This window comes from Flavobacterium sp. H122, assembly GCF_004959765.1.
Lineage (GTDB): Bacteria > Bacteroidota > Bacteroidia > Flavobacteriales > Flavobacteriaceae > Flavobacterium.
In genome coordinates, this window is record NZ_SJZD01000002.1 from 1 (window position 1) to 115343 (window position 115343).

100 protein-coding genes, 1 pseudogene and 1 riboswitch (1 of these 102 running past the window's edge) are annotated in these 115343 nt (G+C 35.9%); of the genes and pseudogenes, 50 read left to right on the top strand and 51 right to left on the bottom strand.

The features are described 5' to 3' along the window. The 6 genes and pseudogenes from EZM65_RS15440 to EZM65_RS03570 all read left to right on the top strand — a co-directional run. A pseudogene (locus EZM65_RS15440) lies at positions 1 to 1291 on the top strand (hypothetical protein); the annotation flags it as partial. Positions 1292 to 1394: 103 nt separating this feature from the next. Further along, entirely contained in the window at positions 1395 to 11633 is a 10239-nt protein-coding gene (locus tag EZM65_RS03550; protein ID WP_136667164.1) for a T9SS type B sorting domain-containing protein, read from the top strand. Between the two features lie 15 nt (positions 11634 to 11648). Next, the gene (locus EZM65_RS03555; protein WP_136667165.1) at positions 11649 to 12641 is read left to right on the top strand and encodes a type IX secretion system membrane protein PorP/SprF; all 993 of its coding nucleotides are present in this window, start codon (positions 11649 to 11651) and stop codon (positions 12639 to 12641) included. Positions 12642 to 12732: 91 nt separating this feature from the next. Further along, entirely contained in the window at positions 12733 to 13920 is a 1188-nt protein-coding gene (gene pgk / locus EZM65_RS03560) for a phosphoglycerate kinase (RefSeq protein WP_136667166.1), read from the top strand. Positions 13921 to 14025: 105 nt separating this feature from the next. Then, entirely contained in the window at positions 14026 to 16020 is a 1995-nt protein-coding gene (locus EZM65_RS03565; RefSeq protein ID WP_136667167.1) for a LysM peptidoglycan-binding domain-containing protein, read from the top strand. 53 nt (positions 16021 to 16073) lie between these two features. Then, complete coding sequence (locus EZM65_RS03570) at positions 16074 to 16520, top strand: GNAT family N-acetyltransferase (protein WP_136667168.1); 447 nt, start codon at positions 16074 to 16076, stop codon at positions 16518 to 16520. 116 nt (positions 16521 to 16636) lie between these two features. On the opposite strand, the gene EZM65_RS03575 is transcribed toward EZM65_RS03570, so the two are convergent. From EZM65_RS03575 to EZM65_RS03595, 5 genes are all read right to left on the bottom strand, one after another. Continuing rightward, the gene (locus tag EZM65_RS03575; protein ID WP_136667169.1) at positions 16637 to 18274 is read right to left on the bottom strand and encodes a S41 family peptidase; all 1638 of its coding nucleotides are present in this window, start codon (positions 18272 to 18274) and stop codon (positions 16637 to 16639) included. Next, a complete protein-coding gene (locus tag EZM65_RS03580; RefSeq protein ID WP_136667170.1) occupies positions 18271 to 19113 on the bottom strand; it encodes a DUF4349 domain-containing protein in 843 nt (280 codons plus the stop codon). The genes EZM65_RS03575 and EZM65_RS03580 overlap by 4 nt, the downstream gene beginning before the upstream one ends. Positions 19114 to 19211: 98 nt before the next feature. Further along, positions 19212 to 19961: a monofunctional biosynthetic peptidoglycan transglycosylase gene (mtgA, locus tag EZM65_RS03585; RefSeq protein ID WP_136667171.1), complete on the bottom strand. Its 750-nt coding sequence runs from the start codon at positions 19959 to 19961 to the stop codon at positions 19212 to 19214. A gap of 4 nt (positions 19962 to 19965) precedes the next feature. After that, the gene (locus EZM65_RS03590; protein WP_136667172.1) at positions 19966 to 21078 is read right to left on the bottom strand and encodes an FAD-binding oxidoreductase; all 1113 of its coding nucleotides are present in this window, start codon (positions 21076 to 21078) and stop codon (positions 19966 to 19968) included. Beyond that, entirely contained in the window at positions 21069 to 22220 is a 1152-nt protein-coding gene (locus tag EZM65_RS03595) for a PAS domain-containing sensor histidine kinase (RefSeq protein ID WP_136667173.1), read from the bottom strand. Before EZM65_RS03595 ends, EZM65_RS03590 begins: the two co-directional genes overlap by 10 nt. A gap of 94 nt (positions 22221 to 22314) precedes the next feature. Here EZM65_RS03595 and EZM65_RS03600 point away from each other — a divergent pair, with 94 nt between their 5' ends. The 3 genes from EZM65_RS03600 (at position 22315) to aat (ending at position 24324) form a co-directional block, all read left to right on the top strand. Further along, a complete protein-coding gene (locus EZM65_RS03600) occupies positions 22315 to 23190 on the top strand; it encodes a flavin reductase family protein (protein WP_136667174.1) in 876 nt (291 codons plus the stop codon). An 11-nt stretch (positions 23191 to 23201) separates the two neighbouring features. Then, positions 23202 to 23579 carry a DUF3127 domain-containing protein gene (locus EZM65_RS03605; RefSeq protein WP_136667175.1) on the top strand — a complete coding sequence of 126 codons (378 nt, stop codon included), beginning with the start codon at positions 23202 to 23204 and terminating at the stop codon, positions 23577 to 23579. A gap of 100 nt (positions 23580 to 23679) precedes the next feature. Further along, positions 23680 to 24324 (top strand): leucyl/phenylalanyl-tRNA--protein transferase, encoded by a 645-nt coding sequence (aat, locus tag EZM65_RS03610; RefSeq protein WP_136667176.1) that lies wholly within the window; start codon positions 23680 to 23682, stop codon positions 24322 to 24324. Between the two features lie 38 nt (positions 24325 to 24362). On the opposite strand, the gene EZM65_RS03615 is transcribed toward aat, so the two are convergent. The 16 genes from EZM65_RS03615 to EZM65_RS03690 form a co-directional block, all read right to left on the bottom strand. After that, entirely contained in the window at positions 24363 to 25049 is a 687-nt protein-coding gene (locus EZM65_RS03615; RefSeq protein WP_136667177.1) for a TIGR00266 family protein, read from the bottom strand. A gap of 2 nt (positions 25050 to 25051) precedes the next feature. Beyond that, on the bottom strand, positions 25052 to 25768 hold the full coding sequence (locus tag EZM65_RS03620; RefSeq protein ID WP_211196191.1) for a TIGR00266 family protein: 717 nt from the start codon (positions 25766 to 25768) through the stop codon (positions 25052 to 25054). A 15-nt stretch (positions 25769 to 25783) separates the two neighbouring features. Continuing rightward, on the bottom strand, positions 25784 to 26446 hold the full coding sequence (locus EZM65_RS03625; RefSeq protein ID WP_136667178.1) for a TIGR00266 family protein: 663 nt from the start codon (positions 26444 to 26446) through the stop codon (positions 25784 to 25786). A 10-nt stretch (positions 26447 to 26456) separates the two neighbouring features. Then, positions 26457 to 27578, bottom strand: coding sequence for a M48 family metallopeptidase (locus EZM65_RS03630; protein WP_136667179.1), 1122 nt, complete (start codon positions 27576 to 27578; stop codon positions 26457 to 26459). A gap of 95 nt (positions 27579 to 27673) precedes the next feature. Next, entirely contained in the window at positions 27674 to 27886 is a 213-nt protein-coding gene (locus EZM65_RS03635) for a VF530 family DNA-binding protein (RefSeq protein WP_136667180.1), read from the bottom strand. Between the two features lie 9 nt (positions 27887 to 27895). Then, positions 27896 to 28639: a YoaK family protein gene (locus EZM65_RS03640; RefSeq protein WP_136667181.1), complete on the bottom strand. Its 744-nt coding sequence runs from the start codon at positions 28637 to 28639 to the stop codon at positions 27896 to 27898. 44 nt (positions 28640 to 28683) lie between these two features. Continuing rightward, positions 28684 to 29394 (bottom strand): HesA/MoeB/ThiF family protein, encoded by a 711-nt coding sequence (locus EZM65_RS03645; protein ID WP_136667182.1) that lies wholly within the window; start codon positions 29392 to 29394, stop codon positions 28684 to 28686. A gap of 27 nt (positions 29395 to 29421) precedes the next feature. Continuing rightward, positions 29422 to 30543: a 2-iminoacetate synthase ThiH gene (thiH, locus tag EZM65_RS03650; RefSeq protein ID WP_136667183.1), complete on the bottom strand. Its 1122-nt coding sequence runs from the start codon at positions 30541 to 30543 to the stop codon at positions 29422 to 29424. 119 nt (positions 30544 to 30662) lie between these two features. Further along, positions 30663 to 31433 (bottom strand): thiazole synthase, encoded by a 771-nt coding sequence (locus EZM65_RS03655; protein ID WP_136667517.1) that lies wholly within the window; start codon positions 31431 to 31433, stop codon positions 30663 to 30665. Further along, entirely contained in the window at positions 31420 to 32046 is a 627-nt protein-coding gene (locus EZM65_RS03660) for a thiamine phosphate synthase (protein ID WP_136667184.1), read from the bottom strand. The genes EZM65_RS03655 and EZM65_RS03660 overlap by 14 nt, the downstream gene beginning before the upstream one ends. Beyond that, positions 32003 to 32794 (bottom strand): hydroxymethylpyrimidine/phosphomethylpyrimidine kinase, encoded by a 792-nt coding sequence (locus EZM65_RS03665; RefSeq protein WP_136667185.1) that lies wholly within the window; start codon positions 32792 to 32794, stop codon positions 32003 to 32005. The genes EZM65_RS03660 and EZM65_RS03665 overlap by 44 nt, the downstream gene beginning before the upstream one ends. Next, entirely contained in the window at positions 32767 to 33345 is a 579-nt protein-coding gene (locus tag EZM65_RS03670) for a thiamine phosphate synthase (protein WP_136667186.1), read from the bottom strand. The genes EZM65_RS03665 and EZM65_RS03670 overlap by 28 nt, the downstream gene beginning before the upstream one ends. A gap of 110 nt (positions 33346 to 33455) precedes the next feature. Further along, complete coding sequence (locus EZM65_RS03675; protein WP_136667187.1) at positions 33456 to 34580, bottom strand: hypothetical protein; 1125 nt, start codon at positions 34578 to 34580, stop codon at positions 33456 to 33458. A 77-nt stretch (positions 34581 to 34657) separates the two neighbouring features. Continuing rightward, entirely contained in the window at positions 34658 to 36481 is a 1824-nt protein-coding gene (thiC, locus tag EZM65_RS03680) for a phosphomethylpyrimidine synthase ThiC (RefSeq protein ID WP_136667188.1), read from the bottom strand. Between the two features lie 65 nt (positions 36482 to 36546). Further along, positions 36547 to 36753 (bottom strand): sulfur carrier protein ThiS, encoded by a 207-nt coding sequence (gene thiS / locus EZM65_RS03685; protein ID WP_136667189.1) that lies wholly within the window; start codon positions 36751 to 36753, stop codon positions 36547 to 36549. Positions 36754 to 36817: 64 nt separating this feature from the next. Then, a riboswitch (TPP riboswitch) is annotated at positions 36818 to 36914 on the bottom strand. Positions 36915 to 37019: 105 nt separating this feature from the next. Further along, entirely contained in the window at positions 37020 to 37580 is a 561-nt protein-coding gene (locus tag EZM65_RS03690) for a DNA-3-methyladenine glycosylase I (RefSeq protein WP_136667190.1), read from the bottom strand. Between the two features lie 54 nt (positions 37581 to 37634). Between EZM65_RS03690 and EZM65_RS03695 the strand changes: the two genes are divergently transcribed. Next, on the top strand, positions 37635 to 38258 hold the full coding sequence (locus tag EZM65_RS03695) for a thioredoxin family protein (RefSeq protein WP_136667191.1): 624 nt from the start codon (positions 37635 to 37637) through the stop codon (positions 38256 to 38258). On the opposite strand, the gene EZM65_RS03700 is transcribed toward EZM65_RS03695, so the two are convergent. From EZM65_RS03700 to EZM65_RS03720, 5 genes are all read right to left on the bottom strand, one after another. After that, a complete protein-coding gene (locus EZM65_RS03700; RefSeq protein ID WP_136667192.1) occupies positions 38255 to 38848 on the bottom strand; it encodes a hypothetical protein in 594 nt (197 codons plus the stop codon). The genes EZM65_RS03695 and EZM65_RS03700 overlap by 4 nt on opposite strands. Next, complete coding sequence (gene truB / locus EZM65_RS03705; RefSeq protein WP_136667193.1) at positions 38838 to 39542, bottom strand: tRNA pseudouridine(55) synthase TruB; 705 nt, start codon at positions 39540 to 39542, stop codon at positions 38838 to 38840. Before truB ends, EZM65_RS03700 begins: the two co-directional genes overlap by 11 nt. Positions 39543 to 39549: 7 nt before the next feature. Next, positions 39550 to 40359: an undecaprenyl-diphosphate phosphatase gene (locus EZM65_RS03710; RefSeq protein WP_136667194.1), complete on the bottom strand. Its 810-nt coding sequence runs from the start codon at positions 40357 to 40359 to the stop codon at positions 39550 to 39552. 82 nt (positions 40360 to 40441) lie between these two features. After that, positions 40442 to 40675: a DUF3098 domain-containing protein gene (locus EZM65_RS03715; protein ID WP_136667195.1), complete on the bottom strand. Its 234-nt coding sequence runs from the start codon at positions 40673 to 40675 to the stop codon at positions 40442 to 40444. 100 nt (positions 40676 to 40775) lie between these two features. Continuing rightward, entirely contained in the window at positions 40776 to 41651 is an 876-nt protein-coding gene (locus tag EZM65_RS03720) for an ABC transporter permease (RefSeq protein WP_136667196.1), read from the bottom strand. A 247-nt stretch (positions 41652 to 41898) separates the two neighbouring features. Here EZM65_RS03720 and fumC point away from each other — a divergent pair, with 247 nt between their 5' ends. Next, a complete protein-coding gene (gene fumC, locus EZM65_RS03725) occupies positions 41899 to 43284 on the top strand; it encodes a class II fumarate hydratase (RefSeq protein WP_136667197.1) in 1386 nt (461 codons plus the stop codon). 169 nt (positions 43285 to 43453) lie between these two features. Then, positions 43454 to 46288, top strand: coding sequence for a leucine--tRNA ligase (leuS, locus tag EZM65_RS03730; RefSeq protein ID WP_136667198.1), 2835 nt, complete (start codon positions 43454 to 43456; stop codon positions 46286 to 46288). Between the two features lie 175 nt (positions 46289 to 46463). On the opposite strand, the gene EZM65_RS03735 is transcribed toward leuS, so the two are convergent. Beyond that, positions 46464 to 48218, bottom strand: coding sequence for an enoyl-CoA hydratase-related protein (locus EZM65_RS03735; RefSeq protein WP_136667199.1), 1755 nt, complete (start codon positions 48216 to 48218; stop codon positions 46464 to 46466). 395 nt (positions 48219 to 48613) lie between these two features. On the opposite strand from EZM65_RS03735, the gene EZM65_RS03740 reads away from it, so the two are divergent. Further along, positions 48614 to 49312: a zinc metallopeptidase gene (locus tag EZM65_RS03740; protein WP_136667200.1), complete on the top strand. Its 699-nt coding sequence runs from the start codon at positions 48614 to 48616 to the stop codon at positions 49310 to 49312. A 107-nt stretch (positions 49313 to 49419) separates the two neighbouring features. Here the strand turns inward: EZM65_RS03740 and EZM65_RS03745 are convergent, their stop codons facing one another. Continuing rightward, positions 49420 to 49890, bottom strand: a complete 471-nt coding sequence (locus EZM65_RS03745; protein ID WP_136667201.1) for an Lrp/AsnC family transcriptional regulator — start codon at positions 49888 to 49890, stop codon at positions 49420 to 49422. A gap of 157 nt (positions 49891 to 50047) precedes the next feature. On the opposite strand from EZM65_RS03745, the gene EZM65_RS03750 reads away from it, so the two are divergent. Next, positions 50048 to 50644 carry a tRNA (guanine-N1)-methyltransferase gene (locus tag EZM65_RS03750; protein WP_136667202.1) on the top strand — a complete coding sequence of 199 codons (597 nt, stop codon included), beginning with the start codon at positions 50048 to 50050 and terminating at the stop codon, positions 50642 to 50644. Positions 50645 to 50713: 69 nt separating this feature from the next. On the opposite strand, the gene EZM65_RS03755 is transcribed toward EZM65_RS03750, so the two are convergent. Next, positions 50714 to 52066: a saccharopine dehydrogenase family protein gene (locus EZM65_RS03755; protein WP_136667203.1), complete on the bottom strand. Its 1353-nt coding sequence runs from the start codon at positions 52064 to 52066 to the stop codon at positions 50714 to 50716. 123 nt (positions 52067 to 52189) lie between these two features. Between EZM65_RS03755 and EZM65_RS03760 the strand changes: the two genes are divergently transcribed. Continuing rightward, complete coding sequence (locus EZM65_RS03760; RefSeq protein ID WP_136667204.1) at positions 52190 to 52576, top strand: DUF423 domain-containing protein; 387 nt, start codon at positions 52190 to 52192, stop codon at positions 52574 to 52576. Positions 52577 to 52645: 69 nt separating this feature from the next. Further along, positions 52646 to 54271, top strand: coding sequence for a phosphoenolpyruvate carboxykinase (ATP) (gene pckA / locus EZM65_RS03765; RefSeq protein WP_136667205.1), 1626 nt, complete (start codon positions 52646 to 52648; stop codon positions 54269 to 54271). Positions 54272 to 54346: 75 nt separating this feature from the next. Here the strand turns inward: pckA and rnpA are convergent, their stop codons facing one another. Further along, positions 54347 to 54727 (bottom strand): ribonuclease P protein component, encoded by a 381-nt coding sequence (rnpA, locus tag EZM65_RS03770; protein ID WP_136667206.1) that lies wholly within the window; start codon positions 54725 to 54727, stop codon positions 54347 to 54349. 75 nt (positions 54728 to 54802) lie between these two features. Here rnpA and EZM65_RS03775 point away from each other — a divergent pair, with 75 nt between their 5' ends. Further along, the gene (locus tag EZM65_RS03775) at positions 54803 to 56197 is read left to right on the top strand and encodes a hypothetical protein (RefSeq protein ID WP_136667207.1); all 1395 of its coding nucleotides are present in this window, start codon (positions 54803 to 54805) and stop codon (positions 56195 to 56197) included. Positions 56198 to 56241: 44 nt separating this feature from the next. Here EZM65_RS03775 and EZM65_RS03780 read toward each other — a convergent pair whose 3' ends face one another. From EZM65_RS03780 to EZM65_RS03800, 5 genes are all read right to left on the bottom strand, one after another. Next, entirely contained in the window at positions 56242 to 58110 is a 1869-nt protein-coding gene (locus EZM65_RS03780; RefSeq protein ID WP_136667208.1) for a M1 family metallopeptidase, read from the bottom strand. A 62-nt stretch (positions 58111 to 58172) separates the two neighbouring features. Beyond that, entirely contained in the window at positions 58173 to 59783 is a 1611-nt protein-coding gene (locus EZM65_RS03785) for a S8 family peptidase (protein WP_136667209.1), read from the bottom strand. 60 nt (positions 59784 to 59843) lie between these two features. Then, positions 59844 to 60704, bottom strand: a complete 861-nt coding sequence (locus EZM65_RS03790; RefSeq protein ID WP_136667210.1) for an MBL fold metallo-hydrolase — start codon at positions 60702 to 60704, stop codon at positions 59844 to 59846. A gap of 55 nt (positions 60705 to 60759) precedes the next feature. Beyond that, entirely contained in the window at positions 60760 to 61833 is a 1074-nt protein-coding gene (locus tag EZM65_RS03795; RefSeq protein ID WP_136667211.1) for a M48 family metallopeptidase, read from the bottom strand. Positions 61834 to 61837: 4 nt separating this feature from the next. Next, complete coding sequence (locus EZM65_RS03800) at positions 61838 to 62797, bottom strand: YjgN family protein (RefSeq protein WP_136667212.1); 960 nt, start codon at positions 62795 to 62797, stop codon at positions 61838 to 61840. Positions 62798 to 62959: 162 nt separating this feature from the next. Between EZM65_RS03800 and EZM65_RS03805 the strand changes: the two genes are divergently transcribed. Genes EZM65_RS03805 through sufD form a run of 4 tightly spaced genes read left to right on the top strand, consistent with a single transcriptional unit; the run spans position 62960 to position 66854 of the window. Further along, positions 62960 to 63289: an iron-sulfur cluster assembly accessory protein gene (locus EZM65_RS03805; protein ID WP_136667213.1), complete on the top strand. Its 330-nt coding sequence runs from the start codon at positions 62960 to 62962 to the stop codon at positions 63287 to 63289. Positions 63290 to 63306: 17 nt separating this feature from the next. After that, positions 63307 to 64755, top strand: a complete 1449-nt coding sequence (gene sufB / locus EZM65_RS03810) for a Fe-S cluster assembly protein SufB (RefSeq protein WP_136667214.1) — start codon at positions 63307 to 63309, stop codon at positions 64753 to 64755. A 31-nt stretch (positions 64756 to 64786) separates the two neighbouring features. After that, positions 64787 to 65536, top strand: coding sequence for a Fe-S cluster assembly ATPase SufC (sufC, locus tag EZM65_RS03815; protein WP_136667215.1), 750 nt, complete (start codon positions 64787 to 64789; stop codon positions 65534 to 65536). 1 nt (position 65537) lies between these two features. Further along, complete coding sequence (gene sufD, locus EZM65_RS03820) at positions 65538 to 66854, top strand: Fe-S cluster assembly protein SufD (protein ID WP_136667216.1); 1317 nt, start codon at positions 65538 to 65540, stop codon at positions 66852 to 66854. 26 nt (positions 66855 to 66880) lie between these two features. On the opposite strand, the gene EZM65_RS03825 is transcribed toward sufD, so the two are convergent. Next, positions 66881 to 67393, bottom strand: a complete 513-nt coding sequence (locus tag EZM65_RS03825; RefSeq protein WP_136667217.1) for a hypothetical protein — start codon at positions 67391 to 67393, stop codon at positions 66881 to 66883. A 7-nt stretch (positions 67394 to 67400) separates the two neighbouring features. Then, positions 67401 to 68900 carry a S1C family serine protease gene (locus tag EZM65_RS03830; RefSeq protein WP_136667218.1) on the bottom strand — a complete coding sequence of 500 codons (1500 nt, stop codon included), beginning with the start codon at positions 68898 to 68900 and terminating at the stop codon, positions 67401 to 67403. Positions 68901 to 68979: 79 nt separating this feature from the next. On the opposite strand from EZM65_RS03830, the gene EZM65_RS03835 reads away from it, so the two are divergent. Next, a complete protein-coding gene (locus tag EZM65_RS03835; RefSeq protein ID WP_136667219.1) occupies positions 68980 to 69837 on the top strand; it encodes a hypothetical protein in 858 nt (285 codons plus the stop codon). A gap of 30 nt (positions 69838 to 69867) precedes the next feature. Here the strand turns inward: EZM65_RS03835 and EZM65_RS03840 are convergent, their stop codons facing one another. The 3 genes from EZM65_RS03840 to EZM65_RS03850 are packed head-to-tail and all read right to left on the bottom strand — an operon-like array spanning position 69868 to position 73618. Further along, positions 69868 to 70827, bottom strand: coding sequence for an SGNH/GDSL hydrolase family protein (locus EZM65_RS03840; RefSeq protein ID WP_136667220.1), 960 nt, complete (start codon positions 70825 to 70827; stop codon positions 69868 to 69870). 59 nt (positions 70828 to 70886) lie between these two features. Further along, on the bottom strand, positions 70887 to 72272 hold the full coding sequence (locus tag EZM65_RS03845) for an MBOAT family protein (protein WP_136667221.1): 1386 nt from the start codon (positions 72270 to 72272) through the stop codon (positions 70887 to 70889). Between the two features lie 5 nt (positions 72273 to 72277). Continuing rightward, the gene (locus EZM65_RS03850) at positions 72278 to 73618 is read right to left on the bottom strand and encodes a serine hydrolase (protein WP_136667222.1); all 1341 of its coding nucleotides are present in this window, start codon (positions 73616 to 73618) and stop codon (positions 72278 to 72280) included. Between the two features lie 222 nt (positions 73619 to 73840). Between EZM65_RS03850 and EZM65_RS03855 the strand changes: the two genes are divergently transcribed. The 7 genes from EZM65_RS03855 (at position 73841) to EZM65_RS03885 (ending at position 78392) form a co-directional block, all read left to right on the top strand. Next, positions 73841 to 75055, top strand: a complete 1215-nt coding sequence (locus tag EZM65_RS03855; protein ID WP_136667223.1) for an aminotransferase class V-fold PLP-dependent enzyme — start codon at positions 73841 to 73843, stop codon at positions 75053 to 75055. Positions 75056 to 75070: 15 nt separating this feature from the next. Beyond that, positions 75071 to 75598, top strand: coding sequence for a hypothetical protein (locus EZM65_RS03860; protein WP_136667224.1), 528 nt, complete (start codon positions 75071 to 75073; stop codon positions 75596 to 75598). 1 nt (position 75599) lies between these two features. Then, a complete protein-coding gene (locus EZM65_RS03865) occupies positions 75600 to 76019 on the top strand; it encodes a SufE family protein (RefSeq protein ID WP_136667225.1) in 420 nt (139 codons plus the stop codon). A 68-nt stretch (positions 76020 to 76087) separates the two neighbouring features. Continuing rightward, positions 76088 to 76507, top strand: a complete 420-nt coding sequence (locus tag EZM65_RS03870) for a GxxExxY protein (RefSeq protein ID WP_136667226.1) — start codon at positions 76088 to 76090, stop codon at positions 76505 to 76507. 38 nt (positions 76508 to 76545) lie between these two features. Beyond that, on the top strand, positions 76546 to 76869 hold the full coding sequence (locus tag EZM65_RS03875; protein ID WP_136667227.1) for an SUF system Fe-S cluster assembly protein: 324 nt from the start codon (positions 76546 to 76548) through the stop codon (positions 76867 to 76869). Positions 76870 to 76952: 83 nt separating this feature from the next. Further along, positions 76953 to 77459 (top strand): DUF2480 family protein, encoded by a 507-nt coding sequence (locus tag EZM65_RS03880; protein ID WP_136667228.1) that lies wholly within the window; start codon positions 76953 to 76955, stop codon positions 77457 to 77459. Between the two features lie 42 nt (positions 77460 to 77501). Further along, positions 77502 to 78392, top strand: a complete 891-nt coding sequence (locus EZM65_RS03885) for a DUF3078 domain-containing protein (protein WP_136667229.1) — start codon at positions 77502 to 77504, stop codon at positions 78390 to 78392. 69 nt (positions 78393 to 78461) lie between these two features. Here EZM65_RS03885 and hflX read toward each other — a convergent pair whose 3' ends face one another. The 3 genes from hflX to EZM65_RS03900 form a co-directional block, all read right to left on the bottom strand. Next, positions 78462 to 79685: a GTPase HflX gene (hflX, locus tag EZM65_RS03890; RefSeq protein WP_136667230.1), complete on the bottom strand. Its 1224-nt coding sequence runs from the start codon at positions 79683 to 79685 to the stop codon at positions 78462 to 78464. Positions 79686 to 79782: 97 nt separating this feature from the next. Further along, the gene (locus EZM65_RS03895; protein ID WP_136667231.1) at positions 79783 to 80625 is read right to left on the bottom strand and encodes a DUF5689 domain-containing protein; all 843 of its coding nucleotides are present in this window, start codon (positions 80623 to 80625) and stop codon (positions 79783 to 79785) included. Between the two features lie 10 nt (positions 80626 to 80635). Next, positions 80636 to 83419 carry a carboxypeptidase-like regulatory domain-containing protein gene (locus tag EZM65_RS03900; protein ID WP_136667232.1) on the bottom strand — a complete coding sequence of 928 codons (2784 nt, stop codon included), beginning with the start codon at positions 83417 to 83419 and terminating at the stop codon, positions 80636 to 80638. A gap of 135 nt (positions 83420 to 83554) precedes the next feature. Between EZM65_RS03900 and EZM65_RS03905 the strand changes: the two genes are divergently transcribed. The 4 genes from EZM65_RS03905 (at position 83555) to EZM65_RS03920 (ending at position 92073) form a co-directional block, all read left to right on the top strand. Then, positions 83555 to 84649, top strand: a complete 1095-nt coding sequence (locus EZM65_RS03905) for an endonuclease/exonuclease/phosphatase family protein (protein WP_136667233.1) — start codon at positions 83555 to 83557, stop codon at positions 84647 to 84649. 58 nt (positions 84650 to 84707) lie between these two features. Beyond that, positions 84708 to 85235 (top strand): 3-hydroxyanthranilate 3,4-dioxygenase, encoded by a 528-nt coding sequence (locus EZM65_RS03910; RefSeq protein ID WP_136667234.1) that lies wholly within the window; start codon positions 84708 to 84710, stop codon positions 85233 to 85235. Between the two features lie 77 nt (positions 85236 to 85312). Next, positions 85313 to 86866, top strand: coding sequence for an aldehyde dehydrogenase family protein (locus EZM65_RS03915; protein ID WP_136667235.1), 1554 nt, complete (start codon positions 85313 to 85315; stop codon positions 86864 to 86866). A gap of 305 nt (positions 86867 to 87171) precedes the next feature. Next, positions 87172 to 92073: a T9SS type A sorting domain-containing protein gene (locus EZM65_RS03920; RefSeq protein ID WP_136667236.1), complete on the top strand. Its 4902-nt coding sequence runs from the start codon at positions 87172 to 87174 to the stop codon at positions 92071 to 92073. 63 nt (positions 92074 to 92136) lie between these two features. Here the strand turns inward: EZM65_RS03920 and EZM65_RS03925 are convergent, their stop codons facing one another. From EZM65_RS03925 to EZM65_RS03935, 3 genes are read right to left on the bottom strand one after another with little or no spacing between them, the layout of a single operon-like run. After that, positions 92137 to 92709: an alkylphosphonate utilization protein gene (locus tag EZM65_RS03925; RefSeq protein ID WP_136667237.1), complete on the bottom strand. Its 573-nt coding sequence runs from the start codon at positions 92707 to 92709 to the stop codon at positions 92137 to 92139. After that, positions 92709 to 93221 carry a DUF6646 family protein gene (locus EZM65_RS03930; RefSeq protein WP_136667238.1) on the bottom strand — a complete coding sequence of 171 codons (513 nt, stop codon included), beginning with the start codon at positions 93219 to 93221 and terminating at the stop codon, positions 92709 to 92711. The genes EZM65_RS03925 and EZM65_RS03930 overlap by 1 nt, the downstream gene beginning before the upstream one ends. Positions 93222 to 93257: 36 nt before the next feature. After that, a complete protein-coding gene (locus EZM65_RS03935; RefSeq protein WP_136667239.1) occupies positions 93258 to 93983 on the bottom strand; it encodes a metallophosphoesterase in 726 nt (241 codons plus the stop codon). 109 nt (positions 93984 to 94092) lie between these two features. On the opposite strand from EZM65_RS03935, the gene EZM65_RS03940 reads away from it, so the two are divergent. The 4 genes from EZM65_RS03940 (at position 94093) to EZM65_RS03955 (ending at position 97116) form a co-directional block, all read left to right on the top strand. Then, positions 94093 to 94311: a hypothetical protein gene (locus EZM65_RS03940; protein WP_136667240.1), complete on the top strand. Its 219-nt coding sequence runs from the start codon at positions 94093 to 94095 to the stop codon at positions 94309 to 94311. A 114-nt stretch (positions 94312 to 94425) separates the two neighbouring features. Next, the gene (locus EZM65_RS03945; RefSeq protein ID WP_169051630.1) at positions 94426 to 95964 is read left to right on the top strand and encodes a lipopolysaccharide assembly protein LapB; all 1539 of its coding nucleotides are present in this window, start codon (positions 94426 to 94428) and stop codon (positions 95962 to 95964) included. A gap of 136 nt (positions 95965 to 96100) precedes the next feature. After that, positions 96101 to 96460: a sensor histidine kinase gene (locus EZM65_RS03950; RefSeq protein ID WP_169051631.1), complete on the top strand. Its 360-nt coding sequence runs from the start codon at positions 96101 to 96103 to the stop codon at positions 96458 to 96460. Between the two features lie 2 nt (positions 96461 to 96462). Further along, positions 96463 to 97116 (top strand): response regulator, encoded by a 654-nt coding sequence (locus EZM65_RS03955; protein ID WP_136667243.1) that lies wholly within the window; start codon positions 96463 to 96465, stop codon positions 97114 to 97116. Between the two features lie 2 nt (positions 97117 to 97118). On the opposite strand, the gene EZM65_RS03960 is transcribed toward EZM65_RS03955, so the two are convergent. Beyond that, complete coding sequence (locus EZM65_RS03960; RefSeq protein WP_136667244.1) at positions 97119 to 98255, bottom strand: ATP-binding protein; 1137 nt, start codon at positions 98253 to 98255, stop codon at positions 97119 to 97121. 72 nt (positions 98256 to 98327) lie between these two features. Here EZM65_RS03960 and EZM65_RS03965 point away from each other — a divergent pair, with 72 nt between their 5' ends. Next, positions 98328 to 99122, top strand: coding sequence for a DUF4382 domain-containing protein (locus EZM65_RS03965; RefSeq protein ID WP_169051632.1), 795 nt, complete (start codon positions 98328 to 98330; stop codon positions 99120 to 99122). A gap of 60 nt (positions 99123 to 99182) precedes the next feature. Here the strand turns inward: EZM65_RS03965 and EZM65_RS03970 are convergent, their stop codons facing one another. Continuing rightward, positions 99183 to 100052 (bottom strand): aldo/keto reductase family oxidoreductase, encoded by an 870-nt coding sequence (locus tag EZM65_RS03970; protein WP_136667245.1) that lies wholly within the window; start codon positions 100050 to 100052, stop codon positions 99183 to 99185. A 174-nt stretch (positions 100053 to 100226) separates the two neighbouring features. Between EZM65_RS03970 and EZM65_RS03975 the strand changes: the two genes are divergently transcribed. From EZM65_RS03975 to EZM65_RS04010, 8 genes are all read left to right on the top strand, one after another. Continuing rightward, positions 100227 to 101231, top strand: a complete 1005-nt coding sequence (locus EZM65_RS03975) for a MoxR family ATPase (protein ID WP_136667246.1) — start codon at positions 100227 to 100229, stop codon at positions 101229 to 101231. A gap of 73 nt (positions 101232 to 101304) precedes the next feature. After that, positions 101305 to 102171, top strand: coding sequence for a DUF58 domain-containing protein (locus EZM65_RS03980; protein WP_136667247.1), 867 nt, complete (start codon positions 101305 to 101307; stop codon positions 102169 to 102171). Between the two features lie 98 nt (positions 102172 to 102269). After that, positions 102270 to 103856: a BatD family protein gene (locus tag EZM65_RS03985; RefSeq protein ID WP_136667248.1), complete on the top strand. Its 1587-nt coding sequence runs from the start codon at positions 102270 to 102272 to the stop codon at positions 103854 to 103856. Further along, on the top strand, positions 103856 to 104857 hold the full coding sequence (locus tag EZM65_RS03990) for a VWA domain-containing protein (protein ID WP_136667249.1): 1002 nt from the start codon (positions 103856 to 103858) through the stop codon (positions 104855 to 104857). The genes EZM65_RS03985 and EZM65_RS03990 overlap by 1 nt, the downstream gene beginning before the upstream one ends. A gap of 42 nt (positions 104858 to 104899) precedes the next feature. Next, a complete protein-coding gene (locus tag EZM65_RS03995; RefSeq protein WP_136667250.1) occupies positions 104900 to 105937 on the top strand; it encodes a VWA domain-containing protein in 1038 nt (345 codons plus the stop codon). Between the two features lie 59 nt (positions 105938 to 105996). Further along, a complete protein-coding gene (locus EZM65_RS04000) occupies positions 105997 to 106731 on the top strand; it encodes a tetratricopeptide repeat protein (protein ID WP_136667251.1) in 735 nt (244 codons plus the stop codon). Positions 106732 to 106746: 15 nt separating this feature from the next. Beyond that, on the top strand, positions 106747 to 108522 hold the full coding sequence (locus tag EZM65_RS04005) for a BatD family protein (RefSeq protein ID WP_136667252.1): 1776 nt from the start codon (positions 106747 to 106749) through the stop codon (positions 108520 to 108522). 206 nt (positions 108523 to 108728) lie between these two features. Continuing rightward, entirely contained in the window at positions 108729 to 109472 is a 744-nt protein-coding gene (locus EZM65_RS04010; RefSeq protein ID WP_136667253.1) for a tetratricopeptide repeat protein, read from the top strand. A 47-nt stretch (positions 109473 to 109519) separates the two neighbouring features. On the opposite strand, the gene EZM65_RS04015 is transcribed toward EZM65_RS04010, so the two are convergent. After that, positions 109520 to 110080: a CvpA family protein gene (locus EZM65_RS04015; protein ID WP_136667254.1), complete on the bottom strand. Its 561-nt coding sequence runs from the start codon at positions 110078 to 110080 to the stop codon at positions 109520 to 109522. A 168-nt stretch (positions 110081 to 110248) separates the two neighbouring features. Here EZM65_RS04015 and EZM65_RS04020 point away from each other — a divergent pair, with 168 nt between their 5' ends. From EZM65_RS04020 to EZM65_RS04030, 3 genes are all read left to right on the top strand, one after another. Continuing rightward, on the top strand, positions 110249 to 110605 hold the full coding sequence (locus EZM65_RS04020; protein ID WP_136667255.1) for a hypothetical protein: 357 nt from the start codon (positions 110249 to 110251) through the stop codon (positions 110603 to 110605). A 106-nt stretch (positions 110606 to 110711) separates the two neighbouring features. Next, complete coding sequence (gene pheS, locus EZM65_RS04025; protein ID WP_136667256.1) at positions 110712 to 111731, top strand: phenylalanine--tRNA ligase subunit alpha; 1020 nt, start codon at positions 110712 to 110714, stop codon at positions 111729 to 111731. A 59-nt stretch (positions 111732 to 111790) separates the two neighbouring features. Continuing rightward, entirely contained in the window at positions 111791 to 112198 is a 408-nt protein-coding gene (locus tag EZM65_RS04030; protein WP_136667257.1) for a hypothetical protein, read from the top strand. 100 nt (positions 112199 to 112298) lie between these two features. Here EZM65_RS04030 and EZM65_RS04035 read toward each other — a convergent pair whose 3' ends face one another. After that, positions 112299 to 113294, bottom strand: coding sequence for an NAD(P)H-dependent glycerol-3-phosphate dehydrogenase (locus EZM65_RS04035; RefSeq protein ID WP_136667258.1), 996 nt, complete (start codon positions 113292 to 113294; stop codon positions 112299 to 112301). A 251-nt stretch (positions 113295 to 113545) separates the two neighbouring features. Between EZM65_RS04035 and EZM65_RS04040 the strand changes: the two genes are divergently transcribed. Beyond that, positions 113546 to 114430, top strand: coding sequence for a nicotinic acid mononucleotide adenyltransferase (locus EZM65_RS04040; protein ID WP_136667259.1), 885 nt, complete (start codon positions 113546 to 113548; stop codon positions 114428 to 114430). Positions 114431 to 114588: 158 nt separating this feature from the next. Here EZM65_RS04040 and EZM65_RS04045 read toward each other — a convergent pair whose 3' ends face one another. Next, on the bottom strand, positions 114589 to 115343 hold the 3' portion of the coding sequence (locus EZM65_RS04045; protein ID WP_136667260.1) for an iron-containing alcohol dehydrogenase. 412 nt of this gene lie beyond the right edge of the window; only the last 755 of its 1167 coding nucleotides appear in the window; the start codon falls outside the window, past its right edge; it ends in the stop codon at positions 114589 to 114591.

Sequence of the window (115343 nt, forward strand, 5' to 3'; positions counted from 1 at the left end):
AGAACAGGCTGATGCGGAGGCAAGAGCCAAAGCGGAGGAAGCAGTACGCTTGAAAGAAGAACAGGCACGTCTGGCAAGAGAGAAAGCCGAGGCTGATGCAAGAGCTAAAGCGGAAGCGGATGCACGTTCAAAAGAAGAAGCAGACAGATTAGCAAGAGAAAGAGCAGAAGCAGCGCGTATTGCTAAAGAACAGGCTGATGCAGAGGCAAGAGCCAAAGCAGAGGAAGCATCACGCTTAAAAGCAGAACAGGAGCGTCTGGCAAGAGAAAAAGTTGAGGCTGATGCAAGAGCTAAGGCAGAAGCTGAGGCACGTGCAAAAGAAGAGACAGACAGAATCGCAAGAGAGAAGGCAGAAGCAGAAGCAAGAGCTAAAGCGGAGGAAGAGGAACGCGCTAAATTAGATGCACAAAAAACTGCTGAAGATAAAGAAATTGACAATCTTAAGGGAGTTATAACCGATTCTCAGAAGCTGCAATCGGAATCAATAAGTAAATTCAAAGATTTAGTTTCAACTAAAGAAAAAGAATTATTGGATATGCGTAAAGCAAATGATGATTCTGAAAAAGGTATCGTAACTGAGGTTAAAGAAGTTGAATTCCAAAGTACAGCTGCAGCCAACAGAGCTATTGAATCATTAAAACAGGAAATTGAGTTAAATTTAAAACAACAGGATCAGTTTATTAATGAATTTAAAACTTTAGCGGCAGACCGTTTGAAGAAAGTTCCAGGCAAAAACGATGCAATCAATCAAAGCTATGTTAGAACAATAGCACAATTGGAAGCTGATAAAGCACTTTCACAAAAGCAAAGTACTGAATTGATTTCTAAATTGGAGCAGATTAAAGTTGAAACTGATATTGAGAAAAAACGTCGTATTAAGCGTGCATTGTTTGACAATTCACAGGCCAAATATCAAAAAGACAGAGCTGCTCTGAGTCAAATCAAAGCATCAACAAGTCCTACAGGACAGGTGTATCAGCCTTCAGACTTTGATTTCGGTGACGGTGATCAGACAAACATGCAGATTGTTAAAAATGTGGAAAATACAAAACCAGGTTTCTATTTGGTACTGGCAGCTCACAAAGATGAAGCAAGACGTAATGCTTTCCTGAAAAAAGCGATAGAGGCCGGAGAAACAAATATTGATTTCTTCTATGATGTAAATACGAGTACTTACTTCATTTATTCGAGACATTTTGATGAAATTTCAGACGCTGATGCAGCCGTAAGTAATAAAGGAACAAAACCGTATAATGGAAAAATGGTAATTATTAAAGTTGAGAAACAATAAAATAAAAAATTTAACGTTTCTTTTAGATTCACAAGTTTGTATTTAAAAGAAACGTTAATGAAAAAACATTAAATTTATTTGTTTAAAATAAACCTACCGCCCTATGAGAATAAAACACTACCTAATGTTATTATTGCTCCTTTTTGGTATTTATTCAGTAAATGCTCAAACAGGTGCGCCCTTCAAATCACGTTTAGGAGCTAAAGCGACTAAAGTAAGAGGGAATATCAAACTAGTTGGAAATACAATTCTGGGACATACCTTGTCAAATCCTACTTTTGACAGTTCCGGGAACGTAACCAATCTGGGTACTTTAACCAACCAGGCAAATCAAGCTACTCCCAATGGAGCAAACGGCCAGAACGACAGTGAAAATATGGAATATATTGACATTGACGGCGATGCTTCAACATTCAGTTCGAGTAGTGCATATCTTGATATTGACCCTAAAGAAGTAACCTGTAAAAGGATTGTCTTTGCCGGGCTGTACTGGGCGGCGACCTACCCGTATGAAAGGGGTATAGATGCAACCAAAGAATGGGAATCCTTTCCCTTAAATACTCCAAGGATAGGTAATTTTAATCAGATTAAATTCAAACTTCCCGGTGGAGCATATCAGAATATCACTGCTGATGAAACTATTTATGATGGGTATAATGCTTCAAATATTTCCGCCTCTTTTAAAGGGGCTCCTTATGTTTGTTTCAAAGATGTAACCACAATGCTTCAAGGACTGCCTGATGCTAATGGTAATTATACGGTTGGTAATGTTAGGGCAGCGCGTGGAAAACGTCTGGACGGATCAAGTGCCGGTTGGAGTTTAGTGGTTATTTATGAATCTCCCAATGCTAATGTCAAACCAAGACATTTTGTAGTTTATGATGGTTTGGAAAGAATTGCCGGAACTCATGACCTGACAATTGCAATTAATAATTTTAAATCAACACTGGCAGGGAAATTTGATACAAATATCGGGGTGGCGGCCTTGGATGGTGACAGGGAAAAAAATAATGACAAATACCAGTTTTCGAGCTTTAGCGGCGGACCTTTTATTGATCTAAAAGACAGTTTTAACGCATTCAACAATTTTTTTGACTCTTCATTAACCGATAACAATGCTATCGTTAACAACATAAACCCTATTAAAAACAATACGTACGGTTTTGATCTGGATCAGGTTGAATTACCTAATCCCGGACAGAGTGTACTTGTAAACGGGGCTTCCAATGCCTACATACGACTTACAACCGAAGGCGCAAATCAAGATGCCTTTATGCCGTATGTGGCTACTTTTTCAGTGGATGATTATGTGCCGAATGTTGTATTGACGAAAACCGTAAATAATTTATTAGGAGCAAATATTGACGGACAGCAAATACCAACTTGTAGGGATTTCAAATACATAATCGGTTTTCAGAATTTAGGTTCAGATGATGCAATAGGAGTTGCACCGGCCAATCCTAATTATGTAATTATTACCGATGTTCTACCGGCAAATGTAACTTACGTAGGAACCAATGTGACAACAACGGTACCAGGTTCTATAGTTAATTATGATGCTGCTACCAGAACACTTAGAATCAGTATTCCTAAATCATATCTGGAAGTAAACGATCCAAGATATGCTTTTGAAATTTATGTACGTACGGCATGTGCTTGTGCTGATATAACTGATGCATGTTCTACATCTATTAAAAACCAGGCATTTATTTCCTATCAGGGTGAAAGCGGGGGACAGGTAGTAACTTCTGATCCAAGTTCTTCTGTTTTTGACTCTACATGTCTTGTAGGTAACGGAACTCCTACAAACTCTACAATTTTACCTACATGTATATTTGAAAGTAATGTTTATACATGTGATGGTACAGCTACATTAACAGGGCCTGTAGGTTACGATAATTATACATGGACCGGCCCTTCAGGAGCAACTTTCACACCTAATGCAAATAGTCAGACTGTTACTGTAAACATAACCGGAAACTATACTGTTGTGGGTACTAAAGCCGGATGTGCTCCTATAACGTATATTTTTCACGTAATACGTTACAGTTCATCCAATACACATCCTATCATTCCTTATGATCAGGCAAATCCTATTCAAACATGTGACAATACGAATGAACGTATCCCTTACATTTACTTATGCGGTGCAAATGGAACAAGAGATTTAGACTCAAAAGTTACAGATGCAGAATCCATAACATGGCAGATTTATAATACGGCTTGTGGCGCATTTTCTCCTATAAACTGTCCCAATACAACAGCATCCTGCTGGACTAATGTGGGTACAGGACAGATTTATACAGTGAGTCAGGAAGGGGATTACCGTATTATTCTAAATTACGGAAACTGTTCTAAAACATTCTATTTCAAGGTTTTCAAGAATAATCTGGACTACCAGATCGTAAAAGAAGACATTTTTTGTAATACTCCCGGAAGTATAACAGTAATGGGAGTACCTCAAAGCGGTTATACATTTTCATTATTAAATTCAAGCGGTACAGTTATTCAGGGACCACAGGCTTCAAATGTATTCGTAATCAATACTGCTGGGGTTTATAACGTAAACATTAATCAGACAAATGTTACCAATGGCTGTGTCTTCACTGCCAATAATATAGCGGTACTGCGACATGTGCCAACGGCTCAGGTAATTTCGTATACACAACCGGTTTGTTTTGGTGACAAAGGAAGCATTACACTGGCTATAAATGACGGAAGACCTAATTATTATTTCAGCATATCAGATGCAGGTGGATTAGTTGCATCATCAGGAGCAGTAACAGATAATGTTTATACTTTTAATAACTTAACCCCGGGTGTTACTTACACATGGACAACAACCACTGATGACGGTTGTCCAAGTACAGGTACAATTACTATTGACAATCCTCAGGAATTAAAAGTTAAATTATCTCTCATTAAAGCATTGACATGTACAGCGGGAAGAGTTCAGGTAGATGTTGAAGGAGGAACGGGACCATACTTTGTTTATCTGTCTCCTAATTCAGGACCACCGTCTCCTTATTTACTTACAAATACTTTTGACGTCAGCGCAGCAGGAACATATACAGTTACTGTATGGGATTCAAATAATTGTAAAGCAACAGGTCAGATTACAGTTAATGCAATTCCGGCAGCAACTATTAATCCGGTTGCGACAAATATCAGATGTTATGCTGACGGCAATGTGGGTAGAATCAATTTTAACCCTGTTCTTAACGGCAACGACAGTATGCAGTTTGCTATAAGTACCGTTTCGGCTGCAGGACCATTTACTTACGGACCGGCCAGCGTATTTACAGGTTTAGCGCCTGGTAGATATTATTGTTCAGCTCAGTATATTTACAATGGGGAAGTTTGTACAATTCCTGTGGTAACTCTTGATATTACCAGAAATGCGGAAATTCTTCCTACTTTAACTAATACCGAAATAAGCTGTACTGCGGGTACTAACACGCCGGGTACTGCTGTTATAACTGCCAGTGCAACCGGAGGGGTAGCACCTATTCGCGCCAGCATTAACGGAGGAGCAAATTTCTTCCCTGTAACTCATAATTTTACAGTTTCCGGAGCGGGAACATATACTGTAATTTTTGAAGACGCAGTAGGATGCCGTGTTTCAAGACAAATTACAATTGCACCTATTACGCCGTTACAGAATATGACATTTACACCTTATAATTTAAGATGTAATGTTTCATCTACTACGGGTACTGTAGATGTTGGTGTTAATGTTACCGGCGGAACAGGTACATATACGTATCAAATTGTTGCTCCTGTAGTGGGAACACCTCAATCAAGCAATCAGTTTACAGGATTAACTCCTGGAACTACCTATACATTCCAGGTAACAGATGCAAAAGGATGTACACTGCAGCGTCAGCTGGTTATTCCTGCATTGCCTGTAATAGGCGTGACATTAACTGCTCCAAGAGTTTGTTATGGTGTTGCAACCGGCAGCATTCAGGTTACAGTAACCGGAACAACTAATTTCCAATATACAATTAACAATGGATCCAGACAGCCTTATCCGGGTTCCAACCCATTTACAATAAGCAATCAACCGGTAAATACACCTGTTACTATTACAGTTTATGACACTGCAACTGATTGTAATGCATCAAGTTCAGTTACAATACCAGTGCCTGCAAATGATATTACAGGTACTCTTAATGTAACTCCTATAAGATGTAGTCCTAATTATGGATCTGTAACAGTATCTGGAGTTTCAGGAGGCTGGGGCGGACCATACCGTTATGAATTGCTGCAGCCAAACGGAACAGTTGTTGGCCCGCAAACTGCAAATGTATTTACTAATTTGACGCAAACAGGTTCTTATACCGTAACTATCATAGATTCGAATGGTTGTAGAAAAGCACTGCCTCCATTTGTTTTGACTGCGCCAAGCTCACCTGATTTAACATTGCTCCCAAGCAGTGATTTATGTAATGATTCTAATGGAACCTCGGTTGTTGTTCAGGTAACTGCCGGAACAGGAACGGCACCATTCCAATTTAGTCTGAACGGAGGAGCTTATGTACCGGCAAATATGCCAACAAATGGCCATCAGTACACCAACCTTCCTACCGGAGGAACTGGACATGTTATTACGGTTAGAGATGTTTACGGCTGTACAGATACAGTTATACTGCCGGTACTAAATACGACATTAACTGCCATGGCAGTAATTACTAAAGGTCTGGATTGTTCTGCTTCACCAAATGCGGTTATCCGCGTGAATATCAGCGGCGGTTATCCTGCTTATGAATATCAAGTTTCATATAATGGGGGAGCTTACGGTTCTTTTGTGCCTGTTGCCGGAGCTACTTTCAATTATTCGGCAGCTGTTGCGGGAACGTATACATTTAGAATCAGAGATTCCAGAGGCTGTACTTATACCACTGCTACAGTAGTCATACCGGCTTTAATACCAGTAGCCGCTACTTATATTAAAACAGATAATAAATGTTTTGGTGACAGTATGGGAAGCTTTACTGTTCAACCATCAGGAGGTCAGGCACCATACATGATTAGCGTTAATGGAAATCCATTTACTTCACAAACGACTTATTCTGGTCTTGCAGCAGGAAATTATACAGTTAATGTAAGAGATGCAAATCAATGTTTATTGAATCCTCCTCTTACTATAACAATTGGCGCACCAAACGATATAACATGGACCCATAATACTAATTCTCTGTCGTGTGGAGTTTCAGGTATTGTTTTGGGTTCAATTGAAATTTTAACTTTAGGTGGCGGCACTGCTCCTTATATGTTAACATTGGTTGATTTATCAGGTGCAACGCCTAATGTTGTGGTTAATAACGCCACAGCGCCTCATACTTTCAGTAACTTGAACTTTGGTAATTATCAGGTATTTGTTACTGATGCCAACGGCTGTTCTAAAAATTTCGTAACAACTGTAGCTACTCCTGTAACTGATTTAACAATTGATGTTACTACAGTACCTGGAGATTGTACTACCGGGGCTTGTATAAAATTAACTGCTTTAGGAGGTACCGGACCATACTTTTTTGCCCAGTATCCGGTGAATCCTTCAAATCCTAATTCGTATGATTATGCTACTTATTCTGCACTTTACCAACCGGAAAGTGCTGTTGGAAGTGGTGAATATACTTTCTGTGGTTTGGCATCTGGAGTTACCTATTCATTTATTGTTTACGATCAGGGATCCAACTGTTATTTCTTCAGACAGGCTGGTGCACCTACTGTTGTATATACTTCAATGACAGTTGCGGCAACTCCTAAAAACGTAACCTGTAAAGGAGCAGCGGATGGAAGTGTGAGTTTCACCATATCTTCTTACGGAGGTACAAGTGTTTCATACCAAATATTTAATGCAGTAACCAATCAACCAGTAGCGCCTACTTTGGCACCGGCAACTTTAAATGGATTGTCCGGATCAGCCGTAACGGTTTCAAATATCGGACCGCTTCCTGTAGGAACATATTATGTAGTAGTAAGAGAATTGGACGGTCCTTCTGTTGGATGTACCAATGCTTCAAATACTTTTGCAATAGTTGAATCACCAACTGTGCTAAGTGTTACAGCTCAAATTCTGAAAAATGCCAATTGTAATGCTGCCGGTACGATTCAAATAAATGCATTAGGAGGTACTGCACCTTATTTATATTATTTCGCTCAATCACCAAGTCCAGCACCAGCTGTTGGATCACCATTGTGGTCAGGCTCAAACATAGGAACTATTCCTTTTGGCAATTCTGCGCCTTTTGATGTGTATGTATTGGATGCTTACGGATGTATCCGATCAACACAAATTACAATGATTTCTGATCCGTTACCATCTATAAGTGCTGTCGTTAATCCAAGTACAGTGTGTAATGCGGAAGGTGCTTTTGCTATTGATGTGACAATTAATGCAACAGGTGTTGAACCTTATACTTATAGTGTGAATGGAGGTGCGTATCAAAACCTGACTGCACCTTATCCTTTAACCTATCCTTATACTTTTACAATCAGTAATTTAAGTTCGGGTACCTATGATATCTCGCTTTTAGATAAAAACGGATGTGAGTCATCAGCAAGCGTTATCATTACGCCGCCTTTAAATATTAATGCTGATTTTAGTGTTTTACCGGAATGTAACGATGCGGACGGTACTATTACAGCTAATGCTTCAGGAGGAAGCGGTGTGCCGGCTAATTATCAGTACACTTTATATGACAGTGCAGGCACTACTATTTTAGTTGGTCCGCAGTCAGGAAATACTTTCCCTAATATGGCACCTGGTACATATTGGGTGCAAGTAAGAGACATTACAACCAATTGTACAGCTAGAGTTCAGGTTTCATTAGTAACTGCAGCGCTTCTTGATTTCACTTTAGCACCTACTAACGTAAGTTGTTTTGGTGGTTCAGATGGTACGATTACCGTTACTAACGTAGTTGGTGATGCTCCGTTTAAGTATCAAATTATTGCTCCGGTTGTAATGCCGGCAGTCCCTCAGGATTCAAATGTATTTATAGGCTTAGCAGCTGGTTCATATACTGTAGAGGTGACTTCTGCAAGAGGATGTAAAATTTCTAAAACCATACCTGTTACACAACCTGCAGCTCTTATATTAAACCCGGCTACTGTTTCAAGTCCAACCTGCAGCAGTAATGCGATTCAACCTGTGACTGTTACTGTTAATGTGAGCGGTGGTACTGCACCTTACCTATATAGTTTTAATAGCGGTGCTTTTACTTCCAATAATGTGTATACGGTATTTGCAACGACAGCTTCACAAACAATTAATTATGATGTTAAAGATGCTAATGGGTGTCCTGTAAGCGGTTCTGAAATTGTTCCGGCTTATACACCATTAAGCGCGTTGGGGGCAGGTGTGCAGCCTACATGTGCTGCTTCGGGCAGTTATACTATAACTCCTTCGGGTGGTTCAGGAGGCGGAACAATTGCTAATTACACTTACACTTTAGTAGGAGGTAATGCAGCAGGTGCTGTGCAGCAGCCATCACCTAATCAAAATGTATTCACAATCAGCCAGCCTGGTTTGTATTACTTTAGAGTTACTGATGCAAACGGATGTTGGGTTGATTTACCGGTATTTGATGTTCCTGCTTATGATATAATTACTATCAGTGCTCCTGCTACAACAGATGTTGTTTGTTTTGGAACAGCCTCAGGAACAATAGGACCTGTTACAATCAATAATTACAGTGGCGATTATAGCTGGCAGTTGCAGGGAAGTGCTTTATCAGGTACTGGCAACACAGGCACTCCATTGACTATCAATAATGTTCCTGCGGGAAGTTATACGTTGTTAATCACTGAGACACAAGCACCTTTCTGTGATGCGACTGTACCGGTTGATATAACAGCACCTGCAGCACCGCTTGCTGTATCGATAAAAATTGACGCTCTTGTTTCCTGCGGTTCTGCAACCGGTATAATAACCGTAGACAGCATCACTGGCGGATGGGGTAGTTATGAATACCAATTGGTAAATCAAACTACGGGAACTTCGTTTCCTTATGGTAATGCTAGTTCATTCAGTAATTTGCCGGCAGGCACTTACTATGTGAACGTGAGAGATGCTAAAGGATGTATAGTGGCGAGCAATCAGGTAACATTGAATGCACCTACACAAATCACTAATGTTACTGCTGTACCAAGTGTTTTGGCTTGTGCTAATGATACAAATGGAACTATTACTGTTTCAGGGGTAACCGGAGGAGTAGCTGGTGCGGTGTATCAATATATTTTGGTAACATATTATAAAGATGCACAGGGTAATACTTTATCATCACAATCTGTGCCTCAACTAAGCAATGTATTTAATGATCTAAATGCTGGTGATTATGGAGTTATTGTTCAGGATGGTTATAACTGTAACTCAACTGAAGTTAGGGTAACAATTATTAATCCATCAGTAGTTACCGCATCTGTTAATTTAATTGCCAACAGCAGAGATTGTTTGTCAGGTACTGAAACAATAACATTAACGGCATCCGGCGGTACCGGATCATATAGCTATGCAACAACTGCTGCAGGGCCTTTCACGGCTATGGCCACAAACCCTGTAACCTTTACAGTAAATCCTAACGGATCACCGTATACTTATTACGTAAAAGACAGCAATGACTGTATCAGTGGGCCGGCTGTCTATACAGTCGCACCGGTTGTACCGCTTACTATAACCATTAATGCTAATTCGCAATTACAGGTATTATGTTTTGGTGATGTTACTGGTTCGTTATATATTGACGTAACGGGTGGTTTAGGTACTCCTTATACAATAAATGTTACTGGCCCAGCAGGTTATAATCAAACAAATACTACCGGTATTTTTACAGATTTAGCTGCAGGTAATTATAATATTTCAGTTACAAATGGTACCTGTACTGCTGCAACTACTCAGAGTATAGCTTCACCTAATCCACCGTTACAGGCAACTGCTACATGGGAAAATGTTGTTTGTAGAGGCGATAAATCAGGATTCATTACGGTGATTATTCAAAATAATGGAGTAGCGACACCTATTCAGTATCAATTGGATAATTTGACAACAGGTGAAACGGTTGGAACGGTAACTATTTTAGATCCGTTTAATCCTGCTGGATTAGTTATCCCGGAATTAGCTGCAGGAAATTATACATTAGTGTTAAGTGATAAGAATGGCTGTCAGTTCGTAATTGATAATATTCTTATTTCAGAGCCGCTGACTTCTGCTTTTGCTACAGCACAAGGACTTCCTGAGTCTTGTGCGGAGTTCAATGATGGAATTATAGAATTTACAAATATAGGTGGAGGTAATCCAGGGACTTATACGTTAGGATATTCATTGCCTCCTACACTAACGAACCCTAACCCAACGCCAATTGCGGAGCTGACAAATGTTGCAGCCGGGCCAGGACCTTTCAATATAATGAATGTGGATGGCAGTGTTGCTGTAAACGGAGTTTTTGAAGCCTATATTATCGATTCAAAAGGATGTAAGACTACGTATCCCGTAAGAGTTGATCCAGGTGTGGTAATGAATCCGGATGTACGTTTTGAATATGATTGTGATAATTCAACAGTTCCTAATTCACCGGCACAGCCGTATGTTAGAATAACAGTGATTAATAAAGATACAAATGCTTTGTTTAGTCCTGCGGCAAATTATTTCTATTCATTGGACGTAGATGATTTTACAACAGCGGTTAATAATCCTGTATTTACATCGGTTACACATCCGCAATTGCTGGATCCTTCAAATACAAATCATACGATTTATGTATATCATGTAAACGGCTGTAAAAAATCTGTAATCGACGTTATCGTTGATGTGACTAGATTAGATCCTCTTATTGTTGATTTACAACCGGGTACAGCTCTGAATCAGGTCGTGGCTAATACAAACAATACTGACGGTACACCTTCAGGAGCGCCACCGTATACTTATGCGTTTGATTTGAATGGCTTTGGTGGTCAGACCGGTCCTAAAAATACCTTTATTTATTATCAGTCAGGTACGGTTACCGTTACTGTTACTGATGAGAATGGATGTATAGCTATAGACAGCCTTCCTGTAACCCACATTCCAATCTGTGTTTCGGATGTAATGACACCAGGCGGTGCAGATGGTACAAATGACGAGTGGGGTCCTGGATGTGTTGATCCTGTAACGTACCCTAATTTGGTAACTAAAATTTATGACCGTTACGGACGTTTAGTGAAAACATTACCGGTTGGAGAAACCTGGGATGGTAAATATGAAGGAAAAGATTTGCCTTCTGGTGATTACTGGTATGTGATCAAAGTGGATAAGAATGAAGGTCAGGAGATTGTAGGTCACTTTACTTTGTATAGATAATTTAACTCATGAGCTATGAATTTTATAGATAATATAAACAATACAAAAAAACTCTTTGTTGCATTAGTTTTAACGGCTTGCACAAGTGGAATTGCTCAAGAGTTGCATTTACCCGCTGCAACGCAGTATTTAGCAGATAATCCTTTTACATTATCACCTACCTATGCCGGGATAGGTGATAATGCGAGGATACGCGTTAACGGTTTTTTTCAATGGGTTGGTATTAAAGATGCGCCGGATAATCAGGCGGTCTATGGAGATTTTAGAGTGTTGAATCAATCAGGTGTAGGTTTGCATTTTTATAATGATAAGAATGGCGATACCAGACAGCAGGGAGGTAAAGTTTCTTTTGCCCACCATATTATTCTGGATTATCCCTCAAAACAGTATTTATCATTTGGTATGTCTTACAACTTCAATAATTTTAGAATTGAAACTGAAAATATTGACACTCCTGACAGTGATATTACTAATGACAGATATACATCAAATAACAACTTTGATGTAGGTTTGCTTTATAGAAAGGACAGATTTTATGCAGCTTTCAATGCCAGTAATTTACTGAGCAAGGATATTAAAAAGTTCGTTTTGGATCCTGAACCCAGCTTACTTAGAAACTATCAGTTGTATACAGGATATGTTTTTAGAAGTAACAGAGAATCCAGAGTCGAAATCGAACCTTCTGCTTTTATTCAATATTTCGAAAGTGATAACCGTTCCAGTACAGATATAAATATTAAATACCGACGTATTGATTACCAGCGTACAGGTTATTTCTGGTTAGGGGCCACGTATCGTTTCTTAAATGATCAGCCTATGCGCCCTTTGACTTTGGGACCAATGTTTGGTTTAAAGAAAAGCGGTCTTTATTTAGGATATTCCTATCAAATTACTCTTAATGAGCTGTCTGGTTATAATACTGGTTCTCATATGATTACTTTAGGATGGGATTTCTTCCAGGGAATCAGCAACTGTCCTTGTACACAAAATGCTATTGCTGAAGATTAAGAACTTATAGATTTGACATAGTAAAACCGCAGGGCAGTTTGCTTTGCGGTTTTTTTTTTTCTTTTAACTTTGTAAAAAAACAACTACTACAATGAAAACATTACACGACATTAATTTTAAAGACAAAAAAGCCTTAATCAGAGTTGATTTTAATGTACCTCTGGATGAAAAATTTAATGTAACTGACAGTACGCGTATTGAAGCTGCAAAACCTACTATAGATAAAATTTTAAATGAAGGCGGAAGTGTTATTTTAATGTCGCATTTAGGACGCCCTAAAGGTGTTCAGGAAGAGTTTTCATTACGCCATATTGTGGAACGTACTGCCGAAATTTTAGGAAGACCCGTTACATTTGCTTCTGATTGCATTGGTCACGTGGCTGATAATGCTGCTGCACATTTAAAACCGGGTGACGTTTTGTTGTTGGAAAACCTTCGTTTTTACAAGGAAGAAGAAGCCGGTGATGTGGATTTTTCTAAAAAATTAGCTTCATTGGGTGATGTTTATGTTAACGATGCCTTTGGTACTGCTCACAGGGCCCATGCTTCTACTACGATTATTGCGCAATTCTTTCCTGAAAATAAATGTTTCGGTACTTTACTGGCTAAAGAAATCGAAAGCTTGAATAAAGTATTGAATAATAGTGAAAAGCCTGTTACAGCTGTATTGGGTGGAAGTAAAGTTTCTTCAAAAATTACGGTTATCGAAAATGTTCTTGATAAGATTGACCACATGATTATTGGCGGAGGGATGACATTTACTTTTATCAAAGCATTAGGCGGTAAAATCGGTAATTCTTTATGTGAGGATGACAAATTGGAACTGGCACTTGAAATTTTAAATAAAGCCAAAGCAAAAGGTGTTCAAATCCATCTTCCTGTTGATGTAGTTGCCGCTGATAAGTTTGCTAACGATGCCGAAAAACAAGTTGTTGATGTGAATAATATACCTGACGGTTGGCAGGGGCTTGATGTAGGTCCAAAATCTCTGGAAGCAATTAAAGAAGTAATTTTAGATTCTAAAACTATTCTTTGGAATGGCCCGCTTGGAGTTTTCGAAATGGAATCTTTTGCAAACGGTACTATTGAATTAGGTAATTTTATTGCCGAAGCTACTCAAAACGGAGCTTTTTCATTAGTAGGCGGAGGTGATAGTGTTGCCGCGGTTAAGCAGTTTGGTTTCGAACCAAAGATGAGCTATGTATCTACCGGTGGCGGTGCTATGCTTGAAATGCTTGAAGGTAAGGTTTTGCCTGGAATTGTTGCTATTTTAAGCTGATCAGCTTAATTTTAACATTTTTTTTTGTTTTATTTCGTATAATGGTTATATGTTTGTAGCCCAACTTAAATAGTTGAATATAAACTATTTATAAACACAAGGCCTATGATTGGAAGAAGAATTGCCCTAAACCTACTATTGCTTTTATCTGCGTTTGTAACTTTTGGTCAGGATAGAGTTTCCCAAGACTCTGTTGTTAAACCTGTTATAAAATTGTCTTTCTTAGACTCTGTCAAAAGCACTTTTGTTGTCGATGAAACAGCTGACTGTGTCGATAATCAATATATAAAAGAACTTTCCAATACCCAGGATATTTTTGATGGGATTGTTTCTGATATTAAAAATTTAGATCTGGATAAGCCTGTAGATTTTGACTTGCCAACGGATCTTTTTAAGGAAAGACTTCGTCTTTTGGATGAAAAGTCTCCTTTTAATATCGAGTACAATCCGCAATTGGAAAACCTGGTTAAAAGCTTCCTAAAAAACCGCAAGCGTTCCTATGAGCGTTTGATGGGTTTATCACAGTATTATTTTCCCATGTTTGAAGAAGCTATGTCACGTTACGATGTGCCTTTGGAAATCAAATATCTGGCAATAGTAGAATCGGCTTTGCGTTCCAATGCGGTTTCAAGAGTAGGCGCTACTGGTTTGTGGCAGTTTATGTTTGAAACCGGTAAACAGTACGGATTAAAAATCGATTCGTATGTGGATGAACGTAAGGATACTTACAAAGCTACAGATGCTGCCGCAAGATACATGCAGAATATGTACAAAATCTTTGGCGACTGGGAATTGGTTCTGGCATCTTACAATTCAGGCGCCGGGAATGTAAGCAAAGCAATACGACGTTCTGGTGGTTTTCAGAATTTCTGGAACATTAAAAGCAAGCTGCCTCGTGAAACTCAGGGTTATGTACCGGCTTTCTTAGCTACGATGTATATTTTTGAATATCACAAAGAACACAATATTGTCCCTTACAAGCCTGTAGTTAAGCATTTCGAAACAGATACTATCGCATTAAAACGTAAAATATCATTCAAACAGCTTGCCGGTTTATTGGATATTTCAGAAACAGATATCGAGTTCCTGAATCCTTCCTATAAAATGAAAGTTGTTCCGTATGTAACAGGAAAGACAAACTTTATCTGTTTGCCAAAGAAGAAAATTGCAATGCTGGCTTCTAATGAAGATAAGGTTTATGCTTATGTTGATTATGAAGAAAGCAAAAGAGAAAAACCTTTTATCAAAAAGGTTACTCCAAAAATCATCAAAGATACTTTAGGTACTGAAAAAGTTGTTCAGGAAGCAATTGTCGATGCATCCACTGCAAAGAGTACCTTAAAAAACAAATATCACACTGTCAGAAGAGGTGAAAGTTTAGGTAAAATTGCTGAAAAATATAATGTTTCTATTACCGATGTTAAGAAATGGAACCGTTTAAAATCCAGTAATGTAAACCTTGGAGCTAAGCTTAAAATTGTGTATAACGAAAACAATGCAGTAGCTGCTAATGCTAAACAAGAGGCAGAACCAAAGGTAATTGCTGAAACTTCAACTAAAGAATCAAAGACAAAACCGGAAGCAGTTACTGAAAAAGAAACTGCTGTTGCTGAACACACTGTGCAGCAAGGTGAATCTTTATTCGTCATTGCAAAGAAATACCGTTTGTATGTTTCCGATTTAAAAAAATGGAACAATATTGAAAACGGAGTCGTAAAAGAGGGCGATGTTTTAAAATTAAAAGAAACCAAGCAGGAAGTTGTTGCTTCAGTTGAGACTTATACTGTAAAAAAAGGTGACAACATTGGTGGTATTGCAAAAGTCAACAATGTATCAATTGAAGATATAAAAAAATGGAATGACCTTTCATCCAACAATATCAAAGTCGGTGAAAAACTGAAAATTGAAAAACAGGGTAATGCAGTTGCTGAAGTTTCTAAAAAGAAACCAGTTTATGAAGACCAGCGATTATATATTGTTCAAAAAGGCGATTCATTGTTCAAGATTTCTGTAAAGCACAATACGACTGTTGCCGAATTGAAAAAAAAGAACAATATCAAAGAAGATGATTTACAACCTGGAATGAAATTGAAAATATAAGTAAAGGACGCGTAAGCGTCCTTTTTTGTATTTTTACTTTTTAAAAAAGCGGCATGAAACAAGAATTCAAAATAAAGCGTTTTAAAGAACTTTCTACGGAAGAGCTATATGAAATACTGCAATTGCGCTCCGAAGTGTTTGTAGTAGAGCAAAATTGCGTTTATCAAGACATGGATGGTAAGGACAGGAAGGCAATCCATATTCTGGGATATCTGGAAAATGATTTGGCAAGTTACTGCCGTTTGTTTGATGCGGGAGATTATTTTGAGGCAAGCTCAATTGGCAGGGTAGTGGTTTCTCCTAAACACCGCGACAAAAAACTGGGTCATGAATTAATCAAAACTGCTATTAAAACAATCCAGTCGGTTTTTAATCAGACAGCAATAACAATCTCTGCACAGCAATACCTGACCAAATTTTATCAAAGTCACGGTTTTGTTCAAACCTCTGAAATGTATCTGGAAGATGACATCCCGCATGTTGAAATGAAGATTCAATAAAAAATGTGCTCAAAAGTCTGTCATTCCGACGAAAGTAGGAATCTTATAATCAACTTATATGATTTCTCACTTTGGCCGGAATGACAAATTAGTCTGCTTTTCAGACAGTCTTCTTCTTATTTCACTAAAATTTTATTGTATTCAGCGGCAGTATTCAGTAACTGCGTGGCACGTTTGATTTCTGAATTGTTTTTGGTGTAATACTGATACAGACCTTCTTTGTATTGAAAACGTTTGATAATTTCGTCTTTCATCAAATTGATGATTTCTGCTTTGTTTTTATCAATCTCAGTTTCTTCTGCTTTTTGCAGCGAAGCAAACAAAGCATCATATTGCGTCTTTATGTTTGCATCAATTTTTTCCTTTTTGGCTTGTTCCAAAACCTCTTTTAAAGCCAGTTCGGTTTTAGTGTCTATTGAAAATTTCTGTGATTTGATGAAGTTTTTAAAATCGGTAAAATCAGCATCTGTCAGATTCGGAATGGAACTGCCTAAATTTGGGTTCTTATATACATATTGGGTTACATAATTAAAAATAGCATCATTGCGCAACAAAGCTTCGGCAACAGTACTCATTTTGCTTTCAGCCAATTCAATATCAGGCTGTATACCCCCGCCGTCATAAACGGTTCTTCCTTTACGGGTTTTAAAAGCATTATAGTTTTTTGCATCTGTCTTGACAGCTTTTCCGTTTGCATCTTTTTTGGAATAATCTAAAGCCTGAATACATCTTCCGGACGGAGTATAATATCTCGAAATGGTAACTTTTAACTGTGTGCCATAGGTCAGATCAAGAGGACGCTGCACCAAACCTTTACCATAACTGCGTGCCCCTATAACAACGGCACGGTCCAGATCCTGTAAAGCACCGGCAACAATTTCACTGGCTGAAGCACTTTTTCCATCGACTAAAATAGCCAAAGGGATATTCAAATCTACAGGTTGTTTGGATGTTCTGTAGGTATTGTTATGTTTTTCAATTTTTGATTTGGTGGTTACAATCACTTCATTTGCCGGAACAAATAAATTACAGATATTGACTGCCTCGTTAAGCAAACCACCCGGATTGCCTCTCAAATCAAGAATAATTTGAGTAGCTCCCTGATCTTTTAATTTTTCCAAAGCCTCGCGTGTTTCCGCGGAAGCTTTTCCGTTAAACTGCGACAAAACGATATAGCCCGTTTTTGCATCGGTCATGCCATAAAACGGAACAGCTTTTACATCAACCTCATCAATTGTTAATTGTGTTGATCTTAGTTCGCCGTTGCGTTTGTACTTTATATCAATTTTAGTGTTTTTGGATCCCCTGAACAGCTGTGAGGCATCTTCCTTAAAATCGGCAAGAATCACATCGTTGATTTGGATTATTTCGTCACCGGCTTTTAGCCCGGCTTTATCAGCAGCATAGCCTTTGTAAGGCTCGCGTATAAAAGTTTTTCCGTCTTTGCGGGTAATAGCTGCTCCAATTCCGGTATATTCACCTGTATTGTTTATTTTAAATCGCACGACATCGCCTTCATTGAAATAAACCGTATAGGGATCCAGTTCTGCCAGCATGCTTTTGATGGATTTATCCATTAATTCAGCCGGATTGGTCTGGTCGACATAATTCATGTTAACCGTTTTAAACAAAGTGGTGAATATTTCTATCTGTTTGGCAATTTCAAAGAAATCCTCTTTAAAACCGGCACCAACAAATAGAAAACCTCCTGCAATGACAGGAAGCAAATATCTTTTTTTGAATGATGTTATCATGACTTGTTTCTTTTTTTCAAAAAGCGTTTTCTTGCCCAAAGGTATACACCAACGAAAATAAGTATAAATGGCCAAATGCTGATAATACTTAACATAAAATTTGACAATCCGTTAAAGCCTTCTTTAATTGAATTCCATATTTTACTGCCATAGGAAGATGTTGCGCCGCTTTCAGAAGGATCAATCGTGTACATTTCAATTGAAATTGTACTAAGTGATATTCTGTTTTGAAGGTATTTCAACTGGCCTTCCTTGGCTTCGATTTCTTCTCTTATTTCAGCCAGTTTTCCTTCAATTTCAAGCATTTCAGAAACCTTATTGGCTTTATTCAATAATTGGATGTAGCGCTCTTCAAGTTTCTTCTTTGATTTCATGCGGGATTCCACATCAATATACTCTTCTGTAACATCTTCCTGAGAAATCTGTTTTTCGTCAAAATGACTGACTCCTTTGCTGATGTCATTAATAAAAATATCAAAGTTGGCGTTAGGTATCCTAATCAATAAGTTACGGTATGACGCGGCAAAATCTTTACCCGAAGAATCATTGGCAATAACAGCACCGTATTTTTGTGCGGCATTTTGAATGGCACCAAAGGTTTTAGCTAAATCCTGTGTTTCAAATTTTAAATTGGCTTTCTTGATGATTTTTGCAGAAGACTCTATGTTTTTTGGCGCGGGCTTATTCCTTGAAACTTCCTCTTTTTTATCATACGATTTTTCTTTTGGCAGAGAAATCTCTGACAACATTACTTTCCCACCGGCACTTCCAGCTTCCTGATTGCAACCAAATAAGATAAAAACAGGGGCAAGGGCAAAGAGTAAAAATGCATTTTTCATAACCACAGAATTTTATAAGATTAGACTTATTTAATCCTGTATCAAAAATGCAGCCAAATCTTTGTTGACCGCTGGTCTATTAAATTTAAAATGAGAAATTAATACTCCAATCGTCCCACATGACGCATTACACGTAAGGTTTTGTTTTTGCGTCGTTCCACATAGCTTGATGAATTAATGGCTTTGTATTTTCTTGGACTTGGTAAAATAGCTGCGATAGAGGCCGCTTCGTATTTGGTTAGATTATCCGCACTTTTATGAAACCAGTGTTTACTGGCTGCTTCGGCGCCATAAACGCCATCTCCCATTTCAATGCTGTTTAGGTACACTTCCATGATGCGTTTCTTACCCCAGATAAGTTCTATTAAAACGGTGTAATAGGCTTCTAAAGCTTTTCTAAAATAGCTTCGGCCCTGCCATAAGAAAACATTCTTTGCAGTTTGCTGTGAAATGGTGCTTCCTCCTTTAAGTTTTTTTCCTTTTAAGTTACCGGTAAGCGCTTTATTCATGGCCGAAAAATCAAAACCGTTGTGCTTTAAAAACAAACCATCTTCGCTGGCAACCACTGCCTTTTGTAAATTCATGGAAATATCTTCCAGTGGTACCCAGTCATGACTGCAAACCATATCTTTTCCAGCAGCATTATGTTCGAAAGCTCTTACTATCATTAGCGGCGTAAAAGGAACGGGAACAAATTTAAATAACAGAACCAGCGTCAGAGAAATAACATTAAACCATATGAAAAGCTTGAATAAAAAGCGTTTTACTTTACCCCAAAAGGATAGGTTTTCGTTTTTTTTAGATTGTTTTGATGGTTTTTTTGTAGAAGTGGTTGCTTTTTTTGCCATTATTCTATACTAAATCTGCTAATTCCTGTCCTATTAAACTGCCTATTGCCACACCCATGCCGCCCATGCGTACACCACAGTAAACATTATCTGAAAGTGGTTTTACAATTGGTTTTTTATGAGCGCCTACACCCATAATACCGCTCCAGCGATGAGCCACTTTTACTTCGGTGTGGGGCAAAATTACAGTTTTTAGCAATTCATCCAATTTGTTTTGTATTAAATTAGTCTGGTCAAGGCTGGTGGTGGTTTCGCCTTCAAAGTCTAAATTACGTCCACCTCCAAATAAAATCCGGTCATTGATGTTTCTAAAATAATAATAGCCTTTATCTAAATGAAAGGTTCCTTTTATATCCAGATTAGGAATAGGTTCAGTGATTAATACCTGAGCACGAGCGGGTTTGACTTCACCTTGAGTTAATTCTCCGGCAAAACCATTGGTGGCAAAAAGTAATTTTTTGGTCTTGAACGTAAAATCGTTTATTTGAACCTCAACTTCAGTACCCGAATCTGTAAAATTTTTAACTGTTTGATTGTTTAAAATCTGAATATTGTTTGCGTATGCCTTTTTAAGCAAAGCCTGCATCATGTTGCCCGTGTCTATTTGTGCTTCAAAAGGATTGAAAATACTGTATTCTTTTATTTTTTCGAAATTGAACCGGTCTACTTGTTTTTCAAAAACATCAGCTTTGAACAAAGGACGAAGCAAATCGTTTATAAAAGGCATCTTTTGAAGACACTCGTTGTAACTCGAATCATCATCTTCTAAAAATAATTCATAGCCACCATGAGGTTTAAAATCAATAGCTTCGTCGCTTAAGTTTTTACGTAGTAATTGTAAACCGCTCCAACGTTTTTGCACCAATTGAATTACTTCTTCTTCTGTATGGGTTTTTAAATCATCAATGATTTCTGATAAGGAACCGAAACAGGCAAAACCGGCATTTTTTGTACTGGCTCCTTCAGGCAACATGCCTTTTTCTAAAATTAGAATTTTACTTTCCGGAAAACGTTCACGCAAGCGTAATGCAGTGTGTAAACCAACAATTCCACTTCCTACAATAGTGTAGTCAACATTTGTAAACCAATTTTTTAATTCCCAGTAACTTAAATACATTTTTTATAGATGATTTGAAAGGTTGTCCCTTTGTTAAGTTCAGAGTGTAATACTCTAATTTTACCTTTGTGGTATTCTTCTACTATTCTTTTAGTTAAAGATAAACCTAATCCCCAGCCTCGTTTTTTTGTCGTATAGCCAGGTTCAAAAATTTTATTGAATTGATTTTTAGGAATACCTTTTCCGGTATCTGAAATTTTAATTTTTGTATAGTACTCGCCATCTTCAATAAAAATACCTATCGAACCTCTTCCACGCATGGCATCAATAGCATTTTTTACTAAATTTTCTATGGTCCATCCGTGCAATGTAGGATTGAGTTTTACTAAAATTGGATAATCCGGGGCGCTAAAATGAAAATTGACCTGACCTTCAAAACGTGAAGCTAAATATTCATAAGCCAATTGGGTTTCAGCAACCAAATCGCGTTCTTCCAAATTAGGTTCCGATCCTATTTTTGAAAATCTTTCGGTGATATTTTGAAGACGAGTGATGTCCTTTTCGATTTCAGTAACCGTTGATTCATCAACATTGTCGGCTTTCATGATTTCCACCCAGCCTATTAAAGATGATAATGGAGTTCCTATTTGATGGGCCGTTTCTTTTGCCATCCCCGCCCAAAGTTTGTTTTGTGATGAAATCTTATTGGTTCGGTAATAATTATATACTAAGGCTCCAAAAAGAAAAATAATCGTAATGAGCGCCATTGGATAATATTTTAATTGGCTCAATAGTGGAGAGTTAGTGTAATACAAATATTGGAAATGGTTTTTATCGATGCGGATTTCAATTTTATTATTGGCAGTTTTAAATTGCTGTAAAAGCCTTCTTGATTTAACCGAATCTTTTAATATTTCTTCATCAATGTTATTGATACTTAAAATACTGTCGTTTTTATCTACAAGAATGGTTGGTATGGTTCCGTTATTAGTCAAAATTTGAAGTGGCAAATCTACTTCAGTATCATCAGTTGCATTTTGAAGCGTCTTTTGTGCAGTAGCCCAAAGTTCCATTTTATTTCGCTCCTCATTTTTAAATATTTGAACCAAAGTATAGGTATTCCAAAGAATTAGAACAATTATCAAAAATGATAATCCAACTAGTATCCAGCGAACTGTGTTATTTCTTTCTGAAAAATTCATGTGTTTTCTTGAGTGGTTAAATATAGTAAAAAGTCTATTTTCTATTCTCTATTTTCTTTGTTCTTTCTTACTTTTGCTCCAAATCAATACAACAATGAAAAGTTTTTCTCCAAAAGATATTGCAACACCACAATTACAAGCCTATTTACAAGGAGCTGTAGCTCCTAGACCTATTGCGTTTGCAAGCACAATTAACGAAGAAGGAGTCCCAAATTTATCTCCGTTCAGTTTCTTTAATATTTTTAGTGCCAATCCGCCTATTTTGGTTTTTTCACCTTCAAGACGTGTTCGTGACAATACGACCAAACATACTTTAGAAAATGTTCTGGCTACCAAAGAAGTAGTGATTAATGTTGTAAATTATGATATCGTACAGCAAACATCTTTAGCAAGTACAGAATATGGAGATGGTGTAAACGAATTTGAAAAAGCAGGGTTGACTGCAATTGCATCAGATTTGGTAAAGCCTTTTCGTGTAGCGGAATCACCGGTTCAGTTAGAATGTAAGGTTAATGATGTCATTGCGTTGGGAACCGAAGGTGGAGCAGGAAACTTGGTCATTTGCGAAATAGTGAAAGTGCATATCAGTGAAGAGATTTTAGATGAAAAAGGAGGAATTGACCAACATAAAATTGATTTGGTTTCCCGTTTAGGAGGAAACTGGTATTCGCGTTCAAACATGGGATTGTTTGAAGTACCAAAACCATTGGTGACTCTTGGTGTTGGTGTTGATGCTATTCCTGATTACATCAGAAAAGATACTTTTTTCACAGGTAACGATTTGGGGATGTTAGGAAATATTGAAGCATTGCCTACCGAGGAAGAAATTGCTATATTTGTCCAGGAAAATTTTACTGTGAAAGCAGTTTTAAGTGCTGATGACCGTTTAAAAGTCAATCAGTTAGCAAAAGAATATTTAGAAAAACAAGACATACTTTCAGCTTGGAAAGTATTATTGGCAAAGCAATAAATTTAGAGATTATGGAAGTTACAGGAAGAATTAAAGTGATTAACCCTACACAAGACGTTAGCGCATCATTCAAGAAAAGAGAGTTGGTAGTTACTACAGATGAGCAGTACCCGCAACACATTATGATTGAGTTTACCCAGGCAAAAGTAGATGATTTGAATAACTTCCAGGTTGGTGAGCAGGTAAAAGTATCTATCAATTTACGTGGCCGTGAGTGGACAAACCCACAAGGTGAAACGAAATATTTTAACTCTATCCAGGGATGGAGAATTGAACGTTTACAGCAAGCGGCACCGGCAGGACAGCAAATGCCTCCAATGCCTGCAGCACAGGCGTTCGAACCGGCACCAAGTTTTAACGAAGAGGAGCATGATGATTTACCATTCTAATTTCTGATTGGAGAATTTAGAATTTAGATATTAGAATGTCATACTGAGCTTGTCGAGGTGTGACATTCGTTTTTTAAATCTTTTATCTATTTTCTGAGATATGTATTTTATAACCAAAGAATTATATTTTCCACCCGTAGAGCAGACTTCACCTGAAGGTGTCCTGGCTGTTGGAGGCGATTTGTCTCCTGAGCGTTTATTGCTTGCTTACAAGAATGGGATTTTTCCTTGGTTTGATGATGCCGACCCTATTTTGTGGTGGTGCCCGCCGGAGCGCATGGTTTTGTTTCCGGAAGAATTTAAACCATCTAAAAGTATGCGGAATGTGATTAACAAAGGCATTTATAAAGTTACTTTTAATCAGGCTTTTAGAGAAGTAATGGTAAACTGTCAGCAGGTTTATCGCCCAGGGCAATACGGCACGTGGATTACCGAAGAGATGATAGATGCCTACACTTTTTTACATGAAATCGGTAAAGCGATGTCGGTTGAGGTGTGGTTTGAAGACAAATTGGTCGGAGGCTTGTACGGTGTGGATATGGATCATGTTTTTTGCGGTGAAAGCATGTTTGCCCACATGAGTAATGCCTCAAAAGTAGCCTTTGTAGCATTGGTCGCTTATTTGAAAAAGAACAACTATGAATTATTGGATTGTCAGGTTTATAATGACCATCTTGCCAGTTTAGGCTGCAGGGAAATACCGAGAGAAGATTTTTTGGATATTTTAAAAAAGAAGAAACAATAAAAAAAGCAGTTCTTATGAATTGAAGAACTGCTTAAAGATTATTTACTTTTCTTTTGAGGTCTGAATGGGAATGTCCAGTTTAAAAACGGATTAATTTTCCTGGTCTGAACCCAAATTTTTCCTTTTCCACTAAAACGGCATACAAGCCCTTCACCTGAAAAAAACAAGGATTTATATCCTCCAACTGTTGATACATCATAGGTTAACCCTTCTGTAAAAGCAACAATATGTCCTGTATCTACGATATATCCATCTTCTACATCAATTGACATAATACCGCCATAAGAATTAAACCACAAATCACCTTCTCCGGAACACTTAATCAAAAATAAATTTTCTCCGGAAAAAAAGCCTTTGATCAATCCTTGAAATTTAGATTCAACATTTATGCTGTCTGATGATGCTAAAAATGCAGTATTCTGTAAATAAATAGTTTCATTGTTTAAATATACATGCTCAACATCGCCGGCGCAAGCAGGAGCTAACTGCAAATCACCTTGGCCGTTTTGAGCGGTAAATTCATTTATAAATAATGATTCTCCGGTTAAAAAACGTGAAAACCCGCCTTTTAATTTAGACTTCATTTCAATATTGGTATCCATAGTAGCCATTGCGCCAGCTTCTACTTTTAATTTTTTTCCGGATGGAATATTAATTGTTACAAAGCCAAAATCCGGTTTGCAATCCATTCTAAATTCAAATCCTTTTGTATTTTGTGTTTCCATAATTAATTTCTTGGTTTTAGTTTAGATCCCAGGACTTCTCCAAATGAAGATGAATTGTGGGATTGAACCCAAACTGTTCCCTGACCTTTAAATTTGCACACTAAGCCTTCACCCCCTAAAATTGAACTTACCCAGCTTTTTCCAGCTTTTGAAAGTGAAAAATTCAGATTTTCCTCAAAAGCAACAATATGACCCGTGTCAACAATATACTCACCATCGACTTTAATAGGATAAATTGCCCCGAATGAATTAATCACTACTGTTCCTTTGCCTTTTATTGATAACCAAAATAATCCTTCTTTAGAAACAAGATTTTTGAATCCTTGAAAACTCATATCAACGGTAATATCTGAAGAGCTTGCAACATATGACCCGCCTTGAACGATAATCCCTTCACCATTCAGTTCTTTTACCATCATATCACCTGGGAGTGTCGTACTTAAAAAAACAGTCCCCGGTACATTGCCGGCTTTATAATGATTAAGAAAAAAACTTTCTCCTGAAATCATTCTTTTCAAACCTTTTAAAATCCCGCCGGATTTCTTCTGCTGGGTTGAAGTTGTCATGCTGATTGAAGGACTCATTGCAATCATCGCTCCGGCTTCGGCTGTAAATTCCTCACCTGGCTGCAGTTTTATTTGTGCGGCTGTTGAGCCTGGCTGCATTTTTAAATCAACTTTCAACGTGTTTGATTTTTCTGCTATATATTGTGTTTCCATGTTTATTTTCAAAAATTAAAGTTGTCTGTTTATCCAAGAAACCAATCCTGAAATATTACGCGTTTGAATATAAATTTTCCCTTTGCCTTCAACTCGGGTCACAAAGCCTTCCCCACCAAAAAGACTGCTAAAAACACCTCCGGCTAATTGCGGTTTTAGTTTCATTTCTGGTTCATAAGCGACAAGATGGCCTGTGTCAACAATATATTCTCCGTCTATTTCTTTTTCAAGAATACCTCCGTAAGCTCCAAAAACAACTCTTCCGTTACCGGATACAACAAGTTTAAAAAGACCTTCTCCTCCAATCAATGAACCAAAACCAGCCCATTTTACACCTAATTTCACTCCTTTTTCAGAAGCAATATAAGCGCCTTTTTGTATGCAGTAACTGCGTGTGTCATCTAATTCTTTGATTTCGATATCACCGGGAGTAGCCTGTGTCAGATGTAAAGAAAGTGGTTGATTTGTGTTGTTTGTATAATGATTTACAAACAAGCTTTCACCACCCAAGTACTTTTTAGCCAACCCTATAAAAAATCCCCCGTTGAATTTGGCTTTCAAATCCAGTTCAGCTGACATACTAGACATTGCATCTGATTCGGCAATTATGGTTTCCCCTGGTTCAAGTTCAACCTTTACATAGGCGAATGCAGGTTTTCCTTCTGTTTTAATTCTCATTAGTTTGAATTTATTTAAGGTTTAATACTTTGTTTTTAAAATCTTTAAAGGAATATTGTATTGAAGGATATTTAGTTGTATCCTTTTTTTGTTTTTGTTTTAATTGTAAGATACGGGTTTTAATATCTGGATGAGTTGATAAAAATGACAAATCAATATCTTTAACTGCTGTTGAGTCCAACATGGTTCTTTCTTCTTTTTCAATGGTTTCAAAAAAAGAAATTAAACCGGACGGATTGATTTTGCCATTTATTAAATACATTCTTCCCGTTTCATCTGCTTCATTTTCAAAATCTCTACTATTTGATAATGATGCCAGTTCACCACCCATATTTATAAAGGTTCCCGCTATAGCGCTAATATCACCAAATGTCAATGATAATATTGTAAAAACACCTAAATTATTAATGATTCCTCTAATGTGATGGCGTCTGGTTACGTGAGCAAGTTCATGGCTCAATACTCCCATGACTTCTTCCCATGATTTTGCATTTTCTATTAAACCGGTTTGAATAATTACTTTTCCACCAGGTAAGGCAAAGGCATTAATAGTTGGATCTTTCACAAAATAAAAATCAACTTTATAACCTTTTTTTTCAATTTGCTTAATCAATGGTTGTGCAACTTGAGTGAATTCTTTTTTTAAAGAATCGTTTGTGATAAAATGATATTGCAGTGACAAAGTTGTAAATAGTTTGTCACCAACATTTTGCTCCCAGGATATAGGGACTTGTTGCGCCAAATTCTCAACCATTTTGTCTTTTAAGAGATACAGACCACCAAGCAATGCAACAATGAAAGTTAAAACAAGTAATGTTCCTCTAAACGTTTTTTTCAGTTCGTTATTGGATTTCTTTATTTGTTTCTTCAAATTAGAATTTGAAACTAAAAGAGGATGTTTTAAAATACTTTTTTGGGAAGTATATATTGAAATTTCATTTTGGGTGTTGTCTTTTAAAAAAATAAATCTGTTTGAGGCACCACCGGCACTTATAGATAAATTTGAAAAACCAATATGGTATTTGAATGTTTCAGATTCAAAATAAACCCCATTGTTTTTGAGGGAAATAAATCCAGAAATCCTCCCTCCATTACTATTGGGATGAATTAAAATCGCTTGATAAGTCTCCAATGTTTTTTTACTGTTTTAAGCAAAAATAACCATTCTGATGAAACTGAAAAATCTTACAAGTATTTTTTAATTTTTAGATAAACATTTCTTTAAGTTTATAATTTCGGAAGTGTTTTAATGTACAGTTCTTCTACTTTTTTTCTGGCCCAGTCGGTTTTACGTAAAAAAGTCAGGCTTGATTTTACTGATGGATTACTTTTAAAACAATTAATGGGAATCAATTCCTCCAAAGTATCAAATCCGTAATAATCAACCAGAGTTTCAACGATGGTTTTTAGAGTTTTTCCGTGTAAAGGATCGTTGCTCATTTTTTTAATCTATTTAACTGATGTTTTTCTTCTCAATTTTCGTAGGGTAAAATTATAATAAAATATCAGGTTATCAATTGTTAATGCAATTGTAATCAGGATTGCAGCGACAAGTAGCGTTTTCAGTCCAATTTCATAGAACAGGAGTGTTCCAGATATACATCCTGTAAAAAAGAAAAATACGATGGACAGTTTCAGGAAAATGTTCTTTTTCAGCTTGATGGCATTCGGATGATTTCTGTAGAAAAACAGTTGTGAGATTTCAATTCCTAAATCGGTAAAAAGTCCGGTTAAATGAGTGGTTCGGACTGTTGACTGAGATATTTTGGTTACTAAGGCATTCTGCAGCCCCATTGAAAACAAAAGCACGTAGGCTATCTGGTTTGTATCTGTTGTATCTGTGAAACCCCAATAGTTCCAAAAACCTACAAATACCAGTAGGAATAATTCCAGCAGCATAGGGGTAGTGTGCAAATATTTCTTTTTTCTGATGGCTGCCATCTCAATGATGAAATTAGAAACAAAAGCACCTAAAAAGAAAAAGAGAATATAAAGGATAAAAGGAACAGCTTTGGTATATTTTTCAGTAATAAATTCTTCTGCAAAATAGGCAAAATGTCCGGTTACATTAGTGGTGAGTGTACCAATCGCCAAAACACCCACACTGTTGACTATGCCGGCAATCAAAGACAGATTGGAAGCTAACCGCAGATTATGCCTGAATGTCCTGTTTTTGCCTTGGTGTCTGAACATTGAAAAAGAAGTATTTGGTCATTTCTTTCAATGTATAAATATAATTAAAATTTCAGTTTGTTGAACTGCCAGTGCAACGTATTGAAAAGCACCAGCTCGTTTTCCAAAACCGGTAAATCCAGAATCAGTTTTAAGGTTTCCTGTGCCATCATTGTTCCTACAATGCCGGGTAATGTGCCTAGTACGCCGTTTAAACTACAATTGGGGACATCTTCTGGGTTTGGAGGCAGTGGAAACAGGTCGCGGAGATTTTTAGCTCCTTTATGGTTAAAGACAGCTATTTGTCCTTCAAATTTTAAAATACTCCCGTAAACCAAAGGTTTGCTCAGTTTTACACAGGTGTCATTGACCAGATAGCGTGTGGTGAAATTGTCGCATCCATCCACAATCACATCAAATTCCGATAAAATCTTTTCAGCATTTTCAGAAGTCAGTTTTTCTTCAAAAATCTGATAAATTACATTCGGATTTATACGTTCCAAAGTTGATTTGGCCGAAATGACTTTTGGAGTTCCAACTACATCTTCAGCATATAAAATCTGACGGTGCAGATTGTGCAGTTCCACTTGATCGAAATCAACTATTCCGATGGTGCCAACTCCCGAAGCGGCTAAATACTGTAAAACAGGACAACCCAATCCACCGGCGCCGATAACCAAAACTTTGGCATTTTTCAGTTTTAATTGGCCGTTTTCGCCCACTTCAGGCAATAGCATAGGTTTTCCGTAACGTAAAATATCAGAAATGGTAAGCATACTTCAAAAATCTTAAATCGTTAATCATTACTCTGCAATCATGTAACTTTTATCCCAGTCTTTCCAAACCGGTTCGTATCCTTTTTGGGAAATAATTCCGGCAATTTCTTCGGCCGAACGTTCATCGCTGGTTTCAAATTGTTCCAACGATTCCACATCTACCGCATAACCGCCCGGATTGGTTTTCGAACCCGCACTCATTGCGGTAACACCTATCGGGATGATGTTGTCACGGAATTTTTCGTTTTCTCTTGTCGAGATTGAAATTTCCAAATCTTCATTCCATAAACGGTAGGCACAAATCAGTTGCAATAAATCACGGTCTTCCATGATAAAATTCGGTTCGATAATGCCTTCGGCCGGACGCAGACGCGGAAAGGAAACCGAATACTTGCTCTGCCAATAGGTTTTCTGTAAATAATCCAAATGCAATGCATTGAAGAAACTATCGGTTCGCCAGTCTTCCAGGCCTAACAAAACGCCTAAACCAATTTTGTGAATTCCCGATTTGCCAATACGATCCGGTGTTTCTAAACGAAAATCAAAGTTGGATTTTTTCCCTTTCGGATGGTATTGTTTGTACACTTCCTGATGATAGGTTTCCTGATAAACCAAAACGGTATGGACACCAGCTTGATGCAATTGCTCGTACTCTTCCTGCGAAAGTGGCTGGACTTCCACCGAAATATTGGCAAAATCATTTTTAATCTGCTCCACGGCGTTCAGAAAATAGTTGATGTTAACGGTATAATTGGCTTCACCGGTTACCAACAATACATGATCAAATCCGGCTTTCTTCAGCTCTGCCGTTTCTAATTCAATTTCCTTATCGGTCAGGGTTTTCCGTTTGATTTTGTTGTCCAGACTGAATCCGCAATACGTGCAGATATTCTGGCATTCATTGCTCAGGTACATGGGCGCATACATCTGGATGGTTTTCCCGAAACGTTTCTTGGTCAGCTGATGGCTCATCTGTGCCATTTGTTCCAGAAAAGGCTGTGCGGCCGGAGAAATCAATACCAAAAAATCATCCAATGTTCGTTTGCTTCTTGCCAAAGAATTTCTGACTTCGGTTTCTGTAGTCCGGTATATTTTACTTTGAATGGTGTCCCAATCGTAGTTTTCAAAAAGGGTTTTAAAAGTTGTCATGTTTTGAACCGCTAAGAGCGCCAGGCTTTCGCAAGGTCCGCTAAGCTTTTCAAATCATAAACACATTACTTTGTTTACTTTGTGGAAAAACTTTGCGGTCCTTGCGGTTAATAAAAATACTAGTAATTCAAAAAAGCCGTCAACGGACTGGATGCCACAGCATTATTTACTGTTTGGGCCAACTGCGCTTCGTAGGCTTTTCTTCCGGCGATTACGGCTTCTTTAAAAGCTTCGGCCATTACTTTTGGATTTCCGGCTACAGCAATTGCAGTGTTTACTAAAACAGCGTCAGCACCCATCTCCATAGCTCTTGCAGCATGTGATGGAGCTCCAATTCCTGCATCAACAATCACGGGAACTTTGCTTTGTTCTATGATAATCTCCAGAAAATCTTCGGTTTTTAAGCCTTTATTGCTTCCTATGGGTGAACCTAACGGCATTACCGCTGCGGTACCGGCGTCTTCCAGTCGCTTGCACAAAACAGGATCAGCATGGATATAGGGTAGAATAATAAAACCGAGTTTGGCCAATTCTTCTGTGGCTTTCAGGGTTTCAATAGGATCGGGGAGAAGGTATTTCGGATCGGGATGGATTTCCAGTTTCAGCCAGTTTGTTTCCAGTGCTTCCCTAGCCAACTGCGCCGCAAAAATGGCTTCTTTGGCATTTCTTGCTCCGGAAGTATTTGGCAATAAATTGATATGCGGATGATTGATGTGCGACAAAATCGCATCGGTTTCTGTTTCCAGATCGACCCGTTTTAAAGCCACGGTAACCAATTCACTCCCGGAAGTCAGGATTGCTTCCTCCATCTGTTGGTTGGAACCAAATTTTCCCGTACCCAGAAATAATCGGGAATTAAATTCTTTATCAGCTATTTTAAGATTTGGCATATAATTTTTCATTCAGTTGTATTAAAGTTTCTTTTGACGGATTGGTCAGTAGTTTTGATACTGCAATTCCGTGAATGCCTGTTTTTAAAAGCGGTTTAATGTCTTCTACCTCAATGCCTCCAATGGCATAAACAGGTATTTTTATTTTATTTTTTTTCAGTTTTTTAATGATATCGGTATACCCCTCCAGACCTAAAACCGGACTTAGCTTTTCTTTAGTCGGTGTAAATCGGAACGGCCCCAGACCTATGTAATTGCAATTTTCAGCTATTCTTTGTTCCACTTCTGAAAAAGTATTCGCAGTTCCCCCAATTATTTTTTCTGCGTTTAAAATTTCTCTTGCTTCTGTAATATTCATATCGGCCAGACCCAAATGCACTCCGTCGGCATCTATTTCACGGGCCAACTGTACATGGTCGTTGATGATAAAAGTGGCACAATAAGCATCACATAAAAGTTTAGCAGATTCTGCTAAAGTGAATAAATCTTCTGTGGTGCCATTTTTAAAACGGAGCTGAACCCAATCATAACCATGATCCAATACACGATGAATATTGTTTAGTTGTTCTTTAATCGTATCTCCCTGGGAGATGTACTGAAGTGTGCTTAACATAATGATATCCTAATAGTTTGTTATTTGTTTGTAAGTAGTTTTCTACATAGGCTTTTGCGTTTAAACATGAGTTGATTAAAGAATTTTTCTGCGCCAGATTTGCAGTTATAGAAGCTGATAAAACACAACCGGAGCCGTGTTTTTCTGTTGATAAAATGCTTTTGGGTTTGAGTTTGATACTTTGATTTTGAAAATATAAATAATCGGTTCCTTTTTCTTTCGGATTATGCCCCCCTTTCAGCAATACAGCACAATATTCCGAAAGTTCTTCAGCGCCGTATTCTGCAGCATTTTGATTCGGGTTAAGTTTTTGAATTTCCAGATAATTGGGCGTAATTAAATCGACTTGGTTCAAAATTTCCAGTAAATCTGATTGGTTTTCCAAGGAAATGAATTCAAATTCGGTGGTTGATTTCAAGACCGTATCCCACACGATTTTAACCTCAGCCGAATATTTTCTGATTTCTTCAACAATACTTTTTAAGTAATCCAAAGAAGGAACAATGCCTATTTTAACCGCTTGAATATCATATTTTCCAAACAGCGTTTCAATTGATTTCAGTACAAAATCCAAATCCATCCATTGCATGGCTTCAAATGTATCTTCTGTCTGAATGGTATTTCCGGTAATAATAGCCAGACCATACACCTGATGCAGTTCAAAAGTCTTGACATCAGCCAAAACACCCGCCCCTCCCGAAGGATCAAATCCGGCTATGCTTAAAACGAATGGACGATCTGCTGACATTTTTTAAAATTTTCTAACGGATTAGTACTGTTCCAAATGGTTCCCAAAAGCGCAACATCATCAAAACCTGCTGTTAATGCCTGTTGGATATTCTTTTCTGAAACTCCACCTAGGGCAACTAGTTTTGTGCTAAAATTGGTTCTTTTTTTTACAGTTTCCAAAAATTTTTCAGTTGGGATATAACCAATTTTTGAAATACTCGGATACACCGGACTCAAAAAAGCATATTCAAAATTTTCCAAAGCATTGAATTCTTCAATTGAATGGGTTGAAGTCGATTGGAGCGCAGGGTTATGAACCCTGAGGTCACAATTTCTCTCTTTTTTCTGAAAATGAAAACGGTTTATCCCGAATGAATCTCCCAAATGATGATAACTGTGCAAAACCAATCGATTACTGAAATCACTTCCAACAGCTGTTAATAACGAAACCATTTCCGTTTCTGAATAATCAGGTTTACGGATATGCAGCAACTCCAATCCATTTTCAAAAAGAGAATGGAGGATGTTGATTTCATTGACAACAGCCGTTGGATTTGTGATTACTATCATTTTATAGTTTGGATTAAAGATGATAGACTAATAGATAATGGACGGATGACCTTTGCTGTCTCTCATTTTTTCGTCTTTCATATATCTTTTTTTGGCTTAGTGATCGTTTTTTATTTTACATCTTCAACAAATATAGAACTTGCATATCCGTTTTTTGTACCGTCTGTGAGATTTTTTTCCTCTCCATTAATCCATAATTTTGCAACATCTCTATCGTTTTCATTTTTTCCATAACCAACTGCATAAATATTGTTTTTATGAACAAATACTGAATTGGCTGCAGAATCATATCTGCCATTCGTAAGATTTTGAGCTTTGCCATTTATCCATAATTTTGCGACTGCTATTCCATTTACAGTTTCATTGCCAACAATGTAAACATTACCATTACTAATAAATATTGAGTTTGCAATAGCATTATTTTTACCATTGGTAAGATTTTGAGCTTTGCCATCTATCCATAATTTTGCTATATATTTATTATTTTCAATTTCATATCCTGCTACGTAAACAATACCATTTTCAATATATAAAGAGAGTGCATATGCATTATTATGTCCATCAGTCAGATTTTGAGCTTTTCCGTTTTTCCAGATTTTTGCGATGTTATTATTCTTGTAACGTTGTTCATCTCTGTCTCCATTTTCTTCATAACCACAAATGAAAACATCTCCCCTGTAAATAAACATGGAAGATGCGTTTACCCAGTTTTTACTTCTAACCACATCTGTTGAAATTCCATTTTTCCAGACTTTCACTACATAATTAGTTTTGTCATATTTGGCTCCTAAAATATAAATATTGTCATTTTCGATACATACTGATCTTGTATAAGCAGATTTTATTCCATCAGTCAGTTTTTGTATTTTTCCATTTTTCCACATAGCAGCCACATTTTCCTCATGAGGCATAATAGAACCTACGACATAAACATCCTTGTTTTTTACCACTACAGCATCTGCATCTGAATACAATTCTTTATTTTCTAATGGAATGTCTTTTCCGTTTTTCCACAATTTTGCAACATGTTTCATGCCAACTTCATTGGCTATTTCTTCGATTGAACTTTCAAAGTTACTATCGTTGTATTCATATCCTGCTACATAAACGTTCACATCCTTTGAAACATTTTTTTCTCCAACGAGTGATTTGTTTGTTTTATATGCTGGAAACAACACAATAATAGCAATAGCAATTATTATTTGAAGAAAGTGCTTTTTAAAAATTGAACCCATCTATTTATTGGTTATATTTTATTTGGTGTAACTTATTTTGGGCGAGGTATATTTTAAAATCTCGCCCAACTATCTTTTTACACATAAATTTCCTTACCTGTTTCAATAAATTCCTCCGATTTGGCTTTCATGCCTTCTTCGGCGGCTGCCACATCTCGTATTTCCTGTGATATTTTCATCGAACAGAATTTTGGGCCGCACATCGAACAGAAGTGGGCCACTTTAGCACCATCAGCAGGAAGTGTCTCGTCATGGAATTCTCTCGCTGTATCAGGGTCAAGTGCTAAATTAAATTGGTCTTCCCAACGGAATTCAAAACGTGCCTTGCTCAAGGCATTGTCACGGTATTGTGCGCCCGGATGACCCTTAGCCAAATCGGCGGCATGGGCAGCAATTTTATAGGTGATTACACCGTCTTTAACGTCTTTTTTGTTGGGTAAGCCCAAATGTTCTTTAGGGGTTACATAACAAAGCATCGCACAGCCGTACCAACCAATCATGGCAGCACCTATGGCTGAAGTAATATGATCGTAACCTGGAGCGATATCGGTGGTTAACGGACCTAAAGTGTAGAATGGTGCTTCAGCACAATGTTCCAATTGCTTGTCCATGTTTTCCTTAATCATGTGCATTGGTACGTGACCCGGCCCTTCAATAAATACCTGCACATCATGTTTCCACGCAATCTTTGTAAGCTCACCCAATGTTTCCAGTTCGGCAAACTGGGCTGCATCATTGGCATCAGCTATCGAACCCGGACGCAAGCCGTCTCCCAATGAGAAAGCGACGTCATACTGTTTCATGATTTCGCAGATTTCCTCAAAATGGGTGTACAGGAAGTTTTCTTTGTGGTGAAACAAACACCATTTGGCCATGATTGACCCACCACGCGAAACGATTCCGGTTACACGGTTAGCCGTTAAATGAATGTAACGCAATAAAACCCCGGCGTGGATGGTAAAGTACGAAACACCCTGTTCGGCTTGTTCGATTAATGTATCACGGAAGATTTCCCAGGTTAAATCCTCAGCAATTCCTTTTACTTTTTCCAATGCCTGATAGATTGGGACTGTTCCGATAGGCACTGGCGAATTTCTAATAATCCATTCGCGGGTTTCGTGGATGTTTTTACCGGTAGATAAATCCATGATGGTATCGGCACCCCAACGGCACGCCCATACAGCTTTTTCCACTTCCTCTTCAATCGATGAGGTTACGGCACTGTTCCCGATATTGGCATTGATTTTTACCAGAAAGTTTCTTCCCACAATCATGGGTTCGCTTTCCGGATGGTTGATGTTGTTTGGGATGATCGCGCGGCCGGCAGCTACTTCGCTGCGTACAAACTCCGGCGTGATTTTGCTTTTGGGTGTATTAGCTCCAAAACTATTGCCGGCATGCTGGCATTGCATTGCTTTTTGTGCGGTTTCCAACTGTTCGATACGCTGGTTTTCACGAATGGCAATGTATTCCATTTCAGGAGTAATGATGCCTTTTTTAGCGTAGTGCAATTGGCTTACATTAGCTCCTTTTTTGGCACGCATGGGTTTATGTAAGTATTCAAAACGCAAATGGTTTAGTTTTTCATCAGCCAGACGTTCTTTTCCGTAATCAGAAGAGATTTCAGTTAATTCTTCCACATCGTTACGGTCTAAAATCCATTGTTCGCGGATGCGTGGTAAACCTTTGCGCACATTGATATCAGCATTGGGATCTGTATACGGACCCGAAGTATCATAAACGGTTACTGGAGGGTTTTTTTCGACACCGCCGTTGGATAATTTTGTATCGTGCAATGTAATTTCGCGCATAGCGACTTTTATAGGATGGATTTCACCGTCGATATATACTTTCGTTGAATTGGGAAAGGGTTTTCTGGAAATTTTTTCTTCGGAATTCATTTTAGTTATGAGTTATAATTTTTTAGATATGTGAAGTTATGCTGGCTGAAAACAGAGACTGCATACTAGCCTCCCTGTGTGGCAGTAATAATTAAAATATCGTCGGTTTCAGAAAGAATAGTTGTTTGCCAGTCGGTTTTAGGAATCACCGAATTGTTGATGGCAAAAGCGATTCCGTTTTGCTTCTCCGGAAATTCCAAGTCGAGCAAATCCTGAACGGAAAGTTCTTCTGCTTCGAAATGTTTGCTTTGGTTGTTGATTTTTAGTTCCATTCCTTTTAGTTTTTAGTATGTACTACTTTAGGAATGGCTGCAATATGTGCCTGAAAGCACAATGTGAAGTCATCTTACTTTTCCCTACGCTGGTATTAACCAGATCAGGTTCAGAGGGTAAAATCTCAGCCTGCGCGTTGCAGACACCCCTAAAGTGAGACAAATGTATGTTTTTTAATTAAAAGATTGAATAATTAAAAATTAAAAATTAAGAGATTGTATTTAATAATTGCTTAGCAGTGATTGAGACTGAAAACTGTGATTGTTTACTGATTTCTTTTCCAACAATCCTCCACATGATCGTTAACCATACCTGTGGCCTGCATGTGCGCATACACCACAGTGGAACCTACAAATTTGAATCCGCGTTTTTTCAAGTCTTTGCTGAGTTTATCTGAAATTTCAGTTGTAGCTGGAACATCTTTTAAGGTTTTAGGTTGGTTATCGATAGGTTTGCCACCCACAAAGTCCCAGATATATTTTGAGAAACTGCCAAATTCTTCCTGAACTTTCATAAAAGCCTGCGCATTGGTTACGGTAGCTTTTATTTTCAATCCGTTACGGATGATGCCAGCATCTTCTTTCAGAGCTTCTATTTTGGCTTCATTATAAGCAGCTACTTTTTTATAATCGAAATTATCAAAGGCTCTCCGGAAATTTTCGCGTTTGGCCAAAATAGTGTACCAGCTTAGTCCCGCCTGAAAAGTTTCCAGAACCAGAAATTCGAAAATAGTTTCGTCGTCATAAACCGGGTTTCCCCATTCCTCATCATGATAACTGCGGTATAAATCATCTTTTTCACACCAGGTGCAGCGTATTTTGTTCATTTTGTTACAAGTTGACATTTCAATTAATCGTAAATTTACATAAATATTTTAACGATGAAGAATGAAATTGCACAAGGCCTTTTAAATAGTATTTCTTATATCGAATATAGAAAAGTTGTTACTGCTTTATTAAAACAGGGTAAAGCTTCAGGAAATGAACAGTCGGAAGATTTACTGCATTATAGTTTTTTGAATGAGACGAGAATGAATCGTTTGGATAAAACACTTAGTGTGCCCGAGGATATTGCCGGTCAGTTAAAAAGCCTGAAAAAAAAATATACCTGGTTGGTTTTAACCGAAGGCTGGTGTGGAGATGCCGCTCAAATCAATCCTATTTTATTTAAAATGGCATCAGTAACGAATAAGATAGAACTGCGTTTTGTTTTCAGAGATGAAAATGATGGTTTAATGAATTGTTTTTTAACAAACGGTAGCCGTTCCATCCCAAAAGTTATTATACTTGAAAAATCACATAATGACCTAAAGGCAAGTTGGGGACCAAGACCCGAAGGGGCATCCAATCTTATCAAAAGTTACAAAAAGCAATATGGTGTCGTGGATGAAACAGCCAAGACAGAATTACAATTGTGGTATCTGCACGATAAAGGATTAAGTACGATGCAGGAGCTGACTAATTTGATGGTTCATATTGAAGAATTAGGACATCAGAAGATTTAAAATAAACGGCCATATACTCCCAAACTAAACAATACATTAGAAGGTTTGTTGTTGAAATGAAATCCATAATCGGATAGTTCCACCAGTAAACCTATATTTTCGGGACCTTCAAAAGATAAGTTGATCCGGCGGTATCTACCCTGCATATCTCCTCTTCCTATTGCATATCCTCTTCCATAACCTAGATTGATTACAAGTCTGCCTTGTTCGTCTCTGAAAAAGGGACTCAGACGTAAGTTTGCGAATAATGGAACAGCGACTAACTTTTGTTTTAACCGGATGTCAATTCCAGTGTTGAAACTAATTCCCAACCATTTATTTTTTTGAAGTCCGAAACCGTATTTTACGCCTAAGCTGTTTGGTATAAATAAAGGTTTGCTTTCGTCTTCTTCCGTATAAGGGTCATCATCTTCGTCGTTTATACTTAAAGAAGTTGTGATTTCAAATTGCTTAAATACAGGGCTTATAGGTCTTGTTCTTTCGTATTTTGGTTTAATAGAGTCCTGAAGTGTTGAGCCATAAAGAGATGTGTCTTGAGAAAAGGCTAATGATGATAAAAGAAAAAAAAGAAGTAAAAACCTATTTTTCATTTCTAGGAATCAATTTATCAAATGCTTCCGGAGTTACTGCATTTTCAACACTGTAATCGCCAATTTTAGTTCGGCGTAAAGCTGTTAAATGTGCTCCAGACTGCAAAGATAAACCAAAATCATGAGCCAACGAACGAATATAAGTACCTTTACTGCAGGTCACTCTGAAATCAATTTCAGGTAAGGCAATTCGGGTAATCTCAAATTCGTGAACGGTGGTTTTTCTGGCTTCAATTTCGACTTCCTCTCCCGCACGGGCGTGTTCGTACAAGCGTTTTCCGTCTTTTTTGATGGCTGAAAAAACAGGCGGTTTTTGATCAATTTCACCAATGAATTGCTTTACAGTCTCATGAATCAATGATTCTGTGATGTGTTCAGTTGGGAAAACCGCATTAATTTGGGTTTCCAAATCATAGGAAGGCGTAGTAGAACCAATATGGATAGTTCCTGTGTATTCTTTGGCCTGTCCCATTAATTCAGGAATTCTTTTGGTGAATTTTCCTGTACAAACTATCAGTAAGCCAGTAGCCAGTGGATCTAAAGTTCCGGCATGACCGATTTTGAATTTTTTAGGTAAATCCAATCGGTTTTTCAAAACATATTTCAGTTTGTTCACCGCTTGAAATGAACTCCATGTCAACGGTTTGTCAATCAGTAAAACCTGACCGTTTAATATTTCTTCTTTGGTATACAAACCAGTATTATTTTAAATAGGTGAAGTAAATCAATAATAATGTTCCGGCTACGATACGATACCAGCCCCAAGGCTTAAAACCGTATTGTTTGATAATGCCGATAAAGAATTTAATAGCCAAAACCGCTACGATAAAAGCAACAATATTACCCACAATAAACATAGTAATGGTATCCTTTGACTGTAAAATCAATTCATAACCTTTCATTTGGCTATGCTCATAAGTTTTAAGAAAAACAGAATAACAAGTTACGGCTAACATAGTAGGGACCGCAAGAAAGAAAGAGAATTCAGCGGCAACATGACGGGTTAATCCCTGCTGCATTCCGCCAATGATGGAAGCTGCACTTCGGCTTGTACCCGGCATCATAGCCAGACATTGCCAAAAACCAATGGTTACTGCTTTTTTGATTGTAATATTTTCTTCCTGAATCACAGTCGGATTTTGGAAATATTTATCGATAAAAAGCAGTACAAATCCTCCAACAATCAATACTATTGCTATTGGAACCGGGTTTCCTAATACGGCTTCAATTTTGTCATCAAATAATTTTCCTAAAACCAAAGCAGGCATCACCGCACATGCTAATTTAATATAGAAGTATATTTTACTGAAATCGAAAAACTTTTTCCAGTATAAAAACACCACAGCCAGAATAGCTCCAAACTGAATGGATACCTGGAATAATTTTACAAAATCATCTTCCTGTATTCCAAAATAAGAGCTGGTAAAAATCATGTGTGCCGTTGAAGAAACAGGTAAATATTCTGTTAATCCCTCAACTATTGCGATAAGTATTGCTTTGAGTAAATCCATTTTTAGATTGTTAGACTGATTGGATTCTTAGACTGCTTAGATTGCTTTTCAAAGTCTAATTGGTCTAATTTTCTAAAATTGTCTAGTTGTCTGTTTTTTTGAAAATTGAATAAACGGTAATCCCGAATCCCAGAAGTACTACCGTTGGAGCTAAACGGATTCTTCTGAAGCTGAAAATTTCCGGATTAAAAACATTGGGGTCATCACTGCCACCACCTGTCATTAAAATGAATCCTAAAGCTATGATTCCCAGTCCAATCAATAAAAATTTATAGTTTACTTTCTCAAACAGAAAGCCTTCTTTGTTTTCTTCCATTTTTATATAAATTATGTTGCTTTCCAGTGCTTCAAACAATTTTGCCTTCGAGAACTGCAGTCAACGGTGGCTGAGGTTCCCGAAGCCACCTTGTTATATTTTAATATAAATCGTCAGTTCTTAAGTTCAGGAAACGTTGCGTGGCAAAGTAAGTACTTAACCAAGTGATTAAAATACCTATGCCGAATACGCCTATTAAAATCACAACAATTGAAAACACATCGTTAAAAACTCCTAACGTAGGCCAAACACTGTTTACGTAAAACAAAACTGCCAGTAAACTTGCAATGGCTACTCCGGCACCTATCATTCCCAATTTGATACTTCTCCAGATAAATGGTTTTCTGATGAACGCTTTTGTGGCTCCAACCATCTGCATGGTTTTAATGATGAAACGGTTGGCATAAATGGATAAGCGTAATGAACTATTGATTAATAAAACAGCCACAACAGTTAAAAAACCACTGATGATTAACACCCACATACTTGCTTTTTTAACGTTTTCGTTTACCATTTTCACTAACTGTTTATCGTAAAAAATATCAGCAACCAAAGGGTCTTCTCGTAACTGTCTTTCAATTTTTGCAACACTGTCATTTTCTACATACGCAGCACGTAAATGAATGTCAAAAGAATTTTTTAGAGGGTTCATTCCCAAAAATTCTGTAAAGTTTTCACCTAAAGTCTTTTCATGATCTTTAGCAGCCTGTTCTTTTGAAACAAAAACGTAATCTTTTGCAAACTTTGCAGCTTTAAGCATCTCGCCATACTTCGTAAGAGTTGTGTCTTGAGCATCGTCTTTAAAAAACACAGTCATTGTAATGCCTTCTTTGAAATCATTGGATAATTTTTGGGCATTTACAACAAATAAAGCCAATAAGCCTAACATAAAAAGTACTAAACCTACACTTAGTACCACTGAAAAATAAGAAGTAATTAACCGGCGTTTTTGAAAGTTTTCAAAAGATGAACTCATACTGCAAAAATTATTTGGGGTAAAAATAGCAAAGAATTTCTTTATTTAAACGGGTTTTGTGATAAAATTAGTCATTCTGATCCGTTTTTCCGATGAAAAAGTAGTAGGAAGTATTTTACAAGGTTAAAGATGCTTTCAAACTTACTGCTATTTAAAGTTTCCAGGTTCTCCCAAATAAATGTAAATTTATCATACAGTTTTGGCTGAACACATTCTTATAACTGCAATTATATCAAACGAACTGAAAATGGAATACAGAATTGAAAAGGATACAATGGGTGAGGTGAAAGTTCCAGCCGATAAATATTGGGGAGCTCAAACCGAAAGATCCAGAAATAATTTTAAAATTGGAGCACCAGCCTCAATGCCGAAAGAAATCATAGAGGGTTTTGCTTATCTCAAAAAAGCAGCTGCGTATGCCAATTGCGAACTTGGAGTTCTTTCTATAGAAAAAAGAGATGCCATCAGTATGGTTTGCGATGAAATTTTAGCCGGTAAACTGGATGACCAATTCCCATTGGTAATCTGGCAAACTGGCTCAGGTACCCAAAGTAATATGAATGTCAACGAAGTGATTGCCAATCGTGCCCAGGTTTTGGCTGGTTTCAAAATAGGTGAGGGGGAACAAATCATAAAAACCAATGATGATGTTAATAAATCGCAGTCATCCAACGATACTTTTCCAACTGGGATGCACATTGCAGCGTATAAAATGATTGTTGAAATAACCATTCCCGGAATTGAAAAACTTCGGGATACTTTGAAAGCAAAATCTGAGGATTTTAAAAATGTTGTAAAAATCGGCCGTACCCATCTCATGGATGCGACACCATTAACATTGGGTCAGGAAATTTCAGGTTACGCTGCCCAATTGGAATACGGATTGAAAGCACTCAAAAACACTTTACCTCATCTGTCGGAATTGGCTCTTGGAGGAACTGCAGTAGGTACGGGTTTAAATACTCCTGATGGTTATGATGTAAAAGTGGTTCATTATATTGCAAAATTTATAGGACATCCGTTTGTAACCGCACCAAATAAATTTGAAGCTTTGGCTTCACACGACGCTATTGTAGAATCGCATGGTGCATTGAAACAACTGGCCGTTTCCCTGAATAAAATTGCCAATGATATCCGTATGCTGGCTTCGGGACCACGCTCCGGAATCGGGGAAATTTTTATTCCCGAGAATGAACCGGGTTCTTCTATTATGCCCGGTAAAGTAAATCCAACACAATGTGAAGCACTTACTATGGTTTGTGCGCAGGTAATGGGCAATGATACGGCAATTTCAGTTGGCGGTATGCAGGGACATTATGAATTGAATGTCTTTAAACCCATGATGGCTGCCAATATTTTACAATCGGCACGTTTACTTGGTGATGCTTGTGTTTCATTTGATGAACATTGTGCGCAGGGTATCGAGCCTAATAAGACAAGGATTAAAGAATTGGTTGATAATTCATTAATGCTGGTAACGGCTTTAAATACAAAAATTGGCTATTACAAAGCAGCCGAAATTGCACAGACTGCCCATAAAAATGGAACCACCCTCAAAGAAGAAGCGATACGGTTAGGATATGTTTCCGCAGAAGATTTTGATGCTTGGGTGAGACCTGAAGATATGGTGTAAATCAGTTTATTACTTTAATCAAACTTAAAAGCCTGTAAAATTTCCAGTTTCTTATAATAAATGTAAATTTGCGACTTAAATTTAAGTAAGCAGTCACAGTCGCAGTATGCATAAATGCATTTTGTGTAAGAAACTGAGACTGAAAACTGAGACTGAAAACTGATTAAAGATGAAGTATTTCCACAACGAAATCGAAGCCAAGTGGCAACAATATTGGGCCGAAAATGGCACTTTTAAAGCGTCCAACAATAGTGACAAACCTAAATACTATGTATTAGATATGTTTCCTTATCCTTCAGGAGCAGGATTACACGTGGGGCATCCTCTAGGATATATAGCTTCAGATATTGTCGCACGTTTTAAAAGACATCAAGGGTTTAATGTATTGCATCCACAAGGATACGATTCGTTTGGTTTACCAGCAGAACAATATGCTATTCAAACAGGGCAACATCCTGAAAAAACAACTAAAGAAAATATTGCACGTTACCGTGAGCAATTAGATAAAATTGGATTTTCTTTTGATTGGAGTAGAGAAGTACGTACTTCAAATCCTGATTATTATAAACACACCCAATGGATTTTTATCCAATTGTTTGAATCATGGTATAACAACGATACCAATCAAGCAGAAGATATTGCGACATTAGTAACAAAATTTCAAAAAGAAGGAAATGCAAATGTGAATGCGGTTTGTGATGATGCTATCGCTCCTTTTACAGCAGATGAATGGAATGCTTTTTCTTCTGATGAACAACAAAAAATTCTATTACAATATAGATTAACCTATTTAGCAGAAACCGAAGTAAACTGGTGCCCGGCATTAGGAACGGTTTTAGCGAATGACGAAATCGTAAACGGTGTTTCAGAACGTGGTGGACATCCGGTAATTCGTAAAAAAATGACCCAATGGTCGATGCGTATTTCGGCGTATGCAGAACGTTTGTTGCAAGGTTTAGAAACTATCGATTGGACAGAATCATTGAAAGAATCGCAACGTAACTGGATTGGAAAATCGGTTGGGGCGGCAGTGACTTTCAAAGTACAAAATCACGATGCGGTAATTGATGTGTTTACCACACGTCCTGATACTATTTTTGGAGTGACATTCATGACTTTGGCTCCAGAGCATGAATTGGTGGCTCAAATTACCACTCCAGAACAAAAAGAAGCGGTAGAAGCTTATGTGGAAGCTACTGCAAAACGTTCGGAAAGAGAAAGAATGGCCGATGTAAAAACCATTTCGGGAGTATTTACAGGGGCTTATGCAGAACATCCGTTTACTAAAGAAGCGATTCCAGTTTGGATTGGGGATTATGTATTAGCAGGTTATGGAACAGGTGCAGTTATGGCTGTCCCTTGTGGAGACGATCGTGATTATGCGTTTGCTAATTTCTTCAAAGGAACAAACGGCATGCCTGCCATCAAAAATATTTTTAACCAGGATATTTCCGAAGCGGCTTACGGCGAAAAAAGTGGTTTCGAATTAGTAGATTCTGATTTCTTAAACGGATTGGACTATAAAAACGGAACGGAAAAAGTTATTGAAGAGCTGGAAAAAATTGGTGCCGGTAAAGCCAAAGTGAATTACCGTTTGCGTGATGCGGTTTTCTCCCGTCAGCGTTATTGGGGTGAGCCGTTCCCGGTATATTATGTGAACGGAATGCCGCAAATGATTGATGCTAAACATTTACCTATTGTTTTACCGGAAGTGGAAAAGTATTTACCAACGGAAGATGGGCAGCCACCTTTAGGAAATGCTACAGATTGGGCTTGGGATACCGTAAACAATACCGTGGTTTGCAATGAGGCTGTTGATAATGAAAAAGTATTTCCTTTGGAATTAAATACGATGCCGGGTTGGGCAGGTTCGTCTTGGTATTGGATGCGTTATATGGATGCCTCCAATGAAAATGAATTTGCTTCTGCGGATGCTTTAAAATACTGGGAAAATGTAGATTTATACATTGGCGGTAGCGAACATGCTACGGGTCACTTATTGTACTCTCGTTTTTGGAACAAATTCTTAAAAGACAGAGGTTTTGCACCAACTGAAGAACCATTCAAAAAATTGATCAATCAAGGGATGATTTTAGGAATGAGTGCTTTTGTATACAGAAGTGAAGATTCTAAAACATTATATTCTAAAGGTTTGATTAAAGATAAAAATGTGCATCCAATTCATGTTGATTTATCCTGTATCAATGATGTTACAAATGAATTAGATATTGAAAAATTCAAAGCACATCCTTTGTATTCTGACTATGCAAATGCTGAATTTGTCTTAGAAGATGATAAATATATCGTAGGACGTGAAGTCGAAAAAATGTCGAAATCAAAATACAACGTAGTTAATCCAGATGATATTTGTAATGAATACGGAGCTGATACGCTGCGTTTGTACGAAATGTTTTTAGGTCCATTAGAACAGGCAAAACCTTGGAATACTGCAGGTATTACAGGAGTTTACGGATTCTTGAAAAAACTATGGCGTTTGTATTTTGATGACAACGGTTTGATTGTAACTAACGACGAACCAACTGCCGATATGTATAAATCGTTGCACAAAACGATCAAAAAAGTAACAGAGGATATTGAGAATTTCTCATTCAATACATCGGTGTCGCAGTTTATGATTTGTGTGAATGAGTTATCACAGCAAAAATGCCACCATAGAGCTATTCTGGAACCATTGGCTGTAATTGTTTCTCCTTATGCACCGCATATTGCTGAGGAATTATGGAGTGCCTTAGGTCATGAAGGTTCGATCGCTACGGTAGCGTTCCCTAAATGTGAAGAAAAGTATTTAGTAGAAAGCGAAAAAGAATATCCTGTATCTTTCAATGGGAAAATGCGTTTCACAATCAAATTACCATTGGACTTGACCGCTGGTCAAATCGAAGAAATTGTAATGGCTGATGAGCGTACACAAAACCAATTACAAGGAAGAATTCCCAACAAAGTGATTATCGTTCCAGGAAAGATTATTAACTTGGTGGGATAGTTTTGGATTTGTCTGGTAGGGTATCTGGATATAAAATCTAAAAGACTCATAATAAAAAAGCTATGACATTGTGTTATAGCTTTTTTATTTAAGATGATTTGTATTGCGTTTTAGAGCTTGTTAATCATTATTTGGTTTTTTAGTGATGATTTTTTAGTGATGATTTTTAAATCAACTAAGAAGCTTCATTGGCTTCTTCCGTTTCTTTGATGTAAGCATATTTTTCTATCAATTCATCAGGAACAGATTCCTTGTTGGATACTTTATGAACAAAGAAATATCGTGCAAAGTGATAGCTCATATCCTCCCCAAAGAAATTTTCAAACATCTTTGTCAGTTCCTCTTTACGATAAAAATGTAATGGTTTTATATCTTCATCAATCTTTCTTTTTTGCTTTTTTTCGACCAGTATTTTTTCGTAATCATAATCGGGAATAAGGGTAATTTTTTCGGCCGCTTGTCGTATTTTTTCGCAAAAATCAGCTCCATTTTCACCAAAATAATTATCAATTAACCCGATGACTTTCGCTTCCTGAGTAGAAACCGGCATACATTCATCCGTAAGTTGAAACGCCTTTGCGTTACCAACTCTTTGAGGCAGAAGATATGTCCAGTACTCGGAACCGTATAAACCGCCCATTTTTTTATAGTGAGGATTCAAGATAATGCCCTTTCTTGCATATATTTTATCGGCTGCCAGAGCCATAATAACGCCACCGGCTCCCGCATTACCTTGCATAGCTGAAATAATGACTTTGGAGGTGGTATTAATCACTTCTTTTACAAAATCATTAATAGCATTAATATTTTTCCAAGATTCATCTGCTGGGCTTTCAGCATGCTCAATCATATTTAAATGAATTCCGTTTGACCAAATGTCGCTTCCTCCCATCAAAACCAGCACTTTTGTTGTTGATCTGTTTACAGCCTCTTTAAAAGCATCCAGTAATCGATAACATTGTTCAGTGCTCATGGCTCCATTGTAGAAATCAAAATGGAGGTAACCAACTTTATTTTTCTCAGTATAGCTTATTTCCCTAAAAGTAGCTATTCCTTGATAATGATTATTAAAAGGTAAAAACTCAGAGATTGGAACATTGTCAAGTGAAAAAGGAGGAAGTGCCATTGCTGCTTCGATTTTGTATGAAGCATTTTTAGGTTTTAGATGTGTGAGCCAGATGGCACCATTGCCGGTAGCCATGCAAATGGCATTATAACGCCGGGCAATAATTTTTCCAGCTGTGTGACCTCTAAGTATTTCTTCGAGATGGGCACCATACACAAAATATTCATTGTTGTTAATTGTAGTCAGGATGCCGGGACTGCTGTCGGCGGCTTTTATTTTTCGTATTATGCTTTCCGATGTATCATTCCAATTAAAAATTCTGTCTTCTTGTTTGATAACAGCATGAAGTCTCCCTTTGATTTCAGGATTGTTATAATCTAGAGGAGTAGGTTTGAATTTTTTAGTTTTGAATTTTTCTATGGCTTCAAGGATGCATTCTATTGCGGCTTGAGTAATCTCATGGCGATAAATGTTGCCTTTTGTAATGGATGATAATTCTCGGACTTTAAACAATCGGTATGCCCATATATCACCTCCATCCATTTCTTCGTTGGCTTGCAGTAGTGTTACTCCCCATTCTTTGTCATTGTTCATGATAGCCCAATCTAAAGAATATGCACCTCGATCGCCCCTGATACCAGGATGAACAATCAGACAAATGTAATTTTTCCAAATGGCTTCCGGAATTGCCTTTTTAAGAAAAGGTGCAATGACGAGTTGTGGTTGAAAGTTTTCAACGGCTGCAATAATGGATTTCTCGTTGATAAGTTGATGTACATGAATTTCATGGCCTAAAAGTTTAAGCTCTACAAATATTCTTTGACTCAGTCCGTTAAAAGAACTTACGGTAAAAAAGATTTTCATATTTCACGTAAGATTTAGATTCAATGTGAATATAATTCATATTAATCAATAATAAAAACATTTTGTAAGAAAAAAACTATTTTTTTAAGAAAATGATTGATTTGTTAAAAAAACAATAAATCTGGTTTTCAGATGATTATATTAAAAGTAATTGAAAGATGAAAATCACATTTTCCTATGCTACTGGAATGACCTCATCTGTAATTTTATTACGATGCATAGGAAATTCACACAAAAAATAAACATATTTTAAATAATAAATTTAAAAGTAAAGTAGTATCACCCATTATGAGTTGATTGGATTAATTGTCTCTATAACAAGTTGTAGATAAATGACAAGTTGTCATTTTTAAATATTGGTTCAAAATTTGTTGCTCTTTTAAAAAAACGAAATTATGTTAGGATATTATATTTTAATTGGAGGAATTGCTCTGGTAAGCTGGATAGTGAGCAGCCGTTTACAAAGTAAGTTTGATCATTATTCGAAAGTGCATTTGCGCAATGGAATGAGTGGTGCGGAAATTGCCCAGAAAATGCTTAACGATCACGGAATTTATGACGTACAGGTGATTTCAACGCCGGGCAGATTAACGGACCACTATAACCCGTTGGATAAAACGGTAAACTTGTCAGAAGCGGTTTATAATCAGCGAAATGCAGCAGCAGCAGCAGTTGCCGCGCATGAATGTGGCCATGCGGTACAGCACGCAACGGCATACAGCTGGTTAACCATGCGTTCTAAAATGGTGCCTATGGTGAATGTGTCTTCCACTTTGTCGCAATGGCTGATTATGGGTGGACTGATTCTGGGAATCGCTTCAAAAGGATTGTCAATTGGCTATATAGTGGCATTGATAGGTTTGGCATTAATGACTATTGCAACCGTTTTTTCATTAATTACTTTACCTGTAGAATATGATGCAAGTCATCGCGCCTTGGCTTGGTTGAAAAGTAAAAACATGGTAAGCCAACAGGAATATGCAGGTGCTGAAGATTCCTTGAAATGGGCGGCAAGAACCTATCTGGTTGCGGCAATTGGTGCAGTAGCTTCAATGCTGTACTGGGCAATGCAGGTTTTCGGAAGAAGAGAATAAGGCAATAAATTTTCAAACAACAAATCCCAAATTCTGGTCACTGAGCTTGCCGAAGTGGGAATTTGGGATTTGCTTTTTTGTTGTTTGATATTTGTCATTTAGGATTTCTAAAGCTGTATCTGTCTTTCTATTTGCTGGTCCAGTGAGATAAAAGTTTCTGTTCTGGATACGCCTTCAATAGCCTGGATTTTGGAATTAAGCAACTGCATCAGATGTTCGTTGTCCCGGCAGATAATTTTTATTAAAATACTCCAGTTACCCGTGGTGTAATGACATTCCAATACTTCCGGAATTTTTCTCAATTCTCGGACAGCTTCCGGGTTTCTGGCAGCCTTGTCCAGATAAATACCCACAAAAGCCATGGTACTGTAACCTAACACTTTGGTGTTGACAATAAATTTTGACCCCGATATTACTTTGGCTTCTTCCAGTTTTCGCAAGCGCTGATGGATAGCTGCTCCTGAGATTCCTATTTTATTGGCAATCTGAAGAATGGGTTTGCGGGCGTCTTCCATTAAGTAACGAAGGATTTCTTTGTCGATACCGTCTATCTCAATTTGGAGGTGATTTATCTTCATAAGGTTACAGTTTGAAATTTAAAGATACGATTTTCTTTCTTTTTGAAACATAGAATTTGGTTATGACTATGTTGTAAAAGTTGTTTAGGCAATAATTTCCACTTCCTAACGTTTCATTATCAACCTACTATATGTTTAACCCTAATTCTATCACGTAATGAGCAAATGTCGATTAGTATCATGGATAGTAATTTGTTTTTCCATAATTACATCCGCAACAGGTCAGGAAACCGCAGCAACATCAAATTCTATTGGTAACCAATTCAACTATATCTTAGAAAAATCTGAAAGTTACAAGGATTTGAAAGTGGTGAAAAAGCAATGGATTGAAAACTTAAAATCGGATGTTTTGAGTTCAATTTCTAAAGTTGAAAGCGAACTGAACAGTTCAAAAATGGCTTTTAACCAACAGGCAGCACAAATGAATTCGTTGAAAGTAAAGCTTGACAAAGTAAATTCTGAATTGCAGGAATATACAAATTCAGGTCCTTCCATCACTTTTTTAGGAATTCAATTCAACAAAAGCTTTTTTAACGGACTGCTGTCTTTTATTCTGTTGGGTTCTGTGCTTTCTGTAGCTTTTTTTGCGTACCAATTCAAAAAAATGAATTCGGAATCCACTCATTCCAAGAGTGTTTTGAATGATTTGGAAGAAGAATATCAGGAGTATAAAAGAAAAGCAATTGAAAGGGAGCAAAAGGTGAGCCGTCAACTGCAGGACGAACTCAATAAACAAAAGCAATTTGCAAATTAAAATTTCAATAAAAAAAAGACCTGTTTCAATTAGAAACAGGTCTTTTTTTGAAATAAACTGGTTATAGTATTATTTGTATCCTTTGTACTGAACTTGTTTTTCATGGAAGATAACCCCGTAGTCCTCAAGCTCTTTTAAGATAGGTTCGTATACTTCTTTTTTAATTGGAAGCTGCACACCCGGTGTTTTAATGTTTCCGTTCAAGATTTGCAAAGTAGCCATGGCTACCGGTAAACCAACCGTTTTTGCCATAGCAGTATACGTTTGGTCGTCGCCTATACAAACCATAGTAGCATCGATTTGTTTGCGCTCGCCTTTGATTTCATAACCAAATTTATGATACATGACAATCATGTCTTTGTCATGTGCTTGAAGTGTCCACGAATCGGTAAGTATTTTTTCAAGGGCTTGTGCCGGAGTTGCATTTTTTAAACCTATTTTCTTTTCGTCATTGAATAAATCCAGTTCTACCAATTTATCCCACATGACATCGTCCTGATCAATTTTTAACTGATGGCGTAATTTAATTTCAACAGAATCTGTTGGGTGATACGGTAAAAACAAGTTTATAAATCCACGGTAGCTCATGTGTTCAGAATCATCAATTACATAAGTATCATCAGTCATGCCTAATTGCACAAACATATCCCATGCTTTTGAATAACCCACGCGACGGATGGTTCCTCTAAAAACAGTTAAAGCATCATCCAAACGGTAAACACTTCTGTATTTTAATGAATCTCTGTTGGCATAACCTTCAAAACGGCCATAACCTTCTACTTCAAGAAATTCTGTTCTTCTGAATAATTTGTTGTATGGTATGTATTTGTAAGTGCCTTCCTGAATGAATTTGGCTGCGCCTCCTTGTCCCGCTAAAACCACGTTTCTTGGAGCCCAGGTAAATTTATAATTCCAAAGATTGTTGTCACTTTCCGGAGCGACCAATCCACCGCAAAATGATTCGAAAAGAATAACATGGCCGCCTTGTTCACGGATTTCATCCAGAACTTTCATGGCACTCATGTGGTCAATTCCCGGGTCAAGACCCACTTCGTTCATGAATACCAGTCCGTTTTCTTTAGCCTGTGTGTCTAAAGCCTGCATAGCATCACTAATGTAAGATGCTGTTACCATATGCTTTTTGAAAGTGATGCAGTCTTTAGCCACTTCAATATGCATATGAGCCGGCAGCATTGAAATTACAATATCTGCTTTTTGAATTTCTGCCTGACGTTGATCAGCGTTGTTAATATCCAATGCAATAGCAGTAGCATTTTTGTGTCCGTTTGTTTTGCGTTGTGCTAATTCTAAAGATAAATCACCAATGGTAAGGTGTAAATTTTCGCTTTCCGATTTTTCTAAAAGGTATTTTATAAGCGATGAAGCAGAACGGCCTGCTCCAATAATTAATATATTTCTCATTAGTTATGGTTTAGTAAAAATCACACAAAAGTAATGAAATGTTATTTTTAAGAAAGCTTTCGTTTGAAAAATGAAAAATTATTACAGATTGTGTAGTAAATTTGAAGAAAATTTTCACGACAAATGGAAAAGAAAATTCTGATAACAGCTTTAAGTTTTGGTTTTGTATCTATTGTTTTAGGTGCTTTTGGCGCACATGCCTTGAAAAAAGTTTTAACCGCAGATCAATTGACCTCGTTTGAAGTGGGTGTACGCTACATGATGTACCATGCTTTGTTTTTGCTGTTTGTAGGGAGTGCTTCGGCATTGCTGCCGGGACAAAAAAATGTAGTTTACAACCTGACATTGATTGGAACGCTGTTTTTTTCTGTCTCTATTTTCCTGCTTTCAACACAAACCATATCAGGTGTTAATTTTAAATTTTTAGGACCTGTAACACCCATAGGAGGTCTCTTGTTAATTGCAGCGTGGGCAATGGCTACCTATTACATTATCACAAAAAAAGGCTAAACTGTGAGGCTATTCAAATAATATTTTTACTTTTGCCGTTATAAAAAAAACACAACTTATCGTAAATTTATGGAAACATACACCCCATCTACGAAAACGATTTCGCTAGAAAAATACGGAATCACTGACGTTAAAGAAATTGTATATAATCCTTCATACGAATTATTATATCAGGAAGAATTGAACCCTTCTCTGGAAGGTTATGAAAGAGGACAGTTAACAGAACTAGGTGCTGTTAATGTAATGACTGGTGAGTTTACAGGCCGTTCGCCTAAAGACAAGTATATTGTTAAAGATGCTGTGACAGAAAACACTATTTGGTGGACTTCAGAAAAAGCAGTAAATGATAACAAACCTATTTCTACTGATACCTGGAATGCGTTAAAGAAAAATACAGTAGATCAGCTTTCAGGAAAAAGATTATTTGTCGTTGATACTTTTTGTGGTGCCAATGAGAACACACGTTTAAAAGTACGTTTCATTGTTGAGGTGGCTTGGCAGGCACATTTTGTGAAAAATATGTTCATCCGCCCTACAGATGCTGAATTAGCAACTTACGGAGAACCGGATTTCGTGGTAATGAATGCTTCAAAAAGAGGTTTTGCTGATTATAAAGCACACAACTTGAACTCTGATGTATATGTAGCTTTCAACTTAACTGAAAAAATCCAGTTAATTGGAGGTACTTGGTACGGTGGTGAAATGAAGAAAGGTTTATTCTCTATGATGAACTACTACTTACCGCTTCAAGGAATGGCTTCTATGCACTGTTCTGCTAACAAAGGTAAAGACGGTGATGTTGCTGTATTCTTTGGTTTATCTGGAACAGGAAAAACAACTTTATCTACAGATCCTAAACGTGAATTAATTGGTGATGATGAGCACGGATGGGACAATGACGGTGTTTTCAACTTTGAAGGTGGATGCTATGCAAAAACTATCGACTTAAGTAAAGAAAACGAACCTGATATCTTTGGTGCAATCAAAAAAGATGCATTATTAGAAAACGTAACGGTTGATGCTGACGGAAAAATCGATTTCAAAGATGGTTCAGTTACACAAAATACACGTGTTTCTTACCCAATTTATCATATCAATAACATTGTAACTCCGGTTTCAAAAGCGGGACATGCAACTAAAGTTATTTTCTTAACAGCGGATGCTTTTGGAGTAATGCCTCCGGTTTCCAAACTGACTCCAGAGCAGACAAAATACTACTTCTTGTCAGGTTTCACAGCTAAATTAGCAGGAACTGAAAGAGGTGTTACACAACCGGAACCAACATTTTCAGCTTGTTTCGGGAAAGCATTTTTATCATTACACCCAACTAAATACGGTGAGGAGTTAGTGAAAAAAATGGAAGAGCACAATGCTAAAGCGTACATGGTAAATACAGGTTGGAACGGTACAGGAAAACGTATTTCTATTAAAGATACCCGTGCTATTATTGATGCTATCTTAGACGGTTCTATAGAAAATGCTGAAACTGCAGTAGTGCCTGTGTTCAATTTCAATGTGCCGACAGCATTGCCAAATGTAGATACCAACATCTTGGATCCAAGAAATACGTATGCTGATGCTTCTGAATGGAGTGCTAAAGCAGAAGATTTAGCCGGAAGATTTATTAAGAACTTTGTTCAATATACAGATAACGAAGAAGGTCAGAGTCTTGTAAAAGCAGGCCCGCAATTATAATACGGTTATTAATTCAATTGAATACGAAAAGAGTTGCTCATAAGGCAACTCTTTTTGTTTTTTATACTTTAATTTTTATTTGTTATTGATTGTATTTTGGAATTTTTCAAACAGCTGAATGGTCTTTTCGCTTACTTCCTGATAGGTTAGCCGGTCTTTTGTTTGGTATAAAAGCATAAAAGCATAGTTTTTATCTTCAACAGCGTCTAATAAAATGCTTTTATTCAGCCGATACGCCTCACGTAAGACACGTTTGTAATAATTCCGATCAACAGCTTTCTTAAAGTGCTTTTTTGACACAGAAACGCCCAATTTAATGTTAGAATCATCTAACTCGGAAACTTGGACATATACTAACCGCATCGGGTATTTTGAAACCGATTTTCCTTCAGAGAACAATTGGTTTATCAAAGTGCGACTTTTAAGCTTTTCGTGTTTTGGGTATGTGTTTTCCATTGTGACAAAGATAAATAATATTGTCATTTTATGATGACAAGGAATAATTTGTATACTTGCAAAAATTTTTAAAAAATGAAAAAAATAATATTAGTTATTTTGTTGATTAGTACTTTAAATACTTTTTCAAGTGAATTATTTAAGTTCCAATTGGCTAAAGATGAAAAATTGGAAGGTACTTATTCGGCTGAATTTGGTTCAAATAAAACAATTCATGTCGCATTAATTAAAAACAGCGAAACTGGAAAATTTTTATTTTCACCATACTTAGTTGATGAGAACAATAAGGTTTCTAAATTAGAATCGTTTGTAATGTCTAAAAAGCTTCAAATTCTTTCTTATCACCTAAATGATGATGTTGCTACTTTTTCTAATTATGATGAGGAAGAAAAGTTGTTGTATGTAATTGATTTCAATTTAACAACAGGTAAAAGTAAAAGCATTACAACCAAACTGAATCAAAAAGCAGATAATATTTTTAGGTTTCAAGACAAAACAATATTTGTTTTCTTTGATAAAAAATTAGGTATTTCCTTTAAAACTATCAAGAATACTGTAACTAAATTTGAGTCTAGTATAAACGTAAGTTCAGAAAAACTAAAGGTTTTTAAATCTGCAGTAAACGCTTTACCTGAAGCTGTAAATCAAACAGAATATGTAGAAAATGGGTCGATACAAAAGGCAAAGACTTATATTGTAGATAATAAGCTAATAATGACTTTTGAAACAGATAAACATGTAATTGAAATTTTTAAGTTTGATTTAAACGAAAGCCTGTTTAGTGCATCATCTATAAGTCCATATTCTTTAGATTCATTAAGAGACTTTAGTAATTATGTTTTTGATAATAAAATTGCAACTCTTGGTGTTAACGCAAAAGATGCATCGCTTTCATTTTATGACGTTGGTAATTTGAATAAAATAGCCACTTTATCACTTGCCTCTATAGTTGATGAGCCAATTTTAAAAGATTTTATAAAAACTACCTCCAAATTCAGTTTCAGACCAACATTAACGATAAACAAGAACATCAATGGGAAATATATTTTACGAATCGATAATGTAGATGAAAATACATATAGTTACAATTATAATTGGTGGTTTCATCAGTGGTTTTTTCAACAACAAATGTGGCATCAACAAATGATGATGAACCAAATGAGAATGAATCAGATGAATTTTTCTCGTGGTGGTTTTGGACCCAATGTTAATTTTTTAGAAGATGATCGTTATTTCTTTAAAGATCAAAAAAAAGCCATTCAAATAGTTTTGGATTTAGACTTAAATACTGTTTTGAATGATACTAAAGAAACACAAATGAAATATATAGATAGAGATGATTATGTAGATAAATATAAACAAAATGGCCGAATCAAGGAGTTTTCATCTTCTTTTACAAAAGATGAATTTAGATATATTTATCAAGACAAAAAATCTAAAGTAATTACTATTTTTTCTGAAAAAATCTAATAAAAATGGCGAACTCTCAGTTCGCCATTTTTAATTTTCAAGATTTACTTTTTAAAGTAAGTATTGTTTTCTCTGTTCACATCGGCCATTAAACCACTATTATCAATTACAATAGATTTAATGTTTGATTTTGTTTTATTGATTGTGAAATCAAAAGTCGGATAAGCCCAGTCCCAGCCTTCCAAATCGGTTCTTTTTAAAGAGGTTTCATTGGGTTTTGACCAGCGCATTAAAACCTGCGGGATGTAAAACAATTCCTGACTTCCATCTTCATAAGTTACCGTAATGTCCAGAGGCATTGGCATACGGCCAATTCTTTCCAAAGTAATTTTAGTAGAATTTCCGTTTTCGGTTACTTGTTTTACCCCATAATCGATAGTGTTTGTCGTTTGCGTCCAATCGACTAAATACCAGTCAAGGTTTGCTCCCGAAACTTTTTCGGCAGTGTGTTTGATATCGTTAGGAGTAGGATGCGTCATTTTATAATCGGCATAATAACGCTTTATGGTTTTATGCAGGTTTTCTTTACCGATGATATATTCCAGCTGTGACAGGAAAAGATTTCCTTTGCTGTAGGCCTGAATGCTGTACGGACGGTTTTCGTCGTATCTGTCAGCATGTGTTCCCTGAGGCTGTTCTTTTCCGGATTTTACCAATGAAGCATATCCTCTGTAGGAGTCTTCATGAGGATTGATTAATTTCTTTTCCGCAATTTCGTTCATTCCGTAGTTTTCCAGCCAGGTTGTAAACCCTTCATCCATCCAGCTGTGTTTTGCTTCGTTGGTAGCCAAAACGTGCTGGAACCAAGAATGCGCCATTTCGTGAGCCGTTACGCCAACTAATCCTTCGAATGTGCCTTCACCCAGAATTAAGGTACACATGGCATATTCCATACCGCCGTCACCACCTTGGATTACTGAGTATTGTTTGTACGGATACTGACCTACAGTTTTGTTGTAAATGTCCATTAACTGTGAAGTCTTTGGCTGCAGATTTTTCCAGTTTTGAATAAATTCAGTTTTGTTTTGGTACAAGAAATGCAGTGTCACACCATCAGGGCGAACTAATTTATCGTGAAGATAATCTTTGTCTGCTGCCCATGTAAAATCATGTACATCAGGAGCGTTGAAATGCCATGTTAAGGTTTTTGCTTTTTTAGGATAGACTACTTTTACGCCTGTATCTTCATAACCTTTTCCGATTTCGTTTGCGTTTTGCAGGTAACCGCTTCCGCCCAAGACATAATTCTTGTCGATTGTAATTTTCACATCGAAATTGCCCCAAACACCGTGGAATTCACGTGCGATGTATGGATCGGCCTGCCATCCGTCCATATCATATTCCGCCAGTTTAGGATACCATTGCGCCATGGAAAGCTCAATACCTTCTTTACTGTTTCTTCCACTACGGCGGATTTGAACAGGAACCTGTCCGTCAAAATCCAAAGTGAATGTTGTAGAAGTTTTAGGTAACAATGGTTTTGCCAGATCAACTTCTAAAACTGTACTTACACGTTTGTTGTTAACAGCAGCACCATCCTGTTTTAAGTTGTTAACGTATAAATAGCCTATTTCGTTAGGTTTTAAAACGGAAATACGGCTTTCTTTTACTTCTTTGTCACCAACTTTTGTTTTAGTAACCATTCGGCCGTCAGGATCTTTAATCGATTTTAAACGGGCGTCCATTGGGCTGTTAGGCTGAAAAGCATTGTTAAACAAATGGAAATACACTTTTTTTAAGGTATCCGGTGAGTTGTTTGTATACACTAAAGTCTGTTTCCCTTTGTATTGATACGTTTTTACATCCATATTGACTTCCATTTTGTAGTCAGCATGTTGCTGCCAGTAACCTGGGTTTGGGTTGTTTTGGCCAAAAAAACTAAAGGGTACTAATAATAGGAGATATTTTTTCATGGGTAACTAAATAAAAAGAAGGGAGAAAACTCCCTTCCAAATATACTAATTTTAGGAATAAGTTAATTTTTCGATAATTTTTCTGCTAAAATCAAGGCATTATACGCATTGACAATTTTTCCTGTTTTCGAAATTTTATCTAAAGTGGTCGCATCGCCGCTGTCACCTGAGATAGTAAAAGTGTTTGTTAATGGAGTTCCTGAATCCATTATAATGTGTTTTACCTGAGACGCAGTTAAGGTAGGGTAGAATGCTCTGATTAAAGAAGCTACGCCGGCAACATTTGGAGATGCCATAGAAGTTCCCTGTAAATAATCATACTTGTTGTTAGGTACTGTGGCATATATTTTTACACCTGGAGCGAAAACATCCACACTTTCCTTTCCGTAGTTTGAAAAATCCGCCATTACTTTGGAACCATATTCATAGTTTAAAGCGCCTACTGTTAAAACGTTATCAGCAAATTCCGGACTTTTTCCATCAGCGTCATTTGGATAATTAGGTTTTACATCAATATTTTCGGCATCATTTCCTGCTGCGTGAACAAATAAAACATCTTTGGATTCGGCATATTTGATTGCATCGTAAACCCATTGTTTGTTAGGAGAGAATGCTTTACCGAAGCTTCCGTTGATTACTTTTGCACCGTTATCAGCCGCATAACGGATAGCCAAAGCGATATCTTTGTCATACTCATCCCCATTAGGTACCGCACGGCATGCCATGATTTGCACAAAATTTGTCGCTACACCGTCACCGCCTTTACTGTTATTGCGGACCTGAGCGATGATACCGGCTACGTGAGTACCGTGTTTTCCGCTTTCTTTTGTAGGTCCAATTACGTTGTTGTTGCCGTATTTCGTTTGAGTAATGTCATAAGGGTTGTCACCTACAACTTTACGTCCGTCAAATTCAGTATTCAAATTGTAATTGAACTGGTCGTAAACATATTCTTTATAGTCGTTTATTTCGGCGTCAAATTTTGATTTATCACCGCCAATGTTTGTCATTACCTGCGTAATGATGTTTTGCGACTGCAGCAGACTTTGATCGGTGGTCTTTATAGCTTTAACTTCAGCAAGTGTATAATTGGTTTTTTTAAGATATGCTGCCACGGCTTTATCAGCATTTAAAATCATATCCAGCTGCTGTTTTTGTGGTTCTAACTCGGCTTTCTTTTGCGTAAGCTGGGCTAAAGCATTCTCATACTGTATCGATCCGTCATTGCCTTTTTTTACAATACGGGTCAGTTCCAGCTGTTCATTGTCAGAATCGCCTAAAAAATTCCAGCCATGCATGTCGTCTACGTATCCATTATTGTCGTCATCTTTTTTGTTTCCGGCAATTTCTTTGGGGTTTGTCCAAACAGATGATTTTAAATCTTCGTGTTCGATATCGATACCTGAGTCCACAACGGCCACTATAATTTTATTTGCTTTTTTTCCTTTCAATAATTCAGCATAAGCTTTATCAACACTCATACCCGGAACAGTGTCTTTTACTAAATCCAAGTGGCTCCAGCGCTGTAAGTCTTTTTCAGCAAGAGGCGTTGTTTTCAGAGGCATTTGATCAATTTTTGCAGGATCAATGCTGACAATTCCTTTAGGTGCGCTGCAGCTGGCAATCATCAATCCTATGGCACCTGTAAAAGTTATAGTTCTTAAAATTCTCATACGTATAAATTTATGAATGTAAATATCTGATTTATCTAAATAAATTAAAGGTTTTTAACATTAGATTAATATATCCTCACAGCGGAAAACGTCTTTTAAACGCACCCCTTTTTCAGTTTGTTCTACGGTAATAATTTGATTGTGGGCGTCGTGCTCTAACCATAAATAATAATTGTTTTCTGCCGCATTATTAAGAAACTTCGTTTTTTCAGGTAAAGTCAGCAGCGGGCGGGTATCGTATCCCATAACATAAGGAATAGGGATGTGACCTGCAGTTGCCAGTAAATCGGCACAAAAGACAATGGTTTTTCCATTATAGTTGATGTGCGGAATCATTTGTTTTTCGGTATGGCCGTCAGCGTAAAAAATTCCAAATCCCAATTCATCGGAAATTCCAAAATCTGATTCAGGACGGTTGATGTATTTTAACTGGCCGCTTTCCTGCATTGGTAAAATGTTTTCTGCCAAAAAAGAGGCTTTCTCACGGGCATTAGGTTTAGTAGCCCATTCCCAGTGGTTTTCATTGCTCCAAAATACAGCATTTTTGAAAGCAACTTCGTAACCTGTGCGGTCTTTGTTCCATATTACACTTCCGCCGCAATGGTCAAAATGCAAATGTGTCATAAAGACATCGGTCACATCATCACGGTGAAAACCATATTTTGCCAAAGATTTATCCAGAGAAAAATCGCCCCAAAGTGAATAGTAACCAAAGAATTTATCGGACTGTTTGTTACCCATTCCGGTGTCGATTAAGATTAACCGATTGCCGTCTTCAATCAGCATGCAGCGTGCGGCAATGTCAATTAAATTGTTTTCATCGGCCGGGTTGGTTTTGCTCCAGATAGTTTTTGGAACCACGCCAAACATGGCGCCGCCATCAAGTTTGAAATTACCGGTTTCTATTGGGTATATTTTCATGTTTAAGATGTTTCAATAGTTAAAAATAAAAAACCACTCTAAAAGAGTGGTAAATTTAGTTCTTAAGTTTTTCAAAAAGAAGTTTAAGCTCCGGTTTTTCTTTGAAAGTATATTTTGATTTTTTAATTCTGTCTTTAATATGTTTGATTCTGTCTATTGTAACAGGATGTGAACTTAAAAATTCAGGGACAGAAATTCCGGTTTCCTTTTCTTCTGTCTGCAGTCTTGAAAACAAATCAATCATTCCGTTTGGATTGATCTGATTTTGAAACATCATTTTAAGCCCTTCCTCATCCGATTGTTTTTCAAAACCTCTTGAAAACGACAATGATTGTAAATTATTGGCATGTTCCCCTAAAATAGCCATAACTCCATTGACATCCCCTAAAACGGCCGATATAAAAAAGTATCCTGATAAATCCCTGCACAGTGATTTCATGGAATGCCTGTGGTTCACATGCGCCGCTTCATGTCCTAAAAGTGCTGCCAGTTCTTCATAATTTTTCATTTTATCCAGTATCCCGGTGTAAACAACAATGTTCCCGTCCGGTAATGCAAAGGCATTTACTGTTTCTGATTTTACTACTGTAAATTGTAGCTTCTTAGAGTTGTTAAGCTGCAGTTTTTTTGCAAATTCATTTAAAATCTTTGATTTCTCCAATTCTTTTTCTTCAGTGACCATGGTCTGTTCATAAACCATATTGCCTAATTCTATATCGTAGCTTTCAGGAATGATTGCCACCGTTTTTTCACCCAACCAGGGGATGAAGTAAAAGTAAGACAGTATTATTGCCGTCAATATTCCAAAAGCAATTAATGTATGGGCCTTTAGTCCTAATTCCAATAAAGTATCATACCAATTTTGATGTCCGTGGCTTTTTAAAAGCGGATAGGCTTTTTTTATAAAATCCGGATCAGAAATAAAAATCTGCTGTACAGGGTCGTCACCATACAGGCAGATCAAATTATTGTTGTTTTTAGAAAATTTAGTTTCTGTGTTTTTCCAGGTGATTTTTTTTAAACCGATTTCAAAACTCAGCTTTCCCTGTTTGAAGTCAAAAAAGACCTCAATGTTTTGAGGCAATGAGGTCTTTCCGTCGTAAAATCTTCCTTTTGTGTTAAATAGCATACAGTTACATTACAAAATCCATATCTAACATATCACCAATGTCTTCTCCTGTTGCATCTTTGTATGCTGCTTCAGTTTGGTGGATATTATCTAAATCGATTGTTCCTTCAAGTTGAATGTTTGAAGCGATATATTTAAAAGTTCTCATTTGTACCCATGCATATCCTAATCCCAGTGTAAACATCAGGATAATAACATTTACTAACGTTAGTTTGAATATACCTCCGCCGGTTACTGACGTTTTAAAATCAATAGATTCGTTGTTTTTGTAAAGTTTAAGATTATCGATATAGTATTCTATGATTTCTTTTTGCCACCAAAACATATATACCCCAAAAGTTATTAATGTAAGCAGGTATCCTTTGATGTTTAACACAAGGTAATCTGCGCCGTTACCATCATATTTCATTTCAATATCCCCAAATCTGATATTGCCGATGATGTATTTTCTAAGATTGATAATAAACCAAGAGCCATAAATTCCAAAAGTAATGATTGTCAGACCGAACCATTTTAGAAAATTCACTATCAATTCGTTTCTGTTACCTCTGTAACCAAAACGAATTCCTCTCCATGAAGTTCTTGACATACGGTATTTATAGCTGCCGTGTATTGCTATAGGTAAAACGGCAAAAAAGAACAGATAGAAAAGTAATAAGCCAATAAGAGGCATTCCCATAGTATTGAATATTATGACAATCCCAAATAAAAGAGCGAATAAACCAACAGCCTTTATGAATCCCATAAACATTTCTTTTCCGGTACCGTGAAACTCAAATGGTGAGTCGTTCAATGTTGTCTGGCTGTATAAGTATTTTAAGTTCTTCTCTTTTGCCCAGGGATAATAAAACCCCAAAGTTAATCCTGTTAAAAGCCAGTTAATGATAATAATCCCAAAATAGGTTTCGCCTTTTCCCTTAAAATCAATAAGGTAGTTTTTTGATTTAGTTAAATTTTGTTCCATGAATTAGATTAGTTTTTTTATTTCCATGCAATATAAATATTTTTAAATAAAAAATATCTATGAGTTAATTAGTTATAAAAATGTTAGTAATTATGAAAAAGGGTTTTTATGTTATATCTTTGCGGTTTAAAACGGTTAATTTAGACAAAATCAAAATAAGGGATGATAAAAGTTTCAGAATCAGCGAGTAAGAAAATCATCGAGATGATGAAAGATGACGGATTCGACGCCTCTACAGACTTCGTAAGAGTAGGAGTAAAAAGCGGAGGTTGTTCAGGCTTGTCTTATGAGTTAAAATTTGATAAAGAAATTAATGATAGCGATAAAGTTTTTGAAGACAGCAACGTTAAAATTGCTGTAGAAAAAAAGTCTTATCTGTACTTGATAGGTACAATTTTAGAATACTCGGGAGGTTTAAACGGAAAAGGATTTGTGTTTAACAATCCTAATGCACAAAGAACCTGTGGTTGTGGAGAATCATTCTCCTTATAATTTTAAATAAAAAAAAAATGTCAAAATATACAGAGGACGATTTAAAAATCGAACTTGAAAATAAAGAGTACGAGTACGGTTTTTACACTGATATAGAATCGGAAACGTTTCCTCCGGGGTTAAACGAGGATATCGTACGTGCTATTTCGAAAAAGAAGAATGAGCCGGAATGGATGACTGAATGGCGCCTGGAAGCATTTCGTGTCTGGAATGAAATGGTTGAACCGGAATGGGCAAATGTAAAATATGATAAACCTGATTTTCAGGCAGTTTCTTATTATTCGGCACCAAAGAAAAAAGATAAATACGAAAGCCTTGATGAGGTTGACCCTGAATTACTGGAAACTTTCAAAAAATTAGGGATTTCAATCGACGAGCAAAAGCAATTGGCTGGTGTTGCAGTAGATATCGTAATGGATTCAGTTTCTGTTGCGACAACTTTCAAAAAGACTTTAGCTGAAAAGGGAATTATTTTCTGTTCAATTTCAGAAGCGATTCAGGAACATCCTGAATTGGTTCAAAAATACATCGGAAGCGTTGTGTCGCAAAGAGACAACTTCTATGCAGCTCTGAATTCGGCTGTATTTTCAGATGGATCTTTCTGTTATATCCCAAAAGGAGTAAGGTGTCCAATGGAATTATCAACGTACTTCCGTATTAACCAAGGAGGTACTGGTCAGTTTGAACGTACCTTGGTAATTGCTGATGAAGGCAGTTATGTATCCTATCTTGAAGGATGTACTGCACCAAGCCGTGATGAAAACCAATTACACGCTGCTGTAGTTGAACTTATCGCTTTGGATGATGCCGAAATCAAATACTCAACAGTACAAAACTGGTATCCTGGAAATAAGGAAGGTAAAGGTGGTGTTTTCAACTTTGTGACGAAACGTGGTTTGTGCGAGAAAAATGCAAAAATTTCATGGACACAAGTAGAAACAGGATCGGCTGTGACATGGAAATACCCTTCATGTGTATTGAAAGGAGACAATTCAATAGGAGAGTTTTATTCAATTGCAGTAACCAATAATTTCCAACAGGCAGATACCGGAACCAAGATGATTCATTTGGGTAAAAATACTAAATCGACTATCATTTCAAAAGGTATTTCGGCAGGAAAATCTCAAAATAGTTACAGAGGATTAGTGCAAATCAGTTCACGTGCCGAAAATGCCCGTAACTTCTCGCAATGTGACTCATTATTGATGGGTAACAATTGTGGTGCACATACTTTTCCATATATCGAATCCAATAATTCAACGGCAAAAATCGAGCACGAGGCAACGACTTCAAAAATCGGAGAAGACCAGGTGTTTTACTGTAACCAACGTGGTATTCCAACAGAGAAAGCCATTGCATTGATTGTGAATGGATTCAGTAAAGAAGTTTTAAATAAACTGCCAATGGAATTTGCGGTAGAAGCCCAAAAACTATTGGAAATTTCTCTTGAAGGAAGTGTTGGATAATCAATTTTTAAAATAAAAAAGATACTATAGTATGTTAACTATAAAGAATTTACATGCCTCTGTTGAGGACAAAGAAATATTAAAAGGAATCAACCTTGAAATCAAAGCAGGCGAAGTACACGCAATCATGGGACCTAACGGTGCCGGTAAGTCAACACTTTCGTCAATCATTGCTGGTAATGAAAATTATGAAGTTTCTGAAGGAGAAATCTTTCTTGACGGAGAAGATTTGTCGGAATTAGCTCCTGAGGAAAGAGCACACAAAGGTGTTTTCCTGTCGTTTCAGTATCCGGTAGAAATCCCGGGAGTTTCGGTAACCAACTTTATCAAAACAGCTATCAACGAAAAGCGTAAAGCTAACGGTGAGGAAGAAATGCCGGCTAACGAAATGCTGAAGAAAATCCGTGAGAAATCTGAATTGTTGGAAATGGACAGAAAATTTCTTTCCCGTTCATTAAATGAAGGTTTTTCTGGTGGGGAAAAGAAACGTAATGAGATTTTCCAAATGGCGATGCTGGAGCCAAAAATTGCTATCCTTGACGAAACCGATTCTGGTTTGGATATCGATGCGCTTCGTATTGTTGCCAACGGTGTAAATAAGTTAAAAAACAAAGACAATGCGGTTTTAGTGATTACGCACTACCAACGTTTGTTAGACTATATTATTCCTGATTTTGTTCACGTACTGATGGATGGTAAAATTGTGAAATCAGGCGATGCATCTTTAGCATTGGAACTGGAAGAAAAAGGATACGATTGGATTAAAAATGAGGTAGTTTAACATGGAATTGAAAGAAAAATTAATCTCATCCTTTATGGCTTTTGAAGAAAAAGTCGATGTAGCTACGGAGCTGCACGATTTGAGAACTTCAGCCTTAAAGAATTTTGAAACAAAAGGGTTTCCTACAAAAAAAGAGGAAGCCTGGAAATATACTTCGCTGAATGCGGTTTTAAAAAATGATTTCAGCATTTTTCCTAAAAAGGAGCATGCTATCGAAATCAAAGACGTAAAAAAATACTTCATCAACGATGTAGATACTTATAAAGTAATCTTTATCGATGGTGTTTTCAGTACGTTTTTATCATCAACCACTCATGATGGACTGGATGTTTGTTTAATGTCATCGGCATTGACAAAACCCAAGTATAAAATGATAATCGATACCTATTTTAACCAAGTAGCAAGTAAAGAGGAATCATTAACTACTTTAAATACCGCTTTTGCTTACGAAGGAGCTTATATTAACATCCCGAAGAGTAAAGTTGTAGAGAAACCTATCGAAATCATTTATTTTTCTACCGGTAACGAAGCGGCGTTAATGGTGCAGCCACGTAATTTGGTTATCGTAGGTGAAAACGCATACGTACAAATTATTGAGCGCCATCAGAGTTTGAATGAGAATCCGGTGTTGACCAATTCAGTTACCGAGATTTTTGCTCAAAAACGTGCCATTGTTGATTACTACAAAATTCAGAATGACGTGCAAACGGCTAATTTGATTGATAATACGTATATCTCTCAAAAACAGGAAAGCCGTGTTGCAGTACATACCTTCTCTTTTGGTGGAAACATTACCCGTAACAATTTGAATTTCTACCATCACGGAGAAAGAATCGATTCTACTTTAAAAGGAATTACGATTATTGGTGATAAACAACACGTAGATCATTATACTTTAGTAAACCACGAACAGCCAAATTGCGAAAGCCACCAGAATTATAAAACGATTTTGGACGGACAGTCGACTGGTGTTTTCAACGGTAAAATATATGTTGAAAAAGAAGCGCAGAAAACTGATGCTTTCCAGCAAAACAATAACATCTTATTGAGCGATAAAGCGACTATCAATGCTAAACCGCAATTGGAGATTTTTGCAGATGATGTAAAATGTTCACACGGATGTACCATTGGTCAGTTGGATGACAGTGCGATGTTCTACATGCAGCAACGTGGAATCCCTAAAAAAGAAGCCAAAGCCTTATTGATGTATGCTTTCACCAGTGAAGTAACAGCAAGCATCAAAATACCGGAATTAAAAGCTAAAATCGCCCGAATCATCGCCGATAAATTGGGCGTGAAAATGGGATTTGATTTGTAGTCAGATTATATATATAGAAAAGCCACTCATTGAGTGGCTTTTCTATATTCAAGAATTTCGTTTATAACCTCATTTGCTTCTGGAATTAAGTTTTGATTTAACTTATTTGTTAATTCAGAATCAGATAGTCTTTCAAATTCTTTTCTAAAAATATTTTTTTTCCTTTCGATTGATTCTAATTTTTCTTCTTCACTTTTTATATCTGAAGAAGTCAAAAAATCTAAAAGTTTACTTCGGTTTATATAGCTGAATATTATTATAAATAATAATGGTATAGCTTGGATAGTAATTCCAAAAAAAGATAACCCCATTTTAAATGGAAAAAAATAAATAAGACCACTCAAGCCTAATAGTAAAGTTAATCCTAGGATGTAATTGAAATATTTTTTAATAAAGAAAAAGGCTGGGAAATTTATTGTAATAAGACATAAACCTAAATAATAATTTTTCTCAAAATGCCATCCTTCAATTCTTCCGATAATTAAAAAAAGGATTGATAAAAAACTTGCAAAACAAAGAAGATAAAAATTTCTATTCATAATTTATTTATTGTTGAATGTTCAGCATTTTTAAAACTACATTGGATGGAATTGAAAAGCCTATTCCTGACACATTTGTACCCGAGGCTTTCATGGTATTGATTCCAATAATTTCTCCTTTAAGATTCAGCATAGGGCCACCGCTGTTTCCGGAATTGATGTTGATATCAGATTGAATGAAATTTACACCATTATACTTTCTGTAACCGCTTATTATCCCTTTACTTATAGACTGGACTAATTTCTTGTCAAGAGGTGTGCCGATAGCATATACATCATCACCCAGACTTGTTTTGCCGCTGTCGGAAAACGATAAGCCCTTAATGTTATTGATATTTACTTTTAAGACAGCTAAGTCAAAATCTTTGTTGTGTTTTACTATTTCTGCTTTTACTTTATTTCCGTTTTCAATTTTTACAAATATGGGTTTGTTTCCTTCAATTACGTGGTAATTAGTAATCAAATGGCCATTGTCGGTAATAAAAACACCACTTCCAAATTTACCTTCTGTCTCAACAGTAACAACTGAATTAACAACTTCTTTGAGCATTTCTGAAGTATTCGAAAATGACCTGTTTAATGGCAGTGGTAATTTTACTGAATCTCCCTTTGATTTTTCAAGATATTTTTGTTCTGCCTCAGTAATCAAACTGTACAAAGAATCCTCTTCCAGTAAATGTCTTTCAGATAACGATACCATTTCATGCAATAACAGCTCATAATTATTGCCGGCTCTGTAATACTGTGTTCTTACTGTAAATGTTTTTATAGGGTTTTCCAAATCTGATAAAGCAAATACCTGCCACTCACATTCTAACGAACATGTTCCTGTGTAATCACGTAGCAGTTTGCCATTCAGATTAAAATTCATGTTTTTAATTACAGGTTTAAGAATAATCTTAGGGCTTTGAAGGGTTGAAACATCTTTTTCAGCATTTTTTCTTGAGAAATAGACAGCATTAATGTAAGAACTGTTGAAGGAATTTATAATCCGCATTTCCATATTCTCCGGATATCCCAAAAGCCGGTAAATGTCTTTGTCCTTTAATCGCTTTTTGCTTCCGTTTATTTCTCCCAGTATATGATTTTCATCTATTTTTAAGATAGGGATTTCTATCCCGGCCAAGACCGTATTTTCTAACTCTTTAAAAGATTTTGTCAGTTTCAGGACGTTGCTTTTTGAATCCTTTTCAGAATCAATAATGCACGAATTACATTCATTTACAGCGTCAAGGAAAGACAGATTGTTTTTTCTTTTGTCTTTCAGACTAAGTTCAATGGTGTTATAGTTTTCCTTGACAATTTTGATTTTGCTGATTTGTTTGTCTATTTTTTTATAATCAAAAGGGGTTTCTCCTAATTTTTGACCATTATCATCTAAAATCTCGGCTCCTTCCGGATTTGTGATTATTAAATCTAAACTGCTGTTTTGAGAAAAAGCATTGAAATTTATTAATGAAAAGATAAAAAAGAAATGTTTTTTAATATTCAACGAACAGGTATTCATTTTTCGAAAGGCTTTATTTTTATTGAGGAAAATGTATATTTTTGCACGGCCATTTTCGGCATAAACTTAATTAAATCAAATGAAATCAAAAATTATTTTTTTATTAGCACTGGCTTATTCATTGGTAGGAAATGCGCAACTTTCAGCAGTTGATTACAAAAGTAAAGAGTTTAATCAATTCAAAGCTTCAAAAACGTATGTTGTTCTTACCGGAGATGCTAAATTTGACTCAGAAATCAAAGCTGGTATGACAGATTTATGGAAAGTAACTCCTTTTTCTTTTATCAGTAAAGCAGAATTTGAAAAAAAACTACCGGAAACAACAGCATCTTTCATTAGTTTCATAGTAATCAGCGGCAAGAATCCTGGTCAGAATTATCATTTTTTAGCATTGTTGAATGGAGGTAAAAAAAAGCTTTCCAGATATGAATATGACGATATGTTGGCTTATTGTCCGATCAACTTTTTTCAAAACGAAAATAAATTGACAGATTGCAGCTACCGTGTTAGAAATATGATTGAATCGATGGTTCACTCTATGAATATTGTTCAAAAAAATGATATTAAAGGTAATTCTTATAAAATTGTAAAAGAATTACGGGAGAAATATAATGAGAAAGCACCTCAGATTAAAGACAGAACTTTACTGTTTTGCGATGTTACATTAGGCAACAAAATTACCAAAAGTGACATAGCTGGAATTTATCCTCATAAATTTGAAATATGTTCCAAAGAGAAAATCGAACAGGTAATTAAGGATAAAAGCAAAGAGTATTATTACTTTCAGCCTGCTATAACCATGAATAAATCAATGTTTGTTTTTGATCCTTCAAATGGTGAAGTTTTATATTTCGACTACAACATTATGGGATTGAATATTAACACAGGGAATATTGAAGATTTAGCGAAAGCTGTAAGTCCAAAGAAGAAAAAATAATAATTGCAATTATTATAGTTTAGAAACGCCTCATTGATTGAGGCGTTTTTTATTAAATACAAAGGTCAGGTAATTGCCTATTGCTTCATGCGCATGATAATTAAAATGTCCTTCCATATTGGAATTTTCCCAGAAATAGGGATTAACCCCCTTTTGTCTCAAATTTTCTAAAACCGGATAAGTTTCATAAAACTTAAAATTGTACTTTTTTAATGTGTTTTCTAGCGCTGGTTCAGCTTTCTCATTTAAAATAAATAAACTCTTGTCATTTAGTAATTCTTTGAGCATTTTTATTTGTAAATCAGTTAAGTTTTTAAAATAATAGTCATAATAAGAATAATCAAAAGCCGTTGTTTCAGGCTGGTAAAACTTATCCAGTATAATTTTTCTGCTTTCACCTCTTGCATGCAATATATAAGCCTCCATAATCATATTTATCAGCGAAGTATTGTCAATTAAGGTTTGTGCTTTATAATACAATTCATAAGCTTTTGATTGATTTTTAACAATCTGAAGTTTATTGTTTGAGTTGATTATTTTCACCGGATCTAATGTGCTTTGTGAGTCTAAAATCAAATCATAACTATCAAAAAAATAGATGCAGTAATCAATGTCAAACTTTTCTGCCAAAAGCTTTTTTCTTATATAAACATCTGGAAGAACTGAATTACTCAAACCAAAATTGATTACTTCAATTGTTTTGTTATCTACAGCTTTATTTAAATTTCTTTCTAAAATTGAGCAAAAATTAAACTTTGGATCCAGTTGAAAAGCTTCGACAAATGAATCCCCGAATACCGCAATTCGTATAGTGTTTGGTTTCTTTTTAAGAGAAACGTTACCTATAAAACCATATTGATTTGTTTGGTTTATATACAATCCTTCTTTTATTTCATTGATGGGGCTGTTAGGTAGATAGGTTTTACCAATTTCTTTGTCAAATGTTTTAAATGGAAGTTTTATCTCCGTTCCTTTTAGGAAAAATTCCAAAAAAAGAAATGAAATGAAGCAACCAAAAATGAAGCTTGCAATTATTTTAAATTTTCTCGTCAAAATTGAAAGTAGATGAATGGAAATGGTTTTTTAATAAATATATAAAGGAAACTTATTACCAGCATTGAAAAAGCTATCCCAAATGCATAACCTTTGTTTTTAAGATTAATAAGAAATGCATCATTTTCGTATTTTATCTGAAACCAATCCATGGCAAAAAGAGTTATTCCAAAAGAAATTACAATTTTTATATATCTGAAACTGAAGTTGCCAAAACCAAATAAAAGAATCTTTTCGTAAAATTGCCCGATTTGATGTAAAGAATTGATCCTGAATAAAAACCAGCCTATTGTTACTAAAGTAAATGTCAATAAGGTATTGAGGATTTCGTTTTTTAAATTCCAATTCAATTTTCTAAATGCAACCAATAAAATACCGTGATATAATCCCCATAACAAAAAGTTCCAACCTGCGCCATGCCATAATCCACCTATCATCATTACCAAAATTAAATTTCTTATTGTTTGATTTTCTCCATTTCTGTTTCCTCCTAAAGGGATGTACAGATAATCTTTTAACCAGGATGAAAGAGAAATATGCCAACGTGTCCAAAACTCTTTTATGTTTTTACTAAAGTAAGGTTGTTTGAAATTCTGCATTAATTCAATACCAAATAGTTTTCCTAATCCTCTCGCAATATTTGAGTATCCTGCAAAATCAGCATAGATTTGAAACGAAAATAAAATGACGGCACAAGAAATTTCAAAAAAAGTATATTTTTCAAAATCATAAAAGATTGAATCTACAATTCTTCCGCAGGCATCACCTATCATTACTTTTTGGAATAAACCAATGCTTATAAAATAAAAACCTGCTTGTAGTTGGGAATTGCTGGTTTTTAATTGTCCACCTAATTGTGGTAAAAAATATTTTGCTCTTACAATAGGTCCGGCAATCAAAAAAGGGAAAAAACACATGTACAAACTAAAATCAACAATAGATCTAGTGCTTTTTATGTCATTTCTGTAGATGTCCATTAAGTAACCTATTGCATGAAAAGTATAAAAAGAAATTCCTATGGGCAGGATAATACCTAAAGTTTTAATACCAATAGTAATATTTACACAACTTGCTAATTCATTGAAATTTTCAATAAAGAAATTGCAATATTTGAATACTCCTAAGAGCAATAGATTAGCAGTTATTCCGCCAATGAGCAATGTTTTTTTCTTACTTTTTGAATTTTCAAGTGCAATGCATAAAAAGTAGTTGATAAATATTGATGCAAGCAGTATAAAAGACCATTTCCATTCCCAATAGGAATAAAAAAACAAACTAATCAGGAACAGAAAGATTTTTTTTAAATCATTCGACTTTAAAAAGCTATAGACAGGCAGTACTAACGAAAGGAATATCCAAAAAATAAAACTATTGAAAAGCATTTAATTTATTTTTTTATGCTTCCAAGAATTTCTTTTACCAACTCATTCAAATCTATATGATCATACCCCAAGCGCACTACTACCACGTCATGTGAAGGAATTATGAATACACGTTGTCCCTGAAAACCATCGGCGTAATAAATATCTTTCGGGCAATCCGGCATTTTTCCACCCGCATTTAACCAGAATTGTGCTCCGTATTGATTTTCTGAAGTCGGGGTAGGAGTGGCTACATATTTTGACCAGGTTGGATCAAACAATTGTTCGCCGTTCCAGTTTCCTTTGTGCAGGTATAACAATCCAAATTTCGCCCAATCACGCGCATTTGCCCATGCATAAGATGATCCAATGTAATTTCCAGCCAAATCAGCTTCAACCAACATCGAGTGCATCCCCATTTTATCAATTAAGGCACTATACCAAAAATCCAAATATTCCTGATGCGTTTTAAATTGTTTTCTGATAATTCCTGATAATAAATTGGTAGTTCCCGAAGAATAATTCCATGTCGCATTAGGTTTTCCAATCAACGGTTTATTGATTTGTGATTTACTCATATCACTCTCCTGAAAAAGCATTCTTGTTACATCAGAGATTTCGTTGTAGTTTTCATCCCATTCCAATCCTGAATTCATCTGTAAAAGATTATGAATGGTGATGTTTTTTCTTGAATCATTCTTCCATTCGGCAATAGGAGCGGTTTGATTTATATTAAGTCTGCCTTGTTTTTGTAAAATACCAAAAAAAGTAGAAGTTATACTTTTAGTCATCGACCACCCAATCAGTTTTGAATCTTTTGAGAAACCGGGAGCATATTTTTCGGCTATAATCTGATCTTTGTAAACAACAACTACTGCTCGTGTGCATTTTTTACCTTTATCATTGGGTTCAAAAGCCTGATCAACTGCTTTGTTTAATCGGTTGTAATCAATATTGGTAAAAGTTGGTTTTATAGGTTCGCCGTCACCATAAGGAAAAGGGATGGTTGTGTTTGTTGTAAAACTTCTTTTAGGAACCAGATAAGGTTTTGAAGGATCATAATCATCATTAACTAAAACAGCACCCAGACCTTCGCGATATACCGCTTTTCTGTTTTTAAAGCCATATACCGATGCTTCAGCCACTTTTTCTGTTTCCAGGATTTTGTTATCGGCTAATTCAAGAAGATCAATATCATTGTCACCTTTTTCAATAACCTCCAAGGGACGGTTGTCTAAAAAATGACCCGAAGCAACACTTTTTGCTGAAAAGCCCGAAATCAAATCCAGTTTTGGATAATTCATGTAAAAAGCAGTACCTAAAATACTGATAATTACTAATGCCGAATAACCTAGAATTTTTTTCATGATGATGATTTTTATGCAAGTTAAGTATTTGACTTTAATGTTGTATAGAAAGTCATTTCATTTTTGTGGAAAAAACCACCATTGAAATAAGGTTTTGTAGTTTTTTATTGTGCTATTTTATCTATTAAATTATAATTATACTATTATCAAAAAACTTTATTAATTGTTTCGTGTATTCCTTTGTAAATAACTACTTTTGTATTTAGAATTTTTCTAAATAATATGTTTGATATTCAAAAAGTTAGAGCTGATTTTCCAATTTTAACCCAAAAAGTAAACGGAAAATCATTAATATATTTCGACAACGGTGCTACTTCTCAAAAACCTAAAGTAGTTATCGATGCTATTTCTAAATACTACGAGGAGATTAATGCCAATATCCATCGTGGTGTACATACATTGAGCCAACTCGCGACCGATGCTTATGAGGAATCACGCGAAAAAGTCAGAAATCACATCAATGCCAAAGAAGTTTATGAAGTAATTTTTACTTCGGGAACTACGCAGGGAATTAATTTGGTGGCAAGCGGAATGGCTTCGTTGGTTAAGGCTGGTGATGAGGTGATGGTTTCTGCGGTGGAGCATCATAGTAATATAGTTCCTTGGCAATTTTTATGTGAAAGAACAGGAGCAAAGTTGGTGGTTATTCCAATGAATGAAAAGGGGGAATTGGTGATGTCAGAATATGACCGATTACTTTCCGAAAAAACTAAAATTGTTGCCGTAAATCATATTTCAAATGCATTAGGAACAATTAATCCTATCGACTATATCATTAAAAGAGCACATGAAGTAGGTGCCGCTGTTTTGGTTGACGGTGCACAAGCTACACCGCATTTAAAACCGGATGTTCAGGCATTGGATTGTGATTTTTATGTGTTTTCAGGACATAAGATTTGCGGGCCAACGGGTGTTGGAATCTTATACGGTAAAGAAGAATGGCTGAATAAGTTGCCTCCTTATATGGGTGGTGGAGAAATGATCAAAGAAGTGACTTTCGAAAAAACCACTTATGCCGATTTGCCACATAAATTTGAAGCAGGTACACCTAATATTGCTGATGGAATTGTTTTAGGCACGGCTATCGATTATTTAAATGAAATCGGTTTTGAAAATATTCAAAAACAGGAAAAAGAATTGTTAGCTTACGCAACAGAAAAACTTTTAGAAATCGAAGGGTTAAAGATTTACGGAACTTCAGAAAACAAAACGTCGGTAGTGTCTTTTAATATAGAAGGGATTCATCCCTACGATATTGGAACAATTATTGATAAATTAGGTATAGCAGTTAGAACTGGTCATCATTGCGCCCAGCCTATCATGAATTATTTTGGAATTCCTGGTACCATCAGAGCGAGTTTTTCGTTTTATAATACAAAAGAAGAAATTGATACCTTTGTGGAAGCTGTTAAAAAAGCTAAAATGATGCTTTCTTAATTTAAACTTTTGATTATGAAAAATGTAGCACTTATTTTGTTTTCAGTATTTACGATGTTGCTTTCATGCAAATGTAAAAAAGCCGTAACCGAAGCGGATTCTGTGAAGACTGTTTCAGATACATCAGTAAATGCTGATTCTTCTTCGGCATTAGTAGCTAATCTTAACGATTCATCACCAATGCAGGAATCAACTATTGTGGAATACACCGCTAATACAAGAGGTTATCATTTGAAAATCAAACTCACTCAAAATGAATTGGCTTATACAAATCAAAGGGATTCCAATGAGTTTACAAAAGTTTCTCTGACAGATGCTCAAAAGGCAGAATTACAAAAGCTTTTGAAAGAAATAAAAGCAGAAAAAATTAGTGAATTAAAAGCACCTACTCAAAAACGTTTGTATGATGGTGCTGCACACGCTGATTTAACTATTACTGTTAATGGTAACAGCTATCATTCGGCTGGTTTTGATCATGGATACCCGCCGGCACAGATTGAAAAATTTATAAATAAGTTAGTTTCTTATACAGAGCAGAATTAAAATGACAATAGAAGAAATTCAAAATGAAATCGTTGACGAATTTTCAATGTTTGACGATTGGATGCAAAGATATGAATACATCATCGAATTGGGAAAATCACTTCCTTTAATTGATGAGCAATACAAAACTGATGAAAATATCATCAAAGGATGCCAGTCTAAAGTTTGGGTACATGCTGAAGAAAATGGCGGTAATATTGTTTTTACTGCTGACAGCGATGCTATTTTGACTAAAGGAATCATTGGAATTTTAGTCCGTACTTTTTCTAATCAGCCTGCACAGGCAATTCTTGAGGCAAAAACCAATTTTATTGACGAAATAGGTTTAAAAGAGCATTTATCACCCACTCGTGCCAACGGATTAGTGTCAATGATAAAACAGATTAAAATGTATGCATTGGCTTTTCAAAGCAGGACATAGTTTAATCAACCATATAAGCCATATAAGTAATATAAGAATCATGCGAAACAAATTAAATATAAGCCAAAATGAAATTATCGAAAAATTACTTAAAAGATTTAGTTTATCAAGTTAACGGAGTGGCTATTGAAGTCCACAAACATTTAGGACCCGGACTTTTAGAGAGTGTTTATCATAAATGTTTAAAGAAAGAATTAGAATTAAGAAATATTAGTTTTGTTTCCGAATTTAAAATTCCAATACATTATAAAGGCCTTGAAGTAGAGACAGATTTAAGATTGGATTTATTAATTGAAGATGTTTTGGTTGTTGAATTGAAAGCAGTTGAATTCATTTTACCAGTTCATGAAGCTCAAATTCTTACTTACATGAAACTTTTAGAAAAACCAAAGGGACTATTGATTAACTTTAATGTTTCGAGTATTTTTTATGAGGGCCAAAGAACATTTGTAAATGAATTATATAGAAATTTAGAAGAAAGCTTATAAGGACTTATGTGACTTATATGTTTCAATAAAAATAGAATATGGAAGAATATAACGATAACATCAATTTAGGAGAACAGGTTGTAAGAATTTTAAAAACTATTTATGACCCGGAAATCCCTGTGGATATTTATGAATTGGGATTGATTTACGACGTGTATGTAAATGAAGACATGGACGTGAAAATCCTGATGACATTAACTTCACCTAATTGCCCTGTGGCTGAAACATTGCCTAACGAAGTAAAAGAAAAAATTGAAAAAATCGGCGATGTAAAAGCCTGTGAGGTAGAAATCACTTTTGATCCGCCTTGGACCAAAGATTTAATGAGTGAAGAAGCCAAATTGGAATTAGGAATGCTTTAATTTTTTATAGTATTCAGTTTACAGTATTCAGAAGACAGTTTGGTCACCTGAATACTGTGCACTGTAAACCGTAAACTAAAAAGATGGAAGAAATTGTAAACAAAGTTGCATCAAGTTCGCTGGTCGTTTTCGATTTGGAAGATTACTATCAAGCAGGTGTACGTACACAAATTGATATTTCACAATGGCTTATTGAAGGTTTTTTGTTGAAAGAAAAAGATTTTAGGGAGGCTTTAAAAAATCATGATTGGTTACAGTACCAAAATCAGTTTGTTGCGATTCATTGTTCTACAGATGCTATTTTACCGGCTTGGGCTTCAATTTTAGTGGCTTCTTATGTTGCACCCTTTGCGAAAAAGGTTGTTCTTGGAACTCTTACCGATTTAGAAACTTCTATTTATGAATCGGAAATTGCTTCTGTAGACTTTACACAATACAAAGACAAGCCTGTTATTTTAAAAGGCTGTTCTAAAAAACCAGTTCCGGAATCGGCTTATATTTTGGCTATACAAAAACTACAAGAGTACGCTAAGAGCGTTATGTATGGTGAAGCTTGTTCGGCTGTACCAATCTACAAATCAAAAAGATAGGATTTTATTTCATAAATTTGTGTAAATCAAAACACACAAACTATGAAAAAAGAAGCTTTAATGCTGTTGCTGTTTCTGGCAACAGTATATTCTTTTGCACAAGGAAGTGAAAAAGAACTCATCAATAAAACTTCTGCTACGGAAGCCAAGGCCAAAGATACTACCAACATGGGCTGGAAAAAAGCAGGTAATTTTGTTCTCTTGTTTAATCAATCTGCTTTTAATAATGACTGGCGTGCCGGTGGTACTTCCAATATGGCTGGAAACATAGGGCTGAACTATGATTTCAATTATAAAACTCCCCAAATGATTTGGGATAATAAACTGATAGTGGCTTATGGTTTGACCAAGCTTAAAGGAGCCGACGTACAAAAATCAGATGACCGGTTAATGTTCACCTCTATACTTGGAAAAAAAGCTTCCGGTTATTGGTTCTATTCGGCTTTTTTAGATTTTAAAACACAAATGGATTCAGGGTTTGATCCAAATCGAGTAAAAATATCACATTTTATGTCCCCTGCATATTTGCAGGCCGGACCGGGAATGCTTTGGAAAAAACATGATAATTTAAAGGTGAATTTTGCACCGGCGACTTCCCGCTTAATATATGTACATAAACATTTTACCGAGTTAGCGCCCTCTTTTGGTGTTGAGCAGGGAGAAATTACCCGATTTGAATTTGGAGCCGGAATACAAGGGTATTATAAGTTTAAAATAATGGAAAACATTACTTGGGAGAATATTTTGAATTTGTATTCCAATTATTTGGACAAACCTCAAAATGTTGACATCGATTATCAGGCTAATTTAGTGATGAAAGTCAATAAATATATTTCAACCAATTTGGCTTTTCAGGCCATATATGATGATAATGCAGTGGGAGCATTCCAAATCAGAGAAGTATTTGGATTGGGTTTCAATTATGGGTTTTAACAGATAAATTGATAAAAAAATGTTGCCATCGTACTCCAGCAGGCTCAGTATATCAGGCAACATTTTTTTTTATTCTTTTTCCACTGCATCTTTATAATCAGGATATAAGAAGTTGTTGTACGGGAAGCGGGTGATGTGAATTTGTCTAACCGCTTCATACACTTTTTCCCTGAATTCCTCAAAATTGGCTTTTTCAGTAGCCGAAATGAATAAGGCATTGTTTTCCCCCAATTTATTCATCCAGGTTTTTTCCCAATCTTCAAGAGTATAATGCTTTGTTGTTTTTTCGGTGATTAAATCGTCTTCTGCAATTGTTAAATGCTTGTAAGTATCAATTTTATTGAAAACCATTATCGTTGGCTTGTCGGCACTTTTAATCTCATGCAAAATCTGATTTACCGACTCAATGTGATCCTCAAATTCAGGATGCGATATGTCCACTACATGCAATAGTAAATCGGCTTCTCTAACTTCATCCAGTGTACTTTTAAATGACTCGACTAATTGGGTTGGTAATTTTCTAATAAATCCTACCGTATCAGAAAGCAAAAAAGGAAGGTTTTTGATTACTACTTTACGTACTGTTGTGTCAAGAGTTGCAAACAATTTGTTTTCTACAAATACTTCACTCTTTCCAACAGCATTCATCAGGGTTGATTTCCCTACGTTAGTATAACCCACAAGCGCTACACGAACCATGGCGCCTCTATTGCTGCGTTGAATTGCCATTTGCTTATCGATAGTCTTTATTTTTTCTTTAAGTAAAGCTATTCGGTCACGAACAATACGACGGTCGGTTTCAATCTCTGTCTCCCCCGGGCCACGCATACCAATACCACCTCGTTGGCGTTCCAAGTGCGTCCACATACCTGTTAAACGGGGAAGTAAATACTGGCATTGCGCTAATTCTACCTGTGTTCTTGCGTATGAAGTTTCAGCACGCTGGGCAAAAATATCCAGGATAAGATTGGTTCTGTCAAGCACTTTGCAATCCAATTCCCTTGTAATGTTTTTTTGCTGTGCCGGAGTTAACTCGTCATCAAAAATGACTGTTTTTACATCATTTTCTTTGATGTAGTATTTTATGTCTTCCAGTTTACCTGTCCCGACAAAAGTTTTAGGATTAGGTTTGTCCATTTTTTGCGAAAAACGTTTTACCACTTCACCACCCGCTGTAAAAGTCAAGAATTCCAATTCATCAAGATATTCTCTTAACTTTTCTTCACTCTGTTGCTGGGTTACAATCCCTACAATAACCGTTTTTTCAAAATTATGTTCTACTTTCTCTAGCATCTGAATTAATTGAACTGCAAAATTAAGGAATTAATGTTTAGGAATAAAAAAACCCAATTCGTGAGAATTGGGTTTTGGGCAAAATTATACGAAATAATTATTTTCTAGGTTCTGTTAATTTAACGTCGTTTATTGTTCTTCCTAAAATTTGGTATGTAGAAGAAAATTTAGTTAAAATACCTCTGATTTTACCATTTTTATCTGGAGTAATGTCATTTTTAAATGTAGCAAAACTACTTGTTCTAAAAACAGCTTTAATGCTTGTAGTGATAGATGGATCTACAAATTGACGGTCAGTTGCTCCCCCTGCTGCATTAGCAGCGTCGTAGTATGGTTTTCCGGCGTCGGTAGTAGTGAACTGAACATTGTCGATTTCAACCAATTTATTTAAATGAGAGTCGTTTAATTCGCTCACTTTTAATTTAACCACTAAATCTTCTTCATTAACCGCAGGCTCGCAAGATCTAATTATAACAGAACCGTATTTTGTAGCTGCAATCCTTCCTATACTAGGAACATTTGAAGATGAAATAAATAAATCACCTATTTCAAAAGCATTAAAATTGATTCTTTTGTATAAGTCTTTTAACTTGATGAAAACCTTTTGTCCCACTTTGTATTTAGTATATAAAGGATCTGCATCAACAGGTACCTTGATTCCTCTTGATTTTGTTGTTGACTGTAAGTATAAAGTTTTAAATATATTTCCAGCTTCGTCAGAAGAGACAACATAAGCTTCTATAACATCATCACCAGTATGCTGTTGTGGATTAGTACCTACAGTTGAATTGTAAATTTCATCTACTGTTTTATTTGCTGTCAGGTTACTATCACATGATGATTGAACAGGTGGTACATCATAGTTGTCATCATTAATACACCCCACAAGTGATAAAGTCAAAGTGGTAATTAAGATTATTTTTTTAATTATATTTTTCATAAATGTTTATTTAAAAGTTAATATAGAAATTAGCAAAATAAGTTCTTCCAAAAGAGATGAAATATTTAGGTCCAAATGAAGGAGTACCATTTAATCGATCTTGATTGTACTCTCTATAATTTGCGTTTCTGGCTTGTTCAAAACCACCTGTTTTATATCTTGAGTCAAATAAATTGTTGATTGAGGCAAATAGACCTACAGTAATATTATTTATTCTCCAAGATTTTCCTCCAGACAGATTAACTAACCTTACAGGGTCAAACTTTTCTTGTTTTAATAATTCTTTTAAACGATCTTCATTTGCTTCTGGAAATACTGAACCTGCAGATCCTGGTTCGTATACGAAGTTTTTAACTCTTAATAATGGAGCAACATCCAAATAATTATTATCTAAATAGTTAGCATTAGCACCTATCCACCAAAAGTTAGGATCTCTATATTCAATGCCTACAGAAAAAGCTTGCTGAGGCGCCCCAGGAATTTTGTAGTTTTTCATGTATGAGTCTCCGTAGTTAAAACTTGTTTGTGAACTATCAACATTTAAAGTCACATTAGGATTGTTGGCATATATATATTGACCTATTGCTGCAGCTGCTGTAGCTTTTATTGTTTTAGTAATATTATATTCTAAACCAACTTCAAGACCCATGTTTTCTTTATCTACCCCTGTAACTACTTCATTAACAAAAGCATCGTCATCTCCATTTGTTCCTTCAACTGAACCTTCTGCAAAGAAAAACCCTGTCTCGGTTGCATTTTTTATAGTTGAGTAATAAGCAGTAATTTTTCCTTTGAAGTCAGGAGTTCTAATTATATAACTTCCGTCAAATCCAGTAATGGTTTCACTTTGTGCATTAGCAGTAATTTGGTTATTTACACGTGCATTGCCAAATACATTCTTCAGTGCAGGTGCTTTAGTTTGGTATAATGCATTAAAATCCAATAAATGATTTCCAAGTTTAAATGTAGCTCCACCTTTAAAACCAAAGTTTTCAAATCTTACTTTATCACTTTTACCAAAAGAGTTTGTAGGGTAATATCCGTTTTTGTATAAACCTTCTCTTTGGTATTCATTAAATGTATATGATTGGCCTAAGTAAAAATCAACTTTTTTATAGTTGAATTTGAATTGAGTAAAGGCATTTAGATTTTTTGCATATAGATTATAATTGTATCCAAATCTTTCGTTTAATCCAACTTGTCTATTAGGATTGTTTAAATCACTTTGAGATTGATCAAAACTATTAGCAAAAGGATCAATATCATTGAAATATTCACCACCTAATAAATCTAGAAGATTTTGAAAATTTTCAGATTTTAATTTTTTTATCGAAACACCACCGTTGAAAGAAATATTGTCAGAAAGTACAGAATTGATTACAGAGTTCGCGGCAATTAATTTATCATCTGTTCGGTCTTCGTATAGAACATAGTTGCTGTTCTTTTCAATTTTATTGGTATTAGCTGCATATAAACCATCTTCACCTTCCCATTTGATTTGTCCTCCGCTCAAGAAAGAAGCTTCTAATAAGTCAGCCGCTGCTTGATTTGGTGTTAATGCTAAAGTAACTGGATCCCACTTTGATAATTCAAAGCTTGGTAAATTTTGATAGTATGTTGGGTCAGGATTACCTGCATTTTGGTATTCTAATCTACTATTTCCTATCTGTCCAGTTTGATACATTAAATGTGTGTTTAATGTAGTTTTGTCATTTAATTTCCAGAAATGTCCAAGCATTAATATAGGTTCTTCAAGATTTTTTATTCTTGAATTTCTTTTTTCGCCATTTTGCCATCCCCAGTAAGAATTGTAATCATATCCTTTTAAATCGATTACCTCTTGAGTGTTTGGTGAGTTTTTTCCTCTTCTGTTTTGTGCATATATAGATGTGAAATTCAACGCATGGTTACTTCCAAATCTTTTCTCAACACTGGCAAAGAAAGAGTTTGCGCTATAATCAGTTCCTTCAAAATGTGCTTCCTGTGCCCATCTTCTTCCTGCAGAAACTATAAATGCCCATCCGTTTTTATCCAAACCTGAGGCATGCGTTCCCATCATTCTCCAGTTGTAATTTGTATTAGTGCCTGAAAATGATATTCTTGTTCCTGGTCTGTAAATTGAAGCTCTTGTATTAATTTCCTGAGTTCCTAACAAACTTCCAAAAGTATAATCTGATGGTGCAGAGCCCATAGTGAATTCCTGATTTCGGGTTGCATCATTTAAACCACCCCAGTTACCCCATTGTGGTCTGCCATCATATATTTTATTCATTGAGATGCCATTAATCATTGTAACGCCATACTCAGTATCCAAGCCTCTAACTCTAAATCTGGCCTGTCCCCAGTTAAACGCAGCGGCTTGCTGAAAAACATCTCTGGAAGCCTGAAGTAGCCCCGAAGTACTTTCAGAACCACTGTTGTCATCTCCCAAGTCATTTTCCGTTAGAGTCACTAAACTTAACTGTTGTTCCTGAGTCTGGATGTCTTCTTCCAAAACAACTACTCCTAAGTCCAATACCTGATTGGCAATGATTTCAAGCGGCAGTAATTGTTCTTTGTAACCATCACTTTTCACTTTTAAAATTTGGTTACCTACACCAATTCCAACAATTCTGAACTTACCCTCTGAGTCAGTAAGTTGTGTTAAATTAGTGTTTTCAATAGAAGTAACTACATTTTGTAAAGGCGCATTCGTTTTCGAATCAATTACCTTTCCTGAAATACCGGTAGGTTGTTGGGCAAAAACTAAAATTGCCTGTAGTACCATAAGTGTACTAAAAACAAGTTTTTTCATAAATAAAATTAAAATTAATTTACCTTTTCCTGCATATTTTTCAAAAGCAGGGCGACAAATGTATAACTTTTAATAATATTATTTACATTTGGCGCAAATTTTGTTTGTTTATTAATGATATTTTAATATAAAGATATGAAAATTAGAAATTTTATCTTGTTGTTTTTCATGCTGTTAGCTCTGGGTTCTTTTGCCCAGAATAAGAAAATGGCGGTTCATACTGTGGCATTTTATAATCTTGAAAACTTTTTTGACACAGAGAATGATCCTAAAATAAATGACGAGGATTTTATTTATACTCCGGCTAATTATGCAAAAAAAATTGACAATTTAGCTCGTGTAATATCCGGATTGGGGTTAAGTGATGTTCAAAAAAACGCACCTATTGTTTTAGGTGTATCAGAAATTGAAAACAGAAGAGTTCTTGAAGATTTGATAAAACATCCTTTATTAATTAATTTAGGATATGGTATTGTGCATTTTGATTCACCTGACAGGAGAGGTATTGATTGTGGTTTTTTGTACCAAAAAAAATATTTTAGCCCTACAAGTTATCAAAATTATCCTTTAATTATATCTGAAGATCAAACGGATAAAAAAGCAAAAGATAAAGAAAAAAACGAATCAGATGCTGATGATAATGCAGTCGATGCTCAGACAAAAAGAATTTATACCCGTGATCAGATTTTAATGACCGGTATTTTAGACGGTGAGGAAATGAGTTTCATTGTGAATCACTGGCCATCACGCCGTGGAGGTGAAAAGAAAAGCAGTCCTTTAAGAGAGGCGGCAGCGGCATTAAATAAAAAAATCATTGACTCATTGCAGACTATCAATCCTAAAGCTAAAGTGTTTACTATGGGAGACTTGAATGACGGTCCGTTTAATAAGAGTATCAAAGAAATTTTAGGTGCTAAAGGAGAAGTGGAAGAGGTAAAACCGTTAGGACTATACAATCCTGCTGAAAAAATGTTGAAAAAAGGAATTGGAACGCTTGCGCATCGTGATGCCTGGGATTTTTTTGATCAAATTATTTTTACAGAGGCTTTACTGCCAAGAAATAATGATTATTCTACCTGGAAATACTGGAAAGCAGGTGTGTACAATAAACCTTTCATGATTCAGCAGACAGGGCAGTATAAAGGGTATGCTTTGAGAAATACTTCTGAAGGACCTGGTTTTTCAGACCATTTTCCATCATATATATATCTGGTAAAAGAATTCAAATAATAGTTAATCCCGATTCGTTCGGGATTTTTTATTTTTTAACTTTACATAAAAATCGGTTATGTCAATTAAAAAACCTTTTAATCTTAATAAATGGATAGAAGAAAACAGACATCTTCTTAAACCGCCTGTTGCCAATAAAAATTTATATGTAGAATCAGACGATTATATAGTAATGATTGTGGGTGGCCCCAATGCCAGAAAAGACTACCATTATAATGAAACTGAAGAATTGTTTTATCAGTTGGAAGGTGAAATTACAGTGTATATTCAGGAAGATGGGCAAAAAAAAGAAATGACTTTATCACCAGGCGACATGTATCTGCATCCGGCAAAAGTTCCTCATTCACCTAACCGAACTGAAGGTTCAGTAGGTTTGGTTATAGAACGTAGAAGACCAGAAGCGAAAGATGGCTTATTGTGGTTTTGTGATAGCTGCAATCATAAGCTGCATGAAGTTTACTTTGGTTTAAATGATATTGAAAAAGATTTTTTACAACATTTTAAAGATTTTTATACCTCAGAAGAAAAAAGAACCTGTGATAAATGCGGGACAATTATGGAAGCTGATACCCGTTTTCTAGGTTAGAATACAGCAAATTGTATATTTGCACAAAATGAATACCTTTGCACTAATTTTTAACAAAACAAGATAAAAAAGTTACAATGTCAACAATAGCTCAACAATTCGGAATGCAAGAAGCATTAAAAGCATTAGGAATTAAAGAAATTAACGATGGAACTTCAACAGGTTCAAATAGTTTTTCTTCTGGAGAAATTATCGAAAGTTACTCACCAGTTGATGGTCAATTAATCGGAAAAGTAAAAACAACAACGGCAGCTGATTACGAAAAAGTGATGCAAAGCGCTGAAGAAGCTTTCAAAGTTTTCAGAGCAATGCCCGCACCTCAACGTGGAGAAATTGTACGTCAGTTTGGAAATAAATTAAGAGAATTAAAAGAGCCTCTAGGGAAATTAGTTTCTTATGAAATGGGGAAATCTTTACAAGAAGGTTACGGAGAAGTTCAAGAAATGATCGACATCTGTGATTTTGCAGTTGGTTTATCTCGTCAATTAAACGGACAAGTTATTCCATCTGAACGTCCAGGTCACGTAATGCGTGAGCAATGGCATCCAATTGGAATTGTTGGAATCATTTCTGCTTTCAACTTCCCAGTTGCGGTTTGGTCTTGGAACACAGCATTAGCATGGATTTGTGGAGACGTTTGTGTATGGAAAGGTTCTGAAAAAGCACCAATTTGTACAATCGCTTGTCAAAATATTATTGCCGATGTATTAAAAGCAAATAATTTACCTGAAGGAATTTCTTGTATTGTAAACGGAGATTACAAAGTAGGTGAAATGATTACTAACGACACTAGAATTCCATTGGTTTCTGCAACAGGATCAACAAGAATGGGAAGAATCGTTGGGGCAAAAGTAGCGGAGCGTTTCGGAAAATCATTATTAGAATTAGGTGGAAACAACGCCATCATCATCACGCCTACTGCCGATTTAAAAGTAGTTGTTCCTGGTGCGGTTTTCGGAGCAGTTGGTACAGCAGGACAAAGATGTACTTCTACTCGTAGATTAATTATCCATGAATCAGTTTATGATACAGTTCGTGACGCGATTGTTGGTGCGTACGGACAAATTAAAATTGGTAACCCGTTAGATGAGAAAAACCATGTTGGTCCACTTATTGATACTGATGCAGTAAATACTTACTTAGCTGCAATTGAAAAAGCGAAAGCAGAAGGTGGAAAAGTATTAGTTGAAGGTGGTGTTTTAAATGGAGAAGGATACGAATCGGGATGTTATGTAAAACCAGCTATCATTGAAGCAGAAAATCATTTTGAAATTGTACAACACGAAACGTTTGCACCAATTTTATATTTAATGAAATATAGTGGAGAAGTTGAAAACGCGATCGATTTACAAAACGGTGTAGCACAAGGTTTATCTTCATCAATTATGACAAACAGCATGAAAGAAGCAGAAAAATTCTTATCATTCGCTGGTTCTGACTGTGGAATCGCTAACGTAAACATCGGAACTTCTGGTGCTGAAATTGGTGGTGCTTTTGGTGGAGAAAAAGAAACTGGTGGTGGTCGTGAGTCTGGTTCTGATGCTTGGAAAGTATATATGAGAAGACAAACGAATACTGTTAACTATTCAGATCAATTGCCTTTAGCTCAAGGTATCAAGTTTGATTTGTAAGAAAAATATTATTTACTTAGAAGCGCCCTAAATTAGGGCGCTTTTTTATTATCCTCAATTTTAGTGAGTGTGTAAAAATTCACGAATCAGTTAATCGGATTATAAATTCAACTTATCGATAATTCATAATTGATTGATTTTTACTCTGTTTTAATTTATAATTTTATATCACAGAAACAAATCTCCCCAAGAAATCTATTCTGTTTACTTGAAAGACATATTGATTGAGTAACTTATGACTTGCCCACTTCACTATTGGTGAAAGTAACACAAACATGAATTATTGTTAACTAAAATTGTTGTCTATGAAACAAATTCGACTTTTTTTAATTTTAGTTCTTACAACACAATACGGATTCGGGCAAGATTGTTCAATTGAGAAATCTTTGTCAAATGATGTATCAATTTGTATAGGACAATCAGTGATTATTACATTAAGCAGTAGTGAGAACGGAGTAAGTTACCAATTAAGAGATGATTTTGATGATAGTGATGTCGAATCTCCGGTTTTAGGAGATGGTAATGATATTACTTTTACAATTTCTCCAACTTCTGCAAAAACATACAATGTATTAGCTTACACTTCTACACCAGCTTGCAGTAACGAAATGGATGATTTAATAACTATTACTGTTACAAATTTGCCATTTTTAAATCTAGCCACTGCAAATGATAATCAAGATATTTGTATTAATACATCTTTAACTGACATAGTATATAATGTTGGTAATGTGACTGATGTTTTAATTAGTAATTTGCCAACAGGCGTTACTGGAAATTATGATTCTACAGCAGGAACATTTACAATTTCAGGTACACCATCCGTTGCTGGAATTTTTAATTATACAGTAACAACTTCAGGTGGGTGTTCTCCCGATGCTACTGCTAATGGATCAATAACAGTAAGACCTTCAATGGCAATTCTATTAAGTTCTGGGAATGATAACCAGACAGTTTGTATTAATACTTCAATAGCTGACATTACCTACAACGTAGGTGATGCTACAAGTGCATATGCACTTGGCTTGCCAGCTGGTGTGACAGGAAGTTATAATTCTGGCACAGGAGTTTTTACCATTAGCGGAACACCTACAGTATCAGGTCCTTTTAACTACACAGTTAGCACTAGTGGTGGTTGTTTGCCATCTGTTTCTTTAGGAGGAACTATTACGGTGACTCCGGCAATGGCAATAACGTTGAATTCTGGTAGTACAAATCAAACGGTTTGTATAAATACATCAATAGCTAATATCGCTTATAATGTAGGAAATTCTGCAAGTGCATCAGCATCTGGATTGCCTGCAGGCGTTACAGGAAGCTATAATGCTGGTACAGGTATTTTTACTATCAGCGGAACACCTACAGTATCGGGTCCTTTTAACTATACAGTAAGTACTAGCGGCGGTTGTTTGCCTGTTGCTTCCTTAGGAGGAACCATTACGGTGACTCCGGCAATGGTGATTTCGTCTTTAGACGATGAACCACAGATTATTTGTATTAATTCTTCAATTATTCCTATTCATTATACTGTATCTAACGCAACGGGAGTAACTGTAAATGGATTGCCTCCGGGAGTAACAGGAAGTTATGCGGGAGGAGTCTTTACTATCAGCGGAACATCATCAGTAACCGGAACCTTCAATTATACTGTATCTACAACCGGTGGTTGTAGTCCTGCAGCATCAATGGGAAGTTCAATTACTGTGCAGCCATTAGCGGTGGGCGGTACATTGACTGATTCCTCAGGTTATAATCCTGCAACAGTTTGTTACAGCAGTCCAACGGGAACACTTAATTTAGCAGGTAAAACGGGGAATGTAGTGACTTGGGAACGTTCAACAGACGGTGGAGTAACCTGGTCTTCAATTGCAGGTACAGCTAATTTAATTACATATAACTATGCTGGTTTGACAGTTACAACTTTGTTTAGGGTGAGTGTGAGAAACGGAATTTTATGCCCTGATGCAAAATCTAATATTGTGCTGGTAAATGTGATACCTAATATCAAGCCTTCACCAGTAGTTGCATCACCATCAACAATTTGTAATGGCGGGTCTTCAGTTTTAAGTGCTGTCAGTGGTTACGCTACCAGTCAAAATTTAGCTACGGGGGGTACATTTAACGATGCAAACCCTTCAGGTTGGCTTTCTGACGGATGTGTGAATTGTTTAAATTCAGGAAGCAGTAATACCAATGAAAATGCATTTGCTTTAAGTGCCACTAACGGAGGTACTTATTCCGGTATAAATTGTACTTCAACCGGTAAATTCGCAATAGTTCACGGGGATTTATGGGGAGCTCCTTATAACGGGACATCCCGGATGGAAACACCTGTTTTTAGTACATTGGGGTTATCAACTGCAACATTTCAATTTACACATGCCTATAGATTATATCCCGGAGCTAATATAAAAGTAGAGCTTTCACTAAACGGAGGGTCAACTTATCCTGTTACGCTTTATACACAGACAGGCGGAAGCCCTTATACAGATCAGGGGCCATTCAGTCCATTCACTACGGTTCAGTCATTTAACCTTAATGCTTATATTGGTCAGCCAAATTTAAAAATCCGATTCACTTATTTCTCTAATAATACAGATAGTTTATGGGCAATTGATGATATTAAAATTCCGGATATCCCGGTAAATATAACTACACAATGGGTAGATGGCGGCGGAAATGTAGTGGCAACGGGATTGACGTATTCAGTTTCGCCGACAGTAACCACAATTTATGGGGTTCGCTCCAGCTTCATTATCAACGGAACGTCAACTTGTATCAGTTCAGGAAGTGCAGGTACTTCCTATGTAACGGTAACTGTTATTCAACGGCCGACAGCTTCAATAGGGCCTTCACAAACTATATGCAATAATACACCTGCAACATTTAGTATTGCTTTAACAGGTGTCGCTCCATGGACAATTACCTATAATGACGGGACAGCTTCAACAACTGTTACCACAAGTAGTAATCCGTATATTTTTAATACTCCGAATTTAATTGCTAATACAACATATAGAATAACGGCTTTATCTGATGCTAACTGTACTTCTATTCCCGGGGATTTTCCAGGAAATGCGAACGTTAACGTGTTAAACGGAACTCCCGGCTTATGGACCGGTTTAAAAGACACAGAATGGTTTGATTGTATGAACTGGGCTGGTGGCGGACCTAATCCTCCGAGTATAACTACTGATGTTTTGATTCCATCCGGATCACCAAATATGCCAAACATTAATGCAGCTACCGCAAAGGCAATTCCTTATTCCGGTATCGCAAATGCAAGAGATATTACGATAACCGGAGGAGCTTCTCTGACTATGACTAATGCATCAACTATAAATATAGGTAAAGACTGGAAAAACAGCGGAACATTTAATTCAGGAAACGGAACGGTTGTTTTCGCCGGTTCAACTTTAAACCAAATACAATACATCAATCAAAGTATTAAAAACAATGAACAGTTCTATAATCTGAGTTTAAATGTAAGCGGTGGGGCCAAAGGGATAATATTGCCCAATGCATTCCAATTGACTGTTGCAAACAATCTTACGCTGCAAAGCGGGGATTTGAGATTGACAGACGAGGCTCAATTAGTGCAAAACGGTACTTCATCAAATCCGCTGACAGGCACAGGCAGATTATTCAGAGATCAGCAAGGTAAAAAAAGCAGTTTTCATTATACATACTGGTCATCACCCGTAAGTCTGGATAATGTGAATTATACTATTTCAGGAATAATGAAAGATGGGACAGATGTCACTACAGATCCGTTTGCAACTACTGGAATTGTTTTTGGTGAAGGAATTTATTTTGCAGATGGACCAGCCACAACCCCAATTAAAATAAGTAATAGATGGCTGTATAAGTTTTCATCAACAACCAATTCATATTCAAACTGGCAGAAAATATATAGTAACAGTTTGATGAAAATAGGTGAAGGATATATAATGAAAGGTTGTGACGGAACAGTTACACCATCAGCATTTCAAAACTTTGTATTTGCAGGCAAACCCAATAATGGTGATATAAATGTTGTCTTAGGTACAAATCAAACCTATCTGGTAGGTAATCCATACCCTTCAGCGTTAGATGCCGATAAGTTTATAAGAGATAATTTAAAAGATTGTATGGGTTGTACAGCCACTTCAAATAAGTTTAATGGGGCCTTATATTTTTGGGATCATTTTGGTGGAACCACCCATTATTTGGCACAATATGTTGGCGGATACGCAACTTATACTTTAATGGGGGGAGTAGTTGCAGTCTCTAACGATCCTTTAGCGGCAAATAACGGTGCTACTGGTTCGAAAGTGCCAAAAAAATATGTACCTGTGGCACAAGGTTTTTTTATTCATGCCACTTTAGATCCTAATTTGACAGCAAATAATCCTAATCTGGCGACTGCTATTACCGGTGGTACTGTTAATTTTAAGAACAGTCAAAGAGCATTTATGACTGAAGGAAGCGGAAATTCAGTAATGATGAGGGTTGCTTCTAACGGAAATGTAAATAACGAGTATCAGGATGCAAGAAAAAAAATCAGGATACAGTATATTTCTTCTATTGGTATCAGTCGACAATTATTAGTAGGTGCTGATGAAAATGCTTCGGATAATTTTGACTTAGGTTACGATGCTCCTATGATAGATGTCAATAAAGATGATGCTTATTGGTCGTTTGAAAATGGTAAATTTATCATTCAGGCTGTCAGTAATTTCGATGCAGCACAAAGAATTGGATTGGCTGTAGTTGTTGAAAATTCTGGAGCCAGTATTTTTAAATTAGCTGGATTAGAAAATATTCCGAAAGAAACTCCTGTTTATTTATATGATGATTTAATGCAGGTCTACTATAATTTACAGGATTCAGAAGTGGCTTTAAATTTAGAAAAAGGTGAGTATTTAAACAGATTTTCAATTCGATTTGAAAAAGCTGCATTGAATAATGATGATGTTTCAAATGATAAGTTTTTAATTTATTACTCAAAAAACGATACATCATTGAATATAGAAAATGGATCTAATGTTATTTTGAAAAAAATTCATGTATTTAATGTTCTTGGTCAGACAGTAATGACTTCAGATATGGAAAATTCTTCGGATTCACATACAAAAATTAATTTGAGCAAAATAAGCAAAGCAACTTATATAGTTAAGTTAATTGCTGAGAATGGTGTGGTTACTAAGAAGTTTATAAAAGAATAAGTTAGTTGTTAATTGAAAAAGAGGCTTTTTAAATATTTTTAAAAGCCTCTTTTTTATAGGTAATTATTTTGTTTTCTTGACATATTGTGTTAGGATAACAATATGCTGTCCTTCCACACGGCCTTCAATTTGCTCAGCATTATCCCAGACCAGTTTAATGTTGTGAACAGCGGCTCCACGTTTTGCAGTAAAGTTAGCTCCTTTTACGTCTAAATCTTTAATCAAGACAACTGAGTCACCATCCTGAAGAATATTTCCATTAGAATCTTTGTGGATTATTTTGCCATCTTCATCTTCACCCTCTCCTGTAGCTTTTGCCCATTCTAAAGATTCTTCATCAAGATACATCATGTCAAGTAAGTCATTCTTTTTCAAACGGGTCAGCATTCGCCATGAGACTATCTGAACCGGTAAATGTTCACTCCACATACTGTCAGACAAACAATGCCAATGATTGGCATCGGTCGTTTCCGGATTTTCAATTTGTCCAATACAGGTTTTGCATGCTAAAATAGATTGTTCCAGACTTTCAATCGAGTTTGGAGCAACATTGTAAACAAGTAAATCATGTTCGTTGCCGCATAATTCACATTTGGAACCGCTTCTATCCTTTAGTTTTTTTTCAATTACGCTCATTATAAGTTGAATACCATGCTGAAATTAGCATAAAATTGATTGTTTAATTCATCGAAACCCTGAATATTTGTGTCGTATTTAGCAAAAGGAACACCAAATTCAGTTTGTAAACCAAAACCTTCAGAAAAGAAATAACGAACTCCTAAATGTCCTCCAAAGTTTTTAACACCTAAATCCAGACCAGGATAAACATCTATCTGTTCAGGTAATGTCATTACTTTACCAATATTGGCATTGAATCTGAATTTTGCATCAATTCTGTCTTTAAATTCCGGTTTTAAGGTTTCTGAACCAACTGTAACTTCTTTAACACCTAACAAATAATTTGCAGAAAAACCAATAGAAATATTTTCACCTAACCCAAAGTCAGCTCCAACATTCAAACCGGTTCCTCCGTCTTGGAAATTAGCACCAATGTGCATTTTTGTATCGCCTTTGCCACTATAAGCTTCTTGAGCATTCACTGAAAAACCGGCAAATGCAACTAATAATAATGTGATGATTTTTTTCATTGCTAATAAATTTTGGACAAATATAGTAAGTTGAAATTAATTTCTGCCTTTTTCATCAGGATACAAAGTGTGTACAGGGTCACTTTGCCAAAACTCTTTCGTGTCAACATTCATTATTGTTAACGGGCCGTAAAATGCAGCGCCGGTATCTACATTCCAGATATTGGCTTTATTAACAGGGATAGTTTTGTTGATTTGAGTCACAGGAGTGTGTCCTATGTAGATTTCATTGTATAATGATAATCTTTTGGGATATAATAATGAATCTCTTGAAATGGAGTTGTCCAAACAAAGTGCCATTTCCCATAATGTTCTGTCCCAATATAATAATCTCGGGAAATGTTCAATGGTGACTCCTTTTAAATTTGTAAAGCCTGCATGAACAAATAATCTGTTGTTTTCATCAAGATAATAATTTTTAAGATTTAAAAGAAAATCAATATGTTTTTCCTTTATTTCATTACTGATAGATGCATAAGCTAAAACAGTTGACTCACCGCCATGATTGTACCACATTGGATTGTCGTGATTGTTTTGAAGCCAATGGAGTACCAGTTCATCATGATTACCTCTTATAAAAATACAGTTGTGAGATTTTTCCAGTTCAATAAAAAAATCTATGACCTGCGGCGACTCACTCCAACCATCTACATAATCCCCCAAAAAAAGAAGAGTATCGGAAGTTGAAATTTTTGCTCTGTCTAGAACCTGTTTTAGTGCTTTTAAAGCTCCGTGTATATCACCAATTACAAAAGTACCCATCAAATAATTTAAAATTTTAACAAAATGTACAAAAAATCCGTAAATAAATTCCAAAATATGCAGTTAAATTTGTTTAAAACAAGAGTAAAAACCTAAAAACTAAGAACTTATGAAAAATTTTTTATACACAACAGGTATTTTTTTATTATTATTATCTCCGGCAACCTGTAATTATGAGGAGAATGGCTTGTTAAGAACCGAAACAGAAGGAATTGTTGTAGATGAGACTACTGCCAGCGATGTATATACAGAAACTACAGAAACTACAGAAACTACTTCAACTACTTGTGAAGATGGAGATCCTATTATAAAACCTAGAAAACCATAAGAAAGCATATGAAATTTCTTACTGTATTTTATTTATCGTAAATTTGATGATTAAAAATAAGAAATTTGTTTAGATGTTTTGTTTATTTAATACTGCTGCTTTCCTTTTCTTGTGTTGAAAAGGAAAGCACCATCATTAATAATACTGCTGCTTTCCTTTTCTTGTGTTGAAAAGGAAAGCAGCAGTATTATTAATGATGGTGTCGATTTAATTTTAGACAGGGCAAATAATTACAGTCTTCCTAAAAGCGAGCGTTTAAGATTAATTAAACTGGCAGAAAATAAATTAAATAATTATTCGGTTAATGATTCTTTATATCGTGAAAGATTGTTTAAACTAGCGGGGAGGTATTACAATATACAAGATTATGAAAATTACTTAAGAGTTGTAAAAAAAGTTTATAACCTTTCACTAAATGAAAAAGATAACTTCGCCATTGCAAAAGGCTTTCATTATATTGCAGATTATCATTATTCGAAATTTAGAAACGATAGTGCATATTATTATTTTACAAAAGCAGAAAAGAAATATGATTCTTTAAATCATCTAAAAGACCTGATAAGAGTTAAATTTTCAAAGGCAGACATACTGCTTTATGAAAAGGATTTTTCCGGGGCAGAGGCAGAAATAATAAAAGTTTTAAAAATAGCTAAAATTGTAAATGACGACAGACTTATATATGATTGCTACGTTAATCTGGGTAATGCTTTGTTAGGTCTTAATAATGAAAAAGAAGCGTTGATATACTATGAAAAAGCTCTAAATTACACTAACAATTTAGAAGATGACCCACAATATATAACTTTTAAAGCCCAGGTTTTAAACTATATAGGTAAAGTATATACAAAAATAGAGGTTTATGAGACGGCTAAGCAATACTATAACGCAGCGATGGACATTGCTGATCTTAAATTTTTTGAACCTTACCTGTATTCTTCTATTATAAATAACGAAGCTTATGCTGAATTGAAGCTTGGAAATTTTCAGCAAGCTGAGAAAATGTTTTTTGAAGCATTAAATATCAGAAAGAATCAGAATAACACACCAGGTATAGTCGGGACATATCTTAATCTGGGTGAACTGTATAAAGCCAAAGGTAAAAAAGATAAATCCATATACTATTTAAATCAGGCCAGAGAATTGGCGAATTCAAATAAAATTTTTGAAGACGAGCTTAAATCCTTAAAAATTTTGACAAGGCTGGATGGTAAGAACAAATCCAAACTTTTTGAAAGATATATTAGACTAAATGACAGTCTGCAGAATGTTGAAAGAGCAAACCGGAACAAATTTGCACGTATTGAATATGAAACCGAGGAAATTCTGAATGAAAAAAAACTTATTCAGGAAGAAAAAGAACAGATTTCATCGCAAAGATGGTTGATTTTATTTAGCAGTGGCATCTTGATTTTGTTTTTAGGATTACTTTATAACAGTAAAGTACAGTATTCCAAAAACAGGCAACTTCAGTTTGAAAAAGCGCAGCAGGAAAGTAATGAGCAGATATATAAATTAATGCTGAGGCAACAAACTATCATTAATGACGTTAGACAACAGGAAAAAAAGCGTATTTCACAGGAACTTCATGATGGTGTAATGAGTAAATTAACAAGCACCAGATTGAATCTGTTTGTTTTAACAAAAAAAAAATGACCCTGAAACTATTAAAAACTGCATTAAACATATTGATAATATTCAAAATATTGAGAAAGAACTCAGGGATATTTCGCATGACCTGAACAGAGAGAGTTTACTGGAAAAAGAAAGTTTTAAAGTTATTATAAGTGATTTGTTTGAAGAATACTGCGGGGCAATAAATATAAAATATCAAATCGAAATCGATAAGACGATCGAATGGAGCAAGGTAGAAAGCGGTACAAAAATTCATCTGTATAGAATTTTACAGGAATGTCTTCAAAACATATATAAGTATTCAAAAGCAACATTAGTCAAATTGAGTATAAAAGGAGTCGTTGATAGAATTGTAGTTGATATTGATGATAACGGTTTAGGTTTTGATACAACAAAAGCAAAAGAAGGTATAGGTTTAAAAAATATGTCTTCAAGGGTAAAAGCAATGGACGGTGAAATACAGATTTACTCTTCAAAAGAAAAAGGAACACACATAAATATATCAATACCCAATTAGAAATGAAAGTCAGAATTTTAATAATAGATGATCACCCTTCGATGATAGAAGGATATAAAGTGATATTGTCATTTAACGATTTTGGTTATGAAATCGAAGTGATACCGGCTTATAATTGTGAAATGGCACTCAACCAAATTGAACCCAACTGCAGTTTCAATATTGCTTTCGTGGATTATAACCTGCCGGCATTTGAACAAAGAAATCTGAATACAGGTATAGATTTGGCAAAAATTATCAGAAAAGTAAATCCTGAAACAAAAATTGTTTTTCTGACCTCTCATTCTGAATCAATAGTCTTATATGATATAATTACATCTGTAAATCCTGAAGGTTTGTTGGTAAAAAGTGACTTTACAGCTGATGAGCTTTTGATTGCTTTTGATAAAATCGTAAAAGGCGATATATACAGAAGTGCTACAGTAAAAAATAATATGAAGGAATTATTGTCTAATAAAGTATATCTTGATGATTATAACCGCCAGATAATTTCATTGCTTTCTAAAGGTATAAAAACTAAAAGTATGCCTGGCTATATTAATCTTTCGATGAGTTCAATTGAAAAACGTAAAGCGAACATAAGAACTTTTCTGGGAATTGAAGGTGGCAATGACGAAGATATTATCAATGCGGCAAAGAAAGCGGGTTTGGTTTAAAATTAATTATTGTACTTCATTTTTCGTAAAACCCGTAAAGCTTCCTTAAAGGATATATATGTTTTGGGAAATGGTTTAAGGAGTATTTTAGCATCTATTAATCTTTGTTTTGCATTTTCGAAGCCGTTTAAGTAACAAATCATTAGAGTGTGGGGGAGATTTTCCAGATCCTTTTCTTCACGCTCTGTAAGCGTAAGTCCTTTGTTCATTTTTTCGATTAATGATTTATTGGAATTGTAAATATGATGCAGCATTTTTTTGTTGTACTGAGGCGGTTCAAAAAGCATTTCATTCTGCATTTTGTAATAGCCATTGTCAAAAAAACTGATGGTAACTTTTTCCAGTGGATAATAACTCGTTTTGTCATTCAAGCCCAGTTGAATAAATTCAGTAATACTGAATGAACTGTCTGAATAAGAAATTATAACTTCATCCTGTGCAGAGTAAAAGAGTTTTATTTGCTCATTTATCAGTTCAATGTCTACACGGGACAAATAAACAACATCCCGGACTCTTTTTTTATTACTTGACCAGCAAACCACAAAAAGTTCCTTAAAAACCTTGTACTCTGTTTCCATGTCTTTATGACGGATATTCATAAAGTCAAGAACGCCTTCCAGTGTGTGAGCAATACTGTTTCTGGAGTTGTTTTCAATACTTATGACTGTTTCAATATTTTGTTTGTTATGAGGTATTTTATTTGTTGTTGGCAATGTATTGCTGCCAATACGTATAAAAGTTGATCCGTTTTCAATAGTATGGATTCCCTTTTTAAAGAAAACAGTTTTGTGATTGGGTTTTATAGTAACTAAACCAACAACTTTGTCTTTTTCCAAATGAGGAAAAGGAATATTTTCATATTGAATTTTAGGCGGGTTTTCTAAAAAAGCATTTACAAGATTCTGAATCCGGCTGTCGTCAAAAAAATCATCGCCTACAATTTCGTTGCTCTCATCTTCAACTCCCACAACTATGTAGGAATTATTGTTGGGATTTGAGTTTGAAAGTGCGCAAATATGCTTTAAAAACTTTCCTTTTCCCTCTCTGGTATGTAAGTTCAATTGTCTTTTTTTATCATAGAAACTGTTTTCATCGTTGTGAGCCAGTAAGTTTTTAATTAAAAGACGCTTGTTAATCATTTTTCAATCTATTTTATACTAAAATACATTTTTTAACGTTAATAAATCATTAAAAATCAAATATCCCAGATTATGAAAAAACTTAATTTCAAATGGATTAGCCTAATGGTTTTAGTTTTGGCTACAGTATTTACTGCTTGTTCTGATAAAGACAGCGATCAATCACGTGTGTCTGTACGGTTAACTGATGCGCCGGGTGATTATGATGAAGTAAACGTTGAAGTTGTAGATGTTTTAATTAAAAGCAGTACAAACCCTGATGAACAGGGATGGGTTAGTTTAGGAAACGTAACTCCGGCAGTTTATAACTTGTTGGATTTAACAGGAGGTGTAACAGCATTGTTGGCTGAAAATAATGTCCCTTCAGGTAAACTAGGTCAGATAAGATTAGTGTTAGGTACCAATAATACTGTGGTAAAAGATGGTGTTACTCATGATTTGACAACTCCAAGCGGACAGCAGTCAGGTTTAAAGTTATTAGTGAACACTACTTTACAACCGGATTTTACGTATGATTTTTTAATTGATTTTGATGTTGAAAAATCAATTGTTGTTGAAGCAGGTGGTTCAGGTAAATTTAATCTTAACCCTGTTTTGAGAGTTTCTGCACAAGTAAATTCAGGTGCTATCAAAGGAACTGTTTCTCCGGCTAATGTGCAGACATTAGTTTCAATTCCTCTTGGTGATACTACAATTTCGGCTTATACAAATGAGCAGGGTGTTTTTCAGTTGAATGGTGTTCCATCAGGAACTTATACGGTTACGTTAACGCCTGATGCGGCTTCTGGTTTAGCAGTAAAAACGGTTGAAAACGTTATAGTAACTAATGGTCAGATAACTGATTTAGGAAGTATTAATCTTGAATAATTTAAATTTTAGTTAGTTTAAAAACGCTGGTACTCTCTCACACGACCAGCGTTTTTTATTTTATGGTACTTTATTACCCATACTTTCTGTCCAAATGGCAAACCAATCTTCAAGTTCTAGTTTTACAGATAAAGCATCAGTACTGTTTTTAATTCTTTGTGAATCTGTTGTGCCTATAACAGGATAAACTGTTGAAGGATGCTGTAATATCCAGGCTAATAGCGAAGTGTCAGGGTTTGTATTGTATTTCCCTGCTAATTGATTTAAAATATTTTTTATTCTTTGTGTTTGCGGAATATCTTCTCTAAAAACTACCCCAAGAGGATTCCAAGCCATAGGGGTAATAGAGTGCAGTTGCATAAAATCTAACTCGCCATTGGTCATTGCTTCATGATGAGTGACAGAAAACTGAATTTGGTTATAATCAATTTTAATTTTTTGCTGGATTAATTCTGTTTGTGAAGGTGTAAAATTCGACACACCAAAACTCCTGATTTTTCCCTGATTTCTTAGTTTGTCAATGGTTTCGGCTATTTCATCAGCCTGCATTAACGGGCTTGGCCTGTGCAGTAACAAAACATCTATGAAATCTGTCTGGAGATTTTTTAATGAATTTTCTACACTCCAAATAATATGTTCCTGCGTGTAATCGTAATGCTTTATTGTATAATTTCTTTTATCAGAAATGTATTTTATACCACATTTTGTGATAAGCTGTATATCATGCCTTTCAATACCGCTCTCTTTAAAAGCTTTTCCAAACTCTCCTTCAGTCGTATGTCCGCCATAGATATCAGCATGATCAAAAGTAGTTATACCATTTTCTATGCAGGTTTCCAATAAAGAAATCATTTGATTGGTGTTGAGGTTTTTACCCCATTTCCCCCAAGTCATGGTGCCGGCAATAATGCGCGAAAGATTCGGTTTCAATTCAATTATTTTTTAAGAGTTCTTAAAATTACTAAAAGAGATTCATAAACTACTCTTAAAAGCGTATAAATAAATTAACATTTAACTGATTGTTAACAGCATAAAAGCTTTTTAATTTTCAATTTGCATGATATAATTTAAGATGTTAATTTCACGACCTTAAAAAAATGAATAATGGAAGAAAACACAACCACTCTTGATATTAGAGCCATTAACGAAAAAATTGAAAGAGAAAGTGCATTTATAGACCTGCTTACAATGGAGATAAACAAAGTCATTGTGGGTCAAAAGCATATGGTGGAGCGATTGCTGATAGGACTTTTAGGACAAGGACATATCTTGCTTGAAGGCGTTCCCGGATTAGCAAAAACGCTGGCCATAAATACACTCTCACAAGCGGTGCATGGTTCTTTCAGCCGTATTCAGTTTACACCGGACTTACTTCCTGCCGATGTTGTAGGGACAATGATATATAACATAAAGGATAACCAATTCACAATTAAAAAAGGACCTGTTTTTGCAAACTTCGTACTTGCAGATGAGATTAACCGTGCTCCTGCAAAAGTACAATCGGCTTTGTTGGAAGCCATGCAGGAAAAACAAGTTACTATTGGTGAAAATACGTTTAAGTTAGACAGACCTTTTCTGGTATTGGCAACACAAAATCCAGTGGAACAGGAAGGAACGTATCCTTTACCTGAGGCACAAGTTGACCGTTTTATGTTAAAAACGGTTATTGATTATCCAAAAATGGAAGACGAGCGTTTGGTTATCCGTCAAAATTTGAATGGAGGTTTCGAAAAAGTAAACCAAGTGGTTTCTATAGAACAAATCCTTCGTGCACAGGAAGCTGTTCGTGAGGTGTACATGGATGAAAAAATTGAAAAATACATCCTGGATATTATTTTCGCGACCCGTTATCCGGAAAAATATAAATTGGAATCTTTAAAACCATTAATCAGTTTTGGTGCATCACCACGTGGAAGTATCAATTTAGCCATTGCAGCTAAATGTTATGCTTTTATCAAGCGTCGCGGCTATGTAATTCCGGAAGACGTTCGTGCTGTGGTTCATGATGTATTGCGTCACCGTATTGGAATTACGTATGAAGCCGAAGCTGAAAATGTTACTTCTGTTGACATTATCAATAAAATTGTTAACGAAATTGAAGTACCATAGAGAGTAGTTAGTCAAAAGCCATTAGCCATAGCTGAGCTAATGCCTATTGCCTATTGCTTATTGCCTTTATAAAATGGAAACCAAAGATTTACTCAAAAAAGTCCGTAAAATAGAAATCAAAACCCGTAGATTGAGCGATCATATCTTTTCGGGGGAATATCATACGTCGTTTAAAGGACGTGGGATGACTTTCTCGGAAGTCCGACAATACCAGTACGGTGATGATGTTCGTGCAATTGACTGGAATGTTACAGCACGTTACAACGAGCCTTATATTAAGGTTTTTGAAGAAGAACGTGAATTGACCATGATGTTGATGGTGGATATTTCAGGTTCGGAAAGTTTTGGGACAAAAAAACAGTTAAAAAGTGAAATCGTAACCGAAATTGCCGCGACCTTGGCATTTTCAGCTACTCAAAATAATGATAAGATTGGATTGATTTTATTTTCTGATCAAATCGAATTGTATATTCCTCCTAAAAAAGGAAAATCACATGTGTTACGCATCATCCGTGAATTGATAGAGTTTGAACCAAAAAGCAAAAAAACCAATATTGGTCAGGCTTTGCAGTTTTTGTCCGGAACTCAAAAAAAGAAAGCAATTGTGTTCATGATTTCCGATTTTATCACTGATGATGATTACGAAAAGACATTAAAAATTGCCAGTAAAAAACACGATATCACTGGTGTGCGTGTTTATGATATTCGTGAAGAAAAAATGCCTGATATCGGACTTGTTGCAATGCAGGATGCTGAAACCGGAGCTGCACAATGGATAAATACAGGTTCAAAAAATGTTCGTTTACAGTATGAAAACTATTATCAGGAAAAAGTAAGCTATTTCAAGGATGTTTTTTCCAAATGTGGTGCTGGTTGTGTAAATACACGTGTTGATGAGAGTTATGTGACTAAATTATTAGGCTATTTTAAATCAAGATAATTTAAACGCAAAGTCCGCAAAGAAATTTGCAAAGGACACAAAGCTTTGCAAACTTTGCGAAAAATCGTTGTATACTTTGCGGTTGAAAAATTAAATAAATGAAATTTAAACTTTACATAATACTTCTACTTTCTTCCATCGGTTTTGCACAAACCTTGGAAACTAAAGTCGATACCAATAAAAACAAAGTAGGTGCCCAATTCACCTTAACGCTGAGAGTTAAATCTAAAGCCAAGACAAATGTAGTTTTCCCTAAAGATAAAACCTTTGGAACTTTAGAAGTAATCGAGTCTTATCCGATTGATACTGTAAAAGAAGAATCAAAATTTGAATTAATTAAAAAATACGGTTTAACCCAATTTGATACAGGAAAGTTCGTAATACCTAAAATGCCTGTGCTGATTAATAATAAGTCTTATTATTCCGATAGTATAAAAGTTGAGGTATTTAATGTGAAAGTTGATACTTTAAAACAGAAAATGTATGATATTAAACCTATCATTGAAGCTGAAAGACCAGTGGGGGATTGGTGGAAATATCTTTTGGGAGGTTTAGTATTGGCTGGATTGGTATACTTAGGCTATTATCTTTGGAAAAAGAACCAAAATCAAAAAATCTTAGAACCTGTTTACAGTACACCAATTGAAAAAGCAACAGGTTTGTTACAGCAGCTCGAAAAAAAACAGTTGCTGGAAAAAGGAGAGATAAAGGCCTACTATTCAGAAATGACGGATATAGCCAGAGATTATATAGAAGAAGCTATCGAGATTCCGGCAAAAGAGAGCACAACTTCCGAATTGATTGTAGGTCTGCGTCAGGCTGCCCAAAAGAGAAAATTGAAACTTTCAAAAGAAACAGTGGAAAGCTTGGAAAAAGTATTGAAACAAGCTGATTTGGTTAAGTTTGCACAGTCTAAGCCACTTGATTATGAAATTGAAGCAGACAGAAAGAAAATAGAATCCAGTATTATTAACATTCACAAATCTATTCCGGTAGTAGTTGACGAAACCAGCGTTAAATGGTTAAAGGAGCAGGAGGAGATCCGTAAAAAGCAGGAACGTATGCAACGTATAAAATCAATAGCTGGTGTAGCTGGATTTGCAGTGTTGGCGGTTCTGATTTTTGTGATCATTACAAAAGGAATTGATTTTGTACAAAACGGCTTTACTGGTCCTTCGACTAAGGAATTGGTCAAAGCCAACTGGATAAAATCGGAGTATGGAAATCCTGCAATAATTTTAGAAACTCCTGAAGTGCTTACCCGTACAAATGTTTCAAAAGCGACTCCAAAAGATGCCGTAGCATTAATTAAGGATTCACAGCTTTTTGCTTATGGAAGTCTGCTGCAAAAATTTTATATAGCAGTTTCTTCAACAGAGTTCAAGCAAAAAACGAACGTCGATTTGAATCAGGCTTTAAACGGTATGATTCAAACACTTCAAAGTCAGGGGTGTGAAAATGTAATTGTGAAGCAGGATGATTTTGCTACAAAAGAAGGTCTGAAAGGAGTTAAAGGCTATGGAACTTTAAGTATGAAAGGTGAGACAATGGTGTACCAAACATTATTGTTCAGTCAAGAAGGAGGTTTACAGCAAATTATGATTGCTTTTAAGGAAGGTGATGAAAATGGACAAAAAATAGCAGAAAGAATGTTGCAGTCTGTCGAACTTAAAAAAGCGCCTTAATGAAAAATGTAACATTTTTAAATCCTGAGTTTTTTTGGCTGTTTTTAGTGCTTCCATTAGTAATTGTCTGGTATTTCTTTATGCAGAAAAAAGAAAAACCAACACTTAAGATGAGTTCTTTAAAAGGTTTTAAAGGAACAGTTCCGTTACTGCCAAAATTAAAACCAGCTTTGTATGCGCTTCGTTTAATTGCTTTAAGTGCATTGATTGTCGCTATGGCACGTCCGCGTTCAGTTGATGTCAGTAATAAAACCAATAGTACTTTAGGGATTGATATTGTTATTGCATCTGATGTTTCCGGTAGTATGCTGGCAAAAGACTTAAAGCCTAACCGAATGGAAGCTTTAAAAGAAGTGGCGGCAAGTTTTGTGAAGGAACGTGTAAATGATCGTATAGGAATTGTGGTCTATGCCGCTGAAGCCTATACAAAAACACCTGTTACCAGCGATAAAGCTGTTGTTTTACAAGCCATAGAAGAGATTAGATACGATAATGTTCTGCAGGACGGAACCGGAATCGGGATGGGATTAGCCACGGCTGTAAACAGATTAAAAGACAGTAAGGCAAAAAGTAAGGTTATAATCTTAATGACTGATGGGGTGAACAATTCAGGGTTTTTAGATCCGCAGACATCAGCTGAAATTGCAGCCGATTTAGGAATTAAAGTTTATACTATTGGAATAGGAACAAACGGGAATGCTTTATTCCCATATGCTATCGCACCTAATGGAGGATTTCTGTTCAAAATGATGCCGGTGCAGATCGATGAAAAATTAATGAAAAAAATTGCCCAAAAAACCGGAGGGAAATATTTCAGAGCAACAAACAATTCTGGATTGGAAAAAATATACAGCGAAATCAACAAATTGGAAAAGACCAAAGTCGATGAGTTAAAGTTTGTTAATTATGATGAGAAATACCGCCCGTTCGTTTGGTTGGCAGGTTTGTTGCTGTTGCTTGAATTAGTTTTGCGGAAAACAATTTTTAGAAGTTTTATATAATTGAAATTGTTATTGATAATTGCAATTGAAATTTAAAAAGAGATGTACGAATTAGACGAGTCAAAATATTTGTATTTATTTATCCTAATACCACTTTTGGTTGGGCTTTTTCTTTGGAACCAACTTTGGAAAAGGAAAAAACAGCAGGAGTTTGGTGATTTGGAATTAGTTGAGAAATTAAGCCCGGAAAAGTCAAATTTCAAACCGGCTTTGAAGTTTATTATAGTGCTTTTTGGTTTAGCCATGCTGATTTTAGGTTTGGTAAATCCAAAAATCGGAACTAAAGTAGAAAAAGTAAAACGCGAGGGAATTGATATTGTTTTTGCTATTGATATTTCCAAAAGTATGCTTTGTGAAGATATTGCACCCAGCCGATTGGAAAAAAGCAAACAGTTGGTTTCGCAAATAATCAATGGTTTAGGGAGTGACCGTATCGGTATTATTGCGTATTCAGGCAGTGCTTTCCCGGTTTTGCCTATTACAACTGATTACAATGCGGCAAAAATGTTCCTTCAGGGAATGAATCCCGGGATGATCTCATCGCAAGGGAGTAATCTGGATGAGGCAATTCAGCTGACTGAAAAATATTTTGAAGGGAGTGGCAATACCAGCAAGTTGTTGGTAATGGTTACTGATGGTGAGGATCATTCAGAACGTGCACAGGATGCAGCGGCTCAGGCAAGAAAAAAAGGAATCAAGATTATTACAATTGGAGTAGGAACAACCAATGGCGGTCCTATTCCTATTCGTAATGGAAATGCTGTAGAATATCATAAAGACAAAGAAACGGGTAAAACGGTCATTACTAAGTTACAGCCACAAGCACTTGAAGCTATAGCTAAAAACGCTAAAGGAGGTTACATCAACGGAGCCAACACAAAACAAGTGGTAGATTTTATGCGAAAATCTCTTAATAATATTCAAAAAACCGAATTTGAAGCGACGGAGATGGCAAATTTCCAATCACAGTTTCAATGGTTTTTAGGGATTGCATTTTTCTTGTTTCTGTTGGATGTTTTCTTATTGGAGAGAAAAACAAAATGGGTACAAAAACTGAATTTATTTAACGAAAAGAAATAAAAAATATGGCTCTTAGCGGGCTCTGCGAAAACTTTGTGTTCTTTGCGGTTAAACAAAAAATGAAAAGAATAATTTTACATATCATTTTATTAATTTCTGTTAGTATTTTTGCGCAACAGAAAAAAGACTTTGCCTTACCGGATGGAAATGCAAAATTTGAGAAGAAAGAATATGCTGAGGCGGAGGCAAATTTTAGAATATCCAAAAGTGATAACCCTAAAAAAGCGGTAGCAGCGTATAATTTAGGAAATGCTGTTTATAAGCAAAACCAAGCGGCAGAAGCTAAATTTGCTTATACAAAGGCAGTTGAAACCGCTAAAACAAAAAATGAAAAGCATTACGCGTATCATAATTTAGGGAATGCTTACATGAAGGAAAAAGCATACGACAAAGCGGTTGAAGCTTATAAAAATGCGCTACGGAATAATCCTTCAGATGATGAGTCAAGGTACAATTATGCTTTGGCCAAGAAGATGCTTAAGGATAATCCGCCCTCAAAAAACGACGATAAAAAGAAAGATAAAAAAGGGGATAGTCCTGAGAAAAAACCGAAACAGGATCAAAATCAGGATAAAAACAAAGATCAAAACGATAAAAACAAGAATAAGGAAGATAAGCCTAATAATAAACAGGATCAAAATCAAAATAACCCGCAACCACAGCCTAATAATGTGCCTAAAGACAGAATGCAGAATTTATTGGATGCGGTAAATAACGAAGAAAAGAAAATTCAAGACAGAGTAAACGCCAGAAAAGTGAAAGGAGCTCCTAAACAGGAAGGAAAAGACTGGTAAAATGATTGATAGAAAATGAAGAAACTACTTTTTATACTTTTAATTTTTTGTACTAAACTTACAGCGCAGGTACAGTTTGTCGCTAGTGTGAGCAAAAACAATTTGGGTATAAACGAACGCCTGCGTATAGATTTTGCAATGAATGATGATGGGGATAACTTTAATCCTCCGTCTTTTGAAGGTTTTCGAATTGTAGGAGGTCCAAACCAATCAGTAAGTTATTCCTGGGTTAACGGACGTAAATCGTTTGAAAAAACCTACTCTTATTTTCTTCAGCCTTTAAAAAAAGGAACCTTCGTAATTAAAGGAGCTACCATAGAAATTAACGGCCAAATCTATAAGGCCAATGCGGTTAAGGTAACGATAGGCAATCCAGTTGCTGAAGAGCGTGACCCTTACGATCCTTATTACCAGCAGCAACAACAGGCGCCACCTTCAATGGCTTCTGGAAAAGACGGAGTGCACTTGGTAGCCGAAATTTCTAATTCAAACCCATATTTGAATGAACCTATTACTGTTGTTTATAAAATCTATGTAAGCCAAAGTACAGGTGTAGGCGGCTGGCAGGAAGTACAAAATCCTAAATACAACAATTTCTGGAGTCAGAATATAGATATCAAACAGCTTCAGGTGCAGCAGGGTAAATTTAAAGGTGAGATTTACCGTTATGCCGTGTTGCGTAAAACTGTTTTATATCCGCAAAAATCAGGACAATTGGTGATTGAGCCATTAACACTTGATGTAGAAGTGGAAGTGCCTTCGGGAGAAGAAGATTTCTTTGGGCGTCCTATAATGACTATGGGGCATAAAAAAGTTTCGGCCGGTTCAAAAGTAATTAATGTAAAACCACTTCCAGAAGCTGGAAAACCAACTGATTTCAGTGGTGCAGTCGGAGATTTTGATTTCAAAGTCGTACCAACAAAAACAAGTGTGCGTGAAGGTGAATCTATCGACTTAAAAGTAATTGTTTCCGGTAAAGGAAATTTAAAATTATTTACTTTGCCTAAGCCGGAAGTTCCTGCTTCGTTGGAAATGTATGATCCGCAACATCAGGAAGTTGTACAGACACCACTTACAGGGATGGTGGGGAATATATCTGATACATATACTATAGTTCCTCAAAGTAAAGGGAAGTACCCAATCAAACCTATGACTTTCTCTTATTTTGATCTGGATAGCAAAACCTATAAAACAATCACGTCAAAAGAGATTACTTTGTTTGTTGATGAAGGGGATGCTTTAGCAACAACAGAAAATGCAACTAATAAGACTAAAGTCACTGCCAGTACAACCTTTGGATTTATTAAAACGAAAACCAGTTTGCAATCACAAAGTAAATCTGATTTTCTGGGTTCAGGATTGTTTTACGGATTGCTGATGGCGCCTTTCTTAGTAATTCCTGCAATTGTTGCTTTCCGTCGTAAAAAAGAAGAAAGAGATGCTGATGTGACCGGCAACAGAATTAAGTTATCGAATAAACTGGCTAAAAAATATTTGTCGGAAGCACAAAAGCAATTGGCCAATAAAGAGCCTTTTTATATCGCTTTGGAAAGAGCCTTGCATAATTTCTTAAAAGCTAAATTGAATATCGAAACTTCTGAGATGAGTAAAGATAAAATCAAAGAATTGTTAGCCGTTAAAAATGCTGATGAAGAAACGATTACTCAGTTTATTGCTTTGGTGGAAAGCTGTGAATTTGCACGTTATGCGCCTTCAACAAGTACAAGTATTCAAAACGATTACAACTTGGCGGTTAGTATAATTTCTGATTTGGAAAAACAAATAACGTAATGTTGTTTCACGAAGTTTCACAAAGTGAGCACAGAGTTTCACAAAGATATTATTAAATAACATTGCGTTCCTTGCGAACCTTTGTGTTCTTTGTGATTAAGAAAGTTATTGTTTCACTAAGTAAATGCCAAGTCAGACAAATGAATTAAATATCATTGCGTTCCTTGCGAAACCTTTGTGTTCTTTGCGGTTAAAAAAAGATAAAAATGAAAAAATTACTATACATATTTCTGCTTATTACCCATGTTTTTTGGGCACAGACTCCCTTTGAAAAAGGTAATGATTTCTACCAAAATGGAAATTATAAAGCAGCAATAAACCAGTATGAAAGTATTTTAAATTCAGGACAGGAATCGGCGGAAGTGTATTTTAATCTGGGAAATTGTTATTATAAACTGAATAAAGTAGCACCCGCTGTTTACAATTTTGAAAAAGCATTGTTACTAAATCCTAACGATACTGAAATTCAAAATAATCTGGCATTTGCAAAAAAAATGACAATCGATGAAATTCAGGAAGTGCCTGAAGTTGGTTTTTCAAAAATCATATCCGACTTCTCTTCCGGTTTTCATTATGATACATGGGCATGGATTGCCATTATTCTGGCAAGTTTGTTTTTGGTGAGTTTTGCAGTGTATTATTTTTCATACGCTACTGTCATTAAAAGAGTCTTCTTTACCGGTATGGTTGTTTTTTTGCTGTTGATTGTGGTGAGTATTTTTTCAGGTTTTTATGAGCAAAATAGAATAGAAAATGAAAGACCAGCCATAGTTTTTGCCGATACTGTTTCGGTAAAAAGCGAACCTAATCCTGCATCTCAAAAAGCCTTTACTTTACATGCAGGAACAAAATTGATTGTACTTGAAGACTTGGATAACTTCCACAAAATTCAATTGGCCGACTTAAAAGAAGGCTGGATTGAGAAGAGCGCGGTGAAGGTGATTAAGTAAAGTCAGGATTTTCTGTTTCACTTTTGAATACTGATAACTGAGACTGCTTACTGAATACTATCCTTTGCGATCTCGTTATTTTCGTTTTTGGTTTCCCATTCTTGAGTTTTCTCTTTCAAATCGGTAAACCAATCGCCTAAGACAGGTAACAATGTTTCAGAAGTTTTCATACATGGATTGAAAAATAATGAACTCTCCTGCGTTTCTTTGCTGATAAGCATATCGTTGATATTAACCTTTTGGAAAAGATTTAAAATAACTCCAACTATTAATGCGGTTTTAAGCGCTCCAAAAACACCTCCTGCTAACGTATTTGCCCAGCCTAAAAAAGCGAAACTTGCAATACCCGAAAGAACTTTTGCAAGTAAATGAATAACAACTATTACAATGCCCAGCGTGATTATAAAAGCAAAAACCTGTGTGGTTTTAGGTGACCAGGATACATTTTTTTCTAATGCTTCGCTGACTATATACGAAAATTTGATTGCAATAAAGATGCCGACAAAAAATGCGACTAAAGAAGCTAATTCAACAAATAAACCATTTTTAAATCCTTTGTAAAATCCAAATACCAATAATGCCCCAATGATAATATCTATAAAACCCATTTGTCTCTTTTTTTCAAATATAATAAAATAATCGAGTGTAGAAGAGAATAGAACAAAGACGGCTGGATGATAGATGTACTATAATAGACAGATGGTTTATTAATCTTATATTTGCACAAAGAGAAGATTCTATTTTCTATTCTTCTATTATCAATTTTTTAAAACACAATGAGTAGAGATATACAATTAAAAAACCGTTGGGAACAGGTTGTAAAGTTCCTTTCTGATAAATTTGCTGATGGAGATGAACTCGATCTTGATGCCGTTATTTATTTAATAGGGGTACAGGAATTAGGAAAATTCAGCAGATCTTTTAAAAAAGACGAGAAAATCAATTTGATGCATATTGCCATTTGCCGTCTGTTAGAACCCTATGGTTACTATGAATTTGACTATTTTGATGCCGAAGGCTGGCCACATTACAAGACAAAAGAAGAATTGCCTCCACTTAAAGCCGGCGAACAATCCGTACTGATGAAAGAGGCTATTGTGAACTATTTTGTTGAAAAAGGCGTTATTGAGTAATGAGAAAATAGTGATATGTAATTGGTCAAACAAACTAAACTATTCACTTTTTACTATTCACTAATCACTAAAAAGAATTAAATTTGCACCTTTCAAAGGAAGACCGATGATAGATAAAATAAAAGAATACATAGCCGAAGCTCAGGCGTTTAACGCTCAAAATAAAGAAAAGCTGGAAGAATTCCGTATTAAATTCCTTGGTAGCAAGGGTTTAGTGAAGGATATTTTTGCCGAATTTAAAAATGTGCCTAACGATCAAAAGAAAGAATTTGGTCAAATAATCAATACGCTTAAAAATATTGCTGAAGAGAAAGTAAAAGCGATTCAGGAAGAACTTGAGAGTAAAGAAGAAGTAAAAGGTATTTACGGCGATTTAACCCGTCCGGCAGAACCAATTAAATTGGGCTCACGTCATCCTATATCTTTGGTGAAAAATCAAATCATTGATATTTTTTCCAATGTAGGTTTCAATGTGTCTGAAGGTCCGGAAATTGAGGATGACTGGCATAATTTCACGGCTTTAAATTTACCTGAATACCATCCGGCACGTGATATGCAGGATACTTTCTTCATTCAGACGAATCCTGATATTTTACTGCGAACGCATACATCATCAGTACAGGTGCGTTATATGGAAAGTCATCAGCCGCCTATCCGTACTATTTCTCCGGGACGTGTATTCCGTAATGAAGCGGTATCTTCACGTTCACACTGTATTTTTCATCAGGTAGAAGGTTTATACATTGATAAAGATGTTTCTTTTGCCGATTTAAAACAAACGCTTTTATATTTCACTAAAGAAATGTTCGGGAAGTCAAAAATCCGTCTACGCCCGTCGTATTTTCCATTTACAGAGCCAAGTGCCGAGGTGGATATTTACTGGGGATTGAAAAACGAAATCGATTACCGTATCACTAAAGGAACCGGTTGGCTGGAAATTATGGGTTGCGGTATGGTAGACCCTAATGTACTTAAGAATTGTGATATCAATCCTGAAGAATACAACGGATTTGCGTTTGGTATGGGTATTGAGCGTATTGCAATGTTGTTGTACCAAATTGGTGATATCCGAATGTTTTACGAAAACGATGTGCGTTTCTTGGAGCAGTTTAAATCGAGTATATAATAATAGTAAAATAGTAAACCCGACAGGTTTTTAAAACCTGTCGGGTTTGTTTTTTAAATATGAAAAAAGATATTGTAGTCCCAAAAGTTGAAAATGTATTTCTGGCCGCTGTTCAGGAATGGAGTGATGATTTTATGGATAAAGTATGGTATGTTTATTTGGTAAATGATTCCGACTTTGATCTTGATAGTGTGATGGTGGTGTCGAAAGCTTTTGGAACCATAGACGGAGAAATGCGCAAGACTTCTTTATTGCGTCATGCTTTTATGAAAGTACCCACAGTATCCGCTGTAAAGGTGGAAATGATAGAAAACAGTGTTTTAGAGCTTAACAATGAATTTATGGTGACCTATTTCATAGGAAATACATTGTATGATAAAAAATTCATCTTCCGTAAAAATACTATCAACGAACGCGCCACTGAAGAAGTTCCTCACATTTGGAAAAATGGGGTAGTGGTTAAATAGTGTTCGGTAATCAGTAGAAAGTATTCAGTGAAGAGTGATTAGTCTTAATTTAGTAATTTGAGATGCTGAATACTAAAAACTGAACACTGAATACTGTCTTTTAATCCAACTTCTCAGTCAATTTTTTAAATACCTGTTTCGCTTCTTTGCCTTCGTATAAAACCTGATAAACAGCATCCAGTATAGGGGCTTTGGCTTTGTATTCCTGATTTAAATTCCAGGCGCTTTTAGTAGCATAATATCCTTCGGCAACCATACTCATTTCCATCTGTGCCGATTTTACAGTGTAACCTTTCCCAATCATGTTTCCAAACATTCTGTTACGTGAAAATACAGAATAACCCGTAACCAATAAGTCACCTAAATACGCAGAATTGTTGATGTTTCGCTTCATCTTGTGGACTTTCTTGATAAAACGTTTCATCTCACGGATACCGTTACTCATCAGAACAGCCTGAAAATTATCACCATAGCCTAAACCGTGGGCAATACCTGCGGCAATGGAATAAATATTCTTTAATACGGCTGCATATTCAGTACCAACAATATCATCAGTAGTTTTGGTTTTAATGTAGTAGCTGTTTAGGTTGCTTGCCATTATTTTTGCTTTTACCTTATCGCCACAAGCAATGGTTAGATAAGAAAGGCGTTCCAGTGCAACCTCTTCAGCATGACACGGACCTGTAATCACACCGATATTCTCATAAGGAATATCGTAATTTTTATGAAAATGCTCCCCTACAATCAAGCTGCTTTCAGGAACAATTCCTTTAATGGCAGAAAAAATTGTTTTACCCTGAAGGCTTTCGGTCATTTTTTCCAGTTCGTTGTTTAAAAAGGCCGAAGGGATGGCAAAAATGACATAATCGGCATCTTTTACGGCTTCATTTATGTCATTGGTTAAATTCAGTTTTTTTATATCAAAAGCAACTGAACTTAAATAATTTGGGTTGTGTTTGTGGAGTTTTAAATGTTCTATGGCATAAACGCTGCGCATGTACCATGAAATCTGGTCAACATTCTCGCATAACATTTTTACAATCGCAGTAGCCCAGCTACCTCCTCCTATAACGGCAAATTTTGGTTGTGTACTCATAGTAAAATATTTAACCCTCTTCTTTTTTGAAAATTATTTCGCCAACTTAAAAGTTTAAAATTAAGCAGTTTGAACAGGGGATTTCCTAAAAATCTGTTTTTAAGAAAAATTGGTCAACAAAGTTAATAAATTTTTGGCACGCATATTGGATAGATATGTTAGGAAATCACTATATATTGATTTTTGGATAAAAAATTGTACTGAAGATATTTGAATAGTGGTTATTTTTGAAACGTTAAAAATTACAAGTTATGAATACAATAAAATTATTTCTGATAGCGGTGGTTTCACCATTCTTATTTACATCATGTTCAGCCGATGTATTGATTGAAGACGATTATTCAAACAATATTACGCTGCCTGAGTTAATGGAAGGGTATGATTTGTGGTATGTGGATTATGATGCAACAACTGGAACCGGAGATGTGCCGTTTTTAACAAGAGCCTTCACCGTTTCATTTTTAAATGGAGCTTTATATGCAAACAATAATTTGGCAGGAATTGGAACAACCGGCAGTGGATTTGGTATCAGAGTGGGATCTTACAGTTATTATCCTGATGCAATAACAGTGTATCACGATGTATATGGAACTTTTGATTTAGAAGTGTACCAACTGTCTTCCAACCGTATCAAATTGTACGACAGATATAGAAATGTAACATATTATTTAATTGGATTCCAAAGAAGTAATTTTGATTATGACAAATTATTTAATGACAACATTCACTATTTTCTGCAGGAATACAAAGCATGGGAAAAAGTATATACCAGCCGTGTGGGAGCATTGAATGATTTTGATAAAGAAAACTTCATCCAGTTTGTTGCAGGAGGCAGTGATGACAATTTCCGTTCTTCTCAGGATGCTTCCGGAACAGGTGTAAATAATATTTACTGGGATTTCACAGGGATATACGGGATTTCAAATACCTCAAATATGTACACTAAAATTTTAACATTAGATTATGATTTTTGGGGCAATGAATCGTTTACACTAAGCGTTATTAATGACCACCGCATAAGATTATATCATAATAACAGCGGTACAACATATGAGTTTGAGGGCAGAGGTTTTATACAATATTTAAGACAAAATGCCGTTAGAACTAAAGCAGATAACGTTTTGAGAAAGAGTTAATTTATTGAAAATAGAGTTAAGTTAAATTACGTTTTGTTTTTGGTGTTTAGTAGGAAGGCGCACTTGGAATTTATTTTCAGTGCGCCTTTCGAATTTTTAATGAGAGATAAGAAACAATTTGTTTTTTGTATTTTATATTTTGGAATTTGTACTTTCTATTAATAACTCATCTCTACTATTTCCCTCACTTTTTCAGGAGTAATATTTTGTTTTTCTCCTAATGCTTTCCAGCCACGTTCTTCAAAACGTTTTACAATAAAATCGGAAGTACCTTCAAACTGATCTGTGTTTTCAGACAATCGGGTTAACATACCCATTGTATGGAAAAATTCAGTAGTTTTTTCAATCGCTTTTTCGGCTTTTTCTTCTATTGAACCTGTAGTGATTCCAAAAACACGTTCACCGTATTGTGCCAGCTTGTCTTTTTTGGTGTCAAACATTACGCGGTATAAATTTGGTCCGATAATAGCCAACGTACGCGCATGGTCAATTTCATACAAAGCGGTCAATTCGTGACCAATCATGTGTGTCGCCCAGTCGGAAGGAACGCCTTTTTGAATTAATCCATTCAATGCCATCGTGGCACACCACATAAAATTGGAAGCCAATTTGTAATCGGTTGGGTTTTCTACAACAGAAGGGCCAATTTCTATCAAGGTTTGCAAAATGCTTTCAGCAATTCTATCTTGAAGCAAAGCATCGTGTGAATACGTTAAATATTGTTCCATCACGTGCGTGAAAGCATCTACCACACCGTTTTGTAACTGACGTTTAGGTAATGATTCGATTACTGTTGGATCACAAATTGAAAATTTAGGGAATAAGGCACTACCGCCAAAAGCCAATTTCTCTTGAGTTTCATTGATCGTGATAACTCCGCCCGAATTCATTTCTGAACCTGTTGCCGGTAAGG

Excerpts from the sequence above, each read along its gene's own strand:
- EZM65_RS03550 (WP_136667164.1), top strand. The coding sequence starts at position 1,395 with ATGAGAATAAAACACTACCTAATGTTATTATTGCTCCTTTTTGGTATT.
- EZM65_RS03555 (WP_136667165.1), top strand. The coding sequence starts at position 11,649 with ATGAATTTTATAGATAATATAAACAATACAAAAAAACTCTTTGTTGCA.
- pgk (WP_136667166.1), top strand. The coding sequence starts at position 12,733 with ATGAAAACATTACACGACATTAATTTTAAAGACAAAAAAGCCTTAATC.
- EZM65_RS03565 (WP_136667167.1), top strand. The coding sequence starts at position 14,026 with ATGATTGGAAGAAGAATTGCCCTAAACCTACTATTGCTTTTATCTGCG.
- EZM65_RS03570 (WP_136667168.1), top strand. The coding sequence starts at position 16,074 with ATGAAACAAGAATTCAAAATAAAGCGTTTTAAAGAACTTTCTACGGAA.
- EZM65_RS03575 (WP_136667169.1), bottom strand. The coding sequence starts at position 18,274 with ATGATAACATCATTCAAAAAAAGATATTTGCTTCCTGTCATTGCAGGA.
- EZM65_RS03580 (WP_136667170.1), bottom strand. The coding sequence starts at position 19,113 with ATGAAAAATGCATTTTTACTCTTTGCCCTTGCCCCTGTTTTTATCTTA.
- mtgA (WP_136667171.1), bottom strand. The coding sequence starts at position 19,961 with ATGGCAAAAAAAGCAACCACTTCTACAAAAAAACCATCAAAACAATCT.
- EZM65_RS03590 (WP_136667172.1), bottom strand. The coding sequence starts at position 21,078 with ATGTATTTAAGTTACTGGGAATTAAAAAATTGGTTTACAAATGTTGAC.
- EZM65_RS03595 (WP_136667173.1), bottom strand. The coding sequence starts at position 22,220 with ATGAATTTTTCAGAAAGAAATAACACAGTTCGCTGGATACTAGTTGGA.
- EZM65_RS03600 (WP_136667174.1), top strand. The coding sequence starts at position 22,315 with ATGAAAAGTTTTTCTCCAAAAGATATTGCAACACCACAATTACAAGCC.
- EZM65_RS03605 (WP_136667175.1), top strand. The coding sequence starts at position 23,202 with ATGGAAGTTACAGGAAGAATTAAAGTGATTAACCCTACACAAGACGTT.
- aat (WP_136667176.1), top strand. The coding sequence starts at position 23,680 with ATGTATTTTATAACCAAAGAATTATATTTTCCACCCGTAGAGCAGACT.
- EZM65_RS03615 (WP_136667177.1), bottom strand. The coding sequence starts at position 25,049 with ATGGAAACACAAAATACAAAAGGATTTGAATTTAGAATGGATTGCAAA.
- EZM65_RS03620 (WP_211196191.1), bottom strand. The coding sequence starts at position 25,768 with ATGGAAACACAATATATAGCAGAAAAATCAAACACGTTGAAAGTTGAT.
- EZM65_RS03625 (WP_136667178.1), bottom strand. The coding sequence starts at position 26,446 with ATGAGAATTAAAACAGAAGGAAAACCTGCATTCGCCTATGTAAAGGTT.
- EZM65_RS03635 (WP_136667180.1), bottom strand. The coding sequence starts at position 27,886 with ATGAGCAACGATCCTTTACACGGAAAAACTCTAAAAACCATCGTTGAA.
- EZM65_RS03640 (WP_136667181.1), bottom strand. The coding sequence starts at position 28,639 with ATGTTCAGACACCAAGGCAAAAACAGGACATTCAGGCATAATCTGCGG.
- EZM65_RS03645 (WP_136667182.1), bottom strand. The coding sequence starts at position 29,394 with ATGCTTACCATTTCTGATATTTTACGTTACGGAAAACCTATGCTATTG.
- thiH (WP_136667183.1), bottom strand. The coding sequence starts at position 30,543 with ATGACAACTTTTAAAACCCTTTTTGAAAACTACGATTGGGACACCATT.
- EZM65_RS03655 (WP_136667517.1), bottom strand. The coding sequence starts at position 31,433 with ATGCCAAATCTTAAAATAGCTGATAAAGAATTTAATTCCCGATTATTT.
- EZM65_RS03660 (WP_136667184.1), bottom strand. The coding sequence starts at position 32,046 with ATGTTAAGCACACTTCAGTACATCTCCCAGGGAGATACGATTAAAGAA.
- EZM65_RS03665 (WP_136667185.1), bottom strand. The coding sequence starts at position 32,794 with ATGTCAGCAGATCGTCCATTCGTTTTAAGCATAGCCGGATTTGATCCT.
- EZM65_RS03670 (WP_136667186.1), bottom strand. The coding sequence starts at position 33,345 with ATGATAGTAATCACAAATCCAACGGCTGTTGTCAATGAAATCAACATC.
- EZM65_RS03675 (WP_136667187.1), bottom strand. The coding sequence starts at position 34,580 with ATGGGTTCAATTTTTAAAAAGCACTTTCTTCAAATAATAATTGCTATT.
- thiC (WP_136667188.1), bottom strand. The coding sequence starts at position 36,481 with ATGAATTCCGAAGAAAAAATTTCCAGAAAACCCTTTCCCAATTCAACG.
- thiS (WP_136667189.1), bottom strand. The coding sequence starts at position 36,753 with ATGGAACTAAAAATCAACAACCAAAGCAAACATTTCGAAGCAGAAGAA.
- EZM65_RS03690 (WP_136667190.1), bottom strand. The coding sequence starts at position 37,580 with ATGAACAAAATACGCTGCACCTGGTGTGAAAAAGATGATTTATACCGC.
- EZM65_RS03695 (WP_136667191.1), top strand. The coding sequence starts at position 37,635 with ATGAAGAATGAAATTGCACAAGGCCTTTTAAATAGTATTTCTTATATC.
- EZM65_RS03700 (WP_136667192.1), bottom strand. The coding sequence starts at position 38,848 with ATGAAAAATAGGTTTTTACTTCTTTTTTTTCTTTTATCATCATTAGCC.
- EZM65_RS03710 (WP_136667194.1), bottom strand. The coding sequence starts at position 40,359 with ATGGATTTACTCAAAGCAATACTTATCGCAATAGTTGAGGGATTAACA.
- EZM65_RS03715 (WP_136667195.1), bottom strand. The coding sequence starts at position 40,675 with ATGGAAGAAAACAAAGAAGGCTTTCTGTTTGAGAAAGTAAACTATAAA.
- EZM65_RS03720 (WP_136667196.1), bottom strand. The coding sequence starts at position 41,651 with ATGAGTTCATCTTTTGAAAACTTTCAAAAACGCCGGTTAATTACTTCT.
- fumC (WP_136667197.1), top strand. The coding sequence starts at position 41,899 with ATGGAATACAGAATTGAAAAGGATACAATGGGTGAGGTGAAAGTTCCA.
- leuS (WP_136667198.1), top strand. The coding sequence starts at position 43,454 with ATGAAGTATTTCCACAACGAAATCGAAGCCAAGTGGCAACAATATTGG.
- EZM65_RS03735 (WP_136667199.1), bottom strand. The coding sequence starts at position 48,218 with ATGAAAATCTTTTTTACCGTAAGTTCTTTTAACGGACTGAGTCAAAGA.
- EZM65_RS03740 (WP_136667200.1), top strand. The coding sequence starts at position 48,614 with ATGTTAGGATATTATATTTTAATTGGAGGAATTGCTCTGGTAAGCTGG.
- EZM65_RS03745 (WP_136667201.1), bottom strand. The coding sequence starts at position 49,890 with ATGAAGATAAATCACCTCCAAATTGAGATAGACGGTATCGACAAAGAA.
- EZM65_RS03750 (WP_136667202.1), top strand. The coding sequence starts at position 50,048 with ATGAGCAAATGTCGATTAGTATCATGGATAGTAATTTGTTTTTCCATA.
- EZM65_RS03755 (WP_136667203.1), bottom strand. The coding sequence starts at position 52,066 with ATGAGAAATATATTAATTATTGGAGCAGGCCGTTCTGCTTCATCGCTT.
- EZM65_RS03760 (WP_136667204.1), top strand. The coding sequence starts at position 52,190 with ATGGAAAAGAAAATTCTGATAACAGCTTTAAGTTTTGGTTTTGTATCT.
- pckA (WP_136667205.1), top strand. The coding sequence starts at position 52,646 with ATGGAAACATACACCCCATCTACGAAAACGATTTCGCTAGAAAAATAC.
- rnpA (WP_136667206.1), bottom strand. The coding sequence starts at position 54,727 with ATGGAAAACACATACCCAAAACACGAAAAGCTTAAAAGTCGCACTTTG.
- EZM65_RS03775 (WP_136667207.1), top strand. The coding sequence starts at position 54,803 with ATGAAAAAAATAATATTAGTTATTTTGTTGATTAGTACTTTAAATACT.
- EZM65_RS03780 (WP_136667208.1), bottom strand. The coding sequence starts at position 58,110 with ATGAAAAAATATCTCCTATTATTAGTACCCTTTAGTTTTTTTGGCCAA.
- EZM65_RS03785 (WP_136667209.1), bottom strand. The coding sequence starts at position 59,783 with ATGAGAATTTTAAGAACTATAACTTTTACAGGTGCCATAGGATTGATG.
- EZM65_RS03790 (WP_136667210.1), bottom strand. The coding sequence starts at position 60,704 with ATGAAAATATACCCAATAGAAACCGGTAATTTCAAACTTGATGGCGGC.
- EZM65_RS03795 (WP_136667211.1), bottom strand. The coding sequence starts at position 61,833 with ATGCTATTTAACACAAAAGGAAGATTTTACGACGGAAAGACCTCATTG.
- EZM65_RS03800 (WP_136667212.1), bottom strand. The coding sequence starts at position 62,797 with ATGGAACAAAATTTAACTAAATCAAAAAACTACCTTATTGATTTTAAG.
- EZM65_RS03805 (WP_136667213.1), top strand. The coding sequence starts at position 62,960 with ATGATAAAAGTTTCAGAATCAGCGAGTAAGAAAATCATCGAGATGATG.
- sufB (WP_136667214.1), top strand. The coding sequence starts at position 63,307 with ATGTCAAAATATACAGAGGACGATTTAAAAATCGAACTTGAAAATAAA.
- sufC (WP_136667215.1), top strand. The coding sequence starts at position 64,787 with ATGTTAACTATAAAGAATTTACATGCCTCTGTTGAGGACAAAGAAATA.
- sufD (WP_136667216.1), top strand. The coding sequence starts at position 65,538 with ATGGAATTGAAAGAAAAATTAATCTCATCCTTTATGGCTTTTGAAGAA.
- EZM65_RS03825 (WP_136667217.1), bottom strand. The coding sequence starts at position 67,393 with ATGAATAGAAATTTTTATCTTCTTTGTTTTGCAAGTTTTTTATCAATC.
- EZM65_RS03830 (WP_136667218.1), bottom strand. The coding sequence starts at position 68,900 with ATGAATACCTGTTCGTTGAATATTAAAAAACATTTCTTTTTTATCTTT.
- EZM65_RS03835 (WP_136667219.1), top strand. The coding sequence starts at position 68,980 with ATGAAATCAAAAATTATTTTTTTATTAGCACTGGCTTATTCATTGGTA.
- EZM65_RS03845 (WP_136667221.1), bottom strand. The coding sequence starts at position 72,272 with ATGCTTTTCAATAGTTTTATTTTTTGGATATTCCTTTCGTTAGTACTG.
- EZM65_RS03850 (WP_136667222.1), bottom strand. The coding sequence starts at position 73,618 with ATGAAAAAAATTCTAGGTTATTCGGCATTAGTAATTATCAGTATTTTA.
- EZM65_RS03855 (WP_136667223.1), top strand. The coding sequence starts at position 73,841 with ATGTTTGATATTCAAAAAGTTAGAGCTGATTTTCCAATTTTAACCCAA.
- EZM65_RS03860 (WP_136667224.1), top strand. The coding sequence starts at position 75,071 with ATGAAAAATGTAGCACTTATTTTGTTTTCAGTATTTACGATGTTGCTT.
- EZM65_RS03865 (WP_136667225.1), top strand. The coding sequence starts at position 75,600 with ATGACAATAGAAGAAATTCAAAATGAAATCGTTGACGAATTTTCAATG.
- EZM65_RS03870 (WP_136667226.1), top strand. The coding sequence starts at position 76,088 with ATGAAATTATCGAAAAATTACTTAAAAGATTTAGTTTATCAAGTTAAC.
- EZM65_RS03875 (WP_136667227.1), top strand. The coding sequence starts at position 76,546 with ATGGAAGAATATAACGATAACATCAATTTAGGAGAACAGGTTGTAAGA.
- EZM65_RS03880 (WP_136667228.1), top strand. The coding sequence starts at position 76,953 with ATGGAAGAAATTGTAAACAAAGTTGCATCAAGTTCGCTGGTCGTTTTC.
- EZM65_RS03885 (WP_136667229.1), top strand. The coding sequence starts at position 77,502 with ATGAAAAAAGAAGCTTTAATGCTGTTGCTGTTTCTGGCAACAGTATAT.
- hflX (WP_136667230.1), bottom strand. The coding sequence starts at position 79,685 with ATGCTAGAGAAAGTAGAACATAATTTTGAAAAAACGGTTATTGTAGGG.
- EZM65_RS03895 (WP_136667231.1), bottom strand. The coding sequence starts at position 80,625 with ATGAAAAATATAATTAAAAAAATAATCTTAATTACCACTTTGACTTTA.
- EZM65_RS03900 (WP_136667232.1), bottom strand. The coding sequence starts at position 83,419 with ATGAAAAAACTTGTTTTTAGTACACTTATGGTACTACAGGCAATTTTA.
- EZM65_RS03905 (WP_136667233.1), top strand. The coding sequence starts at position 83,555 with ATGAAAATTAGAAATTTTATCTTGTTGTTTTTCATGCTGTTAGCTCTG.
- EZM65_RS03910 (WP_136667234.1), top strand. The coding sequence starts at position 84,708 with ATGTCAATTAAAAAACCTTTTAATCTTAATAAATGGATAGAAGAAAAC.
- EZM65_RS03915 (WP_136667235.1), top strand. The coding sequence starts at position 85,313 with ATGTCAACAATAGCTCAACAATTCGGAATGCAAGAAGCATTAAAAGCA.
- EZM65_RS03920 (WP_136667236.1), top strand. The coding sequence starts at position 87,172 with ATGAAACAAATTCGACTTTTTTTAATTTTAGTTCTTACAACACAATAC.
- EZM65_RS03925 (WP_136667237.1), bottom strand. The coding sequence starts at position 92,709 with ATGAGCGTAATTGAAAAAAAACTAAAGGATAGAAGCGGTTCCAAATGT.
- EZM65_RS03930 (WP_136667238.1), bottom strand. The coding sequence starts at position 93,221 with ATGAAAAAAATCATCACATTATTATTAGTTGCATTTGCCGGTTTTTCA.
- EZM65_RS03935 (WP_136667239.1), bottom strand. The coding sequence starts at position 93,983 with ATGGGTACTTTTGTAATTGGTGATATACACGGAGCTTTAAAAGCACTA.
- EZM65_RS03940 (WP_136667240.1), top strand. The coding sequence starts at position 94,093 with ATGAAAAATTTTTTATACACAACAGGTATTTTTTTATTATTATTATCT.
- EZM65_RS03955 (WP_136667243.1), top strand. The coding sequence starts at position 96,463 with ATGAAAGTCAGAATTTTAATAATAGATGATCACCCTTCGATGATAGAA.
- EZM65_RS03960 (WP_136667244.1), bottom strand. The coding sequence starts at position 98,255 with ATGATTAACAAGCGTCTTTTAATTAAAAACTTACTGGCTCACAACGAT.
- EZM65_RS03965 (WP_169051632.1), top strand. The coding sequence starts at position 98,328 with ATGAAAAAACTTAATTTCAAATGGATTAGCCTAATGGTTTTAGTTTTG.
- EZM65_RS03975 (WP_136667246.1), top strand. The coding sequence starts at position 100,227 with ATGGAAGAAAACACAACCACTCTTGATATTAGAGCCATTAACGAAAAA.
- EZM65_RS03980 (WP_136667247.1), top strand. The coding sequence starts at position 101,305 with ATGGAAACCAAAGATTTACTCAAAAAAGTCCGTAAAATAGAAATCAAA.
- EZM65_RS03985 (WP_136667248.1), top strand. The coding sequence starts at position 102,270 with ATGAAATTTAAACTTTACATAATACTTCTACTTTCTTCCATCGGTTTT.
- EZM65_RS03990 (WP_136667249.1), top strand. The coding sequence starts at position 103,856 with ATGAAAAATGTAACATTTTTAAATCCTGAGTTTTTTTGGCTGTTTTTA.
- EZM65_RS03995 (WP_136667250.1), top strand. The coding sequence starts at position 104,900 with ATGTACGAATTAGACGAGTCAAAATATTTGTATTTATTTATCCTAATA.
- EZM65_RS04000 (WP_136667251.1), top strand. The coding sequence starts at position 105,997 with ATGAAAAGAATAATTTTACATATCATTTTATTAATTTCTGTTAGTATT.
- EZM65_RS04005 (WP_136667252.1), top strand. The coding sequence starts at position 106,747 with ATGAAGAAACTACTTTTTATACTTTTAATTTTTTGTACTAAACTTACA.
- EZM65_RS04010 (WP_136667253.1), top strand. The coding sequence starts at position 108,729 with ATGAAAAAATTACTATACATATTTCTGCTTATTACCCATGTTTTTTGG.
- EZM65_RS04015 (WP_136667254.1), bottom strand. The coding sequence starts at position 110,080 with ATGGGTTTTATAGATATTATCATTGGGGCATTATTGGTATTTGGATTT.
- EZM65_RS04020 (WP_136667255.1), top strand. The coding sequence starts at position 110,249 with ATGAGTAGAGATATACAATTAAAAAACCGTTGGGAACAGGTTGTAAAG.
- pheS (WP_136667256.1), top strand. The coding sequence starts at position 110,712 with ATGATAGATAAAATAAAAGAATACATAGCCGAAGCTCAGGCGTTTAAC.
- EZM65_RS04030 (WP_136667257.1), top strand. The coding sequence starts at position 111,791 with ATGAAAAAAGATATTGTAGTCCCAAAAGTTGAAAATGTATTTCTGGCC.
- EZM65_RS04035 (WP_136667258.1), bottom strand. The coding sequence starts at position 113,294 with ATGAGTACACAACCAAAATTTGCCGTTATAGGAGGAGGTAGCTGGGCT.
- EZM65_RS04040 (WP_136667259.1), top strand. The coding sequence starts at position 113,546 with ATGAATACAATAAAATTATTTCTGATAGCGGTGGTTTCACCATTCTTA.